Below are 112,075 nucleotides of genomic sequence, written 5' to 3'. Positions count from 1 at the left end.
GTCGGCCGCTCCGGCTCGTCGAGGCGCTTCAGGCCAAGCACCCGCTGGTAGAAGGCGCAGCTGTCCTCCACCGAGCGGACCGTCAGCACGAAATGATCGATGCCGGCGATCATTGTGATGTCCCCTAGATGTTGCGGCTTCCTGGCTTAACGGCGGGAATGGCGGCAAGTTCCGGCGGTAGGCGGTCGGCGGGATAGGCCGGGACCTCGTATTCGGCAAGCGCGATCAGCGGCACGCCGACATTGGTCTTGCCGGCCGAGCGGTCGATGATGCAGGCCGCCGCCACGACCTCGGCGCCAATCGCGCGCAGGCAGTCGATGGTTTCGCGGATCGAAAGACCAGTGGTGACGATGTCCTCGACGATGACGACGCGCGAGCCGGCAGCGATCTCAAAGCGGCGCAGCCTGAACTCGCCGCCTTCGCGCTCCACCCAGATTGCAGGCACACCGAGATGGCGCGACGTCTCATAGGCCGGGATCAGGCCGCCGATCGCCGGGCCGACGACGTAGTCGATCTTGCCCGGCACCGCCTTGCGGATCTTTTCGGCCAGCGCCTTGCAAAGCCGCTCGGTCTTGTCGGCATGCATGAAGACGCGCGCCTTCTGCAGGAAGACCGGGCTGCGCAGACCCGACGTCAGGATGAAATGCCCCTCCAGAACAGCGCCCGCCTCGCGGAAAATGCCCAGCACTTCATCGGTATTCATAACTCGCCCCATGTCCATGGTGAATGGTGAATGGTAGTGAGAACGCCTTCTTTCACTATTCACTATTCACTATTCACTATTCACCCATTCACACGCCGCGCATCGCTGACGCTCGAATTATCCTTGAGCTGCGACAGCAGCCGGTTGAGGTGCTTCAGATCCCAGACTTCGAGATCGATCAGCATTTCGGTGAAGTCGGGCGCGGTGCGCACCATCGACAGCGTATGAATGTTGGCGTCGTTGGAGGCAACGACCTGGGCGATGTCAGCGAGCGAGCCCGGCGCGTTGATGGCGGTGACCGAGACGCGCGCCGGAAAGCGCTCCTTGGTCTGCTCGTCAATGTCCCAGCGCACGTCGATCCAGCGCTCCGGCTGGTCGTCGAAGGCCTGCAGCGCCGGCGACTGGATGGGATAGATGGTGATGCCGGTGCCCGGCTGGACGATGCCGACGATGCGGTCGCCAGGCACGGCCCCTTCCGGCGCGAAACGCACCGGCAGGTCGCCGCGCACGCCGCGGATCGGCACCGCGCCATCGCGCGGCTGGTCCTTGTCCTTGCGCGCGGCTCGGGTGCCGGGCATCTGGAACAGCATGCCGGCGGCGTTGCGGATCTTCGACCAGCCCTCCTCGCGCTGCTTAGGGGCGCTGACGGTGACGCGCTCGTCCTTGTAGTCTGGGAAGACCGCCTTCATGACGTCGGTCGAGGCAAGTTCGCCGCGCCCGACCGAGGCCAGCACATCTTCGATGTCCTTGCGCGCCAGCCGGTGCAGCACCGGCTTCAGGCTTTCCTTGGTGAAGGTCTTGCCGGCGCGTTGGAAGGCGCGCTCGAGAATGCGGGCACCAAGACCTGAATATTGCTTGCGAATGGCGTTCTTGGTGGCGCGGCGGATGGCTGAACGCGCCTTGCCGGTGACCACCACCGACTCCCAGGCCGCCGGCGGCACTTGCGCCTTGGAGCGGATGATCTCGACCTCGTCGCCGTTCTTCAGTTCCGTCATTAGCGGCATGATGCGGCCGTTGACCTTGGCACCGACGCAGGTGTCGCCGACATCGGTGTGCACGGCATAGGCGAAGTCGATGGGCGTGGCGCCGCGCGGCAGCGCAATCAGCATGCCTTTCGGCGTGAAGCAGAATACCTGGTCCTGGAACAGCTCCAGCTTGGTATTTTCGAGGAAGTCTTCCGGGTTGTCGCCTTCTGCCAGTTGCTCGATGGTGCGCCGCAGCCAGGCATAGGCGTTGGTCTCCTTCGAGATCGCATGGGCGGCGCCGTTCGTCTTGCCGCCGGTGTCCTTGTAGATCGAATGGGCGGCGACGCCATATTCGGCGATCTTGTTCATCTCGCGGGTGCGGATCTGCAGTTCGACGCGCTGGCGCGATGGGCCGACAATGGTGGTGTGGATCGAACGGTAGTCGTTCTGCTTGGGCGTAGAAATGTAATCCTTGAAGCGGCCAGGCACCATCGACCATGTGGTGTGGATGGCGCCGAGCGCGCGGTAACAGTCTTCGACGCTGTCGACGACGACGCGGAAGCCGAAGATGTCCGAGAGCTGCTCGAAGGACAGCGCCTTGGCCTCCATTTTGCGGAACACCGACCAAGGCTTCTTCTGCCGGCTCTTCACCCCGGCATTGATGGCATGCTTCTCGAACAGCGCCGACAGCGCCTTTTCAATGTCGGTCAGTACACCCTTGTTGCGCTCGAATATCTCGGCGAGCCGCGCGGTGACGGCGCGGTAGGCTTCCGGATTGATGAAGCGGAAGGCGATCTCTTCCAGTTCCTCACGCATGCCTTGCATGCCCATGCGCCCGGCCAGCGGCGCGTAGATGTCCATCGTCTCCTCGGCGATGCGCAGGCGCTTGGCCTCGGGCATGTGGTCGAGGGTGCGCATGTTGTGCAAACGGTCGGCGAGCTTGACCAGCAGAACGCGGACATCCTCCGAGATGGCCAGCAACAGCTTGCGCAGGTTTTCTGCCTGCTCGGCCTTCTTGGAGACGAGATCGAGCTTCTTCAGCTTGGTTAGGCCTTCGACCAGCTTGCCCATTTCGGGGCCGAACAGATCGTCAATCTCGGCCCTCGTCGCGGTGGTGTCCTCGATCGTGTCGTGCAGCAAGGCGACAGCGATCGTCGCCTCATCCATGTGCATTTCGGTGAGGATGGCGGCGACTTCGAGCGGATGCGAGAAATAGGGATCGCCGGAAGCGCGCTTCTGGTGGCCATGCTTCTGCATGGCGTAGACATAGGCCTTGTTGAGCAGCGCCTCATTGACGTCAGGCTTGTAGCGCGCAACGCGCTCGACAAGCTCATACTGACGCATCATGGGCGGGTTCTCACGGTGCTGAAATGATTGATGCGCCGCACTGATGTACGGCGCATCTCATAGATAGCCACGAAACACACGGGACGGAAGTGCCGGAACGATATTCCCGGCAGGTCCAGGGCAGCGATTAGTAGTCGTCGCTCTTTTCCGGGGGAACCAGGCCCTCGATGCCGGCCAAAAGGTCTTCCTCGGTCATGCGATCGAAGGTGACGTTTTCTTCCGCGTCGTCGGCGTCGGTAGCTGCAACTGCGTTGCCGGTCTGGTCGGCGATCGCCTCGCCGTCGGCCTCGGGCTCGTCAACTTCGACATGCTTCTGCAGCGAGTGGATCAGATCTTCCTTGAGGTCGTCGGGCGACAGCGTCTCGTCGGCGATCTCGCGCAGCGCCACGACCGGGTTCTTGTCGTTGTCGCGGGGCACGGTGATCGGCGCGCCCTGGCTGATCTGGCGGGCGCGATGGCCGGCAAGCAGCACGAGCTCGAAGCGGTTGTCGACCTTGTCGATGCAGTCTTCAACGGTTACGCGGGCCATTGATTGCCCCTTTCATGCCTGGATTTGATGGAAAACAGGCGCGGTCCATAACCCGAACGCCGCCAAAATACAAGCATTATGGCTCTGTGGCCCCATGGGCTGGCGAATGGCCAGCTTCTGGCGCCGCTGAATGCCTTGCCGGCGAAGCCCGCCTACCGGGCGACGACACGGCTCCGATCACAATTGCTTGCAGTGCGCCCCGGCACCCTTGGATTGCCGTAAAACTGGCGCTATCTCGGTTGACGAAAGGTCAGCCGGTTTATTTACGAGCCGAGCGATATAAACGACCCATTTCGATTAGTCCGCCACCTATTTCGAAAAAGGAATATTGCCATGTTCGACCCCCGTGAAAAAATCGCTCTTTTCATAGACGGCGCCAATCTCTACGCCACCTCGCGCGCACTCGGCTTCGACATAGACTACCGCAAACTGCTATCCAGCTTCCAGAAGCGCGGCTATTTGCTGCGGGCCTATTACTACACCGCTCTGGTCGAGGATCAGGAATACTCTTCGATCCGTCCCCTGATCGACTGGCTCGACTATAATGGCTTCAAGGTGGTGACCAAGCCGGCCAAGGAGTTCACCGACTCGACCGGCCGCCGCAAGATCAAGGGCAATATGGACATCGAACTGACCGTCGATGCGCTCGAACTTGCCGATGTTGTCGACCACTATGTCATCTTCTCCGGCGACGGCGACTTCCGCACACTGGTCGAAGCGCTGCAGCGGCGCGGCCGCAAGGTCTCGATCGTCTCCACCATGGCCTCGCAACCACCGATGATCTCGGACGATCTGCGCCGCCAGGCCGACCATTTCATCGATTTGACCTCGCTGAAGAACGAGGTCGGCCGCGATCCCTCCGAACGGCCGGTGCGCAGGCCCGAGCCGGCCGAAGTCGAAGAGGAAGACTATTGACGGCGGCGGCCTTGGACGCCGCTCCCGAACCCGACCGCGACTGCCCCCTCTGCCCGCGCCTGCATGATTTCATCGCAGACTGGCGGCAGCGCGAGCCGTCGTGGTTTAATGCGCCGGTGCCGACTTTCCTGCCGCCTGATGGCGAGGACGCCGTCGAGCTGCTGATCGTCGGGCTGGCGCCCGGCCTGCGCGGCGCCAACCGCACCGGGCGACCGTTTACCGGCGACTATGCCGGCGACCTGCTCTACTCAACGATGATCGCTCACGGTCTTGCCCGCGGCGAGTTCAAGGCGCGGCCGGATGACGGGCTCGAACTGATCGGCACCGCGATCACCAATGCGGTGCGCTGCGTGCCGCCGGAGAACAAGCCGGTCGGCGCCGAGATCTCCACTTGCCGCAGCTTCCTGGTGCCGACGATCGCACGCTTTCCCAAACTGCGCGCCGTGCTGGCGCTGGGCTCCATCGCCCACCAGTCGACCGTCAGGGCGCTGGGCCAGCGCGTCGCCGCCTATCCGTTCAAGCACGGCGGTCAGTTGCCGGCCGGCGGCGTCACGCTGTTTTCCAGCTATCACTGCTCGCGCTACAACACCAACACCGGTGTCTTGACGGAGACGATGTTCGTCAAGGTTTTCAGCGACATCGCCGAGTTCCTGCGCAATTAAGCCTTCAGAACCCCGCCAGCACGATCTTGCCCTTGGCTTGCCCGGGCGCGGATGACGAAGCTTGCCGAATGGCAGGCATGACGAGACAGGCGCTCTCCAAAGCCTTGAGCGGCGACGGGAACCCGGAATTGCGACAATTATGAAGGTCCGGAAGCGCTCGGTCTGAAACCGACCTTCGTTAGCGCGCAGACTGGCCCGAACGCTGGGTAGGGCCGATCAGCGCCGCGATGTTTGGTTCCAATCTCGCGCCGGTCGAGCACGCCAGGTCAAGGCGCGGCAAACAACTCAGCCAGCTTCTCCTGCCCGCCCTTCAGCACATTCAGATCGACATCGCCGACGATGCCGTCGACGCGGCCCATATTGTGGTACTGCCAGTAGATCCAGTCGTTGCGACCTGGCTCCAGGAGCAACGAGCGACGCCAGAGCGGGCGAACGTCGATTTTCCCGGCATAGGCGTCCTCGGCCTCGTCGGTCAGGTAGATGATCGCCGGCTTGCCGAACGCAGCTTCAACCGGTCCGAGGAAGGCCTGGAGTTCCGCGCTCAGCTGCTCCGGCGACGGGCGTTGCGGGCAGTTGCCGCCGAATTCGATGTCGACGACCGGCGGCAGCAGCGGCTGGTCGTGCGGCACCACCGCGATGAAATTTTTCGCCTGGTCGGCGCCCGGCCGGCAGAAGGTGAAGAAGTGATAGGCGCCGACGGCGAGGCCGGCCGCGCGCGCCTCGCGCAGATTCTTGGCGAAGGCATCGTCGACATGGTCGCCGCCCTCGGTCGCCTTGATGACCGCGAAGGCGACATCGTCGGCGGCAACGCGCCGCCAGTCGATCTCACCCTGATGATGGGAAACGTCGATACCCCTGACCGGATAGCTGTCACGATCCGGCGAGAACGTCCGGAAATAGAAGATGCCACCTGCGGCGACGATGCCGGCGAAGACCAGACTGGCCGCACCCCAGAGGATGATCCGGTTCTTCAAGCCTTCCCCCGTCGTGTTTTGCTGTTGCAGCTGTTCGAAACTTGAAAGCCGATGTCTGGCTTTTCTGGGGCTGCCTGAGATTCTAGCCGCGTTCCTTCATGAGCCGGCCCTTTTCGCGCGACCAGTCGCGCTGCTTTTCGCTCTCGCGCTTGTCGTGCAGTTTCTTGCCGCGGCCGACGGCGAGCAGCAGCTTGGCACGGCCCTGGTCGTTGAAGTAGATTTTCAGCGGCACCAGCGTCATGCCTTCGCGGTCGATGCTCTGCGCCAGTTTTGCCATCTCGCGCTTGTTGAGCAGCAGCTTGCGGCGCCGCCTGGGCTCGTGGTTGAAGCGGTTGGCCTGCAGATATTCCGGCAGATAGGAGTTGATCAGCCAGATCTCGCCGCCCTCGACCGAGGCGTAGCTGTCCTGGATGTTGGCCTGACCCTGGCGCAACGACTTGACCTCGGTGCCGGTCAGCACAAGGCCGGCCTCGACCGTGTCGAGCACCTCATAGGAAAACCGCGCCTTGCGGTTTTCCGCAACGGTCTTGTTGTTGGGATCGGCTTTTCTGACCTGGTTCATGATGCGGAGAGGTGGCGCCTCATCCTTAATTTATCAAGCCGGCGTGTTTCATCGCCGCGTCGATCTTCTCGGCGGTCGACGCCTCGATGGTCACCAGCGGCGAGCGCACCACGTTCTCGACCTTGCCAATTTTCGACAGCGCGTATTTGACGCCGCACAGGCCGGGCTCGAGGAAGATCGCCTTGTGCAGCGGCAGCAGACGGTCCTGCAATTCCAGCGCCTTGGCGCTGTCACCGGACAGTGTGGCTTCCTGGAATTCGGCGCACAGCCGCGGCGCGACATTCGACGTCACCGAGATGCAGCCGACACCGCCATGAGCGTTGAAGCCGAGGGCAGAGGCATCCTCACCTGAAAGCTGGATGAAATCCTTGCCGCAGGTGGCGCGCTGTTCGGACACGCGCTCGACCTTGCCGGTGGCATCCTTGACGCCGACGATGTTCTGGAAGTCGTGCGCCAGCCTGCCCATCGTCTCCGGCATCATGTCGATCACCGAGCGCGGCGGGATGTTGTAGATGATGATCGGCAGCTTGGTCGCCCTGGCGACAGCGGCGAAATGCTCGTACAAGCCGCGCTGTGTTGGCTTGTTGTAATAAGGCGTGACGACCAGAGCCGCGTCGGCGCCCGCCTGCTCCGCATATTGCACCAGACCGACCGCTTCCGCGGTGTTGTTGGAGCCGGCGCCGGCCACGACCGGAGCGCGCCCCTTGGCCACCTCGATGCAGACCTTGACGACATGGCGATGCTCGTCATGCGACAGCGTCGGCGACTCGCCGGTGGTGCCGACCGGGACGAGGCCCGTCGTGCCCTCGCCAAGTTGCCATTCGACGAAGGCGCGAAAGGCTTTCTCGTCGAAACGCCCGCTCTTTTCGAACGGTGTCACGAGCGCAGTAAGCGAGCCTCTCAGCATGTCGTCCAACTCCTTGGGACTTGTTTGTTTATGCATGTCGTCGTCCCAAAACCGGTTCCCACTTTTGGGCGACTGCATCGGGCGCCTTCTAGCCGAAAGCGAAGCCGCGCACCATAGTCTCGACACTGTTGCGCGGCAAGCATGCCGATGGTGCCAGCAAGCGCAATTCGAACGGCCTGGATAACCCTTTGTTTACGGGCTCTTCACGACCTAAGTCTAGGCTCTCGGGCACCTGGGCTTGCCATCTAAAGTGCCGCAACAGGGAAAGATCAGGATCATGCCGGCCAGTCGGCCACTCCGCTTCATATTGCTTGGCGCCGTTGCCCTGCTGATAGTGGGGACGGCGGCAAACGAGAGCGTCGACGAGCAGACGACCTCATCGATCCCGATGCCCGACATGCAAGACAGAGCGCAGACCGATGCGCCCTCCGCCGGTATCGTCGTGCTGAAAAGCGGTCTCGACGCATTGGCGACCGGCGATATCGCCGCGGCACGAGCGGTGCGCGAAACAATGCCGGCCAATTCGCTGGACCGCCATATCCTGGCCTGGGCGATCGCGCTCTATGGCGGCGACCGTGTGCCGAGCAGCGAGATTGCCGATACCGCAAAGATGTTGCCGAATTGGCCGGGCACCATCGCTCTGCGCAAGAACAGCGAGCGCGCGCTTTATCGCGAAAACCCCTCGCCGCAGACCGTGGTGAAAGCCTTTGACGGCAGCCAGCCGCTGACCTTTCAAGGCGTGGTCATCCTTGCCCGTTCTTATGTAGCTCTTGGCAACACCAAGGCTGCGCTTTCCGTGCTGTCGCCATTCTGGCGCACCGAGAAGCTGGAAGCCAGGGACGAGGCGGCCGTCAGCAAGGAGTTTGGCGCCATCATTCCGGCTGCCGACCATCGTTTCCGCATGGAACGGATGTTTTATGCCGACCGGGAGAATTCGGCACTGCGGGTCGCAGCACTTGCCGGCGCGCAACCGCTGGCCGATGCCTGGGCCGCCGCCTCGCGTGGCGACAAGAACGCGGCCAAGCTGTTGAAAGCAGTGCCTGCCGCACAGCAATCGGCCGGCTATTTCTTCGCGCAAGCCGAATATCTGCGCAAGCAGCGGAAGTTTGCAGTCGCCGCCGCGGTGATGATGAAAGCGCCAACGAACCGCGACGCGCTGGTCGATCCCGATACCTGGTGGGTCGAGCGCCGCGTGCTGTCGCGCGCACTGGTCGACCAGGGCGACTGGAAGACCGCCTACAAGATCGTTGCCGCGCACGCCGCCGAAAGTCCCGCCAGCGCCGCCGAGGCTGAATTCCACGCCGGCTGGTATGCGCTGCGAGGCCTCAACGATCCTGCGACGGCCTCGACCCATTTTGCCCGCATCGCCGATCTCGCGCAGGGACCGATGTCGCTGTCACGCGCCTATTACTGGCTTGGCCGCGCGGCGGAAGTCGGCGGTCCCGGCAATGCGAAGGATTATTTCACCAAGGCAGCAGCCTATGGCACCACTTTCTACGGGCAGTTGGCGGCGGAACGGGTTGGCTTGCGCACGCTGAACATCGCCTATCCCGAGCCAAGCACTGCCGACCGCCAAAGCTTTGACGGCCGCGAAGCGGTCAGCGCCATCAAGCGGCTGCAGGAGGCGGGCTACGACCGCTATGCCGAGACGCTCTACCGCGATCTCGCCGGGCAGTTGACCAGTCCCGGCGAGCTGGCGCTGCTTGCGGTGCTGGCGGAAAAGCAGGGCAATCATTTCATGGCGCTGAAGATCGGCAAGATCGCCGGCGCGCGCGGCATCGACGTCGGCGCGCTGTCGCATCCGCTGGGCGTCATTCCCGACACCGCCGACATTTCCGGCTCCGGCAAGGCGCTGGCCTATGCGATCGCTCGCCAGGAAAGCGAATTCAATGTCGGCGCCGTCTCCAGCGCCGGCGCGCGCGGCCTGCTGCAGCTGATGCCGGGCACCGCCAAGCAATTGGCGAAGAAGGCCGGCGTGACCTTCTCGCAGGATCAGCTGACCAGCGACGCCGGCTACAATGCGACGTTGGGGGCTGCCTTCCTCGGCGAGCAGCTCGACCGCTTCGGCGGCTCCTATGTGCTGACCTTCGCCGGCTACAATGCCGGCCCCAACCGCGCCAGGCAATGGGTGGCCAAGTACGGCGACCCGCGCGGCAAGGGCATCGACGCCGTCGTCGACTGGATCGAGCGGATTCCCTACACGGAAACAAGAAGTTACGTGCAGCGCGTGATGGAGAATTACGAGGTCTACAAGATGCGTATTTCGGGGAAGTACGATATCGTTGGGGATTTGGTGAACGGAAGGGGCTGAGGCGGCAGAGCTGTCGCCATGGGCAGACGTTGGCGATCCTTCGCGCCCCCCTCTGGCCTGCCGGCCATCTCCCCCACGAGTGGGGAGATCAGCTGTCGTTGCCGATTTCGCCAATCTCCAACGTCGAAGGAAGGGCGTAGCGCCGGAACCGCCAATCTCCCCCCTCGTGGGGGAGATGTCCGGCAGGACAGAGGGGGGCGCTGTCCCTCCGACATTTCCAAGAGTGTCAGCTTGCCGACAACCCTCGATTTGACCGCTCCCACCCTCGCCTGTAGCAGACGGAGACAATCCGGCCAGGGAGTCCTTTCAATATGTCGAGCACCGACGGCTTTTCCGATTTCTTCTACACAGCGCCGGACGGCCTCAGACTTCACGCTCGCATCTACGGTGAGACAAACTCGGGAACCTGGCCGGTGGTCTGCCTGCCCGGCCTGACCCGCAACGCGCGCGATTTCCATGAGCTGGCGCTTTATCTGTCGCGGACCGCCAATCCGCGCAAGGTCATCGCCTTCGACTATCGCGGCCGCGGCCAGTCGGCCTACGACCCTGATATCGGCCATTACACTATCGGCATCGAGGCCGGCGATGTCCTCGCCGGGCTGGCTGCCCTGGACGTCGAGGAAGCGGCCTTCATCGGCACATCGCGTGGCGGACTGATCATCCACGTGCTCGGCGCGCTGCGGCCAGCCATACTGAAAGCCATAGTGCTGAACGACATCGGACCGGTGATCGAGGCAGCGGGGTTGGCCCATATCCAAACCTATCTCGACCCGGCACCGAAACCGAAGAGCCGCGCTGAGGCGATCGATGCGCAACGCGTCGCGCACGGCGCGGATTTTCCCGCTCTGACCGAGGCGGATTGGGAGCGGATGGTGTCGGCGCTCTACCGCGAGACGGACGAAGGCCTCCTGCTGCCGGATTTCGACCCCCAGCTGGTCGAGACGGTGGCGGGCCTCGACCTCAGCAAGCCGTTGCCGGATCTGTGGCCGCATTTCGAGGCGCTGGCGGCGATACCTTTGCTTGCCATTCGCGGCGCCAACTCGAAACTCTTGTCGGCCGACACACTCGACGAGATGCAAAAGCGTCATCCCGGCATGGAAGCGATCACCGTCAAGGGCCAGGGTCATGCCCCCTTCCTGGAGACAGGCAATCTGCCGGGCGCTATCGCGGCTTTCCTGGATGAAGCGGAATGTTTGGATCGGATAAGTAAACCCCAAGATCAAATCTGATCCTGGGGTTGTCGTGGCAGTATATGAAAGCCTTGGGTAACTATTTGGCTTTCGAGCTTTTCCGGGGCGCCTTAGGCGCCTTCGCCGCTGCCGTTTTGCTCTTTTGGGCAGGCGTTGGCACTGAGGCCGTGGTCAGCGGCGATGCGAAGGCGGAGTTTTTTCCATCACCGGACAGCCCTTCGCCGCGGGGCGTTTCCAGCACGACGACGCAGCCGTCGAGATCGTTGGTGGCCAGATGCGCATAGCGCATGGTCATCGAAAGCGTCTGGTGGCCGAGCCACATCTGCACGCGCCGGATGTCGATGCCGCCCTGGACCAGACGTGAGGCGCAGGTGTGACGCAAGATGTGCGGCACCACCTGGTCGTCGGCGCCGAGGCCGACCTCGGCCTTGGCATCGTTCCAGATGGCGCGAAACTGCGCCTGGCTGAGTTTGGTGAACGGACCTTTGGGCCGGCGGCCCTCTGAGGGCGGCAGTTTGATCACCTCTTTGACCCGCTCGGTCATCGGGATGGTGCGGCTGCGGCCGGATTTGGTGATCCAGAACGAGACGCGGTGTTCCTGGATGTCGTTCCAGATCAGTCCGAGCGCCTCGCCGAGACGGCATCCGGTGTCCACGAGAAAGCATGAAAGACGGTAGGCATCCTCGCTGCGGGTCCTGATGGCGGCGAACAGCCTTGCTTCTTCGTCCCTTTCGAGGAAACGTATCCGTCCCGCCCGCTCCTTCTGGCGGCGGAACTCGGGCAGGCTGTGGATATCCCCCATCTTGTAAGCCTTGCGCAGCAGTTTGCTGAGGGCAGCCATCTTTCGATTGATGGTTGCGTTGCTGTTGCCGCGCTGGCGCAAGGTGCCGATAAGGTTGTCAAGGGTGCTCTGGTCGAAGGCGCTGAACCGTTCTCCGAGGAGAATCTCGTCTATTTCGCCGATGAAGGAGCTGACATTGTACTTATGTCGCCCATCATCCCAGAGTATGTCTCGGTACGCTGAAAAAAGCTCTCCGACCCGGTGCGACTTTACTTCTCTGATCTTGTTGTAGCTGTATTTTATCTTCGCATTTTGAGAAGAGAACATTGAGAAATGTTCGGAGGGGTCGCCCTCTTGTATCGCTTCTATGGTCATAAATTGCCACACCCCCGAGTGGATAGAGTCAGACCTACCCGCTTGGAAGCGTCCTTTCAAGAGATTTAATCACGCAGTTGTGAATTCATCCACCATCAGCGGATCCCACGAACTCACCCTACGGACTGTTCAGCTGCCGATTCCCCCTGTTCCTTCTGCTTGTCTTGACCCAGTCACGGAACAAAACAGCCCGGGCGTTGAATCGCCCGGGCTGGTATTCACCTGTTTAAAGCTAGCCCTTAGAACGAGCGCTGGAAGCGGAGCATGCCGCCAATGGCGTCGTCATCGCGGGCATCGGTCCAATCGGAGTCGCCAACGTTGATGTAGTCGACTTCGGCCGTGACCGTGAAGCCGGGGACGACGTCATAGGCGATGTTCGCCGCGGCGCCGAAGTTCTTGTCCTCGTCATACGAAAGCTGGACGTTGAACGAGGTCTTCTCGTTGATGGTGTAGGTGCCACCACCCCAGACTGCCCAGTTGCCGCCCCACTGCTTGTAGAAGCCGCGGCCGCCGGCCGGGATTGCCCAGGTCGGATCCGACAGATTGTCGTCGGTGCCGTAGCCGCCAATGATGAACAGCGACAGGTTCTGCATCGGGGTGACGTCCAAACGCACCTTGCCGGCTACTTCTTCATAGTTGCTGTCGTAAGCAATGACGCCGGTGATGGCGCCCCAGCCCTGCGTATACTTCAGACCGCCGACAACATGCGGAACATAGCTGTCGATGGTGCCGACGACGCCAGCGCCTTCTTCGAGCGAGAGGACGGCGGAGAAGCCGTTGCCCGCATCGAAATAGTACTGGATGACGTTGGTGTCGAAGCCGCCGTAGGGGACCAGCGTATCCTGGATGACGTTGCCGGCATAGCCGATGAACGTATTGAAGGCCGATTCGTCCTTACCGACGCGCAAGCCACCGAGCTGGATCCAGGCGAAGTTCAGCGAAACGCTCTTCATGCCGGCCGGATTGCTATCGATAAAGGCTTCATCGACGAGGGGGGTGGCCGGATTATCAGCGATGTTGGTGGCGTACCGATTGTTGTTGCCGAAGTTGAAGCGGGTCTCGGTGTAGGTCTTCAAGGTGCCGAGTTCGGTTTCCTGGTTGGTCCAGGTCTTGAAGGTGGCGCGGGCATTCTTGTACCAGGTGTCCTGCACGTCGCCATCTTCGTGGTCGACCGACTCCGCACCCGTGAATGCGCCGACGTCGCCGGCGCCGATGTCGTAACGGACATAGCCGCCGATGCGCAGGCAGGTTTCGGTGCCGGGAATGTAGAAGTAGCCCGAGCCGTAAACGTCGCAAATCTTGACGTATTCAGCCGGTTCCGGCTCGGCGACGACGACGGCGTCGGCGGCGCGCGCACCGGAAACTGCGATCAAGGCCGCAGCGGAGCCGAGGAGAAGGCTCTTAATGTTCATTTTCTGACCTCCAGTCAAAAGTTAAAAAACGGGTCTGGGTATTCTTTGCTGAAGGACAGCGTTCCCTGCCCCATCCCCACTACCGAAAAAGATGCGCACCGCGCCGCTCCTTCGAAATCGACATTACCCATGAGGCGGCGGCGTTCAACCACGATCGTACCGGCAAAAGGGCTGTGCGGGTGCTATCCCCCGGCGTTGTTGCACAAATGACACGATTTGGCCTCAGTCAGAAAGCTCTCATTAACTATCGAAGGGCCCGGAAGCCTTGTCCAGCGCGCCGCATTGCGGCCGAATCCGGCGATCGCCGCCGGAATTGCGGCGCTGCTGCCGACTCGCCGGCCAGGGAGCCGCCGCAGATTCGCCGCATGCAAAAGGCGACGCCGCAGCCGAATCCGGAATTTTCATAGATAATGGCGCCGGCTTGTTGATTGTGCCCGCGCTTTTCTTTATCCAGCGGCGCAACGGAGAGGTGGCCGAGCGGTCGAAGGCGCTCCCCTGCTAAGGGAGTAGAGGTCAAAAGCTTCTCGTGGGTTCGAATCCCATCCTCTCCGCCATCCTGCTTCGCTCTTCGAGCTTCGCAGGACAAGCCCAACCCTCAGCGCGAAGCAGGATGGCGGAGAGGATGCCCTCCGAAGCCTTGGCGTAGGAGGGCCGGACCGTGTGGTGTGCTACGTGCCGCACAGCGTAAGCCCAGAGAATCCCTTGCAAATTCGATTGGCAGTCCTGCTTCGCTCTTCGAGCTTCGCAGGACAAGCCCACCTCAGCGCGAAGCAGGATGGCGGAGAGGATGCCCCCTCCGAAGCCGCGGCAAAGGAGAGCAGCTCATGTGGTATGTGTATCTTCTGGAGAGTACGGCTGCGGAAGGCGAACGCTATATCGGCATAACGACGGACCTGAAACGGCGGCTTGTCCAGCACAATGCGGGGAAATCCAGCCATACATCCAAGTTTCTGCCGTGGCGGATCGTCACCTTTATGGCCTTTTCGAACCAGGCCAAGGCAGCTTCATTCGAGCGCTATCTCAAATCCGGTTCAGGGCATGCTTTCGCCAACAAGCGCCTGTGGTGATGGCCGCATCACCTGCCGCAAAGGTCCATCTTTTCAATAAACTTCACCAATAACAATTGATTACAGTGAAAACGCTTGTCGCCGGCTTCACTATCTTGTTCGATTCTGACTGGAGGTCAGAAAATGAACATTAAGAGCCTTCTCCTCGGCTCCGCTGCGGCCTTGATCGCAGTTTCCGGTGCGCGCGCCGCCGACGCCGTCGTCGTCGCCGAGCCGGAACCGGCTGAATACGTCAAGATCTGCGACGTCTACGGCGCCGGCTACTTCTACATTCCCGGCACCGAAACCTGCCTGCGCATCGGCGGCTATGTCCGCTACGACATCGGCGCCGGCGACGTCGGCTCGTTCGACGGTGCGAGGTCGTTCGACCATAAGGATGGCGACGAGCAGGACACCTTCTACAAGAACGCCCGCTTCACGCTGAAGACCTGGACCGGCCAGGAAACCGAACTCGGCACCTTGAAGACCTACACCGAGACCCGCTTCAACTTCGGCAACCGCAACGGCTACCCCTCGGCAGACGATCCGACGACCGAAGCAGACGAGTTCAACTCCAACCCTGCCGGCAACAAGAACGTTTCGCTGAACTTCGCCTGGATCCAGCTCGGTGGCCTGCGCGTCGGTAAGGACGAATCGGCCTTCGACACGTTCATCGGCTACGCCGGCAACGTCCTCCAGGATACGCTCGTTCCCTACGGCGATTTCGATACCAACGTCGTCCAGTACTACTTCGATGCGGGCAACGGCTTCTCGGCCGTGGTCTCTCTCGAAGAAGGCTCCGGAACCGTTGGCACCATCGACAGCTACGTTCCGCATGTCGTCGGCGGCGTGAAGTACACGCAGGCACTGGGGCGCCATCACCGGCGTCGTGGCTTATGACAGCAACTACGAAGAAGTCGCCGGCAAAGTTCGTTTGGACATCACCCCGATGCAGAACCTGTCGCTGTTCATCATGGGCGGCTACGGCACCGACCACAATTTGACGGACTCGAGCTATGCGATCGACGCCGGCGGCCGCGGCTTCTACAAGCAGTGGGGCGGCAACTGGGCTTTCTGGGGTGGTGGTACCTACACCATCAACGAGAAGACCTCGTTCAATGCCCAGGTCTCGTATGACGAATGGAAGAATCTCGGTGTTGCCGCCAACATCGCCTACGACGTTGTTCCCGGCTTCACGGTCACGGCCGAAGTCGACTACCTCAATGCAGGCAAGTTCGACGACGCCAATTTCTCCAACTTCACCAACGCCGACAAGAAGAGCAGCATCGGCGGTCTCCTCCGCTTCCAGCGCTCGTTCTAAGACGCTCTGCCTGGCTGAAAATCGAACCCGGCGGGCAACCGCCGGGTTTTCTTTTTGAAGCGCCCGTCGCCATTGGCTGCAGTGCTGGCCTTCAAAAGGGTTGCCGCCTACCGGCGGTCAGGTCGTAGAGCGTGGCCACCCGCGCCGATTTCATCACGGGCGTGATGGCCACTATCTCCAGCCGCGCCAGAACTTGCGCCGTCCTATTGGGCACGCTAGCAAGAAGGCCCATCTTCTCGTGAGCCTTTGCCATGCGCCAGCGCCCTGCCCTCACGCCGCTTGTCGGCGCGCTTCCCTCGACGGTGCCGTTTGTCGGACCGGAAGCGCAGGAGCGCGAGCGCGGACGTGCTTTTCGCGCCCGCATCGGCGCCAATGAAAGCAGCTTCGGGCCTTCGCCGCGCGTTATCGCCCGTATGGAGCGCGTCGCGCGTGACCAGTGGATGTATTGCGATCCCGACAATTACGATCTGAAGCAGGCTGCGGCCCGCCATCTCGGCGTCGGCGCCGAAAACGTCGTGGTCGGCGAAGGCATAGACGGGCTGCTTAGCCTGGTGGCGCGCATGTATGTCGCGCCTGGCGACGCGGTGGTCACCTCGCTCGGTGCCTATCCGACGTTCAATTTCCACATTGCCGGCGTCGGCGGCCGGCTGGTCACGGTGCCTTACGAAAACGACAAGGAAAGTCTTGACGGCCTGTTGGCGGCGGTCACCCGAGAAAAGGCGCCGCTGGTCTATCTCTCCAACCCGGACAACCCCATGGGCAGTTGGTGGGATGCAAGCGAGATCATCGCCTTCATTGAAGCCCTGCCGGAAACCACCATGCTGGTGTTCGACGAGGCCTATGGCGAATTGGGACCGGCCTCGGCGCTGCCGCCGATCGACGTCGCGCGGCCCAACGTCGTCCGCATGCGCACCTTCTCCAAGGCATACGGGCTGGCCGGCATTCGCTGCGGCTATGCGGTGGCCGAGGCTGAGGTGATCCGCGATTTCGAGAAGATCCGCAACCATTACGGCGTCAGCCGCATGGCGCAGATCGCCGGCGTCGAGGCGCTGGCCGACCAGGACTGGCTGCACAGCGTGGTGGCGCGAGTCGCTGCCGGACGCGCACGTATAGCCGGGATTGCCGAGACGAACGGGCTGAAGCCGCTGCCATCGGCGACCAATTTCGTCACCATCGATTGCGGCAAGGACGGCGCCTTCGCGCTGAAAGTGCTGCAAAATCTTTTGTCGCGCGACGTGTTCATTCGCAAACCGATGGCGCCAGGGCTCGACCGTTGCATAAGGGTCAGCGTCGGCCTCGATCATGAGCTCGACATCTTTGCCGAGGAACTGCCCGGCGCGCTCGCCGCGGCACGGGGAAACTAGCCCGGCCGATTGCCGTCGCGACACGGCCTGCCAATGCCGCCAAAGGCCAAGACAGAACCAGCCGGGCCCCCGGCTTCCGTCGATCCAACAACAATCCAACCGTTCAAGGCTGTTGCTTTCGTCCGATCCCGCGCCAGTTCTTGAGCATGGGAGATAACGACCGGCAAAAGGCGGTGCAGGCGCGCATGCATGGTAAGGTGCAAGGCGTCGGCTACCGGATGTGGGCGCGACGCGAAGCGATAAGGCTTGGCCTCGTAGGTTGGGTACGCAATGAACGAGACGGCACGGTGACGGCCTCGATTGCCGGTGCCGATGCTGCGGTTTCCACAATGATCGAACGGCTCCGGCAAGGGCCAAGGGGAGCTTCGGTTTCGAGGGTCGAGATCGAAGAATTCGAACTCCTCGACGCGCCCATCGACTTTCGGATCATTGTCTAGATGGAACCACTTTATTGCCGCTTGAATTAATTGAACGTTCGTTTTATTAGTAAATATCGGGAGACGATCATGGCACGCACAACGGGATCCGATGGCGAAAAGACTGAAGCGGCCGTCCGCGAGGCAGCGGTCAGCCTGATCGCCCGCTTCGGCTACGAGGCGATGCCGATGCGGCAGCTTGCCGCCGAGGTCGGCGTCCAGGCCGCCGCGCTCTACCGCTATTTTCCGACCAAGGAAGACCTGCTGTTCACGCTTATGCGCGAACATATGGAAGGGCTGATCGAAGCGTGGGACGCCGCACGCCCCGATGCCGCCGATCCGGCAACGCGGCTTGCCGCCTATGTCGAAAACCACATCGCTTTCCACATCGAGCGCCGCCACTCCACCCAAGTCTCGAACATGGAATTGCGCAGCCTGTCACATGACCGGCTGACGCAGATCCTTCGCATGCGCACCGCCTATGAGAAGGAGTTGCGCGCCATCCTGCGCGACGGCGCGGAGGCCGGCGCCTTCAGTGTCGATGACACCGGGCTCACTGCCATGGCCCTGATCCAGATGATGACCGGCGTCATCGTCTGGTTCCGGCCGGGCGAGCGGCTGTCGATGGCTGAAGTCACGGCGACATATCTTTCAATGACAATGCGCCTGGTTGGCGCGAAGATCGACGGCAAGACTTACAGCGCCGCGCGTCCCTTCGGACGCGCAAAGGACGCTGTATCATTTTGATTTCGCGCATGATCCTTTCCGAAAATCGAAGTCGATTTTCGGGGTCATGCGGCAGGAGGGAACGGCATGTACACGAACACACTCAGCTTCGGGCATGACGAGGACATCGAGGCGCTGCGCGATCTGGTGCGCCGCTTTGCCCAGGAGAAAATAGCGCCGATCGCTGCCGAGATCGACCGCAGCAATCAATTCCCCACGCATCTGTGGAAAGAGCTCGGCGCGCTCGGCCTTCTCGGCATCACCGCCGATCCCGATTTCGGCGGCAGCGGCATGGGCTATCTTGCCCACGTCATTGCGGTGGAAGAGATTTCGCGCGCCTCGGGCTCGGTTGGTCTCTCCTACGGCGCCCATTCGAACCTCTGCGTCAACCAGATCAACCGCTGGGCGACGCCGGCGCAGAAGGAGAAATTCCTGCCGGCATTGTGCTCGGGCGAAAGGGCAGGTGCGCTGGCCATGTCGGAATCGGGCGCCGGCTCCGACGTCGTCTCGCTCAAGCTGCGCGCCGAAAAGCGCAAAGACCGCTATGTGCTCAACGGCTCGAAAATGTGGATCACCAACGGCCCCGACGCCGAAACGCTGGTGGTCTACGCCAAGACCGATCCGGAGCGGAAATCGCACGGCATCACCGCCTTCATCGTCGAAAAGACGATGGCCGGCTTCTCGGCATCGCCAAAGCTCGACAAGCTCGGCATGCGCGGCTCCAACACCGGCGAACTGGTGTTCGACAATGTCGAGGTTCCCTACGACAATGTGCTGCATGAGGAAGGCCGCGGCGTTGAGGTGCTGATGTCGGGCCTCGACTACGAGCGCACCGTGCTCGCCGGCGGCCCGCTCGGGCTGATGGCGGCGAGCCTCGATGTCGCCATCCCCTATGTGCATGAGCGCAAGCAGTTCGGCCAGCCGATCGGGGAGTTCCAGCTGGTACAGGGCAAGCTCGCCGACATGTATTCGACGATGAATGCCGCGCGCGCTTACGTTTATGCAGTCGCCGCCGCCTGCGACCGCGGCCAGACGACACGAAAGGATGCCGCCGGCTGCGTGCTGTTTGCCGCGGAAAAGGCGACGCTGATGGCGCTCGACGCCATCCAGCTGCTTGGCGGCAACGGGTATACCAACGAGTATCCGACCGGCCGGCTGTTGCGCGACGCCAAGCTCTACGAGATCGGCGCCGGCACCAGCGAAATCCGCCGCTGGCTGATCGGGCGCGAGATCATGGCGGAAGGGGTTTAGTGCCTGCCAAGATGGCAGGCTGTAGTTTTGCGGGTATCGAGAGACAAGTAGGGCGATAGATGGTTACGTCATCGGGGCATCCAGTCACAAGGCGGGGGATATTTGCGATGGCTTTGTTTTCCACAATCGCTGGCTTTCTCGGGCGCGCGAAGGCTCAGAAGCGTCGCTTTTCTAATATGGCGGAATTCAGAGAGCTCGTAATTGCCGAATTCAAACGGCAGCCGGGTGTCGATAGCGCTGTCGCAGACCCATCGGATCCTGCAAAAATCGGTGCAAAACTCGATGGCGCAGACGTGACGGCAGACGTCACAAACGTGTTCGGGCACTTGAACTCATACCCCGACGAAGACGCCGATGCGGCCATACGCAGGCTTGTCCGAGGCATCGCCGAAATACGACCTAGGGCGAGTGAAGAAAGTCTGATCGCGGTGATACGGACCCAGCAGTATGTCGAGCACCTCAAATCGATGGGTTTAGATTTATTGTGCGAACCGCTGGTTGGTGAAATTGCGGTCGTATACATGGCCGACCTTCCCAATTCAGTCTCACCTGTTGCTCCGAAGGACTTCCCCGGCCGGGCGCTTTCGGATTTGCGCGATGTGGCACTAGGCAATGTGAAGAAATGGCTGCCGAAAATTGTCTCCGACGGCCAGATTGGCACATTTTATCTCTATTACGTCGACGGCAATACGATGCTCTCCACGAGCCTTGTGCTGCTCGACGAGTTCTGGCTGTCGATCAAAGCACAGTTTCCCGGCGATGTTTTATTTGCGCTGCCGCGCCGGGATCAATTGTTCATCTTCGATGCGAGCAATCCGCAGGCCCAAAGCGCGGCCAGACAGATGATCGACGTCACGTTCGAGGATGACTTCAATCTGCTATCCGATAAAATTTTCGAACGCCGCAACGGCAAACTCCTAGCCCAGATGTAGAGCTCGAAATGGCCGTACTCCAGACCCAGATCTCGCCCTCCTCCGAGACCTTCCGCGCCAATGCCGAGCGCATGCGGGCACTGGTTGCCGACATTGCGGACAAGGCGGCAACCGTCGAGCGCGGTGGCTCGGAGGAGGCGCGCGAGCGTCATGTTTCGCGCGGCAAGCTGTTGCCGCGCGAGCGGCTGGCGCAGTTGCTCGACACCGGCTCGCCCTTCCTCGAGATCGGCCAGTTCGCGGCATGGTCCATGTATGGCGAGGAGATTTCCTCGGCCGGCCTCATCGCCGGCGTCGGCCGTGTCGAAGGCACCGAGGTGATGGTCGTGGTCAACGACGCCACGGTGAAGGGCGGCACCTATTATCCGCTCACGGTGAAGAAGCATTTGCGCGCACAGGAGATCGCGCTGCAAAACAATCTGCCTTGCGTCTATCTGGTCGACAGCGGCGGCGCCAACCTGCCTAATCAGGACGAGGTGTTTCCCGATCGCGAGCATTTCGGCCGCATCTTCTACAATCAGGCCAACATGTCGGCGGCCGGCATTCCGCAGATCGCCTGCGTTATGGGCTCATGTACTGCGGGCGGCGCCTATGTGCCGGCAATGTCGGACGAGACGATCATGGTGCGCAACCAGGCGACCATTTTTCTCGGCGGCCCGCCTCTGGTGAAGGCGGCTACGGGCGAGGATGTCAGCGCCGAGGAGCTTGGCGGCGCCGACGTGCACACCAGGCTGTCCGGTGTCGCCGACCACTATGCGCTGGACGACGAACATGCCCTGGCCATCTGCCGGCGCATCGTCAAAAATCTCAACCGGCGCAAGACTGTAAGCCTGACCTTACAGAAACCCATGCCGCCGCTTCATGACGCGCAGGAACTCTACGGCATCGTGCCGACGGATCTGCGCCAGCCCTATGATGTGCGCGAGGTGATCGCGCGCGTCGTCGACGGCTCCGAGTTCGACGAGTTCAAGCAGAATTACGGCACCACGCTGGTCACCGGCTTTGCCCATCTTCAGGGCATGCCGGTCGGCATCATCGCCAACAATGGCGTACTGTTTTCCGAAAGTGCTGTGAAGGGCGCGCATTTCATCGAACTGTGCTGCCAGCGCAAGATCCCGCTGATCTTCCTGCAGAACATCACCGGCTTCATGGTCGGGCGAAAATACGAGGCCGGCGGCATCGCCAAGGACGGCGCCAAGCTGGTGATGGCGGTCGCCACCGCCAAGGTGCCGAAGGTGACGATGATCATCGGCGGGTCGTTCGGCGCCGGCAATTACGGCATGTGCGGCCGCGCCTACTCGCCGCGCCTCCTGTGGATGTGGCCGAACGCGCGCATTTCGGTGATGGGCGGCGAACAGGCGGCGACCGTGCTGGCGGTGGTCAAGCGCGAGGGCATCGAGCGCAAGGGCGGTGAGTGGAGCGCGGACGAGGAAGCGAAATTCAAGAAGCCGATCCTGATGAAATACGAGCATGAGGGCCACCCGCTCTACTCCTCGGCGCGGCTGTGGGACGACGGCATCATCGATCCGGCGAAAACGCGCGAAGTGCTCGCGCTCAGCCTTTCGGCCGCGCTCAACGCCGACATCGAAGAAACGAAGTTCGGCGTGTTCAGGATGTAGGATGAGCAAGTTCGGCGAACGGATACATGGCCACACCGGCGACATCACCAGGCTTGCGGTCGATGCCATCGTCAACGCCGCCAATTCCTCGCTGCTGGGCGGCGGCGGCGTGGACGGCGCCATTCACCGCGCCGCAGGCCCGGAGCTCGAATTCGAATGCCGGATGCTGAACGGCTGCAAGGTCGGCGAAGCAAAGCTTACCAAGGGCTATCACCTGCCGGCACGTTACATCATCCACACGGTCGGACCTGTCTGGCAAGGCGGCGGAAAAGGCGAAGCCGGGCTGCTCGCCTCCTGCTATATCAGGTCGCTCGAAATCGCCGCCGCCAGGGATTGCCGGACCGTGGCATTTCCGGCGATCTCCACCGGCATCTACCGTTATCCGAAAAATGAGGCGACGCAGATTGCCGTTGGCATCGCAGGTACCTTCGTCGGACAGAACTCAACGCCCGAAACAGTTATTTTCTGCTGCTTCGACGAGCCAACAGCTCAACTATACCGACAAGCCGTTGCTGCCATTGGAGGATGCTAGTCTGCATGGATACGATGGTTCATCCACCTACGCAAAAGCAATTTTCGGTGAGCAGGCTGGCGGCACTGGAGAATAGACGCTATTGTTCATCCCGCATTGGGCAACGGGGATGGGGTAAAGATGAGGCCGAAATATTCGGGAAAAACGACTGCGTCGGTACTTGCAGTCTTGCTTATATTTGCGGTACCCGGCGTTGGCGCCGCGGCATCGCTGGCGGGAAGCAAAGGCGACATCCATTTCTATCCGTATTTGCCGAAAAGCCCGAAAGACCAGTGCACCATGGCTTACAACGCCTATGTGGCCGCCGGCGGCCATTCGGCCTATGCGACCACGCCCTATGCCCGGATCCGTTCGTTGTACATCATCTGCGGCTCGGGCTTGAATGCACCGTCACAGAAGGCTGCCGAAGAACGGGCGATGAAATCCTGCGAGTCCGCCCGCAGCCATTACAAGGTCATTACAGGTGCGGGCTGCGAAGTTGCGGCATCGAAGTAGGCCGACAAGCATCGGCTTGGGCATTTTTCAAATGGGCGGCGCAAGATAAAATCGACACGCATCAAACGAATTACTGTATCGATGCTTGCCGGCCTGCTCGTATTTACGGCACCCGGTATCGGGGCGGCTGGATCGCTGGCGGGCAGCAAGGGAGACGCCCGATTCTGGCCTCCGTTGTCACTGAATCCAAAGGAGCCCTGCACGAAGTCGTACAACGCCTATGTCGCGGCGAGTGGCCACTCGGCCTACGCGACCACATTCTACTCGCGCGTCGACGATCTTTACATCATCTGCGGTGCGCGGCTGAACGCGCCATCTCAGAAGGCCGCGGAAGAGTTGGCGTTGCGAAGCTGTCAGGTTGGCCTGAAAAAGTGGAAGGTTCAGACCGCGAGCGGCGGCTGCAAAATCGCGGCTTCGAAATAGGCTCATTCCTGCCAGACCGGCGCCGCCCGAGACAAACTCTGGAGGCTCCATGTTCGCCAAGATCCTGATCGCCAATCGGGGCGAGATCGCCTGCCGGGTGATACGCACGGCCAGGAAGATGGGAGTGCGCACCGTTGCCGTCTATTCCGACGCGGACGCCAAGGCCCTGCATGTCAAAATGGCCGACGAGGCAGTGAGTATCGGTTCCTCGCCGGTCGGCGAAAGCTATCTGCGCGGCGACAAGATTGTTGCGGCGGCGCTGGCGACCGGCGCCGAAGCAATTCACCCCGGGTACGGCTTCCTCTCGGAAAACCCCGATTTCGTCGACCTGGTGGTGGCGGCGGGGCTCACCTTCATCGGCCCGTCGGCCGCCTCGATCCGCGCCATGGGGCTGAAGGATGCGGCCAAGCGGCTGATGGAGAAAGCAGGCGTACCGGTGGTGCCGGGCTATCATGGCGAGGCGCAGGAGATCGTGCTGCTGGCGTCCAAGGCGCGTGAGATCGGCTATCCCGTGCTGATCAAGGCGCGCGCCGGCGGCGGCGGCAAGGGCATGCGCCGCGTCGAACATCCCGAAGATTTTTCGGAAGCGCTGTCAGGCGCACGGCGCGAGGCCAAGGCCGCGTTCGGCGACGATCGCGTGCTGGTCGAAAAATACGTCGACAAGCCGCGCCACATCGAGGTCCAGGTGTTCGGCGACAATTTTGGCAATGCCGTGCATCTCTACGAGCGCGACTGCTCGGCGCAGCGCCGCCACCAGAAGGTGATCGAGGAAGCGCCGGCGCCCGGCATGACGCCGGCGCTGCGCGAGGCGATGACGGAAGCGGCGGTCAAGGCCGCCAAGGCGATCAGCTATTCCGGCGCCGGCACCATCGAATTCATCGTCGATGCCTCGCAAGGGCTGAAGGCCGACCGCTTCTGGTTCATGGAAATGAACACCCGCCTGCAGGTCGAGCATCCCGTCACCGAAATGGTCACCGGCACCGACCTGGTCGAGTGGCAGTTGCGGGTAGCCGCCGGCGAAAAGCTGCCGAAGACGCAGAGCGAAATCACGCTTTCCGGCCACGCCTTCGAGGCGCGCATCTATGCCGAGGACGCGGCGAAAGGGTTTCTGCCGGCGACCGGCACGCTGCATCACCTGGCGTTTCCCGACAACGCGCCCGAAGGCGCCAGCATGCGCATCGAGACCGGCGTGCGGGCGGGCGATGCGATCTCGCCCTTCTACGATCCGATGATCGCCAAGCTGGTCGTCCATGCCAAGGACAGGCAGGCGGCACTCGATTCGCTCGGGACTGCGTTGTCGCAGACCGAGATTGCCGGCTCGACCGTCAACACCGCCTTTCTCGCGGCACTTGCCGCGGACGCCGATTTTTCGGCCGGTGACGTCGATACCGGCCTGATCGGCAGGCATCAGGAAGCGCTGACCGCGGTCGCCCCGCCGCGCAGCGAGATCGTTGCCGCGGCGGCTCTTGCCGCGGCGGGCGCCGATGCTTTGCCGCCGTCGGACGACCCGTGGTCGTCACTTGCCGGCTATGCGCATTTCCACAGCGTTGCGCGCCGCACGCGCCTGCGCCATGGCGAGGACGATATACTAGCACGTGTTTCAGTGCGGCCGGACGGGCGCTTCGAGGTGGCGCTGGACGCGCCCTATGACAGCGTCAATTCGCATGATCTTCGCGCCGCCCCTCGCCTTGCCCGCTGGCCAGGCCACGTCACCGTGTTCGAAGGCGCGGTCGGCTACAGTTTCCTCGTCCCGGATCCGCTGGCGCGAACCGACGAGGCGGCCGCCGCTTCGGGCAGCCTGCGCGCGCCGATGCCGGGCCTGGTCAAGCTGGTGCGCGCGGCAAAGGGCGAAAGGGTGATCAAGGGCCAGCCGCTGTTGATCCTGGAAGCGATGAAGATGGAGCACACGATCGCGGCCAGCCATGACGGCGTGATCGCCGAGATCGCCACCGAGGGCGCGCAGGTCACCGACGGAACGGTGCTGGTGCGCTTCGTTGAAGAGGCTGCATAGCCGGCTGGAGGCTTGAATGAAAAATGGCCGGGACAAGCCCGGCCATTCCATGAGTACGCGGCCGCTTACTGCGCGATCGGTGCGTATTTGCCGTCGTGCCACTGGTTGATGTCGTAGCTGGCGTTCTTCAGATCGCCCTTCTCGTCGAAGGTCACGTCGCCGACCACGGTGCTGAACGGCGTGCCGTTCTTCAGCGCTTCGGCTACCTTGACCGGATCGTCCGTTCCGGCGCGCTTGACGCCCTCTGCAAACGCCTGAACGACGGCGTAGGAGAACAGCGTAAAGCCTTCCGGCACGAAGCCGCCCGCCTTGATCTTGGCGATGGCCTCCTTGGCTTCCGGCTTGGCCTGCGGGTCCGACGGGAAGACGAACAGGGTGCCTTCACCGGCGGGGCCGGCGACCTGCCAGAATTCCGGCGAGGCGATCGAGTCCGGCATGATCAGCTGGAACTTAACGCTCTGCTCGGCCGACTGACGCAGGATAAGCCCGGCTTCCGGGTGATAGCCGCCGAAATAGACAACGTCAGCCTTGAGGTCCTTCAGCTTGGTGACGAGAGCCGAATAATCCTTCTCGCCGGCATTGATGCCTTCATAGTCGATCTCCTTGAGGCCACCGGCATTCATCGTCGCCTTCACGGCATCGGCAACGCCCTGACCGTAGGCGCTCTTGTCATGCAGGATAACGACATTCTTGCCGGCATATTTCTTGGCGATCCACGGGCCGATGAAGGCGCCCTGCGCGTCGTCACGCGTATAGAGACGCATGATCGTCGGCCAGCCGGCCTTGGCGGCGGCATCGGTCAGCTCGGGATTTGAAGAGGCCGGGCTCATCATCAGCGCGCCGGCCTCGGCGTAGACGGCGGAAGCCGGGATGCTCGAACCTGAACAGGCGTGGCCGTCAATAAACTTGACGCTGTTGGCAACGATCCGGTTGGCCACAGAAACCGCCTGCTTGGGATCGCACTGGTCGTCCTCGATGTCGAGCTTGATCATCGAGCCGTTGACACCGCCGGCGGCGTTGATCGCATCGGCGGCTGCCGTTGCGCCCTGCTTGAACTGATCGCCGATCGTGGCGAGCTGTCCGGTCATCGGGCCGACCACCGAAATGGTGATGTCATCGGCAAAGGCAACCGGCGCGCTCATCATCAGGCCAAATACGGCCGCGCTCAAAATACCCATTTTTTTCATGGTGATAGAACTCCTCCCACACTCGCGCAGCCGCTGTGGCCGCGCTTCTTTCCGAAGGCGGGACAATTTCATCCTTCATTGGGCCTGTCTAGGCGCATCGGCGCCGCTCGATTGGGCCTCATCAACGCAAAAAGCCACGCCAGCCTGTTCCGGCCGCTCGTGGCTTTTTGCTCGTAGAGCAGTCCCCATGCGCCCCCGCGCCAAGAAAAACCTGCCCGCCGTCCCCATTGTGCACGACTGGACCGTGCCGGCCTGCCGCGTTCTTGTTCTTTCATGGTCGGCCGTCTTGTCGCGGCCTTGTCGTTTCACCGGTTCCGACCGTCTTTGCGGTCTTGATCCCGGGGCTTCCCTGTTTTCGATAATCTGCCTGCGATAATCTGCTCGCGATCTCAGTGCATCGTCATCCATTCGCGGGCTTCGCGCAGCGCCTTGGCGAGCTCGACCTTGGACATTGCGGCCGACAGTTCCGAGCGCAGTTCCGCGGCGCGGACCGAGCCCTTGATGGCGGCGATGTTGAACCATTTGTGGGCGGCAACGACATCGGTCTCGCAATCGCGGCCGGTCGCATACATCATGCCCAGTTCGAAAAGAATGTCGGCCTGGGCAGTTGCCCCCATGGCGCCGAAGCCGGCTTCAAGCATTTCAAAACGTGCCATTTTAGTCCCCTGTCTGGCTCCCGAGAGCGGGCCTCTTCTGTCCCCCGGTGTTCCCTGGGGAGCCGCTCTTTCGATGCTTCCGAGAATGAGGCCGAGCCTTGAATCCGTCGTTAAATGGCGTGCTTAATTTGGAGAAAACAAAGCTAAAACAAGAGGTAAACGCGGAAATTCGTTAAGGATACAAAGTCAGCAATCCCGCCGTTTCTCGACCGATTTGACGAAAATTTGCAAGGCGCCGATCAACACTCTGCTAACCACGCGAACCAAAGCCAACGCCTCGATCGTTTCATTTCCACGGGCTGCGCTCTCCCGACCACGCATGAAAATTGCGAAACCTTCCGTCGCGACACCCGCTTTTGTTTTGCCGGGAGCTGGATTAGCTTACGTTTGCGTAAGGGGCAGAGAGGCGGCTGCCCTACCTAACACCAGGGAGGACAGATATGTTTCGCAAAGTGAGCTTGGCCCTGGCGGCCACCGTGATGATGGCTGGTGCGGCCTGGGCGGATCCGATCGAAGGCAACTGGAAGACACAAGCCGGCGACACAGCAGTTATCGGCGGCAGCGGTTCATTCTCCATCATGCTGAAGACCGGCAAATATGCCGGGAAAACCATCGGTTCGCTCAAGGCGGCCGGGGGCAACAAATATGCCGGCAACATCACCGATCCGGCAAACGACAAGACCTATTCGGGCAAGGCAACACTGTCGGGCACCTCGCTCAAGATGAGCGGCTGCGTGCTCGGCGGGCTGATCTGCAAGAGCCAGACCTGGCACAAGCTCTGATCTAGCTGCTTTGACCTGACCAACGGGGCCTTCACAGGCCCCGTTTTCTTTTGCAGGACGGTGCGCGCCATAGCGACGACCGTGCCGTTTGCGGCGGCGCAAACCCGAACCGATGCGCTCCCTAAAACATCGTCAATCACTTTGAACCGTAGATGAACGCCGGCATCAGCGCCGGTTCAGTCGCATCAGGGCATTTTGATGGCGTGTTCAAGGAGACACCACGCAAATGCTCGCTCGCCGCTTCACCATCGTCTGCCTGTTGATGAGCCTGTTCGGGATGCTCTTCGCCATCCTCGTGGCCGAATCCGGCCGTCCGGCCCGTTCCTGGAATGCAGCCAGTTCCTGCCAATTCGATTGCATGAACCATTTTCGCCCCTGAGACGACAAAGACATAGATCCAAACAGAAAAGCAAAAGCCATGAACCGCATCGCCATCAACGCCCTCCAGACCCTTCGGCTCCTGCCGCGGGCGGCGCTCGTCCTGGTCGTGCTGTCGGCGCCGGTCCTGGCCATGCCAATGATGCGGGCCAATGCCGACACGACGATCGACGCGCCGGCGACGAAGAAGCATGGCGTCGGCTTTGTCTTGCTGGTCAGTCTGCAGCGCGGGTAAGGTGTGCCGGTATTAAGGTGATGCTGGCCTGCAAGTGGCGGCCTTGGTGCTCACATGCTTCGAGTACGCTCCGCTCCGGTTCTCGAAGCCAACTAGTTTGGTCGCTTCGCGCCCGTCCTCGACTCCGGCTCAGCCTTACCTGAATCTCAGCACACCTTGGGCGTGGACGAATAAATCGACCACTTGGCGGCCATCCTCCCCTCCCAAGTGCGGCCTCAAGTCTCTATATTGAGCCATGGAAAAGCGAATCTACCCACAAGCTATCGAATCGGTCGTCATGCCGGAGCCTTTCGGCAAGCAGAGCTTCGACGACGCCAAAAAGGCCGTGGCCGCCTTGCAGGTGCTCTACGACCGCAACACCAAGTTTCTGCGCGACTCCTTTGCCACGCTTGCCGCCGGCGGCGACGAAAGCAAGCGCTACCGCGCCTTCTACCCGGAGATCGGCGTCACCACCAATTCGTTCACCCAGATCGACTCGCGCCAGGCTTACGGCCACATGCCGACCCCCGGGCATTTCTCGACCACCATCACCCAGCCGGTGCTGTTCGAACGCTATCTCGTAGAGCAGCTTCGCCTGATCATGCGCAATCACGGCGTGCCGGTAACGGTTTCGGAATCGACCACGCCGATCCCGCTGCATTTCGCGTTCCTTGAAGGAACCCATGTCGATGGCGCCGCCGCCGACCGCATCAAACGGCCGATCCGCGACCTGTTCGACGTGCCGGATCTTGACGGCACCGACGACCAGATCGCCAACGGCACCTTCGAGGTCGCGTTCGGCGAACCAAGGCCGCTGGCGCCGTTCACGGCGCAGCGCATCGACTATTCGCTGCACCGCATGACGCACTACACGGCGACCAGCCCGCAGCATTTCCAGAACTTCGTGCTGTTCACCAACTACCAGTTCTACATCGACGAGTTCGTCGCCCGCGCGCGGGCCCAGATGGCTGAAGGCGGCCACGGCTATACCGAATTCGTCGAACCGGGCAATGTCATCACCAAGGCAGGGCAAAACGCACCCAGCGAAGGCGTGGCGGCGCCGCGCCTGCCTCAGATGCCAGCCTATCATCTGAAGAAGCCGAACCATGGCGGCATCACCATGGTCAACATCGGCGTCGGCCCGTCCAACGCCAAGACGATCACCGACCATGTCGCGGTGCTGCGGCCACATGCATGGCTGATGCTCGGCCATTGCGCCGGCCTGCGCAACACTCAGGCGCTGGGCGACTATGTGCTGGCGCATGCCTATGTCCGGGAAGACCATGTGCTGGACGATGACCTGCCGGTGTGGGTGCCGATACCGCCGCTGGCCGAGATCCAGGTGGCGCTGCAGGAGGCGGTCGCCGAAGTCACCGGACTTTCCGGCTACGATCTCAAGCGCATCATGCGCACCGGCACCGTCGCCACCATCGACAACCGCAACTGGGAACTGCGCGACCAGCGCGGACCGGTGCAGCGGCTGTCGCAGTCGCGCGCCATCGCGCTCGATATGGAATCGGCCACGATCGCCGCCAATGGCTTCCGCTTCCGCGTGCCCTACGGCACGCTGCTTTGCGTCTCCGACAAGCCGCTGCATGGCGAGTTGAAGCTGCCCGGCATGGCGACCGAATTCTACAAGCGGCAAGTGGCGCAGCATCTGACCATCGGCATCAAGGCGATGGAGAAGCTGGCGGAAATGCCGATGGAACGGTTGCATTCGCGCAAGCTGAGAAGCTTTTCGGAGACGGCCTTTCAGTAGACCGGCTTGCCGTAAATGTTTGCCGCGAGGCGTTTCGTCATCTTGATTGGGCCGCATTTCAGCCGATAAAGGCCTGATACCTCGGCAATGTATTACCCGGTCTATGGGCAAAACCCGGTCTGATGGCACGCGTGCGAAAGATGATGGCTTCAATGGCGTTCCTGGCAATGCTCGGCCTCTCGGCCGCGCTTGTAGCCGGGTTCTTTGGCGCACTGCATCCGGCCTTCGATTCCTTTGCCCATTTCCGCATCCATTTTGCCGTGCTGATGGGGCTGATTGCGCTGCCGCTGCTCGCCACCTCGTTTCGCCTGCAGGCGGGCGTGGGCCTGCTGCTGGCCGTGGCCGCCTTCGCCAGCACGTTGAGCACCTTGCCGCGCCTGTGGCCGGTGCAGGCCGCCAATGACGCCGCGCCCGGCAACGAACCGGTCTACCGGCTGCTGCAGATGAACCTGCGTTTCAACAATCCGACGCCCAAGAAGGTTCTTTCGCTGATCGCCAGGACCAACCCAGACGTGATCACGCTCGATGAAGTATCGGCCATGTGGGCGACCGAACTCGGCTATATCCAGAACGCCTATCCCTATCGCATCCTGTGCGCCCATCCCGACGGAGTGTGGGGCGTGGCGCTTTTGTCCCGGCGACCTTTTGCGGCCGGCACCGAGCCGCATTGCGAACCGCGCGGCGCGATGGCGGCCGCCACCGTCGATTTCGGCGGCACTCCGGTCGATGTCGCGGCGATCCATTTGAGCTGGCCGTGGCCGAAGGAACAATACTGGCAGATCGGCGAGTTGACCGAGACGCTCACCTCGCTCGGCGAGACGGCGATCATGGCCGGCGACTGCAATGCCGTGCCGTGGAGCGCCGCGGTACGGCGCGTTGCCTCGCTCGGCGGACTGACCGTGATGCCGTCGGCCGGACCGACCTGGATCCACCGGACCCTGCCCGATTTCCTGCGGCGCTATGTGGGCCTGCCGATCGACCAGGTGTTTTCGAAGGGCGGGGTGACCATCCTGTCGTCGACGCAGATGGAAGAGACCGGCTCCGACCATCTGCCGGTGATGGTGGAATTTTCATTGATGCGCGACGAGACCAAGCCGGCCGACGAGGATTCTACCGCGACTGTGTCGCTGATCCAGCCCAGCATGGGCGGCTAGATCGTACGCCACGGGGCTTACGGTTTCACAAGCCTACCAAGGCCTCGATGATGCGCTCGACATGGCCGCCTTCACTGTGCTCGCGCGCGTCGAACGCGATCTGTTTTGCCTCATAGAGCTTGGAAGTGGCTTGCAAGCGCCGCGTGGCTTCGACGCGCGTTTTGTTGCATTGCGGATCGTTGGCAAATTTCAGGCCGCGAACCGACCGCTCGGCAGCCTGCATCATCTGCCCGGCGATACGGCCATGGGTTCCTTCATGAGCGAGAACGCCTGTGAAAAACCGGTTCCAGCGTTTGCGCAGCGCCGGCGTGACGGCCGAGGCGACGCGCGGGTAGGTGTAGGCGATGTTGAGCGTTCCATTGGCCTGGCGCAGGCGGCAGACGCCGTTGACCTGACCCACGTCCAGGCTCCAGTCGGCGGTGTAGCTTGTCTGCGCGATGGCGTGGGTCATGAAACCGTGCTTGGGGCCCCTGCGGTTCATGGCGATAACCAGACCGGCACCTGTCGTGCCGGTGATGTCATAGGTTCGCGTCTTGACGACGGTTTTCACCCCCGCCGACGCCGTCCCGACGACGCCGCAGGCCGCGCTTATGACGGCGACGCAAAACAAGACCAACACGCGCATGCCATTTTCCCCATGGACGCGGCAATGAGACCACAAGCAGACGACGGTTTCAACAATCTTTGGCGCCGAGCGCCTTACATGCCTTGGTAAACCCGGCCATCGCCGCCATTTTTGCTGGTTGAGACGGCCCCGGTCGGTGAGGCTCACATGCCCTGATAGACCGGGCCTTCGCCGCCTTGTGGCGGCACCCAGTTAATGTTCTGGTTGGGATCCTTGATGTCGCAGGTCTTGCAGTGCACGCAGTTCTGCGCGTTGATGACGAAGCGCACATCTTTGGCAGACGGATCGGCGGCGGCGTTGCCGTCCTTGTCGACCCATTCGTAAACACCGGCCGGGCAATAGCGGGTCGAAGGCCCGGCAAAGACATCATGCTCGGAACGCTTCTGCAACTCCATGTCGCCGACGATGAGATGCACCGGCTCGTTTTCCTCGTGATTGGTGTTGGACAGGAACACCGACGACAGGCGGTCGAAGGTCAGCACGCCGTCCGCTTTGGGATAGGCGATCTTCTTGTGCTTGGCCGCGGGCTCAAGCGTGGCATAATCGGCCTTGCCATGTTTCAGCGTGCCGAAGGGCGAGAAGCCGAACAGCGTGTTCAGCCACATGTCGAGACCACCGAGGCCGACGCCGATAATGGTGCCGAAGCGCGACCAGAGCGGCTTGACGTTGCGGACCTTCTTCAAATCCTTGCCGATATCGGTCGCGCGCCAGGCGTCCTCATAAGACGACAGCTCGTCATTGGCGCGGCCGGAGCCGATCGCTTGCGCGACATGCTCGGCCGCCAGCATGCCGGACAGCACCGCATTGTGCGAACCCTTGATGCGCGGCACGTTGACGAAGCCCGCCGCACACCCCATCAGCACGCCGCCGGGGAAGGAGAGTTTCGGCACCGACTGCCAGCCGCCTTCGGTAATGGCGCGCGCGCCGTAGCCGATGCGCTTGGCGCCCTCGAAGGTGCGCGATATCGCCGGATGCGTCTTGAAGCGCTGGAATTCCTCGAAGGGCGACAGCCAGGGGTTCTTGTAGTTGAGATGCAGGACGAAGCCGACCGCGACCTGGTTATCCTCGAGGTGGTAGAGGAAGGAGCCGCCGCCTGTCTTCAGGTCGAGCGGCCAGCCGAAGGAGTGCTGCACCAGGCCCGGCCGGTGGTTCTCGGGCTTGACCTGCCACAGCTCCTTGAGGCCGATGCCGTACTTGCCGGGCTCACGGCCGTCGGACAGTTTGTATTTTGCGATCAGCTGCTTGGACAGCGAACCGCGCGCGCCCTCGCCGATCAGCACGTATTTGCCCATCAGCGCCATGCCCGGCGCAAAGCCCGGGCCATGTGTGCCGTCTTTTTCGACGCCCATGTCGCCGGTGACGACGCCCGTGACCGCGCCGGCATCGTTGTAGACGAGGCTGGCGGCAGCAAAGCCCGGATAGATTTCGACGCCTAGCGCTTCAGCCTTGGTTGCCAGCCAGCGGCAGACATTGCCGAGCGAGACGATGTAGTTGCCGTGATTGTTCATCAGCGGCGGCATCAGGATATTGGGCAGACGGAACGAGCCGGCGGGGCCGAGCACCAGGAAATCGTCGGCCGTAACCGGCGTCTTGAAGGGGTGGCCATCTTCCTCGCGCCAGCCCGGCAACAGGCGGTCGACGCCTATGGGATCGACGACGGCGCCTGACAGAATGTGGGCACCAACCTCGCCGCCCTTTTCCAACACCACGACGGAAAGCTCGGGATTGACCTGCTTGAGACGGATCGCTGCGGCAAGGCCCGCCGGGCCGGCCCCGACGATGACCACGTCGAATTCCATGCTCTCGCGTTCGATCTCGCTCATCAACCCCTCCGCTCTGGCCAACCGTTTCCGGCATTTTGCTGGCTCCTGCGCTGCATAGCGCATCAATCCGCGACAGGAAACCGGCGCTGACGTGACAATGCCGATTTCGACAAAAAGTCGCGGATGACAACTCTGCCGCAAGCGTTTTGCGCGCGGCCGCGCTCAGCGTCCCATATTTTAATTGTTCGACGGCTCTCTTATCGGCCATACTTATTTCCATGCGCACGCCGTCCGGCTATTCATTGACGCGCTTCCCCCTTCCGCCCGGCCGGACCTGCCGAGCGATCCTTCTCGCCCTTTCAATGCTTACGCCGGTTCGCGCTCAGACCGAGCCGGTGAAGGTGTGGGCGACCGGCGCCTATTCCTTTTCCGACGAGCTTGGCGGTTTCCACATCACCGGCGCCTCGGGCACCGGCACCAAGGAAGATCCGTTGGTCATCTCCGAGGAGCTGAATTCGTCAACGCCGGTGACGCTCACCATCCGCACCACCAAACCGATCCAGCCGTTCAGCACCAACGGCGAATTCGCCAACGGCATCCTGTACATGCGTATCGAGGTGCTCAACAACAGCGGCCAGGCCTGGGTCGAATTCCAGTTCGAGCTGCAGGAGATACTCAACCAGCCGAGCGTGTTCGGCGACGGCCTGTCCTTCGACCAGCGCAACAAGACGCCCGACAACATCCTGTCGAGCGCGTACGCCGATTTCGACCGCGATTTCGAACCCTATGACCGGCTCTTGTTCAAGAGTGGACAGATCGACCCGCTGAAGAGGGGACGCTTCGAGTTTCTGATCACCGACTACACGCCGCGCTGGACGTTCTATCTGGTGCAGGATCCGCGGATACCGACGGGGTAAGCGGCAGACGCCGTGAAAATCGCCACGAAATGCCCTTCGTGATTGGCGAAAGCCGACGAGCGCGTAATCTCCCTCCTTGAGGGGGAGATTACTAACCGCCCAACCTTGCAAATCGTCTCTCGGCGGACGAATGTGCCCGGTATGACTGCCGCCTCCCCCAACAACCGATCCGACCTGGCCGAGTTGCTCGCCTTCTACGCCTCTGCCGGTGTCGACGAAGCGTTGGAGGACGCGCCGGTGAACCGGTTTGCCGGGGCAGCACCGAAGCGCCCCGAGCGCACAACGGCCCCTGCCGCGCCGCCTCGCGAAAACAAGTTTCCGGAACAAGCCGCCGCCAGCCCCGGGCTGGACGCAAGCCGGGTGCCGGACGCGCCGGCGCGTTCCGTTCCGGCCATGGCGACGGTGCCCGACGAGGCACAGGCGGCCCTGGCCCGGCAAATGGCGGCAAGTGCCTCGACGCTCGACGAACTGCGCCAGCACATGGCGTCGTTCGATGGCTGCAACCTCAAATTCACCGCCAAGAACCTGGTCTTTGCCGACGGCAATCCGGAAGGTTCGGTGATGTTGGTCGGCGAGGCGCCCGGCCGCGACGAGGATATTGAGGGCCTGCCCTTCGTCGGCCGCTCGGGCCGGCTGCTCGACCGCATGCTGGCGGCGATCGGGCTTGACCGGACTTCGGTCTATATCGCCAACGTCATTCCCTGGCGGCCACCCGGCAACCGCACGCCGACGCCGCACGAGACCGAAATCTGCCGTCCCTTCATTGAGCGGCAGATAGAGCTGGTCAATCCGAAGGTGCTGGTCAATCTCGGCGGCCCTTCGGCCAAAACCCTGCTCAACACTACCGAGGGCATCCTGCGCCTGCGCGGCAATTGGCAGGTGCACACGACGGTGTCGGGCACTGCCATTCCGGCCATGCCGACGTTGCACCCGGCCTATCTCTTGCGGACCCCTGCGCACAAGAAGCTAGCCTGGCGGGACTTTCTCGAGGTGAAGGCGAAGTTGCGGGAGGTGGGGTGAGGCGCGCCTCTTCCTTCCACCCTTGTGGGGGAAGGTGGATCGGCGCGCAGCGCCGAGACGGATGAGGGGTGTTCCAGCGGAGTGAGACGTTGGCGTTCCCTGGAACACCCCTCATCCGACCGAGCTTCGCTCGGCCACCTTCTCCCACAGGGGGAGAAGGGAGAACCGCGCCAATGACCTCCGAGGTAATTGAAATACCGCCCACCCCAGCCTAATCCTTTCACCCATGACAACACCCCAGACCTCTGCCGGCGGCCTGATCCGCGAATGGCGCACGCGGCGGCGCATGAGCCAGCTTGATCTCGCCATGGAGGCCGAGATTTCGCAGCGGCATCTTTCCTTCGTCGAAAGCGGCCGCGCCGCGCCGTCGCGTGAGATGGTGCTGCATCTGGCCGAGCAGCTTGAGATTCCGCTGCGGCAGCGCAACCAGCTGCTGCTTGCCGCCGGCTTTGCGCCGAGCTTCGGCGAGCGGCCACTCACAGACAAGACGCTGGCGCCGGCGCTTGCTGCGGTCGAGACCGTGCTCAAGGGGCATGAACCGTTCCCCGCGCTCGCCGTCGACCGGCACTGGAACCTGATTTCCGCCAACGCCGCCATCGGCCCGTTTCTGGCCGATGTTGCCGAGCCGTCGCTGCTCCAGCCGCCGGTCAACGTGCTGCGCCTCAGCCTGCACCCGAACGGCATCGCACCGCGCATCGTCAATCTCGCGGAGTGGCGAGCGCATCTGCTGGAGCGGCTGAAACACCAGAACGATGCCACCGGCGATCCCGTACTGGTCGAGCTGGAGCGCGAATTGCGAACCTATCCGTCCGGGCTCAAGGGCGCGCGACCGGTGCCGGTGGAGCCCAACGGCATCGTCCATCCGCTGCGGCTGGCGCATGGCGACCAGGTGCTGTCCTTCATCAGCACCATCACCGTCTTCGGCACGCCGCTCGACGTGACGCTGTCGGAACTGGCAATCGAGTCTTTCTTCCCGGCCGACGAGCCGACACGGGCGGTGCTGGTGCGGCTCGCTAAAGAACGCGCGCAGTCGTCCTGATCACCCTTGTGGTGGCGCTGCCTTCCGCGTTCGGGTGCGCTCGAGGCCGAGCTGGCGCTCGCGCCAGATGATGAAGATGCCGGCGGCAACGACGATCACACCGCCGACGAGCGTGTTGATGGTGGCGACATCGCCGAAGGCGAAATAGCCGACGACGACGCCGAGGATCATCGAGGTGTATTCGAACGGCGCCACCACCGAAGCTTCGGCATGGCGGTACGCCGCCGTCATCAGGATCTGCGCCAGCCCGCCACAGAACCCTGCTGCGACCAGCAGACCGGCCTGCAGCGGCGTCAGCGCCTGCCAGCCGAAGGGCAGCGTAAGCAGCGCCATGACACTCGCCGTCGCCGAGAACCACAACACGATGGTCGCTGTTCGTTCAGTCTGGACAAGATTGCGCACGAGCAGGATGGCATTGGCGGAGATTGCTGCAGAAACAAGAGCAGCGATGACGCCCAGCACCTCCTGGTCGCCGAGCGCGGCGCCCGACGTGAGCAGCGTCAGCTCCGGCCAGGAGATGATCAGCACGCCGACCAGACCGACCGCAACCGCGCTCCAGCGATAGACGCGAATGGCTTCGCCGAGGAATAGCGAGGAGAACACCACCACCAGCAAAGGCTGGGCATAGTTCAGCGTGATCGCTTCCGGCAGCGGCAGCCGGGTCAGCGCGAAGAAGCCGAGCCCCATGGCGCAAACGCCGACGACACCGCGCGCGATGTGGTTCAGCGGGCGTTTGGTGGCGAACGCCGTACCGAGTTTTCTCTTGAAGGCCAGGAAGACGATGATCGGGAAGATGGCGAAGAAGGAGCGGAAGAAGACGATCTGGCCGGCCGGCAAAGTGCCGGCGGCCTTGATGCAGGTTTGCATGCCGACAAAGACTGCCACCGACATGACCTTGAGCATGATCCCGGTGAGAACATTAGAGCGCCGCGCGTCGTCTTCGACGCGCAAAGGACGCTCTGACACTATAAATCTGCGCATCGTGCTTTCCAAAAATCGACATTGATTTTTGGGCCGATGCGCGCCGGGATGATCGGACAGTTTCCCGCCCGCTTCGTCTCCAGGCCCGGCTTTCACTGTTTTGTTGCTTCCCGGATCTCCGCTGAGATGCGCGTCGAACGACGCGGTACACAGGCGCCCATTCCGAACTTCGATGTGACGACGGTCATCAAGGCCTCACGATAATGGCGGAAGGGGAACGCCCCGAATAGGCATTGGCGCAGTTTTGTCGAGTGACCGTTTCGTGTAAAGAGCGCGCAACTTTAGATTTAATGGGCCATGACACGTCAGCGGCTCCGATAGCGACAGGGAAACCCAAGGGAATGCGAACCGATACCGGCCAGGTCTTCAAGCTCGAAGACTACCGCCCCAACGACTTTTCCATCCCGCAAACCGGCCTCACCTTCCGCCTTTCGCCAGACGCAACGCGTGTCACCGCAGTGCTGACGATCGAACGCCGCGATGGCGCCGCCGCCTGGACGTCGCTGGTGCTGGACGGCGACGGCCTGGTGCTCAAGCGCATTGCCATCGACGGTCGCGAGCTTGCCCCGGCCGAGTATCTCGCCACGCCGGACCAGCTGACCATTTTGAGGCCGCCGCCCCGTTTCCAGCTGCTGCTCGAGACCGAGATCGCGCCGGCCAGCAATGAGGCGCTGATGGGCCTCTACCGCTCCAGCAATGTCTATTGCACGCAGTGCGAGGCCGAGGGCTTTCGCCGCATCAGCTATTTCCTCGACCGCCCCGACATCCTGTCGGTCTATACCGTGCGTATCGAGGCGAGGCTGGACGAAGCGCCGCTGTTGCTTTCCAACGGCAATCCGGTCGAAAGCGGCGCGCTTGCCGACGGCTGGCACTTTGCAGTCTGGGACGACCCCTTCCCCAAGCCGTCCTATCTGTTTGCGCTCGTGGCCGGCAATCTCGGCAAGGTTGCGGACAGTTTCGTCACCATGTCCGGGCGCGAGGTCGAACTCGGCATCTATGTCGAGCCAGGCAAGGAGGGGCTTGCCGGCTACGCCATGGATGCGCTGAAGCGCTCGATGCAATGGGACGAGCAGGCCTTCGGCCGCGAATACGACCTCGACGTCTTCAACATCGTCGCCGTTTCCGACTTCAACATGGGGGCCATGGAGAACAAGGGCCTCAATATCTTCAACGACAAATATGTGCTGGCCGACCGGGAAACCGCCACCGATGCCGATTTCGCCAATATCGAGGCGATCATCGCGCATGAGTATTTCCACAACTGGACCGGCAACAGGATCACCTGCCGCGATTGGTTCCAGCTCTGCCTGAAAGAAGGGCTGACGGTTTTTCGCGACCACGAATTCTCCGCCGACCAGCGCTCGCGCGCGGTCAAGCGCATCGCCGAAGTGCGCACGCTCAGGGCACACCAGTTCCCCGAGGACCAGGGACCGCTGGCGCATCCGGTGCGGCCGCGCCGCTACCGCGAGATCAACAATTTCTACACGGCGACCGTCTACGAAAAAGGCTCGGAAGTCGTGCGCATGATCCGCACCATTCTCGGACCTGACCCGTTCCGCGCCGGAATGGATCTCTATTTCGAGCGCCATGACGGCGAAGCAGCGACGATCGAGGATTTCCTCAAAGTGTTCGAGGACGCCTCCGGGCGCGATCTGTCGCAATTCGCGCTCTGGTACCACCAGGCGGGCACGCCGAACCTGACCGTCAGTTCGACGCACAATCCGGCCACGCGCGAGTTCACGCTCGAGATCGAGCAGTCGGTGCCGCCGACGCCGTCGGAAAGCCGCAAGCGGCTGATGCACATCCCGCTCGCCTTCGGGCTGGTCGGCGCCGGCGGCGAACCGGTTGCCTATGGCGGCGTCGAGGGCGCCGCCGTCGAGGACGGTGTCATCCATATTCGCAAGCGCCGTCACATGGTGCGCTTCTCAGGCGTTGCCGAGCGGCCGGCGGTGTCGCTCAACCGCGGCTTTTCGGCACCGATCACGCTTTCGGTCGAGCAGAAGGCCGACGACCAGTTCTTTCTCGCCGGCCATGACAGCGATGCCTTTGCGCGCTGGCAGGCGTTCAACACGCTTTTGACCGATGCGCTGATAGCGGCCTTCCGCCAGATCCTCGGCGGCGCAAAGCCGGCCTTCACCGCCAGGCTGACCGGACTTGCCGGCAAGATCGCCGGCGACGAGACGCTGGAACCCGCTTACCGGGCACTGGCGCTTTCGCTTCCGGGCGAGGCCGACATTGCTCGCGACATCGGCAGGAATATTGACCCCGACGCCATCTTCGCCGCCCGCGAGGCGCTGGCGCTGGCAATCGCGCGCGCCAATCAGCAAACGTTCACCGACCTATACGGCCGCCTCGCCGACGACGGGCCGTTCAGCCCCGACGCGGCAAGTGCGGGACGCCGCGCGCTGCGCAACATCCTGCTCGACTACCTCTCGCTGCTGCCGAAAGGGGCTGCGCTCGCCGCCCGGCATTTCGAGGTCGCGACGAACATGACCGACCGCGCCGCAGCGCTGACCGTCCTTGCGCACCGCCATGACGGTTCGCCGGAGGCGATCAAGGCGCTGGCCGATTTCGAGGCCCGTTATGGCGCCGATCCGCTGGTCATGGACAAATGGTTCCAGATCCAGGCCAGCGTGCCGGGACCCCGGACAGTCGACACGGTACGCGAGCTGACTGGTCACGCAGCTTTCTCGATGGCCAATCCGAACCGGATGCGCTCGCTGGTCGGCACATTCGCCAGCGCCAACCAGACCGGCTTCCACCGCGCCGATGGCGAAGGCTACCGGTTTTTTACCCAGACCGTACTCGAGGTTGAAAAACGCAATCCGCAAGTGGCGGCCAGGCTGGCGACAGCGCTGCGCTCGTGGCGCTCGCTGGAGCCGGGCAGGCAAGCCAAGGCCAGGGGAGCGCTGCTGGCCATCGCCGGTGCCGAGAACCTGTCGGCGGATTTGCGGGACATTGTGGAGCGAACGCTGGCCTGATCCCTCCCCCTTGAGGGGACGGTGGACAGCCGCCGAAGGCGGATGGACGGGTGGGGTCGTTGCGGCAGTGCGCGACCTCGACCAACTTCGACCGTGATTGAGAGAGTCGAGCGCTTCGCCGAGGACCCCACCCGGCCCTTCGGGCCACCCTCCCCTCAAGGGGAGGGATTTCAGCGTTATTTCAATCAATTTTTAATGTTTTTCGGCCGCGCCTCTGGACAAGGCGAATCACCTTTGATTCTTTACAGACGATTCGGATGTGCGGTGTTGCCGAATCGTCAAGCGTACGGAAATTCGGGGAGTGCCATTTATGGCCAAGGCGGACGCGTGGGGCGCGCCCGAAGGGACGGCTTTTGAGCGGCGCAAGGCGCGAGGCGACGGCCTCGCCGGCAATACGCGGCTCATCGCTGAACCAGCCTACCGGCGGCTCCTGGCTGCCGAACCCCTTCTGCGCCGTTCGATACCGGCTCTCATCATCATCTTCCTGATCGTCATCGCCGCACTGCGCGTGCTGTCGCTGATGAACGAGCGCGACGAGGCCGAGCGCGACGGCAAGGCGGTGCTAGGTCTCGCCGCCGGCCAGATGGCGAACGCAATCTCGGCCGACCCGACCGCGGCATCCAGCGGTGCAATTGATCTTCTGGAAAGCACGAGCCGCCAGGGCGCCATGGGCAGAAGCCATGTGCTTGTGATCACCGACAGCGCCTTCAAGATCATTGCCGTGTCGCCGCTGTCGACCGGCTGGCAAGGGCGATCGCTGGACAGCCTGGTGCTGGACGGCCAGCCGCTGTTCATGTTCGGCGACCGCGCCGGGGTCATGGATGTCAGCATCGGCGGCCAGGACTGGTACGCGGCGGTGAGCCTGACCCGGGACCGCAAGAACGCCGCCGCCGTGCTGGTGCCGCAGGAAGCGGCGTTCGACAACTGGCGCAAGACCGTCTCGCTCAACGTCACGCTGTTTGTGCTGACAGCCGGCGTGCTGATCATCATCCTCTACGCCTATTTCGGCCAGGCATCGCGCGCCCAGACAGCCGACCGCATCTATCTCGAAGCCCATCAGCGCATCGACATGGCGCTGGTTCGCGGTCGCTGCGGCCTGTGGGACTGGGACATGGTGCGCGGCAAGATGTACTGGTCGCGCTCGATGTACGACATGCTGGGCTACGAGCCCTGCAACTCGATGCTGTCGTTCGGCGAGGTCGACGACATCATCCACCCCGAGGACGGCGACCTGTTCGAGCTGGCCAACAAAATCGTCGAGCGCGAGATCGACCATATCGACCAGGTGTTCCGGATGCGTCACGCCGACGGCCAGTGGGTGTGGATGCGCGCCAGGGCCCAGGTGATCGACCCGGAAGCGCCTGAGATCCAGCTGATCGGCATTGCCGTCGACGTCACCGAGCAGCGGCATCTGGCGCTGCGCTCGGAGGCGGCCGACCTGCGCCTGCGGACCGCGATCGAAAACATCAACGAATCCTTCGTGCTGTGGGATGCCGCCCAGCGCCTGATCATGTGCAATTCCAAATACCAGAAGGACAACGGCCTGTCGGACCGCGACGTCATGCCGGGCGCTGCGCGCGCCGTGCTTGAAGAGCGCATGCTGGCCTTCGCCTCTGAACGGCGGCTGGCCAACACCAACGGGCCGCAAGGGGGCGCAACCTTCGAGCGGCAGCTCTCCGACGGCCGCTGGCTGCAGGTCAACGAACTGAGGACCCGGGACGGCGGCACGGTCTCCGTCGGCTCCGACATCACCCAGATCAAGCTGCACCAGGAAAAGCTGGTCGACAGCGAGCGCCGGCTGATGGCGACCATCCACGACCTCAGCCTCGCCCGCCGGGCCGAGGAAGAGCGCGCCAAGGAACTGGTCGAGCTCAACCGCGAATATATGAAGGAAACCGAGCGCGCCGAGGCCGCCAATCGGGCCAAATCCGAATTCCTAGCCAACATGTCGCACGAGCTGCGCACGCCGCTCAACGCCATCATCGGGTTCTCCGAACTGATGGAACAAGGCCTGTTCGGGCCGCTCGGTTCGCCGCGCTACGAGGAATATGCCAACGACATCAACGGCAGCGGCAAATATCTGCTCGGCGTCATCAACGACATACTCGATATGTCGAAGATCGAAGCCGGCCAATTCTCGGTGGACCGCGAGGAAATCGATCTCTGCCCGCTGATCCGCGAGACGGTGCGGGTGATCTCGCTGCAGGCGGCGGAGAAATCGATCACGGTCGAAACCCGCATCGCCGATACGATGACGCTGTTCGCCGACCGCCGGGCGATCAAGCAGATCGCCATCAATCTGCTGTCGAATGCGGTGAAGTTCACCGGTCAGGGCGGCCATATCTCGGTGCGCGCCCGCAACACGTCAGGCGCGCTGGTGCTGACCATCGAGGACAATGGCTGCGGCATTCCGAAGGAGGCACTGAGCAAGCTTGGCCGCCCCTTCGAACAGGTGCAGAACCAGTTTTCGAAGAACCACGCCGGCTCCGGCCTCGGCCTTGCCATCTCGCGCTCGCTGGCCGAGCTGCAGGGCGGCGCGCTGAAAATCCGCTCGACCGAAGGCGTCGGCACGATCGTGTCGGTGCGCATTCCGGTGAAGAAGCCGGCGCTGGCGGTGAAGGCGGCGGCCTGACGGCCCGCCAATGCGAGCGGTGCTCTCCGCCGCGTTCAAGGACTGAGTAGCCCCGGTCATGTAAGGGCTCCGGCGGCTTTCGCCGCCGGAGACATATCGCCATTTCACTCCATGCTGTCGTCGCCGCCGTCCCATTGGTGGTGGCGGCCCATGCGGCCTTTCTTTGGCAGTTCGTTGCGCTCGATCTTGCCGTCATTGTTGCGGTCGAGCATGGCGAACACCTTCTTCTCGCGCCCGGTGATGTCGTCCGTGGTCAGCGTGCCGTCGCCCTTGCTGTCGTAGCGGGCAACTATGCGCTTGGCCATTTCCTCGAACCGCGCCTTCTCCAGCGCGTCAGCGAGCTGGGCGACTGTCAGCTTGCCGCCATTATCGGCGACCAGCTTCTTCAGCCGCGCGTTCATGGCGTCGGAAAACTGGTCGAAGCTGATGGTGCCGTTGGAATCCTTCATCGCCTTGTCGAGGCGCATCATCGCGCCCTCGCGCATTCTGGCGCTGGCATTGTTCTCGGCATAGGCGGTGGTGCCAACGGCGCCGGCAAGCGCGACAAAGGCAAGGGCAAGTCCGGTTGTCTTTCTCATGGGTATCTCCTGTTGCATCGTCACCCCCGATGCGATCCGAAACAGCCGCCAACGCTTCACGCCCTCACGACCGTTTCGTACGAAGCAAAAGGTTGAAATCCTTTCTGACCTTTTGCGACGTTTCCTTGAGATGTGCTTCCAGCACACCGAAATCCGGCAGGTCAGTCACCGCCAGAAGCAGATCCGACAATCCCGGCGGAACGTCATCGCGTTCGAATGCACCGGTGAGGCAAAGCCGCGTCATCTGGGTCAGCGCCAGATAGAGTTGGTAGGCTTCGCAAAGCTGCTGCCTGACGTCAGCCTCGGCGAAATCCGGCGACAGATGCGCCAGGATTTCGCCGGTCGCGGTCACCCTGCGGCCGGCTTCGACCTGCCCGGTTATAACCGCCACCTGCGCGATGAATTCGAGGTCGATGAGGCCGCCGGAGATGAGCTTGATGTCCCAGAGATCGCGCGGCGATTTTTCCTTCTCGATCAGCGCGCGCATCTCGGATGCCTCCGCCCTCACCTTGGCGGCGTCGCGCGGCAAGGCCAGAAGTGCCGCCACCTCGGCCTCGACCTCGGCGCAAAGGGCCGCGTCGCCGCCGATGGCGCGCCCCCGGGCCAGCGCCATGTGCTCCCAGGTCCAGGCCTCCTGGCGCTGGTATTTCTTGAAGGCATCGATGTGGGTGGCCACCGGCCCCTTGTTGCCGGATGGCCGCAAGCGCAGGTCGAGCTCGTAGAGAACGCCTTCGGCGGTCGGCGCCGAGACAGCCGCGATCAGCCGCTGCGTCATCCTGGTATAGTAGTGCGATGGTGCGAGCGGCTTGTCGCCGTCGGACTCGTCGGCATTCGCGTCGTGGTCGTAGAGCAGAATGAGGTCGACATCGGAGCCGGCGGTGAGCTCGCGGCTGCCGAGTTTGCCCATGCCGAGCAGCGACACGGTGCCGCCGGCGATACCGCCGTGGCGCAGCGCGAATTCGGTGGTCACCGCCTGCAATGCGGCGTCGATGGTGAGGTCGGCGAGATCGGAAAAGGCGCGGCCGGCGCGCGCCGGGTCGATCGAGCCGGCGAGCAGCCTGACACCGATCAGGAATTTCTGCTCGGAGGCAAAGATGCGCAGCCGGTCAAGCACATCCTCGTAGGGCCTGTCGCCATCGATGAAAGCGGCCAACCGCGCTGAGAGATAGGCGCGGTTGGGCAGTTCGGTGAGCAGCGCCGGGTCGAGCAGACCGTCGAAGACATGCGGGCGCCTTGTGATGATTGCCGCCAGCCGAGGCGCGGCGCCCATGATCGTCGCCATAAGCTTCAGCAGAGCGGGATTCGACTGCAGCAGCGAAAACAGCTGGATGCCGGCGGGCAGGCCGGCGAGGAGTTCATCGAAGCGAACCAGCGCCTCGTCGGCCCGGCGCGTCTGGCCGAAGGCTTTGAGCAGCGCCGGCGTCAGTTCGGTCAGCCGCTCGCGCGCTTCCGCCGACTGGGTGGCGCGATAGCGGCCGAAATGCCAGCCCCGAATCACGCGGCAGATGTCGCTTGGCCGCTGGAAGCCAAGGCCGTGCAAGGTCTGCAGCGTGTCGGGATCGTCGACATCGCCGGTGAAGACCAGATTGCCGACGCCGGCCGACAATTCAGGCGCGGTCTCGAACAGCGCGGCGTAATGGCGCTCGACCTCATGCAAAGCCGCGCGAAAGGTTTCGGCAAATCTGGCGGCATCGGCAAAGCCCAGCATATGGGCGATGCGTTCCAGCCCTTCATCATCGTCGGGCAGAATATGCGTCTGCTCGTCGGCGACCATCTGGATGGCGTGTTCGACGCGGCGCAGAAACCAATATTGCTGCGTGAGCGCGTCGCGTGCATCGGCGGTGATCCAGTTGCGCGCCGCCAGCGCACCCAGCATCGGCACCGTCTCGCGGCCGCGCAGCTCCGGAAAACGGCCGCCGGCGATCAGTTGCTGGGTCTGGACGAAGAACTCGATTTCGCGAATGCCGCCGCGGCCGAGCTTGACGTTGTGTCCTTTGACCGCGATCTCGCCATGACCCTTGTGGGCATGGATCTGGCGCTTGATCGAATGAACGTCGGCGATCGCCGCATAGTCCATGTATTTGCGCCAGACATAGGGCTGCAATTCCCGCAGGAACGCATCCCCGGCATCGAGATCGCCGGCCACGGGACGCGCCTTGATCATGGCGGCGCGCTCCCAGTTCTGGCCGCGCGCCTCATAGTAGCGAAGTGCTGCCTCGACCGGGATCGCCAGCGGCGTCGAGCCTGGATCGGGACGAAGCCTCAAATCGGTGCGGAAGACATAGCCGTGCCCGGTGCGGTCCTGCAGGATGCGGACCAGCCTGCGGGTCAGGCGCGCAAACAGCTCTGTGGCGTCGAGCGGATCGACGATCGCCGGCGCATCCGGATCGAAGAAGACGACGAGGTCGATGTCGGAGGAGAAATTCAGTTCATGCGCGCCAAGCTTGCCCATGCCGAGCACGATCCAGCCGGATTGCCGTGACGGATTTTCGGGATCGGGCAATTTGAGCTTGCCTTGGCTGTGCGCCTCGCGCAGCAGGAAGTCGACCGCCGCGCAGGTGCAGGCATCGGCGAGATTGCTGAGGCGCCTTACCGTCAGCGCGGCATCGGCCTCGCCGGAGAGGTCTGCAAGTGCGATCAGGAAGTGAGCTTCACCCTTCCACTGCCTGAGTTCCATCATCAGGCTGGATTCGGAAACGGTCTCGGAAAAGGCGGCCTTGCCGATCGCTTCGGCGATGGCGAGCAGCCGAGCCTCGACACTGCCATCGAACAGCGCGTCGAGGATTTGCGGCCGGCGGCGCGCAACATCGCGGAGGAAGGGCGAGAGATCGAAGACGGCAGCGAGAAACTCCTGTGCGGTGCCCTTGCCTCCTAGGAATTTCGCCAGCCGCGGCAGGTTCTCGTCCTTGGCATCGCCAGCGATCTCCGACAGTTCACGCCGGGCGCGGGCCTCATCCAGCGGCGCGAGCTGCGCCGCCAGTTGCAGGCGCCATTCGGTCTCGATCCGTTTCGCAGCCATCCTCACCGCCATCAATGGTCCTCCCGCGCCGGGAAGCTCATGATAACGGACAATCCGGGATTGGCAGGCAGAAGTTCAAGCCGGCCATTGTGAAAAGTCATGATCGCCTTGGCGAGGCTGAGGCCAAGACCGGATCCCGGCTGCGAGCGGCTCTTTTCCAGCCGCACGAAGCGCTCGGTCGCCCTGGCGCGGTCGGCATCGTCGGGGATGCCATGGCCATTGTCGGAAACGGAAAGGCGGATTTCGTGACCGACGCGCTGCAGGGCTACGCGCACGGCAGGCTTTTCCGTCGCATCGGTCGAGTATTTGATGGCGTTGTCGACGATGTTCGACAGTGCCTGGCCGATCAGCTCGCGGTTGCCATCGACGGAAAAATTCCCGTCCGCGGCAGTTTCAAGCACCACGCCAGCCTCCTCCGCCACCGGCTCATAAAGCTCGACAACGTCATGCACCGCGGCGGCGAGATCGACCTTGCTGGTGCTCTCCGAGGAATAGCCGGCCTCCAGCCTGGAGATCATCAGGATGGCGTTGAAGGTTTTTATCAGCTGGTCGGATTCGGCGATGGTGCCTTCCAGCGCCTGCCGGTAGTCGGTGGTCTTGTGCTTGCCCGAAAGTGTCGCCTCAGCGCGGTTGCGCAGTCTGGTCAGCGGCGTCTTCAAATCATGGGCGATGTTGTCGGAGACCTGCTTCAGCCCTTCGTTGAGCGTCGCTATCCTGGCCAGCATGGTGTTGAGGTTTTCCGACAGGCGGTCGAACTCATCGCCGGCGCCGGTCACCGGCAGCCGTCCCGTGAGATCGCCGCCCATGATGCGGCGGCTTGCCTCCGAGACGCTGTCGATGCGCTTCAGCGCGGCGCGGCCGACAAGGAACCAGATCAGCAGCCCGCCCAGGCCCATCATGCCCAGCGCCAGCATCAGGGCGCGGCGGACGACGGCGCGGAAGCGCTCGGGCTCGCCGAGATCGCGGCCGACCAGCATGATCATCTGGTTGGGCAGCCGCAGCACCAGCGCGATGGCGTTGTGGCCCTTCTCGCCCTCGGGCTGAATTTCGGTCTCGCCGGGCTGCGCGCCATTCGGGTCAGAAGCCTGGTTGCGCTGCCGTTCGAGCTCACCTTCGCCGAAACGGCGATAGGAGAAGGGTTCGGTCGTCCAGCCATCGGTCTCGAGCACCCCCGGTGCCAGGCTCTGCACGTTGCCGGTGAGGATCTGGCCGTTGACATCGGCAATGAGATAGAGGTTGGCGCCGGGCTGGCGCGAGCGCTGCTCGACGACGCGCACCAGCCGCGGCAGGCCGCCGCTCTGATAGGCACGAGCGAGGCCGAGCACCTCGTCATTGATGGTCTGCTGGGTCTGGCCGGTCAGCATGCGGGCCGACAACGACGTCATGTAGAAGACCAGCAACACGGCACATAGCGCGAAAAGCAGGAAATAAAGCGCTGAAAGCCGCGCCGCCGTAGTCCTCATGATGGCCGGCAGGGAAAGGGCCATCGAGTTCTAGCTCATGATGAGATTTGGCTGAAATCTCACCATGACCTACCCCTTTGTTGGAGCATGATCTTCTCCAAAAACCGGTACCTACTTTTTGGGATCATGCTCTAGCCGCTCTTCAGCATATAGCCGGCGCCGCGAACCGTATGCAGGATCGGCTTGTCGAAACCCTTCTCGATCTTGCCACGCAGGCGCGAGACGTGAACGTCGATGACGTTGGTCTGCGGATCGAAATGATAGTCCCAGACATTTTCGAGCAGCATGGTGCGCGTCACCACCTGGCCGGCATGGCGCATCAGATATTCGAGCAGGCGGAATTCGCGCGGCTGCAGCGTGATCTCGCGCGCCGCGCGCTTGACCGAATGGGACAGCCGGTCAAGCTCGAGATCGCCGACCCTGTAGACGGTTTCGGCCTCCCTGGCGCTGGCGCGGCGGTTCAGCACCTCGACGCGGGCGAGCAATTCGGAAAAGGCATAGGGCTTGGTCAGATAGTCGTCCCCGCCGGCGCGCAGACCGGTGACGCGGTCATCGACTTCGCCCAGCGCCGACAGGATCAGCACCGGCGTGGTGTTGCCGCGCGAGCGCAGGCCGGCAATGACGGAGAGCCCGTCGCGGCGTGGCATCATGCGGTCGACGACCATGACGTCATAGTCGCCGGCATCGGCCAGCGCAAAGCCGGTTTCGCCGTCGCCGGCTACATGGGCGATGTGCCCAGCCTCGGCAAAGGCCTTCTGCATATAGTCGGCCGCCTCGCGATCGTCTTCTATGACGAGAATCTTCATAGAGCCGTTATACGCGATTTCGCCGGAAGATTGAGAGGCCGCCATAAGCGCAAAAGCTTTCGTTCAAGCATGTCGTTTTGCCAAACCGCCGTGCACTTTGGGCGACATGCTTCGATGTTAGAGCGGCAGCGGGCGATGGGGGCCCGCTGCCGCCGGGGGCAGAACACGATGACTGACTAACGCGTTCGGCCCCTTGCTTCCCGTGCGGCGGCTCGGGGGTGTTGAAACCGCCGCACTGGAAACTGTGTGATGTCAGCCTTTGGCGACTGGCAGCGCGACGAAGCGGTTTGAATCGTCGCGGGTGATCTGCATCAGCACCGCCTTGCGGCCGGACTTGACCGCATCGGCCATCGCCTTGGCGACGTCTTCGGTGCCGTTCACCTCCGTCGAATTGACCGAGGTGATGACATCGCCGGGCTGGATGCCGCGGTCGGCGGCATCGCTGTCGGGATCGACATCGGTCACCACCAGGCCCTTGCCGTTTTCCGACTTGGTGACGGTGAGGCCGAGATCGGCCAGCGCGGCGGGCTTTGCCGGTGCCGCGGGCTGCTGCGGGTCGGCCGAGGCCTGCTTGTCAGTGGATGGCAACGTGCCGAGATCGACCTTGATGGTCTGGCTCTTGCCGTCGCGCCACACCGTGACGTCGACCGACTTGCCGGGTGGGTACGCGCCGATCAGACGAGCCAGTTCCTTCGGCGATGCGACGTCCTTGCCTTCGACCTGGGTGATCACGTCACCGGCGGTGATGCCGGCCTTCTTGCCGGGGCCACCGTCCTGGGCGCCCGAAACCAGAGCCCCGTTCTGCGACTTCAGGCCCAGCGATTCGGCGATGTCCGATGTAACCGGCTGGATTTCGACGCCGAGCCAGCCACGCTGCACCGAGCCGCTCTTCATCAGATCCTGCACCACCTGCTTGGCGGTGGAGGCCGGAATGTCGAAGGCGATGCCGACGCTTCCGCCCGACGGCGAGAAGATCGCGGTGTTGATGCCGACGACCTGGCCGTTGAGGTTGAAGGTCGGGCCGCCCGAATTGCCGCGGTTGACCGAGGCGTCGATCTGGATGAAGTCGTCGTAGGGACCGGCGCCGATATCACGGCCACGGGCCGAGACGATGCCGGCGGTGACGGTGCCGCCGAGGCCGAACGGATTGCCGACGGCCACCACCCAGTCGCCGACGCGAACCTTGGAATCGTCGGCGAAATCGACATAGGTGAACTTGCCGACGCCATCGACCTTGAGCACCGCCAGATCGGTGCGCGGATCGGTGCCGATCAGCTTGGCGTCAAGCTCCTTGCCGTCATTCATTACCACTGTGAAGGCGGAGCCTTCCTCGACGACATGGTTGTTGGTGACGAGATAACCGTCATCGGAGATGAAGAAGCCCGAACCCTGGGCTACCGGACGCGGCTGGTCGTTGTTATGGTCGCGGTGGCTGAAGCGACGATTGCCGCCGCCCTGGCCGTTCTGATCGCCAAAGCCCCGGAATTGCTTGAAGAACTGGCGCAGCTGCGGATTGTCGGGCAGGTTGTTCATGCCGTCCGGATCGTCGGACTGGTCGGAGCCGTCATCGGCGGCAGGCTCGATCTTGGCCTTGACCTTGACGCTGACCACGGCCGGCGAAACGCGCTCGACGACGTCGGCAAAGCCCGGTACCTGCGGCGCTTCGACCCGCACGGCATCGGCCAGAACGGGAGCTGTACCAGTGGCAACGGCGCCGAAACCGATGCCGCCGGCAATGGCCAGCGAAGCGGCGGCGGCCAACAGGCGCTTGCGGGTCCGGGAATATGGGTTGGGGGCGATAGTCATGGGTCTCATATCCTCTTTTCACTGGATGCGGCTCAGGCAGAGCATCCTCGGACAAGAGAAATAGAGAGGCGCACATTACCGCGCCATTTCCGAAGCATGAAAGTTTTGTAATGTTGGGCGGACGCACAAATCGCTTGGTTGCGCTCGCCTGCTGCGCTATGGTGTACACAACTCAGCACAAGGCTTTCACAATGACAGCAAGCACCACCATGACCATTCGAGTCTCGTCCGAGACCAAGCTGAAGCTGGAGCAGATCGCTACCGATACCAGGCGTAGTAAATCATTCCTCGCCGCCGAGGCGGTCTCAGCCTATGTCGATCGCGAGCTGGATATCATCGAAGGCATAAAACGTGGCATGGCCGACGCAGAGGCTGGCCGCGTCGTGCCCCACGACGACGCCATGGCGGAGGTCGACGCGGTGATCGAAGCAGCGAAAGCCAGGCGCGCAGGCAAGGCGTGAAGCGGTTCGTCACCTGGTCGCGAGAGGCGCTGGACGATCTCACGCAGCAAGTTGCCTTTATCGCTCAGGACAATCCTGCCGCCGCCCGACGCCTCGCGGACCGTATCCGTGAAATGGGCCGGGGCCTTGGTGATATGGCGACGGGCCGACCTGGCCGGGTAACAGGCACTTATGAGAAGCCCATCGGCCGCCTGCCCTACATCATTGCCTATGAATTGCGCCTGATCGCCGGCCGTCAGAGCATTGTTATCCTGCGCGCCATCCACACGTCGCGGGACTGGCCTTTGGAGGAATGGCCGAGCTAGTCGCTCAGCATCTTGTCCAGCGCCGCCTGTTCCTCGGCGCTCAGCGCCTTGGTTGCCAACGAGCGGCGGGAGCGTGTGGTCAGCACAATGAAAATGCCGCCGACTAGAAGCAGAAGCACCGGCGTGCCCCAAAGCAAGGCGTTGCGCGGGCTGAAGCGCGGCTTCAACAGCACGAACTCGCCGTAGCGCGACACGATATAGTCCATCACCTGCTGGTCGGTATCGCCGGCAACCAGGCGCTGGCGCACCAGGATGCGCAGGTCGCGGGCGAGGTCTGCATCGGATTCGTCGATGGACTGGTTCTGGCAGACCATGCAGCGCAGGCCTTCCGACAGTAGCCGCGCCCTCGCCTCGAGCGCCGGATCGGTGAGAACCTCGTCCGGTTTCACCGCTTGCGCCGCGCCGGCAAACAGCAGCGCCAGAAGCAGGGTGAGCGAGGCCAACGAGAACCTGGTGCTCACGGCGCGCCTGCCGACGGCATGGAGGCTGCCTGCTTGCGGCGGCGCGAGGGTGCGCCAACCCGCAGGCGCCGGTCGAGCAGCGACATTGCGGCTCCCGCCATCATCACCAGAGCTCCGCCCCAGATCAGCGTCACCAGCGGCTTCCACCACAGGCGCACCACGACCGACCCATCGGTGCCCTCATCGCCCAGCGACAGATAGAGCTGGCTGAAGCCGATCGTCTCGATGCCGGATTCGGTCGTCGTCGTCTGCCGCACCGGAAAGAAGCGCTTGGCCGAGGTGATCTCGGCTGAAACGCCGCCACCGGCGCCGATCACGGAAAAGCGGCCGCGCTGCTCGCTGTAATTCGGACCCTGCGCCGGGAAGAGGCCGTCGAAACGCAGCGTGTGGCCGGAGAGTTCGACGCTCTCGCCGGCATGCATCGACAGTATCCTTTCGGTGCCGAAGCACAGCGTGCCGACAATGCCGAGCGTCGTCAGCCCGAGGCCGAGATGGGCAAGTGCAGTGCCGAACACCGAACGCGGCAGGCCGGCGAAACGGCGCAGCATGATGGCGGGCGACACATTGCCAAAGCCGGACTTGACGGCGAGGTCGGTGAGCGCGCCGCAGATCAGCCAGCAGGCGAGGCCGACACCAAGGGCGGCGAACACCGACGCGCCGTCGATAAACAGCCCCGTGACCAGCATCGCCAGGAGAGCGGCGCCGAAAGCCGCCATCAGGCGCTGAGCGACGGCATAGAGGTCGCCGCGCTTCCAGGCTAGCAGCGGCCCGAACGGAACCACGACCAGCAGCGGCACCATCAGCGGGCCGAATGTCAGGTTGAAGAAGGGGGCGCCGACCGAGATCTTGCCGGCCGAAAGCGCCTCGACCGCGAGCGGATAGAGCGTGCCGACCAGCACGGTGGCCGTGGCTGTGGTCAGGAACAGATTGTTGAGGACGAGTGCGCCTTCGCGCGAGATCGGGTGGAACAGGCCGCCGGCCGTCAGCCGCGAGGCGCGCAGCGCAAACAGGGCCAGCGAGCCGCCGATGAACAGCGTCAAAATGCACAGGATGAAGATGCCGCGGGTCGGATCGGTGGCGAAAGCATGCACCGAGGTCAGCACGCCGGAGCGCACCAGGAAGGTGCCGAGCAGCGACAGCGAGAAGGTGAGGATGGCAAGCAGCAGCGTCCAGATCTTGAGCGCCGAACGCTTCTCCATGACGATCGCCGAATGCAGAAGAGCCGTGCCGGCCAGCCACGGCATAAAGGAGGCGTTTTCGACCGGATCCCAGAACCAGAAGCCGCCCCAGCCGAGCTCGTAATAGGCCCAGTAGGAGCCCATCGCGATGCCGCCGGTGAGGAACATCCAGGCGACCAGCGTCCACGGCCGCACCCAGCGCGCCCAGGAGGCATCGATGCGGCCTTCGATGAGGGCGGCGACCGAGAAGGAAAAGCAGATAGAAAACCCGACATAGCCGAGATAGAGCAGCGGCGGATGGATGGCGAGGCCGAGATCCTGCAGGACCGGGTTGAGATCGCGGCCCTCGATCGGCGCCGGATTGAGCCGGGTGAACGGATTGGATGTCGTCAGGATGAACAGGAAGAAGGTGGCGCCGATAGCCCCCTGCACGGCCAGCACATTGGCGCGCAGCGTCGCCGGAAGGTTGGAGCCGAAGACAGCGACCAGCGCACCGAAGAAGGTCAGGATCAGCACCCAGAGCAGCATCGAGCCTTCGTGATTGCCCCAGGTTCCGGTGATCTTGTAGATCAGCGGCTGCAGCGAATGCGAGTTTTCCCACACGCTCGCCACCGAGAAATCGGAACTTGCATAGGCGCCGGCGAGTGCTGCGAACGACAGCGCCGTGAGCGCGAAGCCTGTGACCGTGACGGGACCGCCGACAGCCATCAGCCTCTGGTTGCCGGTACGGGCGCCGATCAGCGGCACCAGCGTCTGCACCAGCGACAGCACAAAGGCGAGGACGAGCGCGAAGTGTCCGGTCTCAACCATTACTGGCTCTTGCTCTCTTGCCACACGCCCTTGGCCTTCAGCCCGTCAGCGACTTCCTTGGGCATGTAGCGCTCGTCATGCTTGGCCAGCACGCTGTCGGCGACGAAAACGCCGTCGGCGCCAAAGCTGCCTTCGGTGATGACGCCCTGCTCCTCGCGGAACAGATCGGGCAGGATGCCGGTATAGCTGACCTTGACCGATTTGTGCGTGTCGGTGACCGAGAACGCAACCGTCGCGCCCTGCCCGCGCACGACCGTGCCCTTTTCGACGAGGCCGCCGAGCCTGATGCGCTGTCCCGGCTGCAAGCTGGCGGTGGTCAGATCGGCGGGCATATAGAAATAGGAGGCCTTCTGGCCCAACGCATAGAAGGTCAGCCCGGTGGCGGCGCCGAGGAAGGCAAGACCTCCCACAATCACCGACAATCGCTTCTGCTTGCGCGTCATGTCCTACTCCGTCGCCGTCAGGCCGAGCGAGGCGGCAAAGGCGGTGAATTTCTTCGCTTCCTCACTGTCGGCGCCAAACACGGCAATACCGCGATGCAGCGCGTCGCGCGCCTGGTCGGCCTTGCCCAGCACAACATAGGAACGAATGAGCCGCATCCATCCTTCCGTGTCGCGCGGATTTTGCCGCAATTTTTCGTCGAGGCCGCCGACCATGGTTTCGATCATGGCCTGCCTGTCCTGCGGCGCCATCGACGAGGCGGCATCGACGGCTGCGGCGTCGGGGCCTTTGGCGGGCTCTCCTGACGCGACGCTGCGGTTGGCGGCCTCGGCCAGTGCCTGTTGGACAGCTCCGCGCCATGGCGAATCCTGCGGCAGGGAATCGAGCATTTTCTGCCAAGCCGTGGTTGCCTCGGGTATGCGGCCTTCCTGGGCCAGCGCCATCGCCAAATAGAACGAGGCTTTCGCGTTTCCCGGGTCGAGTTTTAGCACCTGTTCGAAAGCGTATTGCGCATCGGCCGAAACGATGCCGCCGGCCGCATTGGCGATCGCTTCGCCGAGACCGGCCTCGCGGGCAGCCGTGTCGCCATCGAGGCGGATGGCATTGCGATAGGCGGTCACGGCATCGGGAAAGCGCTGCAGGCGCAGATAGATCGGGGCGAGCACGTCCCAGCCGCGTCCATCGCCAGGGTTGGCGGCAAGATGGGCCTCGGCGCGCGCCACCAACTCGTCGACCGAACTATCGGCCGGATTCTTGGCCAGCCGTTCGGCAAGCGGCTGCGACGGCAGATCCGGCGAGCCGAGCTGGCTGTACAGGCCCCAGCTGAGAAGCGGGACCACCAGCACCGCTGATGTTGCCATCAACCTGGCCGCCCTCGACGGCTGCCGCGCGCCAGGTGCATCGGCTTGACCGACATTGGCTTGACCAACATCTCCCAGGCGAAGGATGCGGCGGGCGATCTCAGTGCGCGCCTCCTCGGCTTCGGCCGGCTGAATCAGGCCGCGCGCGGCGTCACGCTCAAGCTCGGCCAATTGGTCGCGATAGACTTCGAGATCATGGTCGCTGCTGGTCGGAGCGCCCTTGCCGCCGCTGGTCAGCGGCAGCAGCACCGCCAGGCTTGCGCCCAGCGTGAGGAGTGCGGCTATGACCCAGAACAGCATGGTTCTTCCAATAGAGCGAGAGCCCTGCTCTCACAACATGAGGGTGCTGCGACGCTTTGACGGGATTCCGACCCCGGCCCAATGTTCAGGTCAGCGGCGTCCAGCTGCCGTCGGCGTTGCGGCATGCGGTGCCCCGCGCGGTCTGGCCGGCCGTGCCGGTAAACACCGTATGGGTGTACTGGCGGCAATCCTGCGAGCCGACGCGGTAGGGCTGGGCCGCGACGACTTCGCCGGAATGGGCCGAACTGTCGCTCTTCCAGGTCACCTTCTGGCCGCTCGCCGTATATTCGAGCGCCTTGTATTCCGCCTCGAGCGCCTTGCGCTTCTCGGTGCTGTTCAGGCCGCTGCCGATCGATCCGCCGACGAGCCCGCCGGCCATGGCCGAGATGATCGTCGTCGCGACTTTGGCCCCTGAAGGAGGCGACGCGGGCGGGTTGGTGATGGAGATATCCGGGCCACTGCCCTTGCCCAGCGTTCCGCAGCCGGAAAGAGCGAGCAGTGCGGAAACGAGCGCAACGCGAATCTTCATGCCAACAACCGGTTTTCTTGAACGGGATGCGCTGGGGGCCGCGTCATCGGGGGCGTCAGGACGTCATACTGTTGATATTTGTCGGAAATTTGGCCGTTCTTAACGGCTTTTGCGCAATCGATGGGCCGCCATAACACAGGCATTCGGCCGTGTCGATTGGCCCTGGGCAGTACATCATTGCAAGCTCCGCAAGCGCACAACCGCCTTCAGCCCGCCCATCGTGGAGCGTTCCAGCGCCAGCGCCCCGCCATACTCGTTGACGAGGTCGGCAACGATGGCAAGTCCGAGCCCGGTTCCCGGCTTTGTCTCGTCGAGGCGCCGGCCGCGTTTCAAGACATCGCGGGCCTTGTCCTCGGGGATGCCGGGACCGTCATCCTCGATCGATAGCTCGAACAGGCCGGCTGCGGCCGGCGTGACGGATACGGCAACAGTGCTCTTCGCCCATTTCATCGCATTGTCGAGAAGGTTGCCGAGCAGTTCCTCCAAATCCTCGCGCTCGCCAGCAAAGACGATGTCGGCCGCCGGCAGCATAAGCGACAGGCTGACATCAGGCTTGAGTTTTTGCAGCACGCGCACCATGCGCTGCACCAGCGGCGTCACCGGCGTGCGGTAGACGACGCTGTCGCGCTGCGCCGCGACCCGTGCCCGCTGCAGGTAGTGGTCGACCTGTTTCTGCATCGAGGCGGCCTGGTCGGCGATGAGCTGGCCCTTGGCGCCGCCGAGAGCCCGGCCCTCATTGATCAGCACGGCGAGCGGCGTCTTCAGCGAATGGGCAAGGTTGCCGACCTGCGTACGCGAGCGCTCGACGATGCGCTTGTTGTTTTCGATCAGCGCATTGGTTTCGTTGGCGAGCGGCTCGATCTCGGCGGGAAACCGGCCATCGAGCCGCTGCGCCGTGCCTTCGCGCACCTGGGCAAGCGCGTTGCGAACCCGGCCCAAGGGCTGCAGGCCGAGCAGGATAGCGATCGCATTGATGGCGATCATGCCGACGCCGAACAGGCTGAGATAGGTCAGCAATCGGCCCTGGAAGGTGGCGATCTCCTGTTCGAGCTCGGTCTTGTTGCCCATCACGCGGAAGCGCGCGGCGCGGTTCTTGGCGTCGAGCACGAATTCGCTCTCGAACACTTCGAGCTGCTCGTCGCCGATACCGTCGGTGGAGTAGCTGCGCTGGAAGCTCGAATTGAACGGCACCTCGGCGACGGTCGGCGACGGGATCGTCGTGGTCATCGAGGACGAATGAAGGTTGCCGTGCACACCTTCGGAAGCCGGCTCCACCGACCAGTACCAGCCCGAATTCGGCTCCGAGAAGCGCAGGTCGCCAAGGTCGGGAGCACCGGTGAGCTGGCCGGATTCGGAAACGCCGACCGAGCCGATCAGATTGAACAGATGCGCCGACAGCAGGCTGTCGAAGCCGCGCTCGCTGGCCTGGCGGTAGAGCGTGGTGATCAGGGTGAAGATGACGATCAGGGTGAGGATCGCCCAGATCGTGGAAAAGCCGATGACGCGGAAGGCCAGCGAGCGCGGCCAGAGCCGCGCCGAAAAAGGCTTCCTTGCTGGTATGGGGAGCGGTTCCGCCTTACGCCTCCGGCTCACGCATGCGATAGCCCATGCCGCGCACGGTTTCGATCATGTCGATGCCCATCTTCTTGCGCAGCCGGCCGACAAAGACCTCGATGGTGTTGGAATCGCGGTCGAAATCCTGGTCGTAGAGATGCTCGACCAGCTCGGTGCGCGACACCACCTCGCCCATATGGTGCATCAGATACGCCAGCAGGCGGAACTCATGCGAGGTCAGCTTCAGCGGCACGCCGGCGACATCGGCCTTGGAGGCCTTGGTGTCGAGGCGCAGCGGCCCGCAAGTGAGCTCGGACGAGGCATGGCCGGCGGCGCGGCGGATCAGCGCCCTCACCCTGGCCAGCACCTCCTCGATGTGGAACGGCTTGGTGACGTAGTCGTCGGCGCCGGCATCGATGCCCGACACCTTGTCGCTCCAGCGGTCGCGCGCTGTCAGGATCAGCACCGGCATCTTGCGGCCGTTGCGGCGCCAGCGCTCGACGACGCTGATGCCGTCCATCTGCGGCAGGCCTATGTCGAGCACGACGGCATCGTAGGGCTCGGTGTCGCCGAGGAAATGCCCCTCCTCGCCGTCATAGGAGCGGTCGACGACATAGCCGGCATCGACCAGCGCGTCGGCCAGTTGCCGGTTGAGATCCTTGTCATCTTCGACGACGAGTACGCGCATGATCGGTCAGGCCTGTTGATGGGTCAGCTATAGGCCGATTCCGGTGGTCTGGGAAACGACCCTGCAAGGGGGAAGATTGGATCAGTTCGCCGGGACGACGATCTCGGAGCGGCGCGGGCGCTGGCCGTCCTTGCCTGGCACAAGCACGACGATGACGCAGACCTCCTGGCCGCCACGCGTCGTCTGCGAAGCCTTGGCCAGCGTGCCGCCATTCTGCTCGGCAACCTGCTGGCCGATCGCGTAGCAATCCGCCGCGGCTGCCGGCGTCGCTTGCGACGCCAACAGGCCGGCCGCCGTGAGCGCCAGTATCGCGGTTCTGACATGAGAGCGAAGCGTTTTCATGGTCGGCGTTGTAACGCAACTGTGCTGAACGTGAAATGAACGGTGAACGGGTGAAAATCCATCCCCGCAATACCCCCTGCGCGCGAAACGAATGAATACGATCCTACCGCCCAGTCCCTCAGACCGGGCAATGGATTCATAACCGGAAAACCGGCTGCGCGGCTATGGTTTTTGCGCGCGCGTTCTCAATTCGCAGCCAGATTGGGAACAGGTCAAGGCGAGACCATTCTGAAGGGCCGCCCTAAATAGCGCGGGAAAACGTCAAATTATCGGAGTGCGCCATGACGGATAAAGACCTTGCCGACCTTTACCGGGGCTATGTCGCTTGCCTGAATGCCCAGGACTGGGCGAAACTTGGAGACTTTGTCGGCGACGAGGTGCAGCACAATGGCGAAATGCTGGTCCTGTCGGGTTATCGCCGTATGCTCGAAGGCGATTTCGAGGCGATTCCCGACCTCCGCTTCAACATCGAACTGCTGGTCTGCCAGCCGCCGCGCGTGGCGGCGCGCCTGCATTTCGACTGTCATCCCAAGGGCGTGCTGTTCGGCCTGCCGGTGAACGGCAAGCGCGTGTCGTTCGCTGAGAATGTTTTCTACGAATTCGGAGAGGGTCGCATCCGCGAGGTGTGGTCAGTCATCGACAAGGCCGAGATTCAGGCGCAAATCTAGGTTGCTTCAATCACTTTGCTCGGTGAGAGCGCGTATCCGCAGCACCCCGTGGTAGAGCGCCAGGTCCTCGTCGTAGCGGGCCTCGGCGAACTCCAGGGACAGGCGGGTCTGGTCGCGCGAGCCGGTGGCGAAAGCGGCTCCGTCAAGGCGCGCCCGGAGGCTGTCCATGATCAGACGCGTCTCGGCCTCGCCTTGCGCCTTCGACCAGACATGCAGCGTGATGAGCTGGTCGTCATCATTGTCGGCGCCGGTGTCCAGATCGAATGCGCTGGTCCTGCCATAGGTCACATAAGGGAAGGCGGCACTGTCGGCCGCCTGCTCGCGCAACCCGGCGCCGCCGAGCAGCGCCGTCAGCGAGGCATCGCTCTTCAATCTCATGAACAAGGCTTGCAGCAAATCGCCGGGCGCCGTCATCGTCGTCTCCGTTCGCCTGTCACGCTTTGAACAACCTCAGTTTCGCGCGCAACCTAACCGCGTTGCACGGATTTCGCCAGATGACGATCCGCCTGATGGAAGGCGGCGAATCGGGCGGCATGGCCCTTTCACGGACCGGGTTCTATTTGGCATGCGGGGAGTTTCAAGAAGGGTGTTATGAGGAGCCCTGTTTTCTCCGGCAATTCGAGGTCATTTCATGCGAACGCCACCGCTGCTGCCGGCTTTTGGAAAGCTCGGCGTCAAGCCCCCGGTCGCGATTGCGGCAGCACCCGCCCTGTCGAAGAGCACCGTGGCCCTGCGCATGCGCGAGATACTTTCAATGCATGGCGGCCTGGCCTTGAAGCTGTCGGTGGTGGCCTGGACAATCCTGATCCTGGCGGCGGCATTTTTCATGTCAAAGGCCTGATGCCGATATGACAAACCGCTACGCGTTGCGCATGGACGAGCCCGAGAGCTGGACTATCTTCGACATCTTCACCGGCCAGCCTGTCGAGCTTAAGCAACAGGTAATGGTGGCCATGAATTTGCGCGATGCGGAAGCGATGGCCGACCGCCTGAACAGCCGGGACGTCAAGCGGCGGGCAAAAGCCGACCGCAAGTCCTGACGCACGCTGATCTCAGCCGCTCTGATTGCAAGACGAACGCGCGCTAACCGAAATCCGCGGCTGTGAGCACATATATGCTCTTGTGGGTGCGGGCGTAGGCCTTGCTGGCAATGTCATGGATGGAGCTGGACGCGGTGTCGAAAGCCGCCAGATAGGTGGCTTCCGCGGTCGCCGTCCCTGATGGCTCCTTCGAGAGGGCATCGGCTGCGACAGAGAAGGAAATCTGGAACATGCCGTCGTGGCCGACAAAGCGGATGCGCTTGCCGGCCTCGTCATAGAAGCGACTTGGATTGGGGAATGTCAGGCTCATGACGTGCCCCCCTTCGGCGCGGCGGCGGCTTTCTTGACTGTCGCCCGCTTCTTCTTCGGTGTCGGGTTCAAGGCTTCCGCGACGCGGTCGGCCTCTTCCTTGGCCAGGCGCAATTCCCTGAGCCTTGCTGTCTTGATCTCCCTGGCCCTCGCTTCGGACATGTAGTCGGAGGTTGCCTTGTTGCGCTCGGCCGTCTTCTTCTGCTTGTCCATGAAGCGGGCTTCAGCTTTTTCCATGATGCTCTGATTGCCTTCGGCCATCGCCTAAATCTCCTTCGTGCCTGAAATTGTGAAATCGAACTTACGATATAAATAGTCACTTTTGCCTCGAAATTCAATTTTTTGAAATATCTAGGCGCCTCGCGACGTTTCGAACCCGGCAGACATCATAATACTTTTTAATATTTAATTTTGGCCACGAATAATTTTTGGCACTCCTATCTATCGAGTGCCAACACGCCTATAAGAACGGCGCGGTCGCCTATGCCGGCCCCAGAAAGAAGTTCTCATGAAGTTTCGGCCACTCCACGACCGCGTCGTCATCCGGCGCGCCGAAGGCGATGTCAAATCCAAGGGCGGCATCATCATTCCCGACAATGCCAAGGAAAAGCCGCAGGAAGGCGAAGTCATCGCCGTTGGGCCGGGCGCACGCGACGAAAACGGCGCGCTTGTTCCGCTCGACGTCAAGGCCGGCGACTTCATCCTGTTCGGCAAATGGTCGGGCACCGAGGTCAAGATCGACGGCGAGGACCTGCTGATCATGAAGGAAGCCGACATTATGGGCGTCATCGACAAGAGCGAAACGGCCGCTATCGGCAAGAGCGGGACGGTCGTCACCGAGAAGAGCGTCAAAGCCAAGAAGGCTGCCTGACCGGCCTGGCTTTGCCAGGCTCCGGCGAGCCGCTTGCTTCACCACACCAACGGGATTGAAAAAAATGTCTGCCAAGGAAATCAAATTCGCCACCGACGCGCGCGACCGCATGCTGCGCGGCGTCGAGATCCTCACCAATGCGGTGAAGGTCACGCTCGGCCCCAAGGGCCGCAACGTCATCATCGACAAGGCCTATGGCGCGCCGCGCATCACCAAGGACGGTGTGACGGTGGCCAAGGAAATCGAGCTTGCTGACAAGTTCGAGAACATGGGCGCGCAGATGGTGCGCGAAGTGGCTTCGAAGACCAACGACCTCGCCGGTGACGGCACCACCACCGCCACGGTGCTGGCCGCATCGATCCTGCGCGAAGGCGCCAAGCTGGTTGCCGCGGGCATGAACCCGATGGACCTCAAGCGTGGCATCGACCAGGCTGTCGCCGCCGTGGTCAAGGACATCAAGGCGAAGGCCAAGAAGGTCAAGTCGTCGGCCGAGATCGCGCAGGTCGGCACCATCGCCGCCAATGGCGATGCCAGCGTCGGCGCCATGATCGCCAAGGCGATGGACAAGGTCGGCAATGACGGCGTCATCACCGTCGAGGAGGCCAAGACCGCCGACACCGAACTCGACGTCGTCGAAGGCATGCAGTTCGACCGCGGCTATCTCTCACCCTATTTCGTCACCAATGCCGACAAGATGCGCGTCGAACTGGAAGAGCCTTACGTGCTCATCCACGAGAAGAAGCTCGGCAATCTGCAGGCGATGCTGCCGATCCTCGAAGCAGTGGTGCAGAGCGGCAGGCCGTTGCTGATCATCTCGGAAGACGTCGAAGGCGAAGCACTGGCGACGCTGGTCGTCAACAAGCTGCGCGGCGGCCTCAAGGTCGCGGCCGTCAAGGCGCCGGGCTTCGGCGATCGCCGCAAGGCGATGCTGGAAGACATCGCCGTGCTGACATCGGGCCAGATGATTTCCGAGGATCTCGGCATCAAGCTCGAAAACGTCACCATCGAGATGCTTGGCCGCGCCAAGCGCGTACTGATCGAGAAGGACACCACCACGATCATCGACGGCGCCGGCACCAAGGCGACCATCCAGGCGCGCATCGCGCAGATCAAGGGCCAGATCGAGGAGACCACGTCCGATTACGATAAGGAGAAGCTGCAGGAGCGGCTGGCCAAGCTCGCCGGCGGCGTCGCCGTGATCCGCGTCGGCGGCGTCACCGAGTCTGAAGTGAAGGAAAAGAAGGACCGCATCGACGACGCGCTGAATGCGACGCGCGCGGCGGTGGAAGAAGGCATCGTGCCCGGCGGTGGCGTGGCGCTTCTGCGCGCCAGATCGGCGCTGGCCGGGCTGACTGGCGCCAATGACGATGTGACGGCAGGCATTTCGATCGTGCTCAGGGCACTCGAAGCGCCGATCCGCCAGATCGCCGAGAATTCCGGTGTCGAAGGCTCGATCGTCGTCGGCAGGCTGTCCGACAGCAAGGACCACAATCAGGGCTTTGATGCCCAGAACGAGGTCTATGTCGACATGATCAAGGCGGGCATCGTCGATCCGGCGAAAGTGGTGCGCACCGCACTGCAGGATGCCGGCTCGATTGCAGCGCTTCTGATCACCGCCGAAGCGATGATCACCGACGTTCCGGCCAAGGATGCGGCGCCTGCGGGCGGCGGTGGCGGCATGGGCGGCTACTGACCATCGCCCGAAAATTGCCCGCCTGGGAATCTGGGCGGGCATAAATCAGAACAGGCTGCCGGGGACATTTCCCCGGCGAGCCAGGAATTTCCGTCAGTCAGTCAAGACCAGTCAGCAACGACAGGGAGATCGACAGATGATCACATTTGCCCCGAAGGCAAACGCTGTATCCGCGACCAAGCCGGCGGAGGAGAGCCGCTTCGATCGCATCCGCCGGATTGCCGCCGACAAGCACAGGCAGGCCGATGCCGGGCCGATTCGCCGCGAGCCGTCGAAGACCGGCGACAAGCGGCCGATGTGACGGCTGCCAACCTCACGACACCGGCAACGCTCCGCCCTCTTCGGTGCGGCGGGCAATGAACTCGTCGAGCACATCGGATGTGGCAACGGCCGACGCCGGCGGCTGGAAGTCGGCCAGCGTCCGCTTCCAGATGCCGGTGGCGCGCTCGGTGGCCGACTTCGAACCGGACTGCGTCCAGCTGCCGAAATTCGACCAGTCGGCGACCAGCGGCTCGTAGAAGGCGGTGCGGTAGCGCGTCATGGTGTGGCCGGCGGAGAAGAAATGCCCGCCCGGCTGGACTTCGGCGATCGCCTCGAAGCCGATCGAATCCTTGTCGCCGGGGGTCGTAGCGCAGAGTTCGGCAACCGTCTGCAATGCCTCGATATCGGTGATCAGCTTCTCGTAGGAGACGCTGAGGCCACCCTCTAGCCAGCCCGCGGCATGGATGCAGACGGTGGCGCCGGCAAGCACCGAGCCCCACAGCGCGAACTGCGTCTCGTGCGCCGCCTGCACATCGGAAATGTTGGCCGCACTGCCGCCGCCGGACCGCCAAGGCAGGCCGGTGAAGCGCGCCAGCTGGCCGGCGCCCAGCGTCGCCTTGACGTGCTCGGGCGTGCCGAAGGCCGGTGCGCCGGACTTCATGTCCACATTGGAGGAGAAGGATCCGTAAACCACCGGTGCGCCCGGCCGCACCATCTGCGCCAGCGCGAGACCAGCCAGCGCCTCGGCATGCTGCAGCGTCAATGCGCCGGCGACGGTGATCGGCGCCATGGCGCCGGCCAGGCAGAAGGGCGTGATGATGGACACCTGGCCGGCCTTGGCGAAGTCGATGATGCCCTGCGCCATCGGGATATCGAGCTGGCGCGGCGAATTGGTGTTAATGACGGTATAGCAATGGACGCCGGCAAGGAACTCGTCCTGCGAGAGGCCGCGCGCCAACCGGATCATCTCGAACCCGTCCTCGACCTGCGGCGTGCCACGGGCGAAGACGAAGGGAAACTTGTCCGACAGGGTCAGCTGCGCACGGTTGACGGCATAGTGGCGCAAACGGTTGTCGACATCCTGAGGCTCGATCCAGGGGCCGAGCATATGCAGCACGTCGAAATTCTGAACAAGCTTGGTCAGTTCTTCGAAAGCGGCGAGCGTGCCCGGACGCCGTCCGCGTTCGAGATCGGTGACGTTGGGCGCCCCGGCTCCGGCGAGGAACGTCATCGAGCCGAGCTCCAGCATGAGATCGCGGCTACGGTCGCCCGCCAGCGCCCGGATGGATTTTGGCGCCGAGGCGATTGCCGCAGTGACAATATCGCGGCCGATGCGCACCATCTGGCTGTCCTCGTCGACCAGCGCACCGGCTTTGGCGTAGATCGCCCGTGCCTCCGGCAGCAGCACCTTGATGCCGAGCTCTTCCAGCACGCGCAACGCCGTGCCGTGGATGGCCGCGACCTGGTCGTCCGAAAACACCGGCTGGGGCAGGAACGGGTTTTTGAGCGAGCGATAGTTCGGGTGGCGGCTTGACCCGCTGCCGGCCTCACCGGTGTGCCCGCGCCGGCGCTCGCGCCTGGTCTCCCTTATGATGTCATCGACCATGGCCAAAACTCCTCATGCCGCATCGCCTGCCCTCGGGGTCGTATGGCGAGGCCGGAATAATTCGCGCCGGCCGCTCGACGCCGACAATGTGCACCCAAAGCGCGGTCCCCTCCCCGGCGAATTCGTCGCCCAGCAACGTCAGCGCGACGCTTTTGCCTATTGTGTAGCCATAGCCGGCGAGGCGACGAAGCCGACGCGCCGGCCTTTCTGCCAGACTGGCTCGAAGCCACTGGCGTCGGCATCGACGGCGTCGACCTCCAGCGTCACGATCCGGGCGGCGCTCAACAAACCGTGCGGTGTGGCCTGGCTGCCCTTGTGAGCCGGGCTGAAATGGAAGAATAGTCTTCGCCGGGTATGCCCGCCCTGAAATTGCCCGCTTGCGGTTCTCAGGTGGGTTGGGTGAGTTTCGGGAATGGCCAGTCCTTTTGAACGACGTCCAAGACGAAGAGGTCCGATCGCCGCCGCACTGCTGGCGGTGGACGCCTGGATCGATTCCTCGCTCTACGAAATCGGCTTCAAGGCCGGCCAGTTCTGGGAATCGGCGACCATTTTTTCGCGGCGCTTCCGAGTCACCGGCTGGCGACGCGGCATCATCGAGGTGCTGAGCGAAGGTTTTACGATGGGCGCCGGCGGCGTCGTCGTGCTGCTCGCACTCGCGATGCCGGCCTTCCAGATCACCACCGGCGACTGGCGCAGCCAGGGCGATTTCGCCGTCACCTTCCTTGACCGCTACGGCAATGAGATTGGCCAGCGCGGCATCATCCAGCGGGATTCCGTGCCTGTCGACGAGATGCCGGACCATGTCATCAAAGCGGTGCTGGCGACCGAGGACCGACGCTTCTTCGAGCACTACGGCATCGACGTGCTCGGCCTGTCGCGCGCCATCTTCGAGAATGTGCGGGCTAATTCCGTCGTCCAGGGCGGCTCCAGCATCACCCAGCAGCTGGCCAAGAACCTGTTCCTGTCGAATGAGCGTACCTTCCAGCGCAAGATCAAGGAAGCCTTCCTGTCGCTGTGGCTGGAGGCCAATCTGTCGAAGAAGGAGATCCTGCAGCTCTATCTCGACCGCGCCTATATGGGCGGCGGCACGTTCGGCATCGAGGCGGCGGCGGATTTCTATTTCGGCAAGAGCGTCAAGGATCTGAACCTCGCCGAGGCGGCGATGCTGGCCGGCCTGTTCAAGGCGCCGACCAAATACGCCCCGCACATCAACCTGCCCGCCGCCCGTGCTCGCGCCAATGTGGTGCTGTCGAACCTCGTCGATTCCGGTTTCATGACCGAAGGCCAGGTGCTGCAGGCAAGGCTGCATCCAGCCGAGATCGTCGACCGCGGCGAGCAGAAGAGCCCGGACTATTACCTCGACTGGGCCTTCGATGAGGTCAAGAAGATCGCCAAGCCCGGCCAGCATTCGCTGGTCGCACACACCACTTTCGACGCCAACATCCAGAAAGCGGCGGAGGAATCCGTCGAATTCCATCTCCGCCAGTTCGGCAAGGAATACAACGTCACCGAGGGCGCCGTTGTAGTGATCGAGACCAATGGCGCGGTGCGCGCCATTGTCGGCGGCCGCGACTATGGCGCAAGCCAGTTCAACCGCGCCACCAAGGCGCTGCGCCAGACCGGCTCCTCGTTCAAACCTTACGTCTACGCCACCGCCATGGAGCACGGGTTCACCCCGGACTCCGTCGTCTCAGGCGGGCCGATCAGCTGGGGCGGCTGGTCACCGCACAATTACAATGGCGGCTCGGCCGGCAATGTGACGCTGATCACGGCGATCGCCAAATCGATCAACACCGTGCCGGTACGGCTGGCCAAGGACTATCTCGGCATCGGCCCGATCAAGGCGATGGCCGAATCATTCGGTGTGGAATCGCCGCTGGAGTCGCACAAGACCATGGTGCTCGGCACATCGGGCATGACGGTCATGGACCAGGCGACGGGCTACAGCGTGTTCGCGCAGAACGGCTTCGCCGGCTCGCGGCACGGCATCACCCAGCTCGTCACCCGCACCGGCGATGTCGTCTACGACTTTGCCAAGGATGCGCCGGCGCCGCATCGGGTTCTGTCGGAACAGGCTTTGAAATACATGAACACCATGCTGGCTGCGGTGCCGGCGATCGGCACCGCGCGGCGCGCGCAGCTGCCCAACATCGTCGTCGCTGGCAAGACGGGGACGACGCAATCCTACCGCGACGCCTGGTTCGTCGGCTTCACCGGCAATTACACGGCTGCCGTCTGGCTCGGCAATGACGACTTCACCCCGACCCGCAACATGACCGGCGGCACGCTGCCGGCGATGGTGTGGCAGCGGCTGATGGTCTACGCGCACCAGAATATCGACCTGAAGCCGATCCCCGGCCTAGACAAGCCCTTCGTCGACGAAGAGATCGCGGCCAAAGCCGAGGAAGCGGAGAAGAAAAACGCCGATCAGGCAGCCGCCGATGCCGCGGCCGAGCGCCCGGCGGTGTTGTCCAGCCGCACGACACAGACGCTGCGCGAGATGACCAAGGTGTTCCAGACAGCGCCCGTGCTCGGCTCGCCGCAGACACCGGAGACCCTGTCGGCGCTTTGATTCCACAGCGCTGCTTGCTCTGTGGCCTGCCCCGCTATATCCCCGAACGATAATTCTCTCGTCCCGGTTCTTCATGCTCAAGACCGCCTTTTTCACGCTGCTTTCGCTTGCCATAGCCATCGGCCTCGGCGGCGGCAGCGTCTGGTATGCGCTGCAGGCGCAGAGCGGCGTCGGCGCGATCAGCATCGGCCAATGGACCGCCTTCCCCGAGATCGGCACGCAAGATGCCGACCCCTATTCGAAGGCGCGCGTGGCGCGCGAGGGCGTGCTGGCGCTCGGCAAGGCGGAAGGCTTGTCCTTCATCGCCGAACGCGATGCGGCCGGCGATGAGCTTCAGCGGCAATGCGACTACAGGATCGAAGGCAGTTTCCCGACCGCCCGGTTCTGGACGCTCTATGCCGCGGATCAATCGCTCGGCGTGGTCGACACCGGCAAGCCGAGGCTGGCGGCGCTGCAATCCTACCAGGTGCTGCGTCAGCCCGACAATTCGGTGATCATCGCCGTCGGCAACCGTCCGGCCCCCGGCAACTGGCTTCTGACCGAAGGTTTTGGCCGGATGTATTTCGTGCTCACCTTCTACGACACGCCCATTGCCTCAAGCACCGGCCTTTCCGACGTGTCGCTGCCCCGGATCGTCAAGGCTGGCTGCAATGCGTAGGTTGCTGCACGCCATCCTGCTCGGCCTGCTCGGCGCCGGCATCGTCCACATCGTGGTGCTTTTGCTGGTGCCGGAATTTACCGAGCGCGATGCCTGGTCACGGCTGGCGATGGCGTCCGACCTCTACAAGATGACCAGGCTGGATGCCGAGGCGGGCGGCGCGCCGGTGGTGAAGTCGGTGGATCCGCTGTTTTACGCCGCCGCCTGCCGCTTCGACCTTGCAGAAGGCGTGGTGCGGATCAAAGCGCCGGGCAGCGTGCCGTTCTGGTCGGTGTCGGTCTATGACCGCAACGGCCACAATTTCTATTCATTCAACGACCGCACGGCGACCGGCAACAAGCTGGACACCGTGGTGCTGACGCCGGCACAGATGATCGACGTGCGCAGGGAGCTTCCCGAAGACCTGCAAGGGGCGATCTTCGTCGAGGCGCCGATCGAGGAAGGCATCTTCGTCATCCGCGCCTTGGTGCCTGACGACAGCTGGAAGCCGGTTGTGTCGCAGTTCCTGGACCAGAGCTCCTGCGAACTGCAGGACTACTGACCTCACCCCGACGACCAGCAAATTCAGTGGTGCGGAACAGGCGTCCGTGGTGTGCCCGGCTGGTCCGCCGGTCGCGCCTGGCCCGCCAATGGCGGATGCTCGTAGCGGACGCCGGGAAAAATGATCACCGCCGCCGGCGTACCGGTGTCCTGAACTGCTCGATTGACTGGTGCCGATCGCGGCACGAAAGACAGTACCATGCCCATGGTTCGCGTATTCCTCTCGGTTGCCCCGGAGCACAACGCAACGCCTCCAAATGTGATTAAGGCCGGCAGAGGGTTAACGGAGCGCTAACGGATCGCGGCTAATTTGATGTTTGTTCCAGGCCTTGCGCGAAACCGACATAGTTGCGGTTGAGCATGGTCCGGGTTGTGTCGAGTGTCGGGCGTATCTTCCGTGTCAGCTTCGGATTTCAGGCAAATCGCCATACGGACGGAATCGGGAAAAGCCGAAAGGCTGTTTCGCGCCGCCGTGTCGGCGTTCTGCTCGCTGACCCGCCCGTCGCGCCGCGAGATCGCCCAGCTTGAGGATCTGACGCTGCCGCTGTTCGACAGCGTACCGGTCGAATCGCGCCGCTATGTCGCCGCCGCCCTGTCCGAATGCGAATATGCGCCGGCCGCCCTGGTGCGGCGGCTTTGCGAGGAGCCGGTCGATGTCTGCGCGCCCTTGCTCGTCCGTTCGCGGGCGCTGGGCGACATCGACCTGATCGCGTTGATCGGCCGCCACGGCCTGCCGCATGCGCGCGCCATTGCCCGCCGCAAGGATTTGAACCCGACCATCGCGCAGTTGATCAAGGCGCTGGAAAAGCCGACCCTGGTGCGCGTGCGGCAGCCCGAGCCGATCGCCGACGTGGCGGGCGCCGACGCCGAAGCCGAAGCCGCTGCCGCCGCTCCCAGCGCACCAAAACTGCCCGGCAGCGCCGCCGAAACCGCCAGGCGCCGCCTGCGCTCGATGATGCTCGCCGAGGGCGAGGCGACATCGGTCAATCCCTTCGTCGGCTTAGCAACTTACAGCAAGCTGCGCGAGACGGCGCTGACCGGCAACGCCGCCTTCTTCCAGACCGCGCTTGCCGACGCGCTCGACATCGACTTCTCGACGGCGCGGTCGCTGACCGAGCATTCGAGCTATGTCTCGCTGCTCGCCGCGCTGCGGGCGCTCGACCTCAGTGAGGACAGGGCATTCCTGATCGTGGTCGCGGTTTACCCCCGGGAGTTTCCGCACCCGCAGGCGATCCGCATCTTCCTCGACCGCTACCGGCTGCTGCACCACGAGGCGGCGCTCGACAAGGTGCGCGGCTGGAAGGCCGAAACATTGTCGCGAGCGGTGCGCGGCAACACCCCTGTCGCCGCGAATGGCGACCAAGCGCCGGACGTCGACAAAGCCAGCTTAGGGGCCAGCCTCAAGGCGTCTTGACGGAGAGAAGCTCCTCGACGGAAACCGTTCCGGCCTCGATCTCGACCACCCAGATGTCGGGATCGAATTTTTTCTCCCGCTCAAGTCTGGCGTCAAGCCCGGCGGCATCGTCGCCGGCGCCGAGCAGCGTGAAAAAGCGATCATCCGGTTTGTCCGAATCGTAGCTCGTCTGCGGCGCCGGGCCGAACAGGGAGACGTCGCCCAGCCTGCCGCGGGAGAGCACGAAGACAGCGCCGGCCTCGGTCGCGCCGCGCTTGACGACGGCCGCAAAGCCGCCGGCGCCGAAGACACGGCGCAGCAGGGCCGACACCCAAAACTCGGTGGTTACGCGCATGACGAGGCTCCGGAGGACATGCGCGGCGTCTTAGCCGGATTTTCGGCTATCCGCGAGCGGTCGTCTTGACCACTCAATTGGTCAGGCCGATCTCGCGCATCTTGACGTAGACGACCTCGTCGGGCTCGCCCGTTTCCGGCAGGCCGAACAGCGACTGGAATTCCTTGATCGCCGCCTTGGTGCGGGCGCCGACGACGCCGTCGAGTTGCATGTCGTCATTGCCGAATGCCTTCAGGCCGGCCTGGATCTTGACGATGCGGGCATCGGGCGCTTGGGCGGATACAGGCGCGGAAACCGGGATGGGCGCAGGCGCGGCCTCGGGCGCGGCAACTCGAGCGGCGGCCATATCCACGGGCCGCGGCAGCGGATGCGGGATGCCAGCTGTGGTCTGCTTGGCGCCGAGCTGGTCGAGCAGCACGGCGTCGATCTCACCGGAGGCCGGCAGGCCAACTTTCTGCTGGTAGGCCTGGATCGCCTTTTGGGTATTCGGCCCGGAAATGCCGTCGACCGTTCCCGTGTAGAAATCGAGATCCTTCAGGATGCCCTGGACCTGCTCGACGGTCGGGTCGCTTTTGACCGGTGCCGGGCCGGGCCGCAGGATGTTGATGGTGGTTTCGGGTTCGTCCGCGCCGGGGTGCGGAAAACCCTCGATGCTGCGGGTGGCGAAGAAGGCGCCGGCATGCGGAAACGGCTGGTACCACAGCGCGTTGGCGGAAACGTAGAACAGCGTCACCAGGAAGGCGGTCGACCCGCCGACCAGGACCGGATTGCGCGAGATCGCGCCGCCGAGCGCAATCGCGCCGGCCTCGAACGCGCCGCTGCGGCGCTTGACCGCCTTAGGCTGTTTTGCGGAGCGAGCCATTCCTGTCCCCTTTCGCGTCGCCTTTCGTCCTGGTCGCGGGCATCGGCAGCACGCCGTTCCTGTCGGTCGCGCTCCTCTTCGGCCCGTTCACCGGCAGGCTGATCGTGACCGTCGTCCCCTCGCCCGGCATGCTTTCGATCGACATCGTGCCGTCGTGCAGCGCCACCAGGCCCTTGACCAGCGACAGGCCGAGCCCGGTGCCCTCGAAGCGGCGCGTATAGTCGTTCTGGATCTGCATGAACGGCTTGCCGAGATTTACAAAATCTTCCTCGGCGATGCCGATGCCGGTGTCCCTGACCCAGAAATGCAGCCGCGAGCCGATCCGCTTGGCGCCGACGACGACATTGCCGCCATCGGGCGTGAACTTGACCGCATTGGAGACGAGGTTGATCAGGATCTGCTGCACGGCACGACGGTCGGCATTGATCTCGCCGGCGTCCGGCGCAATCTGCGCCTGGAGACCGATGTTATTGGCATTGGCCTGCAGCTGCATCATCGACTGGCACATCTCGACCGCTTCGATAAAGCGGAACGGCTCGGGCTCGGTCGCGTAGGCGCCGGCCTCGATCCTCGAGACATCAAGGATGGAGGTGACGACGGCAAGCAGATGCTGGCCCGACTCCTTCACCAGGCTGACATACTCCTTCTGGCGCGGGTCCTTGAAGCCGCCGAACATCTCATGCAGCAGCATGTCGGAAAAACCGATGATGGCGTTGAGCGGCGTCCGAAGCTCATGGCTGACGACCGCCAGGAAGCGGCCCTTCGCCACCTCGGCCGACGCTGCGGCCTCAGTGGCGGCAGCAAGCTCGTCGCGCAATTCGGCAGTCTCGTCGTTCTCGCGCAGCAGCAGAGTGAAGGTCTCCTGCTGCTCTTCGGCGCGCATCAGTTCGAGCTGAAATGGCCGGTAATTGTCGGCCGTCGAGGCGCTGCCGTCCTGCGGGAGCCTAACCCGAAGATCGAGCCGGCGCGCCAAGGCGCCATCGCGCATGTCGGCAAGCGCGCTGAGATAAGCGACGCGATCGGACAGGTGGATGCGGTCGAACAGCCCGGCGCCGAAAAGCAGTTCCGGGGGCAGCTTCAGGATGGTGCGCGCCTTGGCCGAGGCATTCAGGACCTCGCCATGCCGGGCGACATGCAGGACAACGGCGTCGATCATGTCTTCAAGGCGGTCGTTTGGAAGCAGCGCGGGCTGCGCGCGTGCGGCATCGCCGAGGGCTGCGAGCCGGGGAACCAGCGTCAGGCCCCAGGCGAGCGGCAGCAGCCAGTGCCACGCCGCGACTTGCGCCCCGCCGAGCGGGACGACAGAGCCGACAAAGGGCTGCAGCAGCATTGCGGCCAAGACCGAGAGGCCGCCCCAAAGTGCCGCGCGCTTTGAACCGCCGATCCACCAGGCCTCGAATGGCAGTGCCAGGGCCAGCAGCGCAACCGGCGACGCCAGGCCGCCTGCTGCCGCGACGGCGCCGGCAAGGGCAAGACCGCCGGCGGCAAGGGCAACCTGGGCTGCCAGCGTCATCTTGCCCGACGCCGCCACCAGCAAGGCGGCGAACCAGCAAAGACCGAAGGCGGCGAAAATGGTTGCGACGGTGACGGCGGCGCCCATGCCCGAGGTGACCAGTGTCACCGCCGCACCGGCGGCGAAGAACGGAGCGGCAAGCATGATGCCGATGAACCGGCGCTGGCGCAGGCGGTCGCCCTGGCCGATGATGGCCGGATGGACCATGCGTTCGCAACCGGCCGCCAGCGCGCCAGGCAGTTCAATATATCTGGCAGTTGTCAAACTCAACGCACTCGCACCCGGTCGTGACTGCCCCTGCTTTGCAGGTCGCTTTTGCTTGTTTGAAACTCGCATCCAGCGTTTAAGGAATGAATAAGGCTGACCGGAACAACGAGCGCGCTGCGGCAAAAATTGGAGCGCCGGCACCGGAATGCACCGCCATTTGTGGCCATAGTAAACGGAGCGTTATGTGCAAAGGGCGTGCCCGTGGCTGCGAAACCCTGAGCCGGCATGCCTGCTCTTCTGAAGATATCCATGCGCAACAATCGCTTAGATGGTTACTGCAAGGTTAAGAAAATTGTCGGCATTTGAGGCTAATGCACTGCAAAACGCCTCGCTTCGAATTTGCCTAAAATTTGAGGAAAATTTTCACTGAGCAGGAAAGCCGTCCTTTGCGCCTCATGTGCCATTGTCGCTGATATAAAGAGGTCATTGCGCATGGACGCATGATCCGGTCATTGGACGAGAGGGCAGATCGATGGGCTTTTTGATAAGAATGGCGTTCTGGTTTTCGCTGGTGTTGCTGGCGCTGCCGCTGACCGTCGGCCCCGACGAGGATGGCCGCGAGAGCGTCGGGCCGTTCCAGGCGCTTTTTGCGGCGCGCGAAGCGGTCGGCGACATCGCCGGCATTTGCGAGCGTAAGCCGGACGTCTGCGAAACCGGCAAGTCGGCGATGCATACGATCAGCGCCCGGGCCAAGGAAACCTCCAAGATCGCCGCCGCCATGCTGGACGACAAGAGCGCCGAGACCTCGCCCGATACATCGCTGGCCACCGGCAGCGTCGCCAAGGACATCGTGCTGCCGGCGACAGTCAACATACCTGCCAAGCTGGTGGCGAAGAACTAAACACCGTTTCAGCTGTATCTACAGCGACACCGCAGGCCGGTCGGACCTCTCGATGCCTGCGGTGCTTTTCTTCTTTTTTCCGTGACGCCGCAGCCGCGGATGACTATATCCCGAGCAATGGCCACGACGATCCAGACGATCCGCGACGACTTCTCCCTGCTCGACGAGTGGGAAGACCGCTATCGCTATGTCATCGAGCTCGGCGAAGCGCTGCCGCCATTTCCCGACGCCGAACGCAACGCCGCCAACAAGGTGCCGGGCTGCGTCAGCCAGGTCTGGCTGACCACGAGCCGAGCGCCGGGCGCCGATCCGGTCATCACCTTCACAGGCGATTCAGACGCTCATATCGTGCGCGGTCTGGTCGCCATCATGCTGGCGCTGTTTTCGGGACGGACTGCCAGCCAGATCCTTGAAACGGACGCAGAGGCGACGCTGAGGTCGCTTGGCCTCGACGAACATCTGTCGCCGCAGCGGGCCAATGGCCTGCGCTCGATGGTCAAGCGCGTCAAGCGCGACGCCGAGATGGCTCTCAAGCAGACTGCTTGATTGCTTATCTTCTCTTCTTTCGACGCAATTCCCAAGAGAAAGCGCTCGGCAGTTTTCCTGGAATTGTTCTAGAAACAAAAACGGCGCCGTAAGGGGCGCCGTTGATCTTGTCCATTGGAGCCGGTGTTACCGCCCCTTGCGCTTGCGGCCGAGGCCCATCTTCTTGGCCAGCTGCGAACGGGCAGCGGCATAGTTAGGGGCAACCATCGGATAGCTGGCGTCGAGATTCCACTTCTCGCGGTATTCATCGGGCGTCAGACCGTAATGGGTCATCAGGTGGCGCTTCAGCGACTTGAACTTCTTGCCATCTTCAAGGCAGACGATGTAATCGTCATGAACAGAGCGCTTCGGGTTTACCGCAGGCTTCTGCTTGTCGGCCGGAGGCTGTTCGCTTGCTCCGCCCACGCGCCCGAGAGCGGCATGGACATCAGCGATAAGGTTCGGCAATTCGCCGACCGGCACGGGATTGTTGCTGACATAGGCTGCCACCACATCGGCGGTCAGCTCGATCAGCGCATCGCTATTTCTGGAAGGTGTTTCGACGATATCCATGGTTTAGGCCCCAACGAAGGATGTTTCTGTTTGCGCCCTTTTTGGAAGATCGGGCATGGCGCGAATTTCACGCGGGAAGAGCTTCATGGATTCGCGTCCGGGCATCTTAATGAGCCCACAGACAAAGTAAGTCAATTCGCATCTTGCGCTATATTCAACGATATTCATCGAATAGTCGCTCTTCAGCTTCAATCTTTCGTGCACTCTGTAACTTCGCGATATTTTCTGGTCGGACCAGGACTAGCATGACGTAAGGTCACGCCATCGCTAAATCAGCAGGGACTCATAAAGTGGGCAGCGATGCTTGGTCTATGCTTCAAGGTTTGAGCAGCTGATTGTCGGATTCGTACCAAACCGCAAGTTGCAAAGCGTTGGCGAAACCCGCCGAAGAAGATCTTCGGTCTGACCGGATTCAATACGGCGTGAGGTATTTTCCATAGACCCAGCCACTAACAAAAGCACCATTTTGCGCCGGGTCGTGCCAAACTTGACACCATTGATAGCGAATTGCCTGTTTCTGTTTCCAGTGCGGCTGGCCGGCGATCTCCAGAAGATTCAAGCCGCCGGTGCACTTGCCGGTCATCTGCAGGATCGTCCCGTTGGGATAGGCGGCCTGCTTCTGCGAGGTGCCGGACGGATATTTGCGAACGTTGAGCGTGTCGCCGAACGGCACGCCAGCCACTTGCCAAGCGGCGAACGCGGTTGCATGAGACTGGCCGGTGAAAGCCAGAACGGTCGAAGCGACGACGGCGAGAGCCGCAGCGGTGTTGATATGGAAATTCATCATCCTCTCCTTTGGCTCATCTCCCGAGCCCGCCGCAACCAATACATCCCGGCCCTTGAACCCGCGCTGATCGGCGTGTTCATTTGCCATTCAAGTAATTTCTTCAGTGAGACGCAATGACCAAGACCTCAGCTTTTCCGACCGCCAGCCCGCCGAGCCCCGAGAAACACCCCGTCTTCGACACGCATCACGGCATTACCCGCACAGATGACTATGCCTGGCTGAGGGCCGAGAACTGGCAGGCGATGTTCAGGGACCCTTCCCTGCTTGAGGGCCGCATCCGCGCCCATCTCGAAGCCGAAAACGCCTATCAAGCAGTGCTTATGGCCGATACGCTAGAGCTTCGGAAGCAGCTGTTCGGCGAGATGAAGGGGCGCATCAAGGAAGATGATTCGACGGTGCCGATGAAGGATGGCCCCTATGCTTACGGCTCATCCTTCAAGCTTGGCGGCGAACAGCCCCGCTATTTCCGCATGCCGCGCGATGGCGGCGATGAGCAGATCCTGCTCGATGGCGACGCGGAAGCCGAGGGCAAGCCCTATTTCCGCCTCGGCGGCGTCGACCATTCGGCCGATCACCGCAAGCTGTTGTGGGCGTTCGACGACAAGGGCTCTGAATTCTTCACACTTCGCGTGCGCGATCTCACCAGCGGCAAGGAACTGAGCGACCAGATCGAGGCCACCAGTGGTGGCGGCGTCTGGAATGCCGCCGATGACGGCTTCTTCTACACAAGGCTCGAGGACAATCATCGCCCGTCCAAGGTGCTGTTCCACGCGCTCGGCGGCAGCCCCCTTAATGACCGGCTGATTTATGAGGAAACTGATCCCGGCTTCTTCATGGATGTCGGCGGCACGCGCTCCAACGAATGGATCATGATCGGGATCAACGATCACGAAACCTCGGAATATCACCTGATGCGCGCCGATGAGCCTTTCGCCGAGCCAAAGCTGGTGGCAAAGCGCGAGACTGGCCTGCAATATGATCTGGAAGAAGGCGGCGACATCTTCTTTATCCTCACCAATGCCGACGGCGCCAAGGACTTCAAGATCATGACGGCGCCGGCTAATGACCCGGTTCGCGCCAATTGGGAAGAGCTGGTGGCGCACGAGCCAGGCCGGCTGATCCTGTCGGTGGTCGGCTTCAGGGATCATATGGTCAGGCTCGAACGCAAGGAAGGGCTGCCGCGCATCGTCGTTCGCGATCGCCGCAGCGGCGAGGAGCATCTGATCTCGTTCGACGAAGAGGCGTTCTCGCTCGGCCTGTCGGGGTCCTATGAATACGACACCGAGATCATGCGCTTCACCTATTCGTCGATGACGACCCCTGCGCAGGTCTTCGACTACAATATGCGCAGCCGCGAGCGTGTGCTGCTGAAGACCCAGGAAGTGCCGTCCGGTCACAATCCGGATCATTATGTCACGCGCCGGCTGATGGCGCCGGCCGCCGATGGCGAACTGGTGCCGGTCTCGCTGCTGCATCACCGCGACACGCCGCTCGATGGCTCCGCACCGTGCCTGCTTTACGGCTACGGCTCTTACGGCATTGCCATCCCGGCGGCGTTCAACACCAACTGGTTCTCGCTGGTCGACCGTGGCTTTGTCTTTGCCATCGCCCATGTCCGCGGCGGCAAGGACAAGGGCTATGGCTGGTATGACGACGGCAAGCGGGCGCACAAGATGAACACGTTCACCGATTTCATCGCCGTCGCGCAGCATCTCGTCGCCGAGCGTTACACCCAACACGACCGCATCGTCGCGCAAGGCGGCTCGGCCGGCGGCATGCTGATGGGTGCGATCGCCAACATGGCGCCGCAAAATTTCGGCGCCATCGTTGCCGAGGTCCCCTTTGTCGACGTGCTGACCACGATGCTCGACGCAAGCTTGCCGCTGACGCCGCCGGAGTGGCCGGAATGGGGCAACCCGATCGCGTCGGCGGAAGATTACCAAACGATCGCCGCCTACTCACCCTATGACAATGTCGCCGATCACGACTACCCGCCGATACTGGCGCTGGCCGGCCTCACCGATCCGCGCGTCACCTATTGGGAGCCGGCCAAATGGGTGGCGCGGCTGCGCGAGCGCAAGAGCGGCGACAATCCGGTGCTGTTCAAGATCAACATGGATTCCGGCCATGCCGGCGCCTCCGGCCGCTTTTCAAGGCTGGAGGAGATCGCCTATACCTACTCCTTCGCGCTCAAGGTTACGGCCAAGCCCGAACCCGAGGTTACGGGCAAGGCTGAGAATGCAACGGAGGCGTCGCAATGATCGATCTATCCACCTTGACGGCTTACATAGCGGTTGTGCTTGGCTTTGTGTTTATTCCAGGCCCAGCCACGCTTTTGACGGTCACGCGAGCGACGAGTTCCGGAACCAGGGTCGGCGTCGCGACGGGCGCGGGCGTCGCGGCTGGCGATGTGTTCCATACCATCATGGCGATGGTCGGCATTTCGGCGATCATCGCCACTTCGGCAACGCTGTTCAGCGTCGTAAAATATATCGGCGCGGCGTATCTCGTTTACCTCGGCATCCGCGCAATCATCGAGAGAATACCGGCCGACCCTACTGCCGGCGCACTCGCGATCTCCGCCAGCAAGGCGTTTCGTCAAGCTGTCCTGACCGAAGTGCTTAACCCAAAGACGGCGCTTTTCTTCCTCGCCTTCCTGCCCCAGTTCGTGCGGCCTGAAAACGGATCGGTGATGCTCCAGCTGATGACGCTGGGCATAATCTTTGTTCTGCTCGGCCTTTTCAGCACAGTCGTCTTTGCCGTGAGTGCGGGCCGGCTCGGCACGTTCCTGCGCCGCAATCCGTCGGCGGTGAAATGGCAAGGCAAGGTGGTTGGCGGCATCTACTGCGCGTTAGGCGTCCGTCTGGCCTTGCAGCAGCGCTGATGTCGAAGCGACAGGCGCGCCCGTCGAGGCGCGCCGGTCGTCACTTTTTGAATTCCGGGCTGCTCATTTTCACTCGCATTTGCAATGGCTGCGCGCTACCCATGCGCGCCACCTTCCAGACCATGACATACGCAAAAGGGCCACTATGTTGCTCGTCGACACCTATCTCGAGAAATCACCGATCCAGGGCATCGGGGTTTTCGCCAGGAACCACATTGCCAAGGGCACGCTGGTCTGGAAGCTCGACCCCAGATTCGACCGGATCATCGACGTCGAGACCTATGAAGGCGAGAGCGGCCCGGTGAAGAACTATCTCGACCGTTATTCCTATCCAGACCGCCGGGATCCGAACTACATCGTCTTCGAAGCCGACGACGCCCGCTACATGAACCATGACGACGAACCGAATTGCGATGTCTCCTCGCCCGAGGAAACCTATGCCTTGCGCGACATCGCACCCGGCGAGGAACTGACCTGCAATTACAGCCATTTCTTCGAGACGGGCTTCGACTTCCTCGGCGATCGCCACCTGTAGATGGCCACCTGTAGCCGGGATCACTTGGCCGGCTTGCTGCGCACCGGGTAGCCGTTGGGATGCGGCGGCACCGCCTTGAGATAGGCGGCTATTGCCGCGCGATCTTCCGGCGGCAGTTCGGCCATGTTGCGCTGCACGTCGACCATGGCGCCGCCGACCGAATCGAAATCAGGGGTAAAACCGGTTTCGAGATAGTTGGCGATGTCGGCTTCCGACCAGTCACCGAGCCCGCCTTCGCCCGATGTGATGTTCGGCACGATGCCGCTGCCTTCGGCGGCCGCCGCGCCAGCCAGCCACTGGCTCTTCCTGATGCCGCCGGTGACATCGCGCGGCGTGTGGCATTCGCCGCAATGGCCGGGCCCCTCGACCAGATAGCGGCCGGCGAGTACCGGATCAGGCGTGCCATCGGCAAAGGCAATCACCGGCTCTTTGCTGAGATAGAGCCGCTTCCACAGGCCGAGGCCGCGGCGGATGTTGAAGGGGAAAGTCAGGGAATTGTCGGGCGCCTTGCCGGCGACCGCCGGCAGCGTCTTCAGGAACGCATAGAGATCGGCAATATCAGCCGGCTTCATGCGGGCGTAGGACGCGTAGGGAAAGGCCGGATAGAAATGCTCGCCCGACGGCGACACGCCCTTCAGCATGGCGTTGGCAAGGTCCTCGACCGTCCAGGCGCCGATGCCGTCCTTGGGATCCTGCGAGATGTTGGGCGGCACGAAGGTGCCGAACGGCGTCTTGAGCTCGAGGCCGCCGACCAGTTGCAAACGGGCGTCGCCTTGCGAGCCCGGCTTGGCGTGACAGGAGGTGCAGCCGCCGGCATTGAAAATGCGCTTGCCCCTGGCGGCGTCGCCGGGGCCGAGCTGCGCCAGGGTGCCAGTGTCGAGCTTGACCGGCGCCGACAACAGCCAGCCGGCGCCCGCACCGACGACGCCCAGGACAAGGGCGACGCCGACAAATTTTTTCCACAAGGGCATTGCCCGGGATCAGCTCTTCTTCACCCGATAGGTCTTGTGGCAGGTGCCGCAATCACTGCCGAGCGTATCGATCTGCGCCTTCAGCGCATCGACATCGGCGGGTGCGGCGGCGACTGCGGCCTTGACGTCGGCGAGGTACTTGTCTTCGGTCGATTTGAAGCCCGCCATGTCTTTCCAGATTTTGGGCGAGGCGGTGGTATCACCGCTGTCGCTGCCGGCCGGGAACAGCGTGTCGACATCGAACTTCTCGGCATTGACTTGCAGCGCCTGCAGCGCCGTCAGCACGGCGGCGGCATCGAAGTCTGCCTCGCCCTTGGCGATTTTTGACAGGCCGCCGACGATCTTGCCTCGTTCCTTCATCAGTCCCTGTCGGTCGAGGATCGGGTCGGCAAAAGCCGCCGAGGCGGCGAGGCTGAGCATAGAGATGGCGATAACAAGCTTTCTCATTCAATTGGCTCCAGGATGATGAGGGGTCGCGACCTAACGTTAACGGAGGGCGGGCCGGGATTATTCCCTGTCCGCCGGCCGGATTCTGCCGAATTTTGTGTGCCTGCTGCTTCAGCTGAGAAAGAAAAGCCCCGGAGTACCGGGGCTTCTCTGGGTCGATCAGGCTTTCGCCTCTTCGTACATTTCAAGGACATGGTCCCAGTTGATGAGGCTGTCGACGAAGGCCTCGAGATATTTCGGCCGCGCGTTGCGGTAGTCGATGTAATAGGAATGTTCCCAGACATCGACGCCGAGGATCGGCGATGCGCCATGGACGAGCGGGTTCTCACCATTCGGTGTCTTGGAGATCGCCAGCTTGCCGTCGTTGACCGAGACCCAGGCCCAGCCCGAGCCGAACTGCGTGATGCCGGCGGCGATGAAGTCGGCCTTGAACTTGTCGTAGCCGCCGAGGTCGGCGTCGAAAGCCTTCTGCAGGGCGCCCGGAAGCTTGTTGCCGCCGCCGCCCTTCTTCATCCACTTCCAGAAATGGATGTGGTTGTAGTGCTGGGCTGCGTTGTTGAAGAGGCCGGCATTCTTGCCGAACGACTGTTTGACCACCTCTTCGACCGACAGATCGCCGAGGCCCGCTTCGGCGGCCAGCTTGTTGCCGTTGTCGACATAGGCCTTGTGGTGCTTGTCGTGGTGATACTCCAGCGTCTCCTTCGACATGTAAGGCTGCAAGGCCTCGTAGTCGTAGGGCAAGGCGGGCAATTCAAAAGCCATCGGTCATACTCCTCATGGAAAAATCCGGTGCGGATACCGGATTAAGATAGGGCTGCATTGATCTGGAACAACTCCGGAATGAAGCGCCAATTGCCTTTTAGCGGCTCAACCGGCGGAAGTCGAATGCGCCCATTCCCAATAAAGGTCGCGCGCTTTCTTGGCCACCGGCCCGGGCTGCAGATCGCGGTCCTCGATGCGGGTGATCGGCACGACCTTGGAATGATTTCCGGTCGAAAAGATCTCATCGGCTTCGAGAAAGTCGCGCACCGACAGCATCTTCTCCGTGGTCTTGAAGCCGTAATCGCCAAGCAGCGTCATGGTGCGCGAGCGGGTGATGCCGGACAGGAAGGTGCCGTTGGGCGCCGGCGTCAACACGTGGCTGTCCTTGACCAGGAAGATGTTCGAGGTTCCGGTCTCGGCGACATTGCCCAGCATGTCCAGCACCAGCGCATTGTCGAAGCCGCGTCCCTTCGCTTCGAGGATGGCGCGGCCATTGTTGGGATAGAGGCAGCCGGCCTTGGCATTGGTCGGCATGGTCTCGATGGTCGGCCGCCGGAACGGCGACACGGTGATCGAAAAGCCGGTCGGCGAGATCATCGGCGATTCGTAGAGGCAGAGGCAGAAACGGGTCGAGGCCGGATCGGCCGGCACGCCCATGTAGCCGCCATGCTCGGCCCAGTACATCGGCCTGATGTAGACCGCTGTCTTGCCGTCGAACTTCTTCAGCCCGTCCCAGGTCAGTCCAACAATCTCATCGGCGCTCATCGACGGCGCGAGGCCGAGCGCGGTCGCCGATGCGTTCACCCTAGCGGCATGCAGCTCGAGATCGGGGGCGACGCCTTCGAACCAGCGGGCGCCGTCGAAGACGCTGGTGCCGAGCCACATGGCGTGGCTGCGCGGACCCAGAATGGCGACGTTGCCTTCGTACCAGTCGCCGTCGACGAAGGTCCATGTCGCCGATAGCGCCGCAGTCGCCAGTGTCATTGTTCGGTTCCGCTTCAAAGCTGCCTGTGCCAAGCATTGGAAGATGCTTTGACCGGCGCCGTCAACCGGCATGGAGCGGTTTTTGTTGAGGCCAGAGCGCCCCAAGAAAGCGATCAAGACTACAATCGATGCTTGCACCTTGCGCCGCCTGCCCTCAAAACTGTCGCCATGCATTACGCGGCTTACGTTTTCGACGCCTATGGCACGTTGTTCGACGTGCACGCCGCCGTGCGCCGTCACGACGGCGAGATCGGCCCCGACGGCCCGCTGCTTTCGGAAATCTGGCGCGCCAAGCAGCTGGAATATTCCTGGGTGCGCACGCTGATGGGCGGCTATGCCGATTTCTGGCAGCTCACCGAACAGGCGCTCGATTTCGCCCTGCGCAAGGTTCCCTCCGCCGACAAGGGACTGAAGGCCAAGCTGCTCGAAGCCTATTGGCGGCTCGACTGCTATCCGGAAGTGCCGGCCGTGCTGAAGGCACTGAAAGCATCCGGCGCCAAGCTCGCAATCCTGTCCAACGGCTCGCCCGAGATGCTGGAAGCGGCGGTCAAGTCGGCCGCCCTCGACCAGGTGCTGGACGATATCTTTTCGGTCGACGCCGTCAGGCGCTTCAAGACCGACCCGTCGACCTACGACATGGTGGCGACGGGCTGGCGGCTCTATCCGGGCGCCGTCTCGTTCCAGTCGTCCAACCGCTGGGACATCGCCGGCGCCACCAAATTCGGCTTTCGCACCGTCTGGATCAACCGCGCCAACCAGCCCGAGGAATACCGGGATTTCCCGCCGGCGCTGATCCTGCCGTCGCTTGAAGGCCTGCTGACCGGCGGCTGATCACTCTGTTGCCTTCGAGCAACAGTGGCAGGGCGGTCACAGCTTCGCCTTTGTTTGTCCACCCTCAGGCCAGAATCGGAACCGCCTATCGCGTCAGGCATTGGGGGAGGCCGACCACTGCGCCGCTTGAAGGCATTCACGCTTTCTTGCGATTCGAGACTTAAAAAAGGCAACCATGTTGAAGACCGAAATCGACCCCTATCGCCTGAGCCGTCGCGGCTTTCTGAATGCTGCAGCCCTTGGCGCCGCTTCGATTGCGGTCTCCGCCTGCACCACCACCGGACCGGCGCCGGTCGAACCGCCACCGCCGACCTATGACGAGCCGCCGCTCGGCGACTATGCGACGATGTACGGCCCGATTTCCGACAGCGGGTTCGAGCTCCCGGCCATCCCGATCAAGAAGATGGACCCGCAGTTCCTGCGCCAGATCGTTCCCGATCCGACCGGCCAGCGGCCAGGCACCATCATCGTCGATACGACCAACCATTTCCTCTATCTGGTGCGCGAAGGCGGCCAGGCGATCCGTTACGGCGTCGGCCTCGGCCGCGCCGGCTTCGAATGGTCGGGAGACGCCGTCGTCCAGTGGAAGCAGAAATGGCCGAAATGGACGCCGCCCGATGAGATGGTTGCCCGCCAGCCTGAACTGGAAGAATACAGCGCCAAGAACGGCGGCATGCCCGGCGGCCTCAAGAACCCGCTCGGCGCCCGCGCGCTCTACCTGTTCCACGACAACGTCGACACGCTCTACCGCCTGCATGGCTCGCCGGAATGGAACTCGATCGGCAAATCCGTCTCGTCAGGCTGCGTGCGCCTGATAAATCAGGACATCATCGACCTCTACGACCGCGTGCCGTCGAAGAGCCCGGTCATCGTGACGTCCGACATCGGCCAGCCGATGGCGGCGAGCGCAAACCGCAGAGCCATCCCGATCGATGGCGGGGTGCCGGATGGCTCGGTCCTGCTCGGCCCGGTGACCTGATCGACTTCATCGATGCCATGAAGCGGCAGGTTCCGCTCCATGCGGCTCGCCAGGATCCCGATAGCTTTACGCGAATGCCTGGGGTTCGCATCCAAGATATGCAATGCCGGCAACAGGAGGCCAAAAAAGACGTCCAGACGAACCATGGAGCCGCTGCAATCGGGGCGGCCATGCCCTGTCAATCTCGACGCTGCTGTGTTTCGTTACCGATTGATGTATATTAGACGGGAGTATGATTGCAGAGACATACATTTCATTAGATCATTGATGGCGGGGGAACGCCGATGGTGGGATTTGATTTCGATAGTCCGCCTGCCGACGGCGCCGAGGCCAACCTGTCGGCCGAATGCGAGCGCCAATTGCTGCCGCTCGTCCGCGGAATTGTCGAGGCGGCGGTTGCCGCCGGGTGGAGCCAGGAAGACGTTCTTCTGGCCATGGTCGAGCTGTGCTGGGATCTGTACGAGAAACGCCGAGGCAATCTTTAGCAGGCCTGCGTGAGCCGGATAATTCCGTAGCGCCGGCCAAGCCAGGCCATGTTTTTCTCGCGCAAACTTTTTTCTTCACCTACAATGTTTTTTCTATCCGCGGGATGCGCTACGCTGCCTTTGGGCAGGACTATGGGGGATACAAATTACCGTCCGGATTTCCGGGTTGGCTGTTTGAACGGCACGGAATTTCGATGGGCTGGCAAAGCGGCTGAGGCAAGGCTGAATGAAAAATGCGGGCGAGGTTCAGGAACGCAGCGCAGGCGCCGATCGGGTCGATCGGCACGCCCTCGACACAATCCCCGAAAATGCCAATCCCAGAAGAGCAACCATGCGGGGGAGCGGGATATGCTCTGTCCGCAGCCCTGGATCGCTCCCGGAGGGTCGCCATCGCCGAAGTCGCCTACCTCGCGGGATTTTCGGATCAAGGCCATTTGGCCACCGCCATGAAGAAGCACAAGGGAAAGAAGCCATGATTCGGGCGATAACTGCTGCTGGATCGTCCGTGACAATGACAGATAGTCGACCAGCTCTGGCAATGGCCGCGCGATCTATATTCGGAATACAATGCTGGATTGTGACGGCACACTATGCACAATAACTAGGCAAAATGGTAAGATAAGATCGGAAAATAGTCAGGTAGCCTTGGCTAAAAATTCAAACCTGTAAATTTATAGTCAAAATCCTGGTAAAATTTTCATTTTAGCTCAAATTCTTCTTTGCAATATAAAGCAGCATCTGTAGGATTCGAAGGAACGCCCAGGAGCAAACGTGAATTCTGGGCGCCTCGATATAGCACAGGATTGGATTGATCGGCGCAGCAGTGGCAGAGACGAAGATGCAACATAGAGGCAACGTCCAGGAAAGCGCCGGGACAGAGCGGCGGCGCGCGGATCGTCGCATCTTCGACGGAATTCCGGAAAGCGCGGGGCGCTACCTGGTCACGTTTCGAGGCGGCGCGGCTCATGTCGTTCATCGGCCGGGATCACACACATTCAAAGCGGCGGAACATTTCGCTTCGGTTCTGCTTGCACCCTCACCAGGGATAGCGGCATCGCTGGGCAGCGACAAAGTCCACGAATACGACGGCGACGTCGGTATGATCATGGTCGTCCCAGCCGATCTCGGCGGCAAGGTGACCCGGTCATCCACCACGGAAAGCGCAATCGTGGCGCTCACCCCCGAGAGTCTCTTCGAGCTGGCAACGCGTGAATTCGACACCGGCCATGCCGAGCTTCAACCGCCGCCGTACGGGACCGTCGACTTCCAGGCGCTGCAACTCGCGCAGTTGCTAAAGGCGGAACTGACGGATCGGGAAACTCCAAACGACTTCTATGTCGATTCGTTGGTCACCATGTTCGGCGTCCATTTGCTTCGGAACTACGCAGGAGCGCGAAAGTTGCCACAAGCCCCAAAGGGCGGTCTGTCGAACCGCAGCGCCCGGCGGGTGCGGGAATTCCTGGAGGTAAATTTTTCCAGCAAGATCGCGGTGGCCGAGCTGGCCGCACTCTGTGGCCTGTCGCCGAGCCATTTCATCCTGGCATTCACCAAGACTTTTGGCGAGCCGCCGCACAAATACCTGCTGCGGCTGCGTCTCGATTTCGCCGAAAAACTTCTCATCGAGAGCGACCTGTCGATTGCGGAAGTCGCTCATCTCAGTGGATTCTCGGACCAGAGCCACTTGACAGTCACCATGTCCAGATACCGGAACAGAACCCCCAGGCAGGTGAAGCTGCAACGTTAACGCTTGTTGCGGCGCGCATGATTGTCCGTGGCGATACCTCGATTGATCTTCAGTATAGTCGAAGGTTGTGTGGCAGAGCAGTCACAGTCGTCGCGCAGGGACCAAATACCGGATTTTCCTACAAAGATTCCGGATTATTCCAAAATACCTGCACCGCGAATGTGCTCATGGTCGCGATGGAAGTCATTTGGGGCGGGGGAGCAACCAGATGATACAGCATGTCGGATTGTCCCATGGACATTCAATTCGCGGAAATCGAGGTCTTCGCGCCTAAGGCCGAAGCGGCCTGGGCTGCACTGCAACGCCAATACGCCAGCCGGATCAGCGCTGCGGAACTCGACCATCTCCTGGCCTGTTTCGTGCTTGGACTGACCTCTCCGGCTTGTGGTGAAGGCGATCCGGGATTTCATTTCGATCTCTGCCGCGCGCTGGTGGCGGTAAGCCTGCCGCCGGAACGGACGGAGGCTGCACTGCATACGGTTCCAGAACCGACGCAGCCATGGGTCGCGAGCGCCTATCAGCTGATTGAAAAACAAGGCGCGAAGGTCGGTCTCTCGTTGCGGGAGAAGACGCGCAATTTCGAAGATTTTTTGGCCACCGAGGCGAATGGTGCGGCACATCAGAGCGCCTCGGCAATTGCGAGGAAAAACTAGCATGACCAAACGCGTCGAGGGGCGGAGAAGGATCGAACTTTCTTCAAGCTTTGTCGGAAACTGGATCGCGGGCGCGGCCGACAGCCGCTCGGTGCGGCGCCGCCTGATGGCGGTGCTGCGCAACGCGTGCCGCGTGCTCGGCATGCGACGCAAATGTCTGGGGCTTGGCACGCTGGGCAGCGGCAGAATTGCGGCAGCGGCGCTGGGTGCAATCGCATTCGGGAGCATCGCCACCCCGGCGTCCGCGCAGTATGCCGCCGGCGGCGGCACCGCGACCGCCAGTGGCTCAGTCGCTATCGGCCCGGCCGCGACGGCCTCTCAGCTCAATGCTGTTGCGATCGGGACCCGGTCTGTCGGGTCAACGCAATACGCAGTGGCAATCGGCCAGGATGCGCAGGCCACAGGCACCGGCGGCGCGGTGGCGATCGGCGGCGGCGCGATTTCAAACAACATCAATACGGTAGCAATTGGCGTTCAGTCCGACGCCACTGCGGCCGGGGCCAGCGCACTGGGCACAAACTCCCACGCTTCGGGATCGAACTCCACCGCGGTCGGTGTCGGCGCCACGGCCAGCAACAATTATGCGTTCGCCACTGGCTACGGATCGGTAGCCAGCGCCCAATACGCATACGCCATGGGCTATCAGTCCAGTGCTAGTGGCCTGCGCGGTATGGCGCTTGGATATCAAGCAACCCAGAGCGGGATCGATTCCCTTGCCCAAGGTACCAACGCCAATGCAGGCAGTCAAAACGCCATCGCGATAGGCTTCCAGTCGGTGGCGTCCGATATCAACTCTATCAATATCGGAGCGCGCACCGTTGCGGGGTCAGGGGCCTTGGCCCAAGGCGCCATCGCCCTTGGCACGGATGTCACAGCAAATCAGCAAAACGCCCTTGCCATTGGCGTCCTGACCAAAGCAACGGGAACGAACGCCGCAGCGGTGGGTAGAGGAGCCAGTGCATGGGGCAACCAGTCCATCGCATTCGGCACGGGCGCGCAGGCGGGCGTTCAGGCCAACACGGCTGTGCCCAACAGCATCGCGATCGGTACCAATTCGCTCTCTTCGGGCGCTTTCGCCACGGCGATGGGTGCTACCTCGGTTGCGAGTGGCTCCGCCAGCACAGCGATCGGCAACACGGCTGTCGCCAGCGGCGCGAACGCCTCCTCATTCGGGTCCGGCGCGAATGCGACGGGAGACAATTCTCTTGCCGCCGGTGTCAGCGCCGCCGCTAGCGGGATTGCCAGCACCGCGCTCGGCATCGGCTCCAAGGCCAGTGCCACCAACGCCGTGGCGATCGGTAATGCGGCGGTCGCCAATTCCGCCGACGCGGTTGCCATCGGCACGGCCGCGACGGCCACGGGCGGCAAGGCCGTCTCCATCGGTTCGGGCAACACGGCTTACGGCAACGGCGCGGTCTCCATCGGCGATCCGAGCTATGCCAGCGGCACCGGCGCCTTCACCGGCGGCGCCAACAACATCGCCAACAGCGACGGCACGGCAACCGCCACAGCCGCAAACCAGGCCGCAGGCGCGGTTGCCATCGGCAACAACAACAAGGCCGTCGGGCAAGGCTCCGTGGCGCTGGGCAATGGCTCGACGGCGGGTGCAGCCGGCCTTGCCGGCAATGTCGCGCTGGGCAACGGCGCGACGGCGACGGCAAGCTCCGGCGACGTAGCGCTCGGTTCGGGCTCGGTGACCGCGACGGCGGTCGGCACCAGCGGCGCGACGATCGGCGGCACGGCCTACAGCTTCGCCGGCACGACGCCGACGAGCACTGTCAGCGTCGGCGCGCTCGGCGCGGAGCGGACCATCACCAATGTCGCGGCGGGCCGGCTCAGCAATTCGTCGACCGACGCCATCAATGGCTCGCAGCTCTTCGCCACCAACCAGCAGGTGACGCAGAACACGACGGCGATCGCCGCCAACACCGCCGACATCACCAATCTCGGCAACACGATCAACAGCATCAGCACCGGCGGCGGCATCAAGTATTTCCACGCCAATTCGACGGCGGCGGACTCGTCCGCAACGGGCACGGACTCCGTTGCTATCGGACCAGTCGCGACCGCGACGGGGACAAACGCCATCGCGGCCGGCACCAATTCGAGCGCCTCCGACGCCAACGCCTCGGCCTTCGGCAGCGGCGCCGTCGCATCGGCGCTTGACGCAACGGCGATGGGATACATCTCCAAGGCCTCGGGCCAATACAGCACCGCCGTCGGCGCCAACGCCAATGCCACAGCCACGTCCAGCACCGCGATCGGCCAGAACGCGTTTGCAACCGCCTTTCAAGCGACCGCTCTCGGCGTAGGAGCGAATGCCGGCGCCCAGAATGCAATCGCGCTGGGCGCCCTCGCCAACGCCAGCAACGCCGGCGACGTGGCGCTCGGCTCGGGCTCGGTAACCGCCGCGGCGGTCGGCACCGCCGGCACGACGATCGGCGGCGTCGCCTACAACTTCGCCGGCACGACGCCGGCAAGCACCGTCAGCGTCGGCGCGGTCGGCGCGGAACGCACCATCACCAATGTCGCGGCGGGCCGGCTCAGCAATTCGTCGACCGACGCGATCAACGGCTCACAGCTCTTCGCCACCAACCAGCAGGTGACGCAGAATACGACCGACATCGCCGCCAACACCGCCGACATCACCAATCTCGGCAACACGATCAACAGCATCAGCACGGGCGGCGGCATCAAGTATTTCCACGCCAATTCGACGCTGGCGGATTCGCAGGCGCTGGGGACGGATTCCGTTGCCATCGGCCCGAATGCTGTGGCCAACAATGCCGGCGACGTGGCGATCGGCGCGAATGCGGTGTCGACCGCGACCACGGCGGTCGGCGGCACCACGATCGGCGGCGTTGCCTACACCTTCGCCGGCGCGACGCCCGCTGGTGCATTCTCGGTCGGCTCGGTGGGCGCCGAACGCCAGATCCAGAACGTCGCGGCCGGGCAGTTGAGCGGCTCCTCGACCGATGCGGTCAATGGTTCGCAGCTGTTTGCGACCAACCAGCAGGTGACGCAGAACACGACCGACATTGCCGCCAACACGGCTGACATAACCAATCTCGGCAATTCGATCAGCAACATTACCGGCGACACCTCGCTGGCCTACACCGACGCCAATGGCGACGGCATACGCTATGTGCGCACCAACGACCGGACGCTCGCCGTCGCCGACTCCTTCGCGCAAGGGATCGGCTCGTCCGCCCTCGGCTACCAGGCGACCGCGAGCGCCGACAATGCGCTGGCGCTCGGCCGCGACACCCAGGCCAGCGTCATCGGCGGCGTGGCGCTCGGCGCCGGCTCGGTTTCGGATCGGGCGGTCGCACCCGTATCGGGATCGATCCTCTCCGGCACCGGCCTCATTCCCTACAACACCGCGGACATGAGCCTGCTCGGCGCCGTCTCGGTCGGCACCTCCACCTCCTATCGCCAGATCATCAACGTGGCCGACGGCACGCAGGACCAGGACGCGGTCACGCTTCGCCAGTTGAAGGGCGCGCTGAGCTCGTTCGCGGTGACGGGGAGCCTGTACTTCCACGCCAATTCGACGGCCGCGGATTCGCTTGCGGTCGGCGTCGATTCGGTTGCGGTCGGTCCGCGCACCACCGTCAATGGCGACAACGGCATCGGCATCGGCAATGGCGCCATCGTGCAGCAGACGGCGCCGGGAGGCATCGCGATCGGCCAGAATTCGACGGTCAACCAGGCCGACAGCATCGCCCTCGGCACCAACGCGACCACCAACGGAGCGCAGGCGGTGGCGCTCGGCGCCGGCGCAAAGGCCAACGAGCCGGGCAGCGTCGCGCTCGGCGCGGGCTCGACGACGGCGGCGGCGGTCGCCACCACCGGCACCACGATCAACGGCGTTGCCTATACCTTCGCCGGAACAGCTCCGACGAGCACGGTCAGCGTCGGCACCGTCGGCAACGAGCGCACCGTCACCAATGTCGCGGCGGGCCGGATCAGCGGCACCTCCACCGACGCCATCAACGGCAGCCAGCTCTTCGCCACCAACCAGGCGGTCGAAGCCATGCAGGGTAGCGTCGGCGACCTGAATCAGTTCGCCGTCCAGTACGACAGGACGGGAACGGCAACAAGTCCAACTCGATTACCCTTGCCGGCGGCGACCCGAACACGCCGGTGGTCATCCACAATGTCGGGCCGGGCGTTGCCAACACCGATGCGGTCAATGTTCAGCAGTTCAACAGCGGGTTAGCACTCAACCTGGACAATTCGAAGAACTACACCAACCAGGTGGCGGCCACCACGCTGCAGCAAGCCAATGCGTATGCGGACTCCAAACTCAGCCAGCTCAACATGGACATGGGAGAGGTCAGGGGCGAGGCGCGCCAGGCTGCGGCGATCGGCTTGGCGGCCGGCTCGCTGCGCTACGACGATCGTCCCGGCAAGCTGAGCGTGGCCGCCGGCGGAGGCTATTGGCGCGGTGAAGGCGCCCTGGCCTTCGGCGCCGGCTACACCAGCGAGGAAGGACGTGTTCGAGCGAACCTGTCCGGTACGACGGCAGGCGGACACTGGGGTGTCGGCGCGGGCGTCAGCCTTACGCTGAACTAGAGCCCGGCCATGATCAGGCAGGCAGTCCTTGCTGTCGCGATATCCATGACGTCAATGCTCCTGTCCGGCTCGTTAGCGGCCGGGCAGGAAGCGATCCCTTCCGGCTACAGGGTAAAACCTTCCGACGTAGCGATCCCTGCGGATGCGAAGCTTGGCGAATATCAACGGACCACCCGTCCGTTCGAGAACTGGACGCTGATCTGCGACGAGAACCTGAAGGCGCGCCAAAAGGTCTGCAATGTCACCCAGATCATCGAGGACCAGGCAGGACAGGTTGCGTTCAGCTGGTCGCTTGCCGCCACCAAGGAAGGCAACCCCTACATGATCTTGCGCGCCCCGCCGATCGCCAAGAGCGACGCTCCTGTCTCGCTGACATTCGAGGGGCGCAAGGAGCCGATAAAAATTCAACTCGACGGATGCAATCAGGCCGTCTGCGTCGGCATGCTGCCGGTTGGTCCGATCATGCGCGAACAGATTTCGAAGGCCGCGGCATCCGTCATCTCCTTTCCGACCACGGATGGCAGGACGATCAGCGTAACCGCGACCCTCAAGGGCTTGGCCGCGGCCGTTGCGGCGATCAATTGACGAGGCAATCGCGATGAACCGGCAATCGATCCATGACCGGATAATGGCCCGCAACCAGGGAAAGGATGCTGTCCGGGTCGGCATCGAAGACCGGAGCAGACCGCAACGAAGCCGGGCGAAGACCGCTGTCTTCTCGTTGCTCGCCATTGCCGTCGTCGCCACGGCCGGCTTCGCGGCCATGCGCTACGACCTGCTCCACAATCTATTGCCGCAGCCGGCGGTCGCCGAGACCAACCAGCCCAATCCGGCCCTGGCCGAGACGCCATTTCTGCAACACGCCAAAGAGGCAGGCTTGCAGTCTTGTTCCAACATTTTCCCGGCCCTTGGGCAGATGCTGACAACCGGCACGACGTACAGCGTCCAGTCGATCTGGAACAACGAGGCCCCCGACAAACACCTCGTGGAAGCCCTGGTCGGCATGAACTACGCCACACAGGGCTACAGCGGCCCGGCGGCAGGCCTGGTGTTCGCGGCACCCACCGCATCCGTTTGCGAAGGTACGATGGTCAGGGTGGCGCCATTCGCGGCCAATTGCGCCGATGTTCCGGCCCTGCTTCCGAAAGACAGCAAGCTCGCCAACAATCTTGGACAAATCAGCGTCTACGAACTGGCCAATGGAGGGGGCAACGCGATGCTGCTGCCAACCGGCAACAGCTGCGTCGTCATTTCCGTGGCCTCGGCAGCAGGAAAACAAGGAGGCGTACAATGAGGGTTAATTCCGCCATTGCGGCGGTCGGCATGCTGTTGCTTTGCGCCGGGCGGCTGGGCGCGGCGGACCTCGCCCCGGCGGCGGACGTGCCCGAGCCGCCGGCCCAGGAGGAGAGAGGCATCTGGGCGGCGATCGCCTATTCGAGCCCCGACGAGAAGCACGGCTTCTTTTGGGGCGCCGACAAGCGGCAGGAGGCGATGGACATCGCGCTGAAGCATTGCCAGAACGCCGGCGGCGGCAGCTGCGCCGTGGTCAGCGTATTCCGCAATCATCGCCATTGGGACGACGACGACATTACCGGCTTTCCCTACAAGCATTGCGGCGCCCTCGCCGTAGGCGAGAAGCCGGAAGGGCGGCTGACCAGTTGGGGCGCCGAGACGGCGCAAACACGCCGGGATGCCGAAGACCTGACACTGCAGGCGTGCGAGCGGAGCGGACAGAAATGCAAGATCCGCGAGTGGGTGTGCACATGACGCATCAGAGCGAAGTGGTGGAATGCCAATCGAGGCGCATGTTTGCACTCAGCGTAGCGCCGTGCTCAAGCGGGGTCAGCCCTTCGCCGTGATGCGCATCGACGGTATGCGACACCGGCTCGAAGCAGAAGAAATCCGCATCAATCGACGGCGAATAGAGGATAAAGACGTCGAGCGGCGGCGAGGCCGTGAGCGAGATGGCGATCCTGTCCTCGGGCCGGGTGATCCTGGCGCGGCGGTCCCAGCCGTCGAAGGCGTTGTTGACCCAGCTTCGCGGCAGCAGGGAGGCGTTCGAGAAATTCCACGCGGGGTAATCGGCCACCGGCGCCAGGCCGACCGGCAGATGATGCTTGTCCTCCAGCCAGACCCGCGCCGCCTTCGCCTCGAGCGTCGTTCCGGCGCTGCGCGGGAACCAGGGATGAAAGCCGAGCCCGTAAGGCAGGCGAATGCCGGTGCGATTCTCCACGGTGAGCGTGGCGTCCAGGGCTCCGTCATGCAGCGCATAGGCGACCCGTGCCGTATATCGGTAGGGGCCGATTTCACCGGCGTCGAGGACCAGTTCCGCCTCGGTGGCGCTGTGGCTGGCAATCCGCCACTCCCTCTGGAAGCCGTCGCCATGGATTGGAAAGGCTTCCCCCGGCACGTTCGGCTCGATCGCATGGAAGCGGCCGTCGAAGGCGAAACCGCCGCCTGAGATGCGGTTCGACCAGGGAACCAGAAGCTGGCAGCCGGAGGCGCCGGTGCCATCGTCGGGGCGGAGCAGCGGCACCGTTGCGCCGCCGACCAGTGCGTCGAAGCGGGCGATCGCCGCGCCCTTTTGCGGCGCCAGGACCAGACGGGCGCGGTCGTCGCGCAGTTCCAGGAGGCCGGCCACCCCTTACCAACCGCCGTCGATGGCGATGTTCTGGCCGCTGATCATGTCCGAGGCGGGCTGGCTGACACTTTTCACCGCCCCCTGGACAGGCTGCCCAGGATTCCGCGTACGATCGCGCGGCCGACCGACGAGCCGACCGAACGCACGACAGCCTTGATCGCGGCTTCGGCCACCGTCTGGCGGTTGGACGGCCTTGGCGCAGGGGCCCGGCGACCGCCTGATTGCTGCGGCGGCGGATCGTCATTGCCGAAGCCCGGAATGGTCCAGCGCGAGCGCCCGCTGTCGGCCGGCTGTGCCTGTTCTTCCGCCTCCTGCGCGCCCATGGCTTTCTTCTGCAGCATCTCGAAGGCCGATTCGCGGTCGATGGTCTGGTCGTACTGGCCCGCGACCGGGCTCTGGTCGATCAGCTTGCGGCGCTCGTCCGCCGTGATCGGGCCAAGCCTGGACGATGGCGGCCGGATCAATGTCCGCTGCACCATGGACGGCACGCCCTTGACCTCCAACGTCGAGACCAGCGCCTCGCCGGTGCCGAGCTGGGTGATGGCGGTGGCGCAGTCGAAATCCGGGTTGGGCCGGAAGGTGTCGGCGGCGGTCTTGACCGCCTGCTGCTCACGCGGCGTATAGGCGCGCAGCGCGTGCTGCACGCGGTTGCCGAGCTGGGCGAGAACCTTTTCAGGGATGTCCAAAGGGTTCTGCGTGACGAAATAGACGCCGACGCCCTTGGAGCGGATCAAGCGAACCACCTGCTCGACGCGGTCGATCAGCACCTTCGGCGCCTCGTCGAAAAGCAGATGCGCCTCGTCGAAGAAGAACACCAGCTTCGGCCTGTCGGGATCGCCGACCTCGGGCAATTCCTCGAACAGTTCCGACATCAGCCAGAGCAGGAAGGTGGCGTAGAGCCTGGGGTTCATCATCAGCCTGTCGGCAGCGAGCACGCTGATGGCGCCGCGGCCGTCGCGGGTGGTGCGCATGATGTCGGCGATGCGCAAAGCCGGTTCGCCGAAGAAATGCGCCGCGCCCTGCTGTTCCAGCACGAGAAGCGTGCGCTGGATTGCGCCGACCGACGGCTTGGTGACATTGCCGTAGCGCGAGCTGATCTCGTCGGCGCGCGCTGCGATGTTGGCCAGCAGTGCTTGCAGATCCTTCATGTCGAGCAGCAGCAGGCCATCCTCATCGGCGATGCGGAAGGCGATGTTCATGATGCCTTCCTGCGCTTCGGAGAGGTTCATCAGCCGCGACAGAAGCAGCGGCCCCATTTCCGAGACGGTGGCGCGGATCGGATGGCCCTGCTCGCCGAACAGGTCCCAGAAGATGACCGGGAATTCCTGGAAGTCGTAAGGGTCGAGCTTGACCTGCTCGGCCCGCTTGACCAGGAAATCCTGCGCCTTGCCCATCATGGCAATGCCGGACAGGTCGCCCTTGATATCGGCGCAGAACACAGGCACGCCGGCATTGGAAAACCCCTCGGCCAGGATCTGCAGGCTGACTGTCTTGCCGGTGCCGGTGGCGCCGGTGATCAGGCCATGGCGGTTCCCATATTGCAGCAAGAGCTGTTCGGCGCGCTGATAGCTGTCGTCGGGCTTGCGGCTGGCGCCGAGGAAAATGCTGGTGTCGTCAGCCATATGACCATGTCTCCGCAAACTGATGTGTTAAAAGCCTGTGGCCGTGCCGCAGGGTATAGTCAGGCCATTGCGCAGCGACAATGCTATTCTCCAATCGGGCTATCCATCCAGTTGGCTATTCATCCAGATTGGGCCAATCGTCTAAATTGAACCAATCCTCCAAATCGGTTTTTGGAACTTGCGGATTTTGCCGCTGTTTGGCAATCGTTCCATGGTTCGTCCACGCAGGCTGCCCTATGTCAGGGAAGCGAATCCCAACCGCGCAAGCGCATTGCATTGCGATATCTGGCAGGGAACCGTAGACTGGACGGCTGACGCTGGTGCGGCCGCATAAAAACGAGGAGCATGGATGGGCGCCGGAGCCTTGACCAGGAGTGTCGAACCCGCTGACGTCGAGCGCCAGCGTTGGCTGGCCTTGGCCGAAAAGGCGCTCGCCGGCGCCTCCTTCGAGGAAAAACTAGTCTCGCATACCGACGATCAGATTCGCATCGAACCGCTCTACGATCGCGCTGGCGGCGCCGAGCCGCTTGTGCGCGCCAACCCCAAATTGCCCTGGATTGTCAGCCAGCGCATTGACGATCCCGATATCGGCCGCGCCAAGGCGCAGGCCCTGGACGATGTGGCACAAGGCGCGACGGGATTGTCGCTTGTCTTCGAAGGTGCTCCGAATGCGTTCGGCTATGGCCTGCCGAGGACGGCGCAGGCGCTGGAAACGGTGCTGGATGGCGTACCGCTCAACCGCACGCAGATCCGCATCGACGCCCATCCCTGGAGCCGTGCCGTCGCCGACTGGCTGGTGGCGTTCCTGAGCAAGCGCCGCTCCGACCCGGCAAAGCTGAACCTCTCCTTCGGCATCGACCCGGCGGCAATCTTTGCCGGAACCGGCCGGCTGCGCATGTCGATCGAGGCGTTGCAGGCATCGATGCCGCAATCGCTGGCGCATTTCTTCTCGCTGGGCGTGCCGGGTGTGCTGCTGGAGGCCGACGGGCGGGTGTTCCACAATGCCGGCGCCACGGAGGCGCAGGAACTCGGCACCATGCTCGCTTCCGCCGTGTCCTACCTCAGGATGTTCGAGGATGCGCGCCAGCCGCTTGTCTATGCCGCTCCCCATATCGGCTTTGCGCTGAGCGTCGACCAGAACCAGTTCCTGTCCATGGCCAAGGTCCGGGCCTTGCGCAGGCTGTGGGCGCGCATCCAGGAAACCTGTTCCATCCCGGCATCGACAGCCAACATCCATGCCGAGACGTCGTTCCGCATGATGACGGCGGCGGATCCCGAAACCAACATCCTGCGCACCACCATCGCTAGCTTTGCAGCGGCAGCAGGCGGCGCGGACTCGATCTCCATCCTGGCACACACCATCGCCCTCGGGCTGCCGGCCGGCTTTGCCCGCCGCATCGCCCGCAATGCGCAGTTGATCATGGCCAATGAAAGCCATATCGACCATGTCGCCGACCCAGCATTTGGGTCGGGCGCAGTCGAGGCGCTGACCCTGGGCCTGTGCGAAGCGGCGTGGGAAGAGTTCCAGCGGATCGAAGCGGAAGGCGGCGTTCTGGCAAGCCTGCAGCAAGGGCATATCCAGAAGCGCGTGAAGGCAGCATCCGAGCGCCGCGCCGAGGCCTACCGGTCGGGTGAACGGGCAATCATCGGCACCACGCTTTACCCGCTGAAAAACGATGCCCCGGTCGAGACGCTGGCGGCTGAGCGGCGGCCGCCTTTCACAGAGGGCGTGGCGGTGTGCGAGGCGCTGTTTCCCGTCCGCATCGACCAGGCAATCGGAGCCGCACAGTGATCCCGGATTTCAGCCACATTGGCTGGTCGGCGCCACGGCGCGCGCCGGTCGAGGTCAAGGGCCAGCGGCTGACGCCGGAAGGCATCGCCGTCAAGCATCTCTACGGCCAGGGCGATCTCAAGGGGCTGCCGCATCTCGACACCTATCCGGGAATGCCGCCCTTCGTGCGCGGTCCCTACCCGACCATGTATGTCCAGCAGCCGTGGACGATCCGGCAATATGCCGGCTTCTCGACGGCCGAGGAATCCAACGCCTTCTACCGGCGCAATCTCGCCGCCGGCCAAAAGGGCCTTTCGGTCGCTTTCGATCTGCCCACACATCGCGGCTATGACAGCGACCATCCGCGTGTATCAGGCGATGTCGGCATGGCGGGCGTGGCCATCGATTCCATCCTCGACATGCGGCAATTGTTCGACGGCATCCCGCTCGACGAAATGACGGTGTCGATGACCATGAATGGCGCGGTGCTGCCGATCATGGCGCTCTATATCGTTGCGGCCGAAGAACAGGGCGTCGCGCAGAAGGATCTCGCCGGCACCATTCAGAACGACATTCTGAAAGAGTTCATGGTCCGCAACACCTACATCTATCCGCCGAAGCCCTCGATGCGGATCGTGTCTGACATCTTCTCCTATACCTCCCAGCACATGCCGAAGTTCAATTCGATCTCGATCTCCGGCTATCACATGCAGGAGGCCGGCGCGACCGCGGACCTGGAGCTCGCCTACACCATCGCCGACGGCATCGAATATGCCCGCGCCGGCGTCGCCGCCGGGCTCGACATCGACCGTTTCGCCCCGCGGCTTTCCTTCTTCTGGGCGATCGGCATGAACTTCTTCATGGAGATCGCCAAGCTCCGCGCGGCGCGCCTGCTGTGGGCGACCCTGATGCAGAAGAATTTTGCACCGAAGGATGAACGCTCGCTGTCGCTGCGCACCCATTGCCAGACCTCCGGCTGGTCGCTGACGGCGCAGGACCCCTACAACAACATCACCCGCACCATGATCGAGGCGATGGCGGCGACGCAGGGACATACCCAGTCGCTGCACACCAACTCGTTCGACGAGGCGATGGCGCTGCCGACCGACCACTCGGCCCGCATCGCCCGCAACACGCAGTTGATCCTGCAGAAGGAATCCGGCACCACCCGCATCATCGATCCATGGGGCGGCTCGGCGTATGTCGAACGGCTGACGCATGATCTGGCGGCGCGTGCGCTCGCCCATATCGAAGAGGTCGAGGCGCTTGGCGGCATGGCGGCGGCAACCGAACAGGGCATTCCAAAACTGCGCATCGAGGAAGCGGCGGCGCGCACGCAGGCGCGTATCGATTCCGGCGAGCAGATACTGGTTGGCGTAAACGCGCATCGCCCCGAGAACAACATCGAAGTCGACGTGCTGAAGATCGACAATGCCGAGGTCAGGGCCCGACAGTTGTCGAAGCTGCAGAACCTCAAAGGCACGCGCAATGTCGGCGCGGTCGAGAGCGCGCTCGATGCGCTGACCCGCGCTGCGCAGGGTAACGGAAACCTGCTGGAATTTGCCATCCGCGCCGCGCGCGCCTATGCCACGGTCGGCGAGATCTCGCTGGCGCTGGAAAAGGTCTTTGGCCGTCACGTCGCCTCGGTGCAAACGATCTCCGGCGTTTATCGCAATGCGCTTGGCGACAATCTGACGGTCGGCCGATTGCTGGAGAAGCTCGAAGCTTTCGAGAAGAAGTCCGGCGGCAAGCCGCGCATCCTGGTCGCAAAGATGGGACAGGACGGCCACGACCGTGGCCAGAAGGTGATCGCCACGGCCTTCGCCGATCTCGGCTTCGACGTGACGGTCGGCGCGATGTTCCAGACACCCGACGAGATCGCCAGGCTGGCGGTGGCGCAGGACGTCCATGTCATCGGCGCCTCGTCGCTGGCGGCGGGGCACCTGACACTGATCCCCGAATTGCGCGATGCGCTGAAGAAACTCGGCCACCCCGACATGCTGATCGTCGTCGGCGGCGTCATCCCGCCGCAGGATTACGGCGCAGTGCTGGAAGCGGGTGCCGCGGAAATCTTCCCGCCAGGGACGGTTATCCCGGAGGCTGCGGATCGGTTGCTGGACCGGCTGCTGGCGAGCTGATTGTATAGCTATGAACACCATCATTCACGGACTTGAGGACGGATCGGGCGTTGTAATCCTGCCGCGGGAAACGCTCGACAGCTTGAGCCTGCAAGTGGGCGATGAACTCCAGATCATCGAAACCACGACGGCATCATCCTAAGGCCGGTGCCGTGTGACGACGTCGAACGGCAAATACGTGCTGCTCGCGATGTCATGGACAAGTATGAGCCCGCGTTGCGAAAGCTGGCTGTGCAAATAGGGTGAGCTGGCGTCAGGCGTCCGACAGCTTGACAATTTCCCATTCCTTGCCGTTGACGCTTGCGACGTCGCCGACCTTCTTGCCGAACAGCGCCACGGCCATTGGCGAGACGTGTGAGATGCTGCCCTTTGAGGGGTCGGCCTCGTCCTCGCCGACGATCTTCCAGTGCACTTTCTTGCCGTCATCGCTTTCCAGCGTGACACCCATGCCGAAGCGCACCTGGTCGCTGCCCGGTTCCGGCTCGGAAAGCTCGGCGCTTTCGCGGCGCGCTGTCCAGTAGCGCAGGTCGCGCGAGACGACGGCAATGCGCTCGCGATCGGCTTTTCGCTCGGCTTTCGCCAAAATGTCGCGCAGATCGGCCAGATTGTCCTCGATCATCGCCAGGCCGCGCTCCGTCACCAGATTGCGGTGTTGGCTGATCGGCCGCTCGCCGATGCCGGCAATGGCGTTTTCGCTGTCTTCCTCGCGGGTGAAAGCCCTGCTCATCGGATAAACTTAGGCCCGCTTCGGCGACTGTACAAGCCACTTGGCGGACCCGGTCATTGGTCGGACTATCGCCGAGCGGAGACCTATGCGGCTGGCCCAATTCCTGCGAAGAACCATTTCATCGCAGGGATCTGTGCCGATGTTGAACAGACGAACGCTTCTCAAGGGGACTGTCGGCTTTGCGGTGCTCGGCGTTTCGCTGGACAACGCCTTGGCGAAGACGGCAGCGCTTGGCTCGATCAATGCCGCCGAGCTTGGCGTGGAGCCGGACGCACCGGACGACCAGAGCAAGGCCTTCGCCACGATGCTAGCCGAGGCAAGCCAGCGCAATGCGCCGGTGTTCCTGCCGCCGGGCACCTATGTCGTGTCCAACCTGACCCTGCCCGCCCGCGTCAGGCTTTCGGGCGTGCCGGGCGCCTCGCGCATCCTCTATGGCGGCAATGGCCATTTGCTGACGGCCGAACAGGCCGAGCATATAGAGTTCACCGCATTGGTCTTCGACGGCGCCAACGGCGGGTTGGCCGACGATGCGCAAGGCCTGCTCGACCTGCGCCGCGTCGCCCATCTCGTCATCGACAATTGCACGATCACCGGCAGCTGCAAGCATGGGCTGGCGCTGGAGCATGCGTCGGGCCGCGTCGAGCGCTCCGAGATTTCGGGGGCTGCGGACGCCGGCATCTACTCCGTCGAGGCCGCTGGCCTGGCGATATCCGATAATGCCGTATCCGACTGCGGCAATGGCGGCATTCTTGTCCATCGCTGGCAGCAGGCCGAGGACGGCACGATCGTCAGCGGCAACCGCGTGCAGCGGATCGGCGCGCGCAGCGGCGGCACCGGGCAGAACGGCAATGGCATCAACGCATTCCGTGCCGGCAATGTCTCCGTCACCGGCAACATCGTCTCGGACTGCGCCTTCTCGGCGATCCGCGCCAACAGTTCAAGCAATCTGCAGATGACCGGGAACACCTGCTCGCGGTCGGGCGAAACCGCGCTCTATTCCGAATTCTCCTTCGAAGGCGCCATCATCGGCAACAACATCGTCGATGGTGCCGCTAACGGCATCTCGATCGTCAATTTCAACGAGGGCGGCCGTATGGGTGTCTGCTCGAACAACATCGTGCGCAACCTCTCGACCACCGGCCCCTACCCCGCCGACGCGCCGGGCTTCGGCGTCGGTATCAGCGTCGAGGCCGACACCACCGTCTCGGGCAATGTCATCGAGAACGCGCCGCTCTACGGCATGCAGATCGGCTGGGGCGCCTATATGCGCAATGTTGTGGCGACGGGAAACATCATTCGTCAGGCCGGAACCGGCATCGCCGTCACTGTGGTCGAGGGCGCTGGGAACGCCATCATCTCCGACAACGTCATCGACGGCGCCGAGAACGGCGCCATCATCGGCCAGCGCTGGGCCGAACGGGCGACCGGCGACCTCGCGCGGTCGAGCGATAGCGGCTATGCGCACCTGACGGTCGAGCGAAACAGGGTCAGCTGAGCGTCGTCGTCGGCCGCAGCGAGCCGACCTTGGCGCCGATGCGGCTTTCGATCGGCGGATTGGCCCGCTCCAGAAGGTTCGCCGCCAGTGCGCCGTCGGCGCTGAGAAGTTTTGCCAGCACAGCAGCAATCATCACCTCGGCGGCGCGGCCGGCGCCGTCATCACATTTCAGCGCGATGCCGAGGCCAAGCTCCGGAACGGCAGCGCAATAGACGCCTTCGGCGCCCGTCTTGACGAAGATGCGGCCGGGCGCGGCCTGCATCAGCGCCACATCGGCCTTGCCGGTGCCGGCGACCAGGAAAGGCTCGGCCATGCAGGCAGACAGCAGGCGTTTGGCCGCCTTGGCACGCTCAGGGCCAAAGCTCCTGCCCGTAGCCATGCGGGCAAAGCCAAGGGCAAAACTTTTCAGCGGCACGGCATAGGTGGGGATCGAGCAGCCATCGGTTGCCCGGTGATCCGCATCGTGGGCAGCGCCGGTCACCGCCTGCATGGCGTCGCGCACCATCTCCTGCAAACCATGGCCTGCCTTGACGTAGCCTTGGTGGGCAATCCCTGAGTGCACGCAGGTGCAGAGAAATCCGGAATGCTTGCCCGAGCAATTGTTGTGCAGTGCGTTCGGCGAGACGCCTGTGCGGGCCAGTGCGATCGTCGCGTCGTGGCTCGACGGCCAATGCGCGCCGCATTCCAGCGCCGACTTGTCGAGGTCGGCCTTGGCCAGCATCGCCTGCGCCAGTTCGACATGCGCGGGTTCGCCTGAATGTGAAGCGCAGGCCAGCGCCAGTTCGCGGTCGCCGAAGCCATAGGCATCGGCGGCACCCGTTTCGACCAGGGGCAGCGCCTGGATCGCCTTGACCGCCGAGCGCGGAAACACCGGCCGCGCCGTATCGCCGATCTCCAGGACAGGCTTGCCGTCACCGTCAAAGATTGCGACAGCGCCGCGATGGGCGCTCTCGACGATCGCGCCGCGCAAGACTTCGACCAGAACCGGATTTGTCATCACCACCCCGAAAAATACGGGCCGCTTCTACCTGATCCGGTCGAGGATGGAAACGTAGTTGGCGACGGCAGCGCCACCCATGTTGAAGATGCCGCCAAGCTTTGCGTCCGGCACCTGGATGCCGCCTGCTTCGCCGGTCAACTGCATGGCGGTCAGCACATGCATCGACACACCGGTGGCGCCGATCGGATGGCCCTTGGCCTTCAGCCCGCCCGAAGGGTTGACCGGCAGCCTGCCGTCTTTTGCAGTCGTGCCGTCTAGCGCCAGCCTGCCGCCCTCGCCCGGCTTGGCTAGGCCCATCGCCTCATATTCGATCAGCTCGGCAATGGTGAAGCAGTCATGCGTCTCGACGAAGGAGAGGTCGTCGAGCGTCACGCCGGCCTTCTTCAAAGCCTGGTTCCAGGCTTGCTCGCAGCCTTCGAAGGACAGGATGTCACGCTTCGACATCGGCAGGAAATCCTGGACATGCTCGTTGGCGCGGAAGGCGACGGCGCGGCGCATCTTCAGCGCCGTCGAGGTGTCGGTGAGCACAAGAGCGGCGGCGCCATCGGAAACCAGGGAGCAATCGGTGCGCTTCAGCGGACCGGCGACGAAGGGGTTCTTCTCGCTTTCCTGGCGGCAGAATTCGTAACCGAAATCCTTACGCATCTGCGCGTACGGATTGTCGACGCCGTTCTTGTGGTTCTTGGCGGCGATCATCGCCAGCGCGTCCGACTGGTCGCCATAACGCTGGAAATAGGCCTGCGCGATCTTGCCGAAGACGCCAGCGAAACCGGCCGGCGTGTCGCCCTCCTCCGGCAGATAGGAAGCCTTGAGCAGGTTCTTGCCGATCTCGGGGCCGGGGGTCGTCGTCATCTGCTCGGCACCGACCACCAGCACGATGCGGGCGGCATTGGCGTCGATGGCGCGGATGCCTTGGCGGACCGCTGCCGAACCCGTGGCGCAGGCGTTCTCGACCCGCGTCGCCGGCTTGAAGCGCAGCCGGTCATCGGCCTGCAGCACCAGGCTGGCGGTAAAATCCTGAGGGGAGAAGCCGGCGTTGAAATGGCCGAGCACGATCTCGTCGACCTCGTCCGGGCCAATGCCGGCATGGTCGAGCGCGTCGACCGCGACCTTTGTGATCAGGCCCTCGAGCGTCTGGGCTTCAAGCTTGCCGAAGCGCGAATGCGCCCAGCCGACGATGCATGCGGTCATGGCAACCTCCGTTCGCCGCAAGCCTAACATGTCATAGCGCGGCATCAGCCTCTAATATTGTTCAACAGTGAACCGTTTTCCAGTCCAAGGGATGGGCCAGAGCGACACGATCGGTTGATCCGAGCGCGAGTTTTTTATTGATTGATCCGTCAATAAAAAATAATCTCGGTTTTGATCTGGATCTCCCCAATGCCGAAAGTCGGAATGGAACCGTTGCGCCGCAAGGCGCTCATCGACGCGACGATCTCGGCGATCGGCGAGCGCGGCTCGCTTGATGTGACCATGTCGGAGATCGCCGGACGGGCGGGCGTGTCGTCGGCCCTTGCCCACCACTATTTCGGCGCCAAGGACGAACTGCTGCTGGCGACGATGCGGCACATACTGGCCGAACTGACCATCGACATGCGGCGCGCCCTGCAATCCGCCGGCTCGCCGCGCGAACGCGTCTCGGCGGTGGTCGCCGTCAACTTCTCCGACATCCAGTTCCGGCCGGAAACCATCGCGGCCTGGCTCGCCTTTTATGTCGAGGCACAGAAATCATCGGCCCTGCGCCGGCTGCTCAGGGTCTATGCGCGGCGGCTGCACTCGAACCTGATGAGCGGACTGACCGGCATACTGCCGCGCAACGAGGCCGACCGCGCGGCGGAAGCGGTCGCGGCGATGATCGACGGGCTGTACATCAGGCGCGCGCTGAAGGACGGCGTGCCGGATGCTCAAACCGCGATCGCGCTGGTCGAAGATTATCTCGAAATCAAACTCGGCGGGCGACAGACACAGTGACAGCCTCAGTGATATCAAGGCGACCCAACATCCTGATCGTCATGGTCGATCAGCTCAACGGCACGCTGTTTGCGGACGGGCCGGCGGACTTCCTGCATGTGCCGCATCTCAAGGCGCTGGCCGCACGCTCGGCGCGCTTCGGCAACAACTACACGGCCTCGCCGCTTTGCGCGCCGGGCCGCGCCGCTTTCATGAGCGGGCAATTGCCGTCGCGCACCCAGGTCTATGACAACGCCGCCGAATTCGCTTCCTCGATCCCGACCTATGCGCATCATCTGCGCAGCGCCGGCTACTACACCTGCCTGTCGGGCAAGATGCATTTCGTCGGGCCGGACCAGTTGCACGGTTTCGAGGAGCGGCTGACCACCGACATCTATCCCGCCGATTTCGGCTGGACGCCGGATTACCGCAAGCCCGGCGAGCGCATCGACTGGTGGTATCACAATCTGGGCTCGGTCACCGGCGCCGGCGTTGCCGAGATCACCAACCAGATGGAGTATGACGACGAGGTCGCCTTCCACGCGGTGCAAAAACTCTACGATCTTGCCCGCACCTCCGAGGACGAGGCCAGCCGGCCCTGGTGCCTGACGGTTTCCTTCACCCACCCGCACGACCCCTATGTCGCACGGCGGCAATATTGGGATCTCTATGAAGACTGTCCGGCGCTTGAGCCGGAGGTGGGATTCATCCCCTATGCCCATCAGGACCCGCATTCGCAACGGCTTTACCGGGCCAGCGACTACGACAGTTTCAACATCACGCCGGAGCAGATCCGCCGCTCGCGGCGCGGCTACTACGCCAACATCTCCTATCTCGACGACAAGGTCGGCGAGTTGATGTCAGTGCTGGAGCGAACGCGCATGCTGGACGACACCATCATCCTGTTCTGCTCCGACCATGGCGACATGCTTGGCGAGCGCGGCCTGTGGTTCAAGATGAATTTTTTCGAGGGCTCGGCGCGAGTACCTTTGATGATCGCCGGCAAAGGCATTCCTGCAGGGCTGATCGAGGCGCCGGTCTCCAACCTCGACGTGACGCCGACATTGTGCGATCTCGCCGGCATCGACATCTCCGCGATCGCACCGTGGACCGATGGCCAGTCGCTGCTGCCGTTGCTTGATGGCGGACAGCGCACCGCGCCGGTGCTGATGGAATATGCCGCCGAGGGCTCCAACGCGCCGTTGGTGGCGATCCGCGACGGCCGCTACAAATTCATCCATTGCGAGATCGACCCGCCGCTTCTGTTCGATCTCGAAGCCGATCCGCAAGAACGCACCAATCTTGCCGCCGATCCGGCGCATGCCGATCTGGTGGCCGCCTTCACAGGAGCAGTGCGGGCGCGCTGGGACATGGCGGCCTTCGATGCCGCGGTGCGCGTCAGCCAGGCGCGGCGCTGGGTGGTTTATCCCGCGCTGCGCAACGGCACGCATTACCCCTGGGAGTTCCAGCCACTGCAGAAGGCGTCGGAACGCTACATGCGCAACCACATGAACCTCGACAATCTCGAGGAACAGAAACGCTTTCCGCGAGGCGAATGATGACAATTGTCCCCTCCCTCGAGCACCTCAGACAGGCCTATGCCGTGACGTCGAAGGCGACGCAGATCACGCCTTTGCTGGAATCGACAGCCTTGGCCAAGGAGACGGGTGCGGCCCGCGTCTTCATCAAACCGGAATCGCTGCAATGGGCGGGATCGTTCAAGGTGCGCGGGGCCTATTGGCGGTTGAAGCGGCTGTCGCCGGATGAGGCCAGAAAAGGCGTCGTCGCCTACTCCTCCGGCAATTTCGCGCAAGGGTTGGCGGCTGCCGGCCAGGCGCTCGGCATTCCCGTCACCATCGTCATGCCGATCGACGCGCCGGCCGCCAAGCGCGATGCGACCGCAGGTTATGGCGCGCGCGTCGTGCTGACCGATCATGGCGAGCGCGCCCGTGAAGAGGTCGCAGCCGCCAAGGCCCGCGAGATTGCCGAGACCGAAGGGCTGGCGTTGCTGCATCCATTCGACGATCCGGAGATCGTTGCCGGCCAGGCCGGCGCCGGGCTCGAAGCGCTCGAACAACTCGAGGCAAAGGACGCCAGCGCCGACCTTCTGTTCTGCTCGGTCGGCGGCGGCGGACTGATCGGTGGCATGTCGCTCGCCTTCCACTATCTGTCGCCGGGAACCGAGATCATCGGCGTCGAGCCGGAAGGCTTCAACGGCATGGGTTCATCGCTAGCGCATGGCGCCATCGAGACCATGCCGATCGCGCCGAAATCGATTTGCGACGGGCTGATGTCGCGGCGGCCGGGCGACGCGCCGTTCGCGGCGGTCAAGACCGCCGGCGTGCGCGGCATCACCGTCGACGACCAATCGGTTAGGCAAGCGATGAAGATCGCCTTCGAGCGGATGAAGTTGGTGCTTGAGCCGTCAGGCGCCGCGTCGCTGGCGGCGCTGCTCGGCGGCAAGGTGGATGTGGCGGGTAAAACCGTCCTGGTCATGGCTACCGGCGGCAATGTCTCTCTCGCCGATTTTATTTCGCATATGAACGATGGGCGCATGTGAACCATGCTTGAAGCAGACTTCGTCATCATCGGCTCCGGCTCGGCCGGCTCGGCCATGGCCTACCGGCTGTCGGAAGACGGCAAGCATTCGGTGATCGTCATCGAGTTCGGCGGCACCGATATCGGGCCGCTGATCCAGATGCCGTCGGCGCTGTCGATCCCGCTCAATATGAGCCTTTACGACTGGGGCTTTGCCAGCGAACCAGAGCCGCATCTCGGCGGCCGCGTGCTGGCGACGCCACGCGGCAAGGTGATCGGCGGCTCGTCCTCGATCAACGGCATGGTCTATGTCAGGGGCCACGCACGCGACTTCGACCACTGGGCCGAACAGGGGGCGGCCGGCTGGGGCTTCGCCGACGTGCTGCCCTATTTCAAGCGCATGGAGGACAGTGACGGGGGCGAGGACGGCTGGCGCGGCCACGGCGGCCCGCTGCACGTCCAGCGTGGCCCGCGCAAGAATCCGCTCTACGGCGCCTTTGTCGAGGCCGGCCGCCAAGCCGGGTTCGAACTGACCGACGACTACAATGGTTCGAAGCAGGAAGGCTTCGGGCCGATGGAGCAGACCATACGCGGCGGCCGCCGCTGGTCGGCGGCGTCAGCCTATCTGAAGCCGGCGCTCAAGCGGCAAAATGTCAGCGTGATCAGAGGCTTCGCCCGCCGGGTGATCATCGAGAATCAGCGTGCCGTCGGAGTCGAGATCGAAGCTCACAAACAGATTCAGGTCGTTAAGGCGCGACGTGAGGTGATCGTTGCCGCATCATCGATCAATTCGCCCAAGATCCTGATGCTATCCGGTATCGGCCCGGCCGCGCATCTCAAGGAGAACGGCATCCAGGTCGTGGCCGACCGGCCCGGTGTCGGCCGCAATCTGCAGGATCATATGGAGCTCTACATCCAGCAGGAATCGACCCAGCCGATCACGCTGAATTCGGTTCTCAACCCATTCTCCAAGACGCTGATCGGGGCGCAGTGGCTGTTCTTCAAGACCGGCCTCGGCGCCACCAACCATTTCGAGGCCGCGGCCTTCGTGCGCTCGCAGGCCGGTGTCGACTACCCCGATATCCAGTACCACTTCATCCCGGCGGCGGTGCGCTATGACGGCAAGGCGGCGGCGAAGGCGCATGGCTTCCAGGCGCATGTCGGGCCGATGCGGTCGAAGTCGCGCGGCTCGGTGACGCTGCGCTCTCCCGACCCGAAAGCGGCACCGGTGATCCGCTTCAATTACATGTCGCATCCAGACGACTGGGCCGAGTTCCGCCACTGCATCAGGCTGACTCGCGAGATCTTCGGCCAGAAGGCTTTTGACGGCTTCCGCGGCAAGGAAATCTCGCCAGGTTCGCATGTCCAGTCGGACGAGGATCTCGACGCCTTCATCCGGGATCATGCCGAGAGCGCCTATCACCCGTGCGGCACCTGCAAGATGGGTCGGGCCGATGACATCACGAGCGTCGTCGATCCGGAGTGCCGCGTCATCGGCATCGACGGGTTGCGGGTCGCCGACTCCTCGATCTTTCCGCGCGTCACCAATGGCAATCTCAACGCGCCCTCGATCATGACCGGCGAAAAGGCCTCCGACCACATTCTCGGCCGCACGCCGCTGGCGCCCTCCAACCAGGAACCCTGGATCAATCCGCGCTGGCAGGTGGCGGATCGATAGGGCATTGTCCGGCGAAGACCATTGGAGAATTCATATGCGCGCCCAGCCAACGGCATCGCACTATGTCAACGGCCGCTACATCGAGGACGAAGGCGGCGCGCCGCTGCCGGTGATCTATCCGGCGACCGGTGAGGTCATCGCCACCTTGCATTCGGCGACTCCGAACGTGCTGGAGCTCGCCATCGAAGCCGCGCGGGCCGCACAACCGGCCTGGGCGCGGATGAAGCCGGTCGAGCGTGGCCGCATCCTGCGCCGCGCCGCCGACATTTTGCGCGCGCGCAACGCCGATCTGGCGCGGATCGAGACGCTCGACACCGGCAAAGCGATCCAGGAGACGCTGGTGGCGGATGCACTATCGGCCGCCGACTGCCTCGAATATTTCGGCGGCGCGGTTGCCGCCTTCAACGGCGAGGCGATCGATCTTGGTGGACCTTTTGCCTATACGCGCCGCGAGGCGCTCGGTGTGTGCGTCGGCATCGGCGCCTGGAACTATCCGATCCAGATCGCCGGCTGGAAATCCGCCCCGGCGCTCGCCATGGGCAACGCCATGGTATTCAAGCCTTCGGAGAACACGCCGCTGTCGGCGCTGGCGCTGGCCGAGATCTACTCAGAGGCGGGCCTGCCCGACGGGCTGTTCAACGTCGTGCAAGGCTATGGCGAAGTCGGCGCCGGCCTCGTCGGCCATGATGTCGTTGCCAAGGTTTCGGTGACCGGCTCGGTGCCGACCGGCCGCAAGGTGCTGTCGCTCGCCGGTTCGAAGATGAAGCATGCGACGATGGAACTCGGCGGCAAGTCGCCGCTGATCGTGTTCGACGATGCCGATCTCGAAAACGCCATCGGCGGCGCCATGCTCGGCAATTTCTATTCGACCGGGCAGATCTGCTCCAACGGCACGCGTGTTTTCGTACAAAGCGGCATCCATGACCGCTTCGTCGACCGGCTGGTCGAGCGGACGAAAAAGATCCGCATCGGCGATCCGCTCGATCCTGAGACGCAGATGGGGCCGCTGGTCAACAAGGCGCAGCAGGAGAAGGTCGTTTCCTACATCGCGGCCGGCAGGCAGGATGGAGCAACGCTCGCCTGCGGTGGCAACGTGCCGTCGCTGCAAGGGTTCGATGGCGGCTTCTTTGTAGAGCCAACCGTGTTCACCGGTGTCACCGATAAGATGCGCATTGCGCGCGAGGAGATTTTCGGGCCGGTGATGAGCGTGCTGAAGTTCGACGGCGAGGACGAGGTGATCGACCGCGCCAACGACACCGAATTCGGCCTCGCCGCCGGCGTCTTCACCCGCGACATGCAGCGCGCTCATAGGGTGATCGCCGAACTGCAGGCCGGCACCTGCTGGATCAACGCCTACAATCTGACGCCAGTGGAAATTCCGTTTGGCGGGGTGAAGCAATCCGGCATCGGGCGCGAGAACTCGCTGGCGGCTTTAGCGCTCTATTCGCAGCTGAAGGCGGTGTATGTCGAGACCGGGGACGTGGCGAGCCCGTATTGAGGGTTGAAAGCGAAGTGACAGCTGATCTCCCCCCTTGCGGGGGAGATGGCCGGCAGGCCAGAGGGGGGTGTGACGGATCGCCAACCTTTTGTCTGATCTTCGAGTAGCCGAGACGTCGGCGGGACAGCACCCCCCCTCTGCCTTGCCAGGCATCTCCCCCGCAAGGGGGGAGATGGTTGTGTGCGTCAAGTTCTGCAAAATGGGGCGGCCATGATGCTGGTCATGCGGCTTGGCGCAGAGCGAGCTTCTTGTGCTCGCGCAGGTCGTCCATATTGATGTATCGGTTGGCCTCCATCCAGTTTTCATTGGTCTCGACGGCCAAGGCCCTGACCAGGCGCAGGCAGCTTTCGGTATTGGGGAAGATGCGCACGACAT

General features: G+C 63.1%; 109 protein-coding genes, 1 tRNA gene and 1 pseudogene (1 of these 111 cut by a window edge). 62 read left to right on the top strand and 49 right to left on the bottom strand.

All coding sequences use genetic code 11. From position 1 onward, the window contains the following. The 4 genes from NKJ76_RS24015 to rpoZ all read right to left on the bottom strand — a co-directional run. Positions 1 to 113, bottom strand: partial view of a VOC family protein gene (locus tag NKJ76_RS24015; protein ID WP_352538511.1) — the 5' portion only. It extends 268 nt beyond the left edge of the window; only the first 113 of its 381 coding nucleotides appear in the window; it begins with the start codon at positions 111 to 113; its stop codon lies beyond the left edge, outside the window. A gap of 11 nt (positions 114 to 124) precedes the next feature. Next, positions 125 to 703, bottom strand: coding sequence for an orotate phosphoribosyltransferase (gene pyrE, locus NKJ76_RS24010; RefSeq protein WP_352538510.1), 579 nt, complete (start codon positions 701 to 703; stop codon positions 125 to 127). Between the two features lie 80 nt (positions 704 to 783). Continuing rightward, positions 784 to 3,015 (bottom strand): RelA/SpoT family protein, encoded by a 2,232-nt coding sequence (locus tag NKJ76_RS24005; protein WP_352538509.1) that lies wholly within the window; start codon positions 3,013 to 3,015, stop codon positions 784 to 786. Between the two features lie 127 nt (positions 3,016 to 3,142). Continuing rightward, a complete protein-coding gene (gene rpoZ / locus NKJ76_RS24000) occupies positions 3,143 to 3,544 on the bottom strand; it encodes a DNA-directed RNA polymerase subunit omega (protein ID WP_023670235.1) in 402 nt (133 codons plus the stop codon). Positions 3,545 to 3,877: 333 nt separating this feature from the next. Here rpoZ and NKJ76_RS23995 point away from each other — a divergent pair, with 333 nt between their 5' ends. Beyond that, positions 3,878 to 4,459, top strand: coding sequence for a LabA-like NYN domain-containing protein (locus NKJ76_RS23995; RefSeq protein WP_023670234.1), 582 nt, complete (start codon positions 3,878 to 3,880; stop codon positions 4,457 to 4,459). Further along, entirely contained in the window at positions 4,456 to 5,121 is a 666-nt protein-coding gene (locus NKJ76_RS23990; RefSeq protein WP_352538508.1) for a uracil-DNA glycosylase, read from the top strand. Before NKJ76_RS23995 ends, NKJ76_RS23990 begins: the two co-directional genes overlap by 4 nt. A gap of 266 nt (positions 5,122 to 5,387) precedes the next feature. Here the strand turns inward: NKJ76_RS23990 and NKJ76_RS23985 are convergent, their stop codons facing one another. From NKJ76_RS23985 to dapA, 3 genes are all read right to left on the bottom strand, one after another. Next, positions 5,388 to 6,095 (bottom strand): glycoside hydrolase family 25 protein, encoded by a 708-nt coding sequence (locus NKJ76_RS23985; RefSeq protein WP_023687281.1) that lies wholly within the window; start codon positions 6,093 to 6,095, stop codon positions 5,388 to 5,390. A gap of 82 nt (positions 6,096 to 6,177) precedes the next feature. Beyond that, the gene (gene smpB, locus NKJ76_RS23980; protein WP_023687280.1) at positions 6,178 to 6,657 is read right to left on the bottom strand and encodes an SsrA-binding protein SmpB; all 480 of its coding nucleotides are present in this window, start codon (positions 6,655 to 6,657) and stop codon (positions 6,178 to 6,180) included. A 25-nt stretch (positions 6,658 to 6,682) separates the two neighbouring features. Continuing rightward, positions 6,683 to 7,564, bottom strand: coding sequence for a 4-hydroxy-tetrahydrodipicolinate synthase (dapA, locus tag NKJ76_RS23975; RefSeq protein ID WP_023732000.1), 882 nt, complete (start codon positions 7,562 to 7,564; stop codon positions 6,683 to 6,685). Between the two features lie 277 nt (positions 7,565 to 7,841). On the opposite strand from dapA, the gene NKJ76_RS23970 reads away from it, so the two are divergent. Together NKJ76_RS23970 and NKJ76_RS23965 are read left to right on the top strand one after the other, a co-directional pair. Beyond that, complete coding sequence (locus tag NKJ76_RS23970; protein ID WP_352538507.1) at positions 7,842 to 9,875, top strand: lytic transglycosylase domain-containing protein; 2,034 nt, start codon at positions 7,842 to 7,844, stop codon at positions 9,873 to 9,875. A gap of 311 nt (positions 9,876 to 10,186) precedes the next feature. After that, positions 10,187 to 11,104: an alpha/beta fold hydrolase gene (locus tag NKJ76_RS23965; RefSeq protein ID WP_352538506.1), complete on the top strand. Its 918-nt coding sequence runs from the start codon at positions 10,187 to 10,189 to the stop codon at positions 11,102 to 11,104. A 40-nt stretch (positions 11,105 to 11,144) separates the two neighbouring features. Here NKJ76_RS23965 and NKJ76_RS23960 read toward each other — a convergent pair whose 3' ends face one another. Together NKJ76_RS23960 and NKJ76_RS23955 are read right to left on the bottom strand one after the other, a co-directional pair. Next, complete coding sequence (locus NKJ76_RS23960; protein WP_352538505.1) at positions 11,145 to 12,221, bottom strand: tyrosine-type recombinase/integrase; 1,077 nt, start codon at positions 12,219 to 12,221, stop codon at positions 11,145 to 11,147. Positions 12,222 to 12,460: 239 nt separating this feature from the next. After that, positions 12,461 to 13,633 (bottom strand): porin, encoded by a 1,173-nt coding sequence (locus tag NKJ76_RS23955; protein WP_352538504.1) that lies wholly within the window; start codon positions 13,631 to 13,633, stop codon positions 12,461 to 12,463. A 463-nt stretch (positions 13,634 to 14,096) separates the two neighbouring features. Here NKJ76_RS23955 and NKJ76_RS23950 point away from each other — a divergent pair. The 3 genes and pseudogenes from NKJ76_RS23950 to NKJ76_RS23940 all read left to right on the top strand — a co-directional run bounded on the left by NKJ76_RS23950 (position 14,097) and on the right by NKJ76_RS23940 (position 16,000). Then, positions 14,097 to 14,187 (top strand) — tRNA-Ser (locus tag NKJ76_RS23950). A gap of 270 nt (positions 14,188 to 14,457) precedes the next feature. Continuing rightward, positions 14,458 to 14,700: a GIY-YIG nuclease family protein gene (locus NKJ76_RS23945; RefSeq protein ID WP_352538503.1), complete on the top strand. Its 243-nt coding sequence runs from the start codon at positions 14,458 to 14,460 to the stop codon at positions 14,698 to 14,700. A gap of 123 nt (positions 14,701 to 14,823) precedes the next feature. Beyond that, positions 14,824 to 16,000: pseudogene (locus NKJ76_RS23940) on the top strand (porin). A 91-nt stretch (positions 16,001 to 16,091) separates the two neighbouring features. On the opposite strand, the gene NKJ76_RS23935 reads toward NKJ76_RS23940, so the two are convergent. Continuing rightward, on the bottom strand, positions 16,092 to 16,253 hold the full coding sequence (locus NKJ76_RS23935; RefSeq protein WP_023687272.1) for a hypothetical protein: 162 nt from the start codon (positions 16,251 to 16,253) through the stop codon (positions 16,092 to 16,094). On the opposite strand from NKJ76_RS23935, the gene NKJ76_RS23930 reads away from it, so the two are divergent. The 10 genes from NKJ76_RS23930 to NKJ76_RS23885 all read left to right on the top strand — a co-directional run bounded on the left by NKJ76_RS23930 (position 16,252) and on the right by NKJ76_RS23885 (position 25,766). Continuing rightward, on the top strand, positions 16,252 to 17,364 hold the full coding sequence (locus NKJ76_RS23930; protein WP_352538502.1) for a pyridoxal phosphate-dependent aminotransferase: 1,113 nt from the start codon (positions 16,252 to 16,254) through the stop codon (positions 17,362 to 17,364). The two genes, NKJ76_RS23935 and NKJ76_RS23930, sit on opposite strands and share 2 nt — an antisense overlap. A gap of 146 nt (positions 17,365 to 17,510) precedes the next feature. Further along, on the top strand, positions 17,511 to 17,801 hold the full coding sequence (locus NKJ76_RS23925) for an acylphosphatase (protein WP_023732008.1): 291 nt from the start codon (positions 17,511 to 17,513) through the stop codon (positions 17,799 to 17,801). Positions 17,802 to 17,870: 69 nt separating this feature from the next. After that, a complete protein-coding gene (locus tag NKJ76_RS23920) occupies positions 17,871 to 18,527 on the top strand; it encodes a TetR/AcrR family transcriptional regulator (protein WP_352538501.1) in 657 nt (218 codons plus the stop codon). Positions 18,528 to 18,593: 66 nt separating this feature from the next. Beyond that, positions 18,594 to 19,757: an isovaleryl-CoA dehydrogenase gene (locus NKJ76_RS23915; RefSeq protein WP_352538500.1), complete on the top strand. Its 1,164-nt coding sequence runs from the start codon at positions 18,594 to 18,596 to the stop codon at positions 19,755 to 19,757. Between the two features lie 107 nt (positions 19,758 to 19,864). After that, a complete protein-coding gene (locus tag NKJ76_RS23910) occupies positions 19,865 to 20,689 on the top strand; it encodes a DUF1444 family protein (protein WP_352538499.1) in 825 nt (274 codons plus the stop codon). Positions 20,690 to 20,697: 8 nt separating this feature from the next. Continuing rightward, entirely contained in the window at positions 20,698 to 22,305 is a 1,608-nt protein-coding gene (locus tag NKJ76_RS23905; protein ID WP_352538498.1) for a carboxyl transferase domain-containing protein, read from the top strand. Between the two features lies 1 nt (position 22,306). Continuing rightward, positions 22,307 to 22,837: an O-acetyl-ADP-ribose deacetylase gene (locus NKJ76_RS23900; protein WP_352518911.1), complete on the top strand. Its 531-nt coding sequence runs from the start codon at positions 22,307 to 22,309 to the stop codon at positions 22,835 to 22,837. A gap of 120 nt (positions 22,838 to 22,957) precedes the next feature. Next, positions 22,958 to 23,332 (top strand): hypothetical protein, encoded by a 375-nt coding sequence (locus tag NKJ76_RS23895; RefSeq protein WP_023670207.1) that lies wholly within the window; start codon positions 22,958 to 22,960, stop codon positions 23,330 to 23,332. Between the two features lie 81 nt (positions 23,333 to 23,413). Next, entirely contained in the window at positions 23,414 to 23,755 is a 342-nt protein-coding gene (locus tag NKJ76_RS23890) for a hypothetical protein (protein ID WP_352538497.1), read from the top strand. 49 nt (positions 23,756 to 23,804) lie between these two features. Then, positions 23,805 to 25,766 (top strand): acetyl/propionyl/methylcrotonyl-CoA carboxylase subunit alpha, encoded by a 1,962-nt coding sequence (locus NKJ76_RS23885; protein ID WP_352538496.1) that lies wholly within the window; start codon positions 23,805 to 23,807, stop codon positions 25,764 to 25,766. Positions 25,767 to 25,831: 65 nt separating this feature from the next. Here the strand turns inward: NKJ76_RS23885 and NKJ76_RS23880 are convergent, their stop codons facing one another. Beyond that, entirely contained in the window at positions 25,832 to 26,953 is a 1,122-nt protein-coding gene (locus tag NKJ76_RS23880) for an ABC transporter substrate-binding protein (protein ID WP_023670204.1), read from the bottom strand. 389 nt (positions 26,954 to 27,342) lie between these two features. Beyond that, positions 27,343 to 27,609, bottom strand: coding sequence for an SEL1-like repeat protein (locus NKJ76_RS23875; protein WP_352538495.1), 267 nt, complete (start codon positions 27,607 to 27,609; stop codon positions 27,343 to 27,345). Positions 27,610 to 28,049: 440 nt separating this feature from the next. Between NKJ76_RS23875 and NKJ76_RS23870 the strand changes: the two genes are divergently transcribed. Then, positions 28,050 to 28,391, top strand: a complete 342-nt coding sequence (locus NKJ76_RS23870; protein ID WP_352538494.1) for a DUF2147 domain-containing protein — start codon at positions 28,050 to 28,052, stop codon at positions 28,389 to 28,391. Positions 28,392 to 28,527: 136 nt separating this feature from the next. Here the strand turns inward: NKJ76_RS23870 and NKJ76_RS23865 are convergent, their stop codons facing one another. Then, positions 28,528 to 28,758 (bottom strand): hypothetical protein, encoded by a 231-nt coding sequence (locus NKJ76_RS23865; RefSeq protein WP_156932391.1) that lies wholly within the window; start codon positions 28,756 to 28,758, stop codon positions 28,528 to 28,530. A 51-nt stretch (positions 28,759 to 28,809) separates the two neighbouring features. Here NKJ76_RS23865 and NKJ76_RS23860 point away from each other — a divergent pair, with 51 nt between their 5' ends. The 3 genes from NKJ76_RS23860 (at position 28,810) to NKJ76_RS23850 (ending at position 31,896) form a co-directional block, all read left to right on the top strand. Beyond that, a complete protein-coding gene (locus tag NKJ76_RS23860) occupies positions 28,810 to 29,004 on the top strand; it encodes a hypothetical protein (protein ID WP_023670200.1) in 195 nt (64 codons plus the stop codon). Positions 29,005 to 29,281: 277 nt separating this feature from the next. Then, on the top strand, positions 29,282 to 30,742 hold the full coding sequence (locus NKJ76_RS23855; protein ID WP_023731828.1) for an AMP nucleosidase: 1,461 nt from the start codon (positions 29,282 to 29,284) through the stop codon (positions 30,740 to 30,742). Between the two features lie 140 nt (positions 30,743 to 30,882). Beyond that, positions 30,883 to 31,896, top strand: a complete 1,014-nt coding sequence (locus tag NKJ76_RS23850) for an endonuclease/exonuclease/phosphatase family protein (protein WP_502900250.1) — start codon at positions 30,883 to 30,885, stop codon at positions 31,894 to 31,896. 25 nt (positions 31,897 to 31,921) lie between these two features. On the opposite strand, the gene NKJ76_RS23845 is transcribed toward NKJ76_RS23850, so the two are convergent. Both NKJ76_RS23845 and NKJ76_RS23840 read right to left on the bottom strand, forming a co-directional pair. Beyond that, the gene (locus NKJ76_RS23845; protein WP_488505237.1) at positions 31,922 to 32,668 is read right to left on the bottom strand and encodes a DUF922 domain-containing protein; all 747 of its coding nucleotides are present in this window, start codon (positions 32,666 to 32,668) and stop codon (positions 31,922 to 31,924) included. Further along, complete coding sequence (locus NKJ76_RS23840) at positions 32,665 to 34,344, bottom strand: electron transfer flavoprotein-ubiquinone oxidoreductase (RefSeq protein WP_352538492.1); 1,680 nt, start codon at positions 34,342 to 34,344, stop codon at positions 32,665 to 32,667. Before NKJ76_RS23840 ends, NKJ76_RS23845 begins: the two co-directional genes overlap by 4 nt. Positions 34,345 to 34,646: 302 nt before the next feature. Here NKJ76_RS23840 and NKJ76_RS23835 point away from each other — a divergent pair, with 302 nt between their 5' ends. From NKJ76_RS23835 to NKJ76_RS23825, 3 genes are all read left to right on the top strand, one after another. After that, entirely contained in the window at positions 34,647 to 35,201 is a 555-nt protein-coding gene (locus tag NKJ76_RS23835) for a hypothetical protein (protein WP_352538491.1), read from the top strand. A 141-nt stretch (positions 35,202 to 35,342) separates the two neighbouring features. Continuing rightward, positions 35,343 to 36,221, top strand: coding sequence for a uracil-DNA glycosylase (locus NKJ76_RS23830; RefSeq protein WP_023670194.1), 879 nt, complete (start codon positions 35,343 to 35,345; stop codon positions 36,219 to 36,221). Between the two features lie 226 nt (positions 36,222 to 36,447). Further along, the gene (locus tag NKJ76_RS23825; RefSeq protein ID WP_352538490.1) at positions 36,448 to 37,260 is read left to right on the top strand and encodes a helix-turn-helix domain-containing protein; all 813 of its coding nucleotides are present in this window, start codon (positions 36,448 to 36,450) and stop codon (positions 37,258 to 37,260) included. Here NKJ76_RS23825 and NKJ76_RS23820 read toward each other — a convergent pair whose 3' ends face one another. Beyond that, positions 37,261 to 38,163, bottom strand: coding sequence for a DMT family transporter (locus NKJ76_RS23820; RefSeq protein ID WP_352538523.1), 903 nt, complete (start codon positions 38,161 to 38,163; stop codon positions 37,261 to 37,263). A gap of 419 nt (positions 38,164 to 38,582) precedes the next feature. On the opposite strand from NKJ76_RS23820, the gene pepN reads away from it, so the two are divergent. Together pepN and NKJ76_RS23810 are read left to right on the top strand one after the other, a co-directional pair. Then, a complete protein-coding gene (gene pepN / locus NKJ76_RS23815) occupies positions 38,583 to 41,222 on the top strand; it encodes an aminopeptidase N (RefSeq protein WP_352538489.1) in 2,640 nt (879 codons plus the stop codon). Positions 41,223 to 41,532: 310 nt separating this feature from the next. After that, positions 41,533 to 43,854 (top strand): PAS domain-containing sensor histidine kinase, encoded by a 2,322-nt coding sequence (locus tag NKJ76_RS23810; RefSeq protein ID WP_352538488.1) that lies wholly within the window; start codon positions 41,533 to 41,535, stop codon positions 43,852 to 43,854. A gap of 104 nt (positions 43,855 to 43,958) precedes the next feature. Here the strand turns inward: NKJ76_RS23810 and NKJ76_RS23805 are convergent, their stop codons facing one another. From NKJ76_RS23805 to NKJ76_RS23785, 5 genes are all read right to left on the bottom strand, one after another. Continuing rightward, complete coding sequence (locus NKJ76_RS23805) at positions 43,959 to 44,432, bottom strand: EF-hand domain-containing protein (RefSeq protein ID WP_023702181.1); 474 nt, start codon at positions 44,430 to 44,432, stop codon at positions 43,959 to 43,961. A 64-nt stretch (positions 44,433 to 44,496) separates the two neighbouring features. Continuing rightward, positions 44,497 to 47,463, bottom strand: a complete 2,967-nt coding sequence (locus NKJ76_RS23800; RefSeq protein WP_352538487.1) for a bifunctional [glutamine synthetase] adenylyltransferase/[glutamine synthetase]-adenylyl-L-tyrosine phosphorylase — start codon at positions 47,461 to 47,463, stop codon at positions 44,497 to 44,499. Then, positions 47,463 to 48,938: a sensor histidine kinase gene (locus NKJ76_RS23795; protein ID WP_023742645.1), complete on the bottom strand. Its 1,476-nt coding sequence runs from the start codon at positions 48,936 to 48,938 to the stop codon at positions 47,463 to 47,465. Before NKJ76_RS23795 ends, NKJ76_RS23800 begins: the two co-directional genes overlap by 1 nt. 107 nt (positions 48,939 to 49,045) lie before the next feature. Next, positions 49,046 to 49,720: a response regulator transcription factor gene (locus NKJ76_RS23790; RefSeq protein ID WP_352538486.1), complete on the bottom strand. Its 675-nt coding sequence runs from the start codon at positions 49,718 to 49,720 to the stop codon at positions 49,046 to 49,048. A 252-nt stretch (positions 49,721 to 49,972) separates the two neighbouring features. Further along, entirely contained in the window at positions 49,973 to 51,526 is a 1,554-nt protein-coding gene (locus NKJ76_RS23785) for a Do family serine endopeptidase (protein WP_023670184.1), read from the bottom strand. A 191-nt stretch (positions 51,527 to 51,717) separates the two neighbouring features. Between NKJ76_RS23785 and NKJ76_RS23780 the strand changes: the two genes are divergently transcribed. Continuing rightward, positions 51,718 to 51,987 (top strand): CopG family ribbon-helix-helix protein, encoded by a 270-nt coding sequence (locus NKJ76_RS23780; protein WP_023670183.1) that lies wholly within the window; start codon positions 51,718 to 51,720, stop codon positions 51,985 to 51,987. Next, positions 51,984 to 52,292 (top strand): type II toxin-antitoxin system RelE/ParE family toxin, encoded by a 309-nt coding sequence (locus tag NKJ76_RS23775; RefSeq protein WP_023670182.1) that lies wholly within the window; start codon positions 51,984 to 51,986, stop codon positions 52,290 to 52,292. The genes NKJ76_RS23780 and NKJ76_RS23775 overlap by 4 nt, the downstream gene beginning before the upstream one ends. Here NKJ76_RS23775 and NKJ76_RS23770 read toward each other — a convergent pair. From NKJ76_RS23770 to NKJ76_RS23735, 8 genes are all read right to left on the bottom strand, one after another. Beyond that, the gene (locus NKJ76_RS23770) at positions 52,289 to 52,753 is read right to left on the bottom strand and encodes a cytochrome c-type biogenesis protein (RefSeq protein ID WP_023670181.1); all 465 of its coding nucleotides are present in this window, start codon (positions 52,751 to 52,753) and stop codon (positions 52,289 to 52,291) included. The two genes, NKJ76_RS23775 and NKJ76_RS23770, sit on opposite strands and share 4 nt — an antisense overlap. Then, a complete protein-coding gene (locus NKJ76_RS23765; protein WP_352538485.1) occupies positions 52,750 to 54,741 on the bottom strand; it encodes a heme lyase CcmF/NrfE family subunit in 1,992 nt (663 codons plus the stop codon). Before NKJ76_RS23765 ends, NKJ76_RS23770 begins: the two co-directional genes overlap by 4 nt. Then, on the bottom strand, positions 54,741 to 55,184 hold the full coding sequence (gene ccmE, locus NKJ76_RS23760; protein ID WP_023670179.1) for a cytochrome c maturation protein CcmE: 444 nt from the start codon (positions 55,182 to 55,184) through the stop codon (positions 54,741 to 54,743). The genes NKJ76_RS23765 and ccmE overlap by 1 nt, the downstream gene beginning before the upstream one ends. 3 nt (positions 55,185 to 55,187) lie before the next feature. Next, positions 55,188 to 56,342: a c-type cytochrome biogenesis protein CcmI gene (ccmI, locus tag NKJ76_RS23755; RefSeq protein ID WP_352538484.1), complete on the bottom strand. Its 1,155-nt coding sequence runs from the start codon at positions 56,340 to 56,342 to the stop codon at positions 55,188 to 55,190. An 85-nt stretch (positions 56,343 to 56,427) separates the two neighbouring features. After that, positions 56,428 to 56,871, bottom strand: a complete 444-nt coding sequence (locus NKJ76_RS23750) for an RT0821/Lpp0805 family surface protein (protein WP_023687241.1) — start codon at positions 56,869 to 56,871, stop codon at positions 56,428 to 56,430. Between the two features lie 174 nt (positions 56,872 to 57,045). Then, positions 57,046 to 58,464 (bottom strand): ATP-binding protein, encoded by a 1,419-nt coding sequence (locus NKJ76_RS23745; RefSeq protein ID WP_352538483.1) that lies wholly within the window; start codon positions 58,462 to 58,464, stop codon positions 57,046 to 57,048. Then, positions 58,448 to 59,113, bottom strand: a complete 666-nt coding sequence (locus NKJ76_RS23740) for a response regulator transcription factor (RefSeq protein ID WP_023731025.1) — start codon at positions 59,111 to 59,113, stop codon at positions 58,448 to 58,450. Before NKJ76_RS23740 ends, NKJ76_RS23745 begins: the two co-directional genes overlap by 17 nt. Before the next feature lie 81 nt (positions 59,114 to 59,194). Next, positions 59,195 to 59,455 carry a hypothetical protein gene (locus tag NKJ76_RS23735; RefSeq protein WP_023670174.1) on the bottom strand — a complete coding sequence of 87 codons (261 nt, stop codon included), beginning with the start codon at positions 59,453 to 59,455 and terminating at the stop codon, positions 59,195 to 59,197. Positions 59,456 to 59,736: 281 nt separating this feature from the next. Between NKJ76_RS23735 and NKJ76_RS23730 the strand changes: the two genes are divergently transcribed. Beyond that, positions 59,737 to 60,123 carry an ester cyclase gene (locus NKJ76_RS23730; RefSeq protein ID WP_352538482.1) on the top strand — a complete coding sequence of 129 codons (387 nt, stop codon included), beginning with the start codon at positions 59,737 to 59,739 and terminating at the stop codon, positions 60,121 to 60,123. A 6-nt stretch (positions 60,124 to 60,129) separates the two neighbouring features. On the opposite strand, the gene NKJ76_RS23725 is transcribed toward NKJ76_RS23730, so the two are convergent. After that, positions 60,130 to 60,537 carry a DUF3168 domain-containing protein gene (locus tag NKJ76_RS23725; protein ID WP_352538481.1) on the bottom strand — a complete coding sequence of 136 codons (408 nt, stop codon included), beginning with the start codon at positions 60,535 to 60,537 and terminating at the stop codon, positions 60,130 to 60,132. Between the two features lie 217 nt (positions 60,538 to 60,754). Here NKJ76_RS23725 and NKJ76_RS23720 point away from each other — a divergent pair, with 217 nt between their 5' ends. Next, positions 60,755 to 60,964: a hypothetical protein gene (locus NKJ76_RS23720; protein WP_023702192.1), complete on the top strand. Its 210-nt coding sequence runs from the start codon at positions 60,755 to 60,757 to the stop codon at positions 60,962 to 60,964. Positions 60,965 to 60,971: 7 nt separating this feature from the next. After that, positions 60,972 to 61,163, top strand: a complete 192-nt coding sequence (locus NKJ76_RS23715; protein ID WP_023684535.1) for a hypothetical protein — start codon at positions 60,972 to 60,974, stop codon at positions 61,161 to 61,163. 43 nt (positions 61,164 to 61,206) lie between these two features. Here NKJ76_RS23715 and NKJ76_RS23710 read toward each other — a convergent pair whose 3' ends face one another. Both NKJ76_RS23710 and NKJ76_RS23705 read right to left on the bottom strand, forming a co-directional pair. Then, on the bottom strand, positions 61,207 to 61,473 hold the full coding sequence (locus tag NKJ76_RS23710) for a DUF1488 family protein (RefSeq protein WP_352538480.1): 267 nt from the start codon (positions 61,471 to 61,473) through the stop codon (positions 61,207 to 61,209). Further along, the gene (locus NKJ76_RS23705) at positions 61,470 to 61,733 is read right to left on the bottom strand and encodes a hypothetical protein (RefSeq protein WP_023670169.1); all 264 of its coding nucleotides are present in this window, start codon (positions 61,731 to 61,733) and stop codon (positions 61,470 to 61,472) included. Before NKJ76_RS23705 ends, NKJ76_RS23710 begins: the two co-directional genes overlap by 4 nt. 247 nt (positions 61,734 to 61,980) lie before the next feature. Between NKJ76_RS23705 and NKJ76_RS23700 the strand changes: the two genes are divergently transcribed. The 3 genes from NKJ76_RS23700 (at position 61,981) to NKJ76_RS23690 (ending at position 64,337) form a co-directional block, all read left to right on the top strand. After that, positions 61,981 to 62,343 carry a co-chaperone GroES gene (locus tag NKJ76_RS23700; RefSeq protein WP_023698577.1) on the top strand — a complete coding sequence of 121 codons (363 nt, stop codon included), beginning with the start codon at positions 61,981 to 61,983 and terminating at the stop codon, positions 62,341 to 62,343. 64 nt (positions 62,344 to 62,407) lie between these two features. Then, positions 62,408 to 64,036, top strand: a complete 1,629-nt coding sequence (gene groL / locus NKJ76_RS23695; protein WP_023684537.1) for a chaperonin GroEL — start codon at positions 62,408 to 62,410, stop codon at positions 64,034 to 64,036. A 136-nt stretch (positions 64,037 to 64,172) separates the two neighbouring features. After that, positions 64,173 to 64,337, top strand: a complete 165-nt coding sequence (locus NKJ76_RS23690; RefSeq protein WP_023742658.1) for a hypothetical protein — start codon at positions 64,173 to 64,175, stop codon at positions 64,335 to 64,337. 12 nt (positions 64,338 to 64,349) lie between these two features. On the opposite strand, the gene NKJ76_RS23685 is transcribed toward NKJ76_RS23690, so the two are convergent. After that, on the bottom strand, positions 64,350 to 65,903 hold the full coding sequence (locus NKJ76_RS23685) for a trimethylamine methyltransferase family protein (RefSeq protein WP_352538479.1): 1,554 nt from the start codon (positions 65,901 to 65,903) through the stop codon (positions 64,350 to 64,352). Positions 65,904 to 66,059: 156 nt separating this feature from the next. Continuing rightward, complete coding sequence (locus NKJ76_RS23680; protein WP_352538478.1) at positions 66,060 to 66,188, bottom strand: hypothetical protein; 129 nt, start codon at positions 66,186 to 66,188, stop codon at positions 66,060 to 66,062. A 127-nt stretch (positions 66,189 to 66,315) separates the two neighbouring features. On the opposite strand from NKJ76_RS23680, the gene NKJ76_RS23675 reads away from it, so the two are divergent. From NKJ76_RS23675 to NKJ76_RS23660, 4 genes are all read left to right on the top strand, one after another. Beyond that, positions 66,316 to 68,475 (top strand): transglycosylase domain-containing protein, encoded by a 2,160-nt coding sequence (locus NKJ76_RS23675; protein WP_352538477.1) that lies wholly within the window; start codon positions 66,316 to 66,318, stop codon positions 68,473 to 68,475. Between the two features lie 73 nt (positions 68,476 to 68,548). Next, positions 68,549 to 69,133 (top strand): DUF1214 domain-containing protein, encoded by a 585-nt coding sequence (locus NKJ76_RS23670; RefSeq protein ID WP_023670163.1) that lies wholly within the window; start codon positions 68,549 to 68,551, stop codon positions 69,131 to 69,133. After that, positions 69,126 to 69,674: a DUF1254 domain-containing protein gene (locus NKJ76_RS23665; protein WP_023702197.1), complete on the top strand. Its 549-nt coding sequence runs from the start codon at positions 69,126 to 69,128 to the stop codon at positions 69,672 to 69,674. Before NKJ76_RS23670 ends, NKJ76_RS23665 begins: the two co-directional genes overlap by 8 nt. Before the next feature lie 396 nt (positions 69,675 to 70,070). Next, positions 70,071 to 71,087 carry a hypothetical protein gene (locus NKJ76_RS23660; RefSeq protein ID WP_352538476.1) on the top strand — a complete coding sequence of 339 codons (1,017 nt, stop codon included), beginning with the start codon at positions 70,071 to 70,073 and terminating at the stop codon, positions 71,085 to 71,087. On the opposite strand, the gene NKJ76_RS23655 is transcribed toward NKJ76_RS23660, so the two are convergent. From NKJ76_RS23655 to NKJ76_RS23645, 3 genes are all read right to left on the bottom strand, one after another. Then, positions 71,074 to 71,421 (bottom strand): DUF1491 family protein, encoded by a 348-nt coding sequence (locus NKJ76_RS23655; protein ID WP_352538475.1) that lies wholly within the window; start codon positions 71,419 to 71,421, stop codon positions 71,074 to 71,076. The genes NKJ76_RS23660 and NKJ76_RS23655 overlap by 14 nt on opposite strands. 73 nt (positions 71,422 to 71,494) lie before the next feature. Beyond that, entirely contained in the window at positions 71,495 to 72,283 is a 789-nt protein-coding gene (locus NKJ76_RS23650) for a peptidoglycan-binding domain-containing protein (RefSeq protein ID WP_023727647.1), read from the bottom strand. After that, positions 72,258 to 74,003 (bottom strand): ATP-binding protein, encoded by a 1,746-nt coding sequence (locus tag NKJ76_RS23645; protein ID WP_352538522.1) that lies wholly within the window; start codon positions 74,001 to 74,003, stop codon positions 72,258 to 72,260. The genes NKJ76_RS23650 and NKJ76_RS23645 overlap by 26 nt, the downstream gene beginning before the upstream one ends. A 532-nt stretch (positions 74,004 to 74,535) precedes the next feature. Between NKJ76_RS23645 and NKJ76_RS23640 the strand changes: the two genes are divergently transcribed. Together NKJ76_RS23640 and NKJ76_RS23635 are read left to right on the top strand one after the other, a co-directional pair. Further along, a complete protein-coding gene (locus NKJ76_RS23640) occupies positions 74,536 to 74,904 on the top strand; it encodes a DUF5330 domain-containing protein (RefSeq protein WP_352538474.1) in 369 nt (122 codons plus the stop codon). 117 nt (positions 74,905 to 75,021) lie between these two features. Continuing rightward, on the top strand, positions 75,022 to 75,450 hold the full coding sequence (locus NKJ76_RS23635) for a SufE family protein (protein ID WP_023673679.1): 429 nt from the start codon (positions 75,022 to 75,024) through the stop codon (positions 75,448 to 75,450). Between the two features lie 126 nt (positions 75,451 to 75,576). On the opposite strand, the gene NKJ76_RS23630 is transcribed toward NKJ76_RS23635, so the two are convergent. Then, positions 75,577 to 76,002 carry a Ros/MucR family transcriptional regulator gene (locus NKJ76_RS23630; RefSeq protein ID WP_023673680.1) on the bottom strand — a complete coding sequence of 142 codons (426 nt, stop codon included), beginning with the start codon at positions 76,000 to 76,002 and terminating at the stop codon, positions 75,577 to 75,579. A 412-nt stretch (positions 76,003 to 76,414) separates the two neighbouring features. Beyond that, entirely contained in the window at positions 76,415 to 76,876 is a 462-nt protein-coding gene (locus NKJ76_RS23625) for an SH3 domain-containing protein (protein WP_502902335.1), read from the bottom strand. A gap of 26 nt (positions 76,877 to 76,902) precedes the next feature. On the opposite strand from NKJ76_RS23625, the gene NKJ76_RS23620 reads away from it, so the two are divergent. From NKJ76_RS23620 to NKJ76_RS23610, 3 genes are all read left to right on the top strand, one after another. Further along, entirely contained in the window at positions 76,903 to 79,050 is a 2,148-nt protein-coding gene (locus NKJ76_RS23620; RefSeq protein WP_352538473.1) for a S9 family peptidase, read from the top strand. Continuing rightward, a complete protein-coding gene (locus NKJ76_RS23615) occupies positions 79,047 to 79,673 on the top strand; it encodes a LysE family translocator (protein ID WP_352538472.1) in 627 nt (208 codons plus the stop codon). The genes NKJ76_RS23620 and NKJ76_RS23615 overlap by 4 nt, the downstream gene beginning before the upstream one ends. A gap of 145 nt (positions 79,674 to 79,818) precedes the next feature. Beyond that, positions 79,819 to 80,208, top strand: coding sequence for an SET domain-containing protein (locus NKJ76_RS23610; protein WP_023673684.1), 390 nt, complete (start codon positions 79,819 to 79,821; stop codon positions 80,206 to 80,208). A 20-nt stretch (positions 80,209 to 80,228) separates the two neighbouring features. Here NKJ76_RS23610 and NKJ76_RS23605 read toward each other — a convergent pair whose 3' ends face one another. The 4 genes from NKJ76_RS23605 to NKJ76_RS23590 all read right to left on the bottom strand — a co-directional run bounded on the left by NKJ76_RS23605 (position 80,229) and on the right by NKJ76_RS23590 (position 83,372). Beyond that, positions 80,229 to 81,179, bottom strand: coding sequence for a cytochrome c (locus NKJ76_RS23605; protein WP_352538471.1), 951 nt, complete (start codon positions 81,177 to 81,179; stop codon positions 80,229 to 80,231). Positions 81,180 to 81,188: 9 nt separating this feature from the next. After that, positions 81,189 to 81,626, bottom strand: a complete 438-nt coding sequence (locus NKJ76_RS23600; protein WP_023684552.1) for a c-type cytochrome — start codon at positions 81,624 to 81,626, stop codon at positions 81,189 to 81,191. Between the two features lie 159 nt (positions 81,627 to 81,785). Beyond that, positions 81,786 to 82,388, bottom strand: a complete 603-nt coding sequence (locus NKJ76_RS23595; protein ID WP_023743722.1) for a superoxide dismutase — start codon at positions 82,386 to 82,388, stop codon at positions 81,786 to 81,788. 105 nt (positions 82,389 to 82,493) lie between these two features. Further along, positions 82,494 to 83,372, bottom strand: coding sequence for a branched-chain amino acid aminotransferase (locus NKJ76_RS23590; RefSeq protein WP_023673688.1), 879 nt, complete (start codon positions 83,370 to 83,372; stop codon positions 82,494 to 82,496). Between the two features lie 168 nt (positions 83,373 to 83,540). Here NKJ76_RS23590 and NKJ76_RS23585 point away from each other — a divergent pair, with 168 nt between their 5' ends. The 10 genes from NKJ76_RS23585 (at position 83,541) to NKJ76_RS23545 (ending at position 94,409) form a co-directional block, all read left to right on the top strand. Further along, entirely contained in the window at positions 83,541 to 84,203 is a 663-nt protein-coding gene (locus NKJ76_RS23585; protein ID WP_023743721.1) for a haloacid dehalogenase type II, read from the top strand. A 175-nt stretch (positions 84,204 to 84,378) separates the two neighbouring features. After that, positions 84,379 to 85,182, top strand: coding sequence for a L,D-transpeptidase (locus tag NKJ76_RS23580; RefSeq protein WP_352538470.1), 804 nt, complete (start codon positions 84,379 to 84,381; stop codon positions 85,180 to 85,182). A 284-nt stretch (positions 85,183 to 85,466) separates the two neighbouring features. Continuing rightward, entirely contained in the window at positions 85,467 to 85,667 is a 201-nt protein-coding gene (locus NKJ76_RS23575) for a hypothetical protein (protein ID WP_023702206.1), read from the top strand. A gap of 808 nt (positions 85,668 to 86,475) precedes the next feature. Next, complete coding sequence (locus NKJ76_RS23570; RefSeq protein ID WP_023752755.1) at positions 86,476 to 87,411, top strand: helix-turn-helix domain-containing protein; 936 nt, start codon at positions 86,476 to 86,478, stop codon at positions 87,409 to 87,411. 233 nt (positions 87,412 to 87,644) lie between these two features. After that, positions 87,645 to 88,064: a hypothetical protein gene (locus NKJ76_RS23565; protein ID WP_023687221.1), complete on the top strand. Its 420-nt coding sequence runs from the start codon at positions 87,645 to 87,647 to the stop codon at positions 88,062 to 88,064. A gap of 1 nt (position 88,065) precedes the next feature. After that, positions 88,066 to 92,286, top strand: a complete 4,221-nt coding sequence (locus NKJ76_RS23560; protein WP_502902334.1) for a beta strand repeat-containing protein — start codon at positions 88,066 to 88,068, stop codon at positions 92,284 to 92,286. Further along, the gene (locus tag NKJ76_RS32440; RefSeq protein ID WP_502902333.1) at positions 92,211 to 92,642 is read left to right on the top strand and encodes a YadA-like family protein; all 432 of its coding nucleotides are present in this window, start codon (positions 92,211 to 92,213) and stop codon (positions 92,640 to 92,642) included. The genes NKJ76_RS23560 and NKJ76_RS32440 overlap by 76 nt, the downstream gene beginning before the upstream one ends. A 9-nt stretch (positions 92,643 to 92,651) precedes the next feature. After that, the gene (locus tag NKJ76_RS23555) at positions 92,652 to 93,227 is read left to right on the top strand and encodes an invasion associated locus B family protein (RefSeq protein WP_352538469.1); all 576 of its coding nucleotides are present in this window, start codon (positions 92,652 to 92,654) and stop codon (positions 93,225 to 93,227) included. Between the two features lie 13 nt (positions 93,228 to 93,240). Continuing rightward, positions 93,241 to 93,936 carry a hypothetical protein gene (locus NKJ76_RS23550; protein ID WP_352538468.1) on the top strand — a complete coding sequence of 232 codons (696 nt, stop codon included), beginning with the start codon at positions 93,241 to 93,243 and terminating at the stop codon, positions 93,934 to 93,936. Next, positions 93,933 to 94,409, top strand: coding sequence for a DUF4189 domain-containing protein (locus NKJ76_RS23545; protein ID WP_352538467.1), 477 nt, complete (start codon positions 93,933 to 93,935; stop codon positions 94,407 to 94,409). The genes NKJ76_RS23550 and NKJ76_RS23545 overlap by 4 nt, the downstream gene beginning before the upstream one ends. 4 nt (positions 94,410 to 94,413) lie before the next feature. On the opposite strand, the gene NKJ76_RS23540 is transcribed toward NKJ76_RS23545, so the two are convergent. Then, positions 94,414 to 95,283, bottom strand: a complete 870-nt coding sequence (locus tag NKJ76_RS23540; RefSeq protein ID WP_352538466.1) for an aldose 1-epimerase — start codon at positions 95,281 to 95,283, stop codon at positions 94,414 to 94,416. A 71-nt stretch (positions 95,284 to 95,354) separates the two neighbouring features. After that, complete coding sequence (locus NKJ76_RS23535; RefSeq protein ID WP_027050026.1) at positions 95,355 to 96,905, bottom strand: helicase HerA-like C-terminal domain-containing protein; 1,551 nt, start codon at positions 96,903 to 96,905, stop codon at positions 95,355 to 95,357. A gap of 349 nt (positions 96,906 to 97,254) precedes the next feature. Between NKJ76_RS23535 and NKJ76_RS23530 the strand changes: the two genes are divergently transcribed. From NKJ76_RS23530 to NKJ76_RS23520, 3 genes are read left to right on the top strand one after another with little or no spacing between them, the layout of a single operon-like run. Further along, the gene (locus NKJ76_RS23530) at positions 97,255 to 98,697 is read left to right on the top strand and encodes a methylmalonyl-CoA mutase subunit beta (protein ID WP_023727664.1); all 1,443 of its coding nucleotides are present in this window, start codon (positions 97,255 to 97,257) and stop codon (positions 98,695 to 98,697) included. Further along, complete coding sequence (gene scpA / locus NKJ76_RS23525; protein WP_352538465.1) at positions 98,694 to 100,814, top strand: methylmalonyl-CoA mutase; 2,121 nt, start codon at positions 98,694 to 98,696, stop codon at positions 100,812 to 100,814. Before NKJ76_RS23530 ends, scpA begins: the two co-directional genes overlap by 4 nt. 10 nt (positions 100,815 to 100,824) lie before the next feature. After that, on the top strand, positions 100,825 to 100,956 hold the full coding sequence (locus NKJ76_RS23520; protein WP_023732052.1) for an AbrB/MazE/SpoVT family DNA-binding domain-containing protein: 132 nt from the start codon (positions 100,825 to 100,827) through the stop codon (positions 100,954 to 100,956). A 111-nt stretch (positions 100,957 to 101,067) separates the two neighbouring features. On the opposite strand, the gene greA is transcribed toward NKJ76_RS23520, so the two are convergent. Beyond that, positions 101,068 to 101,541 (bottom strand): transcription elongation factor GreA, encoded by a 474-nt coding sequence (gene greA / locus NKJ76_RS23515; RefSeq protein ID WP_352538464.1) that lies wholly within the window; start codon positions 101,539 to 101,541, stop codon positions 101,068 to 101,070. A gap of 139 nt (positions 101,542 to 101,680) precedes the next feature. Here greA and NKJ76_RS23510 point away from each other — a divergent pair, with 139 nt between their 5' ends. Continuing rightward, a complete protein-coding gene (locus NKJ76_RS23510; RefSeq protein ID WP_023816476.1) occupies positions 101,681 to 103,036 on the top strand; it encodes a TIGR03808 family TAT-translocated repetitive protein in 1,356 nt (451 codons plus the stop codon). On the opposite strand, the gene NKJ76_RS23505 is transcribed toward NKJ76_RS23510, so the two are convergent. Both NKJ76_RS23505 and NKJ76_RS23500 read right to left on the bottom strand, forming a co-directional pair. Continuing rightward, positions 103,029 to 104,033, bottom strand: a complete 1,005-nt coding sequence (locus tag NKJ76_RS23505) for an asparaginase (RefSeq protein WP_023754817.1) — start codon at positions 104,031 to 104,033, stop codon at positions 103,029 to 103,031. The genes NKJ76_RS23510 and NKJ76_RS23505 overlap by 8 nt on opposite strands. Positions 104,034 to 104,060: 27 nt before the next feature. Next, positions 104,061 to 105,227, bottom strand: a complete 1,167-nt coding sequence (locus NKJ76_RS23500) for an acetyl-CoA acetyltransferase (protein ID WP_023743714.1) — start codon at positions 105,225 to 105,227, stop codon at positions 104,061 to 104,063. A 189-nt stretch (positions 105,228 to 105,416) separates the two neighbouring features. On the opposite strand from NKJ76_RS23500, the gene betI reads away from it, so the two are divergent. The 5 genes from betI to betB are packed head-to-tail and all read left to right on the top strand — an operon-like array spanning position 105,417 to position 111,700. After that, positions 105,417 to 106,007: a choline-binding transcriptional repressor BetI gene (gene betI / locus NKJ76_RS23495; RefSeq protein WP_023742680.1), complete on the top strand. Its 591-nt coding sequence runs from the start codon at positions 105,417 to 105,419 to the stop codon at positions 106,005 to 106,007. A gap of 8 nt (positions 106,008 to 106,015) precedes the next feature. Continuing rightward, positions 106,016 to 107,545 carry a choline-sulfatase gene (gene betC, locus NKJ76_RS23490; RefSeq protein ID WP_023834450.1) on the top strand — a complete coding sequence of 510 codons (1,530 nt, stop codon included), beginning with the start codon at positions 106,016 to 106,018 and terminating at the stop codon, positions 107,543 to 107,545. Next, positions 107,542 to 108,546, top strand: coding sequence for a threonine/serine dehydratase family protein (locus tag NKJ76_RS23485; protein WP_352538463.1), 1,005 nt, complete (start codon positions 107,542 to 107,544; stop codon positions 108,544 to 108,546). The genes betC and NKJ76_RS23485 overlap by 4 nt, the downstream gene beginning before the upstream one ends. Before the next feature lie 3 nt (positions 108,547 to 108,549). Then, positions 108,550 to 110,202 carry a choline dehydrogenase gene (gene betA, locus NKJ76_RS23480; protein ID WP_352538462.1) on the top strand — a complete coding sequence of 551 codons (1,653 nt, stop codon included), beginning with the start codon at positions 108,550 to 108,552 and terminating at the stop codon, positions 110,200 to 110,202. 34 nt (positions 110,203 to 110,236) lie between these two features. Further along, complete coding sequence (gene betB, locus NKJ76_RS23475) at positions 110,237 to 111,700, top strand: betaine-aldehyde dehydrogenase (RefSeq protein ID WP_352538461.1); 1,464 nt, start codon at positions 110,237 to 110,239, stop codon at positions 111,698 to 111,700. A gap of 220 nt (positions 111,701 to 111,920) precedes the next feature. Here the strand turns inward: betB and NKJ76_RS23470 are convergent. Beyond that, positions 111,921 to 112,075: transposase (locus NKJ76_RS23470; RefSeq protein WP_352538521.1), on the bottom strand; the 155-nt coding region annotated here is incomplete at its 5' end.

The sequence above is a fragment of the Mesorhizobium sp. M0029 genome, from assembly GCF_040323735.1.
Taxonomy (GTDB): Bacteria; Pseudomonadota; Alphaproteobacteria; order Rhizobiales; family Rhizobiaceae; genus Mesorhizobium.
The sequence above is the reverse complement of the archived record's forward strand: the minus strand, read 5'-3'. Positions and strand labels throughout refer to the sequence as shown.

Bases quoted from the DNA above. Each gene is read 5' to 3' on its own strand.
- NKJ76_RS23780 (WP_023670183.1), top strand. From the start codon at position 51,718: ATGACAGCAAGCACCACCATGACCATTCGAGTCTCGTCCGAGACCAAG.
- NKJ76_RS23690 (WP_023742658.1), top strand. From the start codon at position 64,173: ATGATCACATTTGCCCCGAAGGCAAACGCTGTATCCGCGACCAAGCCG.
- NKJ76_RS23605 (WP_352538471.1), bottom strand. From the start codon at position 81,179: ATGCCCTTGTGGAAAAAATTTGTCGGCGTCGCCCTTGTCCTGGGCGTC.
- pyrE (WP_352538510.1), bottom strand. From the start codon at position 703: ATGAATACCGATGAAGTGCTGGGCATTTTCCGCGAGGCGGGCGCTGTT.
- NKJ76_RS23630 (WP_023673680.1), bottom strand. From the start codon at position 76,002: ATGGATATCGTCGAAACACCTTCCAGAAATAGCGATGCGCTGATCGAG.
- NKJ76_RS23485 (WP_352538463.1), top strand. From the start codon at position 107,542: ATGATGACAATTGTCCCCTCCCTCGAGCACCTCAGACAGGCCTATGCC.
- NKJ76_RS23665 (WP_023702197.1), top strand. From the start codon at position 69,126: ATGCGTAGGTTGCTGCACGCCATCCTGCTCGGCCTGCTCGGCGCCGGC.
- NKJ76_RS23720 (WP_023702192.1), top strand. From the start codon at position 60,755: ATGCGAACGCCACCGCTGCTGCCGGCTTTTGGAAAGCTCGGCGTCAAG.
- betB (WP_352538461.1), top strand. From the start codon at position 110,237: ATGCGCGCCCAGCCAACGGCATCGCACTATGTCAACGGCCGCTACATC.
- NKJ76_RS23640 (WP_352538474.1), top strand. From the start codon at position 74,536: ATGGGCTTTTTGATAAGAATGGCGTTCTGGTTTTCGCTGGTGTTGCTG.
- NKJ76_RS23840 (WP_352538492.1), bottom strand. From the start codon at position 34,344: ATGAGCGAGATCGAACGCGAGAGCATGGAATTCGACGTGGTCATCGTC.
- NKJ76_RS23565 (WP_023687221.1), top strand. From the start codon at position 87,645: ATGGACATTCAATTCGCGGAAATCGAGGTCTTCGCGCCTAAGGCCGAA.
- NKJ76_RS23930 (WP_352538502.1), top strand. From the start codon at position 16,252: ATGCGCCAGCGCCCTGCCCTCACGCCGCTTGTCGGCGCGCTTCCCTCG.
- NKJ76_RS23715 (WP_023684535.1), top strand. From the start codon at position 60,972: ATGACAAACCGCTACGCGTTGCGCATGGACGAGCCCGAGAGCTGGACT.
- betA (WP_352538462.1), top strand. From the start codon at position 108,550: ATGCTTGAAGCAGACTTCGTCATCATCGGCTCCGGCTCGGCCGGCTCG.
- NKJ76_RS23535 (WP_027050026.1), bottom strand. From the start codon at position 96,905: ATGGCTGACGACACCAGCATTTTCCTCGGCGCCAGCCGCAAGCCCGAC.
- NKJ76_RS23645 (WP_352538522.1), bottom strand. From the start codon at position 74,003: ATGGTCCATCCGGCCATCATCGGCCAGGGCGACCGCCTGCGCCAGCGC.
- NKJ76_RS23650 (WP_023727647.1), bottom strand. From the start codon at position 72,283: ATGGCTCGCTCCGCAAAACAGCCTAAGGCGGTCAAGCGCCGCAGCGGC.
- ccmE (WP_023670179.1), bottom strand. From the start codon at position 55,184: ATGACGCGCAAGCAGAAGCGATTGTCGGTGATTGTGGGAGGTCTTGCC.
- NKJ76_RS23785 (WP_023670184.1), bottom strand. From the start codon at position 51,526: ATGACTATCGCCCCCAACCCATATTCCCGGACCCGCAAGCGCCTGTTG.
- NKJ76_RS23875 (WP_352538495.1), bottom strand. From the start codon at position 27,609: ATGGCACGTTTTGAAATGCTTGAAGCCGGCTTCGGCGCCATGGGGGCA.
- NKJ76_RS23915 (WP_352538500.1), top strand. From the start codon at position 18,594: ATGTACACGAACACACTCAGCTTCGGGCATGACGAGGACATCGAGGCG.
- NKJ76_RS23880 (WP_023670204.1), bottom strand. From the start codon at position 26,953: ATGAAAAAAATGGGTATTTTGAGCGCGGCCGTATTTGGCCTGATGATG.
- NKJ76_RS23705 (WP_023670169.1), bottom strand. From the start codon at position 61,733: ATGGCCGAAGGCAATCAGAGCATCATGGAAAAAGCTGAAGCCCGCTTC.
- NKJ76_RS23965 (WP_352538506.1), top strand. From the start codon at position 10,187: ATGTCGAGCACCGACGGCTTTTCCGATTTCTTCTACACAGCGCCGGAC.
- greA (WP_352538464.1), bottom strand. From the start codon at position 101,541: ATGAGCAGGGCTTTCACCCGCGAGGAAGACAGCGAAAACGCCATTGCC.
- NKJ76_RS23820 (WP_352538523.1), bottom strand. From the start codon at position 38,163: ATGCTCAAGGTCATGTCGGTGGCAGTCTTTGTCGGCATGCAAACCTGC.
- NKJ76_RS23600 (WP_023684552.1), bottom strand. From the start codon at position 81,626: ATGAGAAAGCTTGTTATCGCCATCTCTATGCTCAGCCTCGCCGCCTCG.
- NKJ76_RS23595 (WP_023743722.1), bottom strand. From the start codon at position 82,388: ATGGCTTTTGAATTGCCCGCCTTGCCCTACGACTACGAGGCCTTGCAG.
- NKJ76_RS23860 (WP_023670200.1), top strand. From the start codon at position 28,810: ATGAACCGCATCGCCATCAACGCCCTCCAGACCCTTCGGCTCCTGCCG.
- NKJ76_RS23625 (WP_502902335.1), bottom strand. From the start codon at position 76,876: ATGGCAAATGAACACGCCGATCAGCGCGGGTTCAAGGGCCGGGATGTA.
- NKJ76_RS23885 (WP_352538496.1), top strand. From the start codon at position 23,805: ATGTTCGCCAAGATCCTGATCGCCAATCGGGGCGAGATCGCCTGCCGG.
- NKJ76_RS23635 (WP_023673679.1), top strand. From the start codon at position 75,022: ATGGCCACGACGATCCAGACGATCCGCGACGACTTCTCCCTGCTCGAC.
- NKJ76_RS23685 (WP_352538479.1), bottom strand. From the start codon at position 65,903: ATGGTCGATGACATCATAAGGGAGACCAGGCGCGAGCGCCGGCGCGGG.
- NKJ76_RS23725 (WP_352538481.1), bottom strand. From the start codon at position 60,537: ATGACGGCGCCCGGCGATTTGCTGCAAGCCTTGTTCATGAGATTGAAG.
- NKJ76_RS23550 (WP_352538468.1), top strand. From the start codon at position 93,241: ATGAACCGGCAATCGATCCATGACCGGATAATGGCCCGCAACCAGGGA.
- NKJ76_RS23590 (WP_023673688.1), bottom strand. From the start codon at position 83,372: ATGACACTGGCGACTGCGGCGCTATCGGCGACATGGACCTTCGTCGAC.
- NKJ76_RS23825 (WP_352538490.1), top strand. From the start codon at position 36,448: ATGACAACACCCCAGACCTCTGCCGGCGGCCTGATCCGCGAATGGCGC.
- NKJ76_RS23890 (WP_352538497.1), top strand. From the start codon at position 23,414: ATGCTTGCCGGCCTGCTCGTATTTACGGCACCCGGTATCGGGGCGGCT.
- NKJ76_RS23830 (WP_023670194.1), top strand. From the start codon at position 35,343: ATGACTGCCGCCTCCCCCAACAACCGATCCGACCTGGCCGAGTTGCTC.
- NKJ76_RS23510 (WP_023816476.1), top strand. From the start codon at position 101,681: ATGTTGAACAGACGAACGCTTCTCAAGGGGACTGTCGGCTTTGCGGTG.
- NKJ76_RS23945 (WP_352538503.1), top strand. From the start codon at position 14,458: ATGTGGTATGTGTATCTTCTGGAGAGTACGGCTGCGGAAGGCGAACGC.
- NKJ76_RS23790 (WP_352538486.1), bottom strand. From the start codon at position 49,720: ATGAAGATTCTCGTCATAGAAGACGATCGCGAGGCGGCCGACTATATG.
- NKJ76_RS23925 (WP_023732008.1), top strand. From the start codon at position 17,511: ATGGGAGATAACGACCGGCAAAAGGCGGTGCAGGCGCGCATGCATGGT.
- NKJ76_RS23575 (WP_023702206.1), top strand. From the start codon at position 85,467: ATGGTGGGATTTGATTTCGATAGTCCGCCTGCCGACGGCGCCGAGGCC.
- NKJ76_RS23855 (WP_023731828.1), top strand. From the start codon at position 29,282: ATGCCGGAGCCTTTCGGCAAGCAGAGCTTCGACGACGCCAAAAAGGCC.
- pepN (WP_352538489.1), top strand. From the start codon at position 38,583: ATGCGAACCGATACCGGCCAGGTCTTCAAGCTCGAAGACTACCGCCCC.
- NKJ76_RS23735 (WP_023670174.1), bottom strand. From the start codon at position 59,455: ATGAAAACGCTTCGCTCTCATGTCAGAACCGCGATACTGGCGCTCACG.
- NKJ76_RS23610 (WP_023673684.1), top strand. From the start codon at position 79,819: ATGTTGCTCGTCGACACCTATCTCGAGAAATCACCGATCCAGGGCATC.
- NKJ76_RS23970 (WP_352538507.1), top strand. From the start codon at position 7,842: ATGCCGGCCAGTCGGCCACTCCGCTTCATATTGCTTGGCGCCGTTGCC.
- NKJ76_RS23960 (WP_352538505.1), bottom strand. From the start codon at position 12,221: ATGACCATAGAAGCGATACAAGAGGGCGACCCCTCCGAACATTTCTCA.
- NKJ76_RS23895 (WP_023670207.1), top strand. From the start codon at position 22,958: ATGAGGCCGAAATATTCGGGAAAAACGACTGCGTCGGTACTTGCAGTC.
- NKJ76_RS23675 (WP_352538477.1), top strand. From the start codon at position 66,316: ATGGCCAGTCCTTTTGAACGACGTCCAAGACGAAGAGGTCCGATCGCC.
- NKJ76_RS23555 (WP_352538469.1), top strand. From the start codon at position 92,652: ATGATCAGGCAGGCAGTCCTTGCTGTCGCGATATCCATGACGTCAATG.
- NKJ76_RS23905 (WP_352538498.1), top strand. From the start codon at position 20,698: ATGGCCGTACTCCAGACCCAGATCTCGCCCTCCTCCGAGACCTTCCGC.
- betI (WP_023742680.1), top strand. From the start codon at position 105,417: ATGCCGAAAGTCGGAATGGAACCGTTGCGCCGCAAGGCGCTCATCGAC.
- NKJ76_RS23505 (WP_023754817.1), bottom strand. From the start codon at position 104,033: ATGACAAATCCGGTTCTGGTCGAAGTCTTGCGCGGCGCGATCGTCGAG.
- NKJ76_RS23700 (WP_023698577.1), top strand. From the start codon at position 61,981: ATGAAGTTTCGGCCACTCCACGACCGCGTCGTCATCCGGCGCGCCGAA.
- NKJ76_RS23500 (WP_023743714.1), bottom strand. From the start codon at position 105,227: ATGACCGCATGCATCGTCGGCTGGGCGCATTCGCGCTTCGGCAAGCTT.
- NKJ76_RS23710 (WP_352538480.1), bottom strand. From the start codon at position 61,473: ATGAGCCTGACATTCCCCAATCCAAGTCGCTTCTATGACGAGGCCGGC.
- NKJ76_RS23795 (WP_023742645.1), bottom strand. From the start codon at position 48,938: ATGGCCCTTTCCCTGCCGGCCATCATGAGGACTACGGCGGCGCGGCTT.
- NKJ76_RS23995 (WP_023670234.1), top strand. From the start codon at position 3,878: ATGTTCGACCCCCGTGAAAAAATCGCTCTTTTCATAGACGGCGCCAAT.
- NKJ76_RS23530 (WP_023727664.1), top strand. From the start codon at position 97,255: ATGGGCGCCGGAGCCTTGACCAGGAGTGTCGAACCCGCTGACGTCGAG.
- NKJ76_RS23900 (WP_352518911.1), top strand. From the start codon at position 22,307: ATGAGCAAGTTCGGCGAACGGATACATGGCCACACCGGCGACATCACC.
- NKJ76_RS23560 (WP_502902334.1), top strand. From the start codon at position 88,066: ATGACCAAACGCGTCGAGGGGCGGAGAAGGATCGAACTTTCTTCAAGC.
- NKJ76_RS23955 (WP_352538504.1), bottom strand. From the start codon at position 13,633: ATGAACATTAAGAGCCTTCTCCTCGGCTCCGCTGCGGCCTTGATCGCA.
- NKJ76_RS23580 (WP_352538470.1), top strand. From the start codon at position 84,379: ATGTTGAAGACCGAAATCGACCCCTATCGCCTGAGCCGTCGCGGCTTT.
- NKJ76_RS23740 (WP_023731025.1), bottom strand. From the start codon at position 59,113: ATGCGCGTACTCGTCGTCGAAGATGACAAGGATCTCAACCGGCAACTG.
- groL (WP_023684537.1), top strand. From the start codon at position 62,408: ATGTCTGCCAAGGAAATCAAATTCGCCACCGACGCGCGCGACCGCATG.
- NKJ76_RS23835 (WP_352538491.1), top strand. From the start codon at position 34,647: ATGCTTACGCCGGTTCGCGCTCAGACCGAGCCGGTGAAGGTGTGGGCG.
- rpoZ (WP_023670235.1), bottom strand. From the start codon at position 3,544: ATGGCCCGCGTAACCGTTGAAGACTGCATCGACAAGGTCGACAACCGC.
- NKJ76_RS23805 (WP_023702181.1), bottom strand. From the start codon at position 44,432: ATGAGAAAGACAACCGGACTTGCCCTTGCCTTTGTCGCGCTTGCCGGC.
- NKJ76_RS23655 (WP_352538475.1), bottom strand. From the start codon at position 71,421: ATGCGCGTAACCACCGAGTTTTGGGTGTCGGCCCTGCTGCGCCGTGTC.
- NKJ76_RS23865 (WP_156932391.1), bottom strand. From the start codon at position 28,758: ATGGTTCATGCAATCGAATTGGCAGGAACTGGCTGCATTCCAGGAACG.
- ccmI (WP_352538484.1), bottom strand. From the start codon at position 56,342: ATGCTGTTCTGGGTCATAGCCGCACTCCTCACGCTGGGCGCAAGCCTG.
- NKJ76_RS24005 (WP_352538509.1), bottom strand. From the start codon at position 3,015: ATGATGCGTCAGTATGAGCTTGTCGAGCGCGTTGCGCGCTACAAGCCT.
- NKJ76_RS23935 (WP_023687272.1), bottom strand. From the start codon at position 16,253: ATGGCAAAGGCTCACGAGAAGATGGGCCTTCTTGCTAGCGTGCCCAAT.
- NKJ76_RS23520 (WP_023732052.1), top strand. From the start codon at position 100,825: ATGAACACCATCATTCACGGACTTGAGGACGGATCGGGCGTTGTAATC.
- NKJ76_RS23620 (WP_352538473.1), top strand. From the start codon at position 76,903: ATGACCAAGACCTCAGCTTTTCCGACCGCCAGCCCGCCGAGCCCCGAG.
- NKJ76_RS23670 (WP_023670163.1), top strand. From the start codon at position 68,549: ATGCTCAAGACCGCCTTTTTCACGCTGCTTTCGCTTGCCATAGCCATC.
- NKJ76_RS23850 (WP_502900250.1), top strand. From the start codon at position 30,883: ATGATGGCTTCAATGGCGTTCCTGGCAATGCTCGGCCTCTCGGCCGCG.
- NKJ76_RS23730 (WP_352538482.1), top strand. From the start codon at position 59,737: ATGACGGATAAAGACCTTGCCGACCTTTACCGGGGCTATGTCGCTTGC.
- dapA (WP_023732000.1), bottom strand. From the start codon at position 7,564: ATGCTGAGAGGCTCGCTTACTGCGCTCGTGACACCGTTCGAAAAGAGC.
- NKJ76_RS23800 (WP_352538487.1), bottom strand. From the start codon at position 47,463: ATGGCGGTGAGGATGGCTGCGAAACGGATCGAGACCGAATGGCGCCTG.
- NKJ76_RS23615 (WP_352538472.1), top strand. From the start codon at position 79,047: ATGATCGATCTATCCACCTTGACGGCTTACATAGCGGTTGTGCTTGGC.
- smpB (WP_023687280.1), bottom strand. From the start codon at position 6,657: ATGAACCAGGTCAGAAAAGCCGATCCCAACAACAAGACCGTTGCGGAA.
- NKJ76_RS23910 (WP_352538499.1), top strand. From the start codon at position 19,865: ATGGCTTTGTTTTCCACAATCGCTGGCTTTCTCGGGCGCGCGAAGGCT.
- NKJ76_RS23810 (WP_352538488.1), top strand. From the start codon at position 41,533: ATGGCCAAGGCGGACGCGTGGGGCGCGCCCGAAGGGACGGCTTTTGAG.
- NKJ76_RS23920 (WP_352538501.1), top strand. From the start codon at position 17,871: ATGGCACGCACAACGGGATCCGATGGCGAAAAGACTGAAGCGGCCGTC.
- NKJ76_RS23750 (WP_023687241.1), bottom strand. From the start codon at position 56,871: ATGAAGATTCGCGTTGCGCTCGTTTCCGCACTGCTCGCTCTTTCCGGC.
- NKJ76_RS23585 (WP_023743721.1), top strand. From the start codon at position 83,541: ATGCATTACGCGGCTTACGTTTTCGACGCCTATGGCACGTTGTTCGAC.
- NKJ76_RS23765 (WP_352538485.1), bottom strand. From the start codon at position 54,741: ATGGTTGAGACCGGACACTTCGCGCTCGTCCTCGCCTTTGTGCTGTCG.
- NKJ76_RS23545 (WP_352538467.1), top strand. From the start codon at position 93,933: ATGAGGGTTAATTCCGCCATTGCGGCGGTCGGCATGCTGTTGCTTTGC.
- NKJ76_RS23870 (WP_352538494.1), top strand. From the start codon at position 28,050: ATGTTTCGCAAAGTGAGCTTGGCCCTGGCGGCCACCGTGATGATGGCT.